Here is a 113405-nt window from a genome sequence, read left to right on the forward strand (position 1 = left end):
CGCTTAGCTCGCTTACGAAGACGCAAAGACCTTTGCAGCTACTGCAAACGTAGCTTACCAGCTGGTTCCAGGCTTCACCATCACTCCAGAAGTTTCGTACACCAAGTGGGACGACAGCCGTTCCGAACTTAAGGGTGACGATGCTTGGCAGGGTATGGTTCGCTTCCAGCGTTCGTTCTAATCCTTACGGATTGGTTACAGGAAACCCGGCAGCATCGCTGCCGGGTTTTTTGTTGTCTGCAATTCTTAGAATGGTTCCGGTTGAAACCGAATCTTTAAAACCGCTCTAATTATTTGTTTTTACTTATTATCCTACGCAAAGCCGGTTTCCACTTTTGCGGGAAATGCTCAAAATTCAGCATAAGTCTTGCATTTTGAGGCGTGGCGGTTTCTCTGGTGACGTCGATAAAGACGGACCTGTGTAGTTGGAGAAGCGTGCATATGTTGAAGTGGTTCTGGCCGGGCGTGACATGGACTGCGGCGCTAACGTCCTTGGCACTGTGGTTTGGTGCTGACCGGATTGAAACCGACCTAGCTGAACGAATGGGGCAAGCGCTCACGCCTTATGCCTGGACCGGCTTTGATATCGATGGCCGTGATGTGACCTTAAAAGGTATGGCTCCGGACCCTGAATCGCAAAAGGCCGCAGTTAAGGCTGTGCAGCAGGTCCGCGGCGTTGGCGATCTTTCCGATCTGACAACTGTTCTTCAGGAAGCAAGCCCATATGTTTTCAAACTGACCAAAAGCGGGGAGGGGATCGTTCTTTCGGGGTTCATTCCCGACAATGCGATGCGCGATTCGATCATGAGTGCAGCTGAATCCGCCGGGCAAGGCGGATTGGTCGATGACGAAATGGCGCTTGCACGTGGCGCGCAGCCGGAATTCGAGGAACGCGTTTATTTTACGATTGATCTCGCCAGGAAATTTTCTGAGGCGAAGATCGAAATCTCGGACGCGACAGTTTCAGTTAAAGGCGCAGCACTCGACGGTACGACTTATAGTGAGTTGTCATCTGTTCTGAATGCGCCTCTACCCTATGGGCTGCAATTATTAAGCTCTGATATTACAAAGCCCTGATATCATTTGGCCGCTAAGTGATCTCATCCCCTGTTTCTTCTCTTTACCCGATTGACACCGGGCGCTTCGCTGCCTTTCCTGTATATATATTGACAGGTGCTTCGGATCGAACGGCAGGCGGATTCCATATGCTTTATCTTGCGGAGATGTTTTGGCCAGTTCTTCTGCTTTCGGCGGTGATTGGTGTCGCTGTGGGTTGGCTGACCGCTGCGAAATGAACGTGCCTGGATGGTTTTCTGGCAGTCCTCGGGCAGGCTTGCCAATATATGCGGGGTTTTTGATTTGCCGCGGTGGCCATCGTGGCCGCGCGCAAGTGCGTAGAGTATGAGGGAACCTACATGCCGATGTTGATCATTCAACTGGCGATTCTTATTGCCGTTGCTTTTGTAATTGGCTGCGTTTTGGGACGCCTCATCAGAGGCAAAAAAGCCGCAGGCAGGGATGAGGAAAACACGATTATCGCGGCGGCGCTCTCAAAGCCTGCGGTCGACGAAAAACCTGAACTGATCACGCCGACCAAAGCAATCGTGGTGGAAGAGCCTTTGAAAGATAAGGTCAATGAGGTGGCGGAAAAGGTCGAAGAGCCTTTGCCGCAGGCAGCAACAGATGAACTCGAATCCGGTCCAGAATCTGTAGAAGAGCCTTCAGTCGAGGAGCCGGTCTCGGATGTCCAGGATACTGATCGCCCAGAGCTACTTGATGCACCTTTGCGCGGGAAGCCGGACGATCTGACTGCAATCAGCGGTATTGGCAAGGCAGTAGAAGGAATGCTGCAAAAGCTCGGCGTATTCCATTACGCGCAGATTGCGCAATGGAATACGGACGAATCTGCATGGATTGAACGCCATATCGGATTTACTGGACGTGTTACCCGCGAAAACTGGACTGCTCAGGCCAGTAAACTGGCAGAGGCCACACAGCGCTCGGCGTCCAAGAAGAGCCCAAAACCAAAGAAGGCTGCTCCGAAGTCCAAGGCTTCAACTCGAACCAAGAAAACGTAGGCTCAAAGCGTGCCAAGTGAATAGCGTAAAACGCGGCACGCTTTAACGTCGGCCATAGATCAGGTCGGTGCGTATATCCGCACTGCCGGTGAGGCGCGCTTTATAAACCTCGTAGTTTTCCATCACACGCTGTACGTAGTTCCGGGTTTCGGAAAAAGGAATGCGCTCAATCCAGTCGACAACCTCTTCGATTGGCTTGCCACGCGGATCACCGTATTTTTCCACCCACTCGGATGCACGGCGCGGACCGGCATTATATCCGGCAAAGGTCAGCACGTAAGATCCGTTGAATCGGTCGAGCTGTTCGCCAAGAAAATGCGCGCCAAGCGTCGCATTATAGGCTGCATCGGTTGTGAGTTTCGGAGCAGAAAACGCCATTCCATTGCGCGTTGCGACACTCTTTGCGGTGGCTGGCATTAACTGTAACAGCCCGCGCGCGCCAGCTTTTGACACCGCACCAACGTTGAACTCACTTTCCTGACGAGCGATCGCGTAGGCAAGCGCTTTGCCGGAGCCACTGATATTCGCATGGGCCGGAATGGCGCCAATCGGGTGGGACAATGCTCCGACGTCCAGTCCACGGAACGCAGCGGTCTTGCCGACGCGGAGGGCGAGATAATGGCTTTCGTTCTTCTCCGCCATTACAGCGAGAAGCGCCAGTTCTCCAACGCTGCTGAGTTCCTGCGATAGCTGCGTGTAGAGAGCGGTTGCGCGGTTGCCATAGCCGATCTGTTCAAGGCGCTTGATGGCTTGTACTGCGGGACGGCCAGAAAAACGCACGCGTTCTGCATCGGATGGTCTTGGATAGGTGAGCTCGGGCGCTTTTTCGCTGAGCTTGGCTGCGGCCAGCTGCCCATAAAATGTTGTGCCGAAATGCGCGGAGCGGCGATAATAGCCGTTAGCATCGCCGCCAGCACCGGCTTCTGCGGCACGGCCCAGCCAATAATAAGCGCGGGACGCGGAAATCGGACGAGATGAAATCTCGGCGATCTTCGCAAAATGCGGTGCTGCAAGCTTTGGTTGCTTCAAAGCGCGCAAAGCATACCAACCAGCATGGAATTCCGCTTCTGCGGCCATTGTTGGTGATTCTGCGGCATGTGCTGCGACTAGCCTATAGGCGAGTTGTGGTTTGTTGGTATCTAGAAGCTCGCGCGACAGGATACGGCGTTCCACCCACCATGCGTCCGGATCAACTAGCGACGCGGCGTCTTTCGGCGCTTTCAGCATCAAATCTGTTGCTTCGCTCATACGGTCGGCACGGCGCAGAAAGCGTATCTGCAGGAACATATAAGCAGGGTTCGCGTGCCATGAGCGATCCACATCGGCGATGGATTTGGCCGTGTTTGGCGACTTCTGTGCCAATGCTGCATAAGCATTATAAAGTGACTGGGCCTGCGCCGGGCCCGCCAGAAGTTTAGCCGATTGCATGCGGTCATTGTAAAGTGAGCGCAGAAGGCGACGTTGATGATCGTCGCGTGTAAGAACGCTTGCGAATTCTTTCAGAACTTTCGCTTCATCGTCTGCCGAAAGGCGTTCCGTCGCCCACCAGGGCGCGAGAAGCTGATGCGCTTTTGTGTTGTTTCCGGTGGCCACATATGCGCGGGCAAGGGCGATCATGCCCTCAGTTGTCTGCGGGCGTGTTGTTCCGAATGTGGCAATAACGGTTGTTGCCGGTGCATTTTCCTTGAAAAGTGCACGTTCCGAATTGCGGCGCAGCGCCGCCATGCCGGGCCAGCCCGGCAGTTCAGAGGCAGCCATTGCAATTTCAGCGCTCGGCACGCCATCCATTCCGGATGTCGCTATCGACCAGGTCAATATTTGGCGGTCAAGCGAGCCTTTCGTCATTCCGTTACGATAGGCAATTGCGCCGACGATATCGCGGGAATAGAGCGCATCTAGTCCGCTCTTTAATGTGCCGCTGATTGCGGCAGGGTTCTCGACACGACTGAAGGAAGACGTGATAACCGGGTCGGGGGTGACAGGACGTGCTTTGGGCGTAACCAGATTGATTGGCGATTCATGTGTGGTAGCAGGCGCGAATGGGCGCGCCAGCGGTGTAGGAACATCCGATGGCAAAGATGACTGGGCATAAGCAGCACCCATCTGTCCCGCAAGAAGCGAAGCAGCAATAATCAGTCCACTCGAAAAGCGCGCTCTTTGCTTTAATGGCATATCTATATTTTTCTTACACATGATCTAACGAGAATAGAGTGCCTGATTGTGGGCAGAATATTGTTCAAATCGGGCTTTTCTAAGCCTGATAGATAGGGCGATTGTCCCGTATTAAGACTATGATGCCAATGCATGAAGCATTGGTTAATAAATGGTTATGTTTTTCTATTCGAACATTCGTCAAAAAACTCCACGCTCGTCGGGCAGCTGTTGCGCGATCAGGTTGCGTGGGTCGGACTAAAAAAGCGAAGGAATTTTTGCAAAACTGTCATCTGGAAGCTGATTTGGGCTAGCTCCCCGCTTGCCGGATTTGCACTGCGAGACTATGGTGCATCGCCTCGCAGCTATTCTGGCACAATCAAAAGCCAGCATGGTATTGCTAGGTACCGTCTCTATTTCTCAGGAGTTCACTGATGCTGAAAGGCTCGATTACTGCACTTGTCACGCCATTCGATAGTGAAGGAGCGTTCGACGAGAAAGCCTTTCGTGCTTTTGTGAACTGGCAGATCGAAGAGGGCACCAAAGGGCTCGTACCCGTTGGCACAACAGGCGAAACACCGACCTTGTCCCATGATGAGCACAAGCGTGTTATCGAGGTCTGCATCGAAGTAGCTGCAGGTCGCGTGCCGGTGATTGCGGGTGCTGGTTCCAACAATACGGTTGAGGCGATCGATTTCGCACAGCACGCCGAAAAGGCCGGTGCTGATGCCGTTCTTGTCGTCACGCCTTACTATAACAAGCCGAACCAGCGCGGTCTTTACGAGCATTTCTCGCGCGTTGCACGTTCGATCTCGATCCCGCTGATTATCTATAACATTCCGGGCCGCTCGGTCATCGATATGACTCCCGAAACCATGGGTATGCTTGTGCGTGATCATAAGAACATTGTTGGTGTGAAAGACGCGACCGGCAAGATCGAACGTGTTTCCGAACAGCGCGCTACGTGCGGCAAGGATTTCATCCAGCTTTCCGGCGAAGATGCAACGGCTCTCGGCTTCAATGCACATGGCGGCCTTGGTTGCATTTCGGTGACGTCCAATATTGCTCCGCGTCTCTGCGCGGAATTCCAGGATGCCTGTCAGGCCGGTGATTATGCCAGAGCGCTGGAACTTCAGGATCGCCTGATGCCGTTGCATAAGGCACTCTTCATCGAGCCAAACCCTTCGGGTCCGAAATATGCTCTGTCACGCCTTGGTCGCGTTGAAAATGTTCTTCGTTCGCCAATGGTTGCGGTTGAAGGGGCGACGGCCGAGAAGATTGATCAGGCCATGAAGCACGCCGGCCTTGTTAACTAAGGCTGCTAATCTTGTCTGGTTGAATGATTTTTACGCTCTCGCGCATGCGAGAGCGTTTTCATTTCCGGCAATGAGCATTATATGGTGCCATTATGAATAAGCCGAAAAACGCTCCTGCCCGCAAAATGGTCGCTGAAAACCGTAAAGCGCGCTACAATTTCGAGATCACCGATACGCTCGAAGCTGGTCTGGTTCTGACCGGCACAGAGGTTAAATCCTTGCGCGCCAATCAGGCCAATATTGCTGAAAGCTATGCGAGCTTTGAGAATGGCGAGTTCTGGCTGATCAATTCCTATATTCCGGAATATACGCAGGGCAATCGTTTTAATCATGAGCCGCGCCGTCTCCGTAAGCTGTTGATCAGCCGTCGCGAAATGTCACGAATTTTCAACTCGGTTTCACGCGAAGGCATGACCGTCGTTCCGTTGAAGCTATATTTCAATGATCGTGGTCGGGCGAAGCTGGAAATCGGTGTGGCGCGCGGTAAAAAAAATCACGATAAACGTGAAACTGAGAAGCAGCGCGACTGGAATCGCGAGAAATCGCGCCTGTTGCGCGATCGCGGCTAGAGCATAATCCGACCGAAGTGAAACGAGGATCGATAAGATTATGCTTAAAATAGAAGAAGTTAGAGCGTCGATCTGATCCAATCAGATCGACGTTTTAAGGCCGATACATTGCCGCAACAAAAATGAGCGCCGGAAGGCGCTCTTTTTAATAGATGATGCTGGCCGATTCTTGAGGTTCGAAATCATAACCCCACGCGAACCGGACAATTGGTGATATCAATAATCGTCGTCGAGTTCGTCGTCTTGACGACGCTGTTGCTGTGGACGTTCGGAAGGGTCGCGGCCAATTTCGGCCTTCAGCGATACCAGATCGATGAAATGATCGGCCTGACGGCGCAATTCATCGGAAATCATTGCAGGCTGTGTCGTCAGAGTGGAAACGACAGAAACCTTGCGGCCTTTGCGCTGCAACGCTTCAGCAAGCGAACGGAAATCGCCGTCGCCCGAGAAAATCACAAAATGGTCGACAGTGTCGGTGAGTTGCATGGCATCGACGGTAAGTTCGATATCCATATTGCCCTTCACCTTGCGGCGACCGGTCGAGTCGGTAAATTCCTTGGCTGCCTTGGTGACAACCTTGTAGCCGTTGTAATCGAGCCAATCGATAAGCGGACGGATCGACGAGTATTCCTGATCCTCAACCAGAGCCGTGTAATAATAGGCGCGCAGCAAATAACCGCGTTTCTGGAAGGCCTTCAAAAGTTTCCGGTAATCAATATCGAAACCGAGTGTCTTTGAAGCTGCATATAAATTCGCGCCGTCAATAAATAGCGCAATTTTTTCACGAGAATCGAACATCGTGCAATATATCCACTCTGCGGCCGGTGGTGAGTGGGCCTGCGACCGCGTATTCAGATTTGTTTTTTAAACGGCGGGGGTATTCATTTTTACCAATGACGTTTATTGCGTTCTACGGAGATATTATAGAAAAACAAGCAACTCTTGGTTGTTATTTGATCACTCTTAATTACTTTTACGGGATATTTCGATATAGCAACCGATAATCGCTTGAAATCTATTGTTTCAATTTGATCCAGTCCGTGTATTTGTCAGACAGATTCATGAACAGTTATATGTTAGCCCAGTTTTTTGAGCCTTGTCGCTGGTGTTTTGCGCTTTTGCTTGTAATTTTGGCTCACAAGCGTTATGTGCAAGAAAAATTCCGTTAAAGTTTAAGAAATGAAAGGGACCGCCTATGGCCCGCGTCACCGTTGAGGACTGCGTAGATAAGGTCGAGAACCGTTTTGAACTGGTTCTGCTGGCCGGTCACCGTGCCCGCCAGATCTCTCAGGGCGCCCAGATCACGATCGACCGCGACAACGACAAAAACCCAGTTGTTGCCCTGCGCGAAATCGCTGACGAAACACTTTCGCCGGACGATCTGAAGGAAGACCTGATTCATTCACTGCAGAAGCACGTTGAAGTTGACGAACCGGAAGCCGCTGCTCCAGCCCAGATCACCGATGCTTCGGATGCGTTGGCTGAAGGCATTGCTGAAGCTGGCGAAGACGATGTCGTTTCTTTCGACCGTATGTCGGAAGAAGAACTGCTTGCCGGTATTGAAGGCCTCGTTGCGCCAGAAAAGAACGACGACTTCTAATCGTTGCTCTGTTGTTCAGGTATTTCAGGCAAAAATCGGAACGAGTTTTGCACCGATAACGACTTGAAGATAAACAGGCCCTTGTTTTTGCGTGCGCTTCAGCTCCCAGGCTGTGGCGCACGTTTTTATGTACATGGTGGCCAGAGATATCGTGATTGGCTGTCGGGTATTTGGCTTGCCGCTGAGGCGTTTGTGACTGAAATTAAGCCTGTTGGCAGAAAACAGGTTCGGAAACTCGCAAATTATTATATTTTTTAGCGATTTCCGGTCAAAATGGCCGCTGTGTATGTGACTGGTAGGGAGTTTCTGTAGATGATGCGCCAATATGAGCTTGTGGAGCGTGTTCAGCGATACAAGCCTGACGTCAATGAGGCGCTTCTCAACAAGGCGTATGTTTATGCCATGCAGAAGCATGGCAGCCAGAAGCGCGCATCTGGGGATCCATATTTTTCACACCCACTCGAAGTCGCAGCAATTCTCACGGATATGCATCTGGATGAGGCAACCATTGCGATTGCTCTCCTGCATGATACGATTGAAGATACCACGGCGACGCGACAGGAAATCGACCAGCTGTTCGGCCCGGAGATCGGTAAGCTCGTCGAAGGTCTGACCAAGCTCAAGAAGCTTGATCTGGTTTCCAAAAAGGCCGTGCAGGCGGAAAACCTTCGCAAGCTGTTGCTGGCTATCTCCGAAGATGTGCGCGTGCTTCTGGTGAAGCTTGCAGATCGACTGCACAATATGCGTACCCTTGGCGTGATGCGCGAAGACAAGCGCCTGCGCATTGCCGAAGAAACCATGGATATCTATGCGCCGCTTGCTGGCCGTATGGGCATGCAGGACACACGCGAAGAACTCGAAGAACTGGCCTTCCGCTATATCAACCCGGACGCGTGGCGTGCGGTAACGGACCGGCTCGCTGAACTCCTAGAAAAGAACCGTGGCCTTCTGCAGAAGATTGAAGAAGACCTGTCTGAGATTTTTCAGAAGAACGGCATCAAGGCGAGCGTCAAAAGCCGTCAGAAGAAGCCGTGGTCGGTTTTCCGTAAAATGGAAACCAAGGGCCTGTCGTTCGAACAGCTTTCCGATATTTTCGGCTTCCGCGTTATGGTTGAATCCACACAGGACTGCTACCGCGCGCTTGGTCTGATCCACACGACGTGGTCGATGGTTCCGGGCCGGTTCAAAGACTATATTTCGACGCCCAAGCAAAACGACTACCGTTCGATCCACACGACGATTATCGGTCCATCGCGCCAGCGTATCGAGTTGCAGATCCGCACGCGCGTCATGGATGAAATTGCAGAATTCGGTGTTGCCGCTCATTCGATTTACAAGGATCGCGGCAGCGCCAGCAATCCACATCAGATTTCGACCGAAACCAATGCTTATGCTTGGTTGCGTCAGACCATTGAGCAGCTTTCCGAAGGCGATAATCCGGAAGAGTTCCTCGAACACACAAAGCTGGAATTGTTTCAGGATCAGGTCTTCTGCTTTACGCCGAAGGGTCGTCTTATTGCGCTGCCGCGTGGTGCCACGCCAATCGATTTCGCCTATGCGGTTCACACCGATATTGGCGATAGCTGTGTTGGTGCGAAGGTCAATGGTCGCATTATGCCGTTGATGACCGAGCTTAAAAACGGCGATGAAGTCGACATTATTCGTTCCAAGGCGCAGGTTCCGCCTGCCGCATGGGAGTCGCTTGTTGCGACAGGCAAGGCGCGTGCTGCGATCCGCCGTGCAACGCGTTCTGCCGTTCGCAAGCAGTATTCCGGTCTTGGTATGCGTATTCTTGAGCGGGCTTTTGAGCGCGCTGGGAAGCCTTTCAGTAAGGATATTCTCAAGCCTGGTTTGCCGCGCCTCGCGCGCAAAGAGGTCGAGGATGTTCTGGCTGCTGTCGGTCGTGGTGAATTGCCGTCGACTGATGTGGTGAAGGCGGTTTATCCGGATTATCAGGATACCCGCGTCACCTCGCAGAACAGCCCGGCGAAAACTGGGGAAAAGGGCTGGTTCAATATTCAGAACGCAGCCGGCATGATCTTCAAGGTGCCGGAAGGTTCCGAAGGCGCAGAAAAGCCAGAAACGACGGGCGAAAAGCCAAAACGCAAGGCCGTGCCGATCCGAGGCACCAATTCCGACTTGCCGGTGCGTTTTGCCCCGGAAGGGGCTGTGCCGGGCGACCGTATCGTCGGTATCATGCAGCCGGGTGCAGGTATCACGATCTATCCGATCCAGTCACCGGCACTGACCGCTTATGACGATCAGCCTGAGCGCTGGATTGACGTGCGCTGGGACATTGATGAGGGGATGCATGAACGCTTCCCGGCCCGGGTCAGTGTGTCGGCAATTAATTCACCGGGATCTCTGGCTGAAATTGCGCAGATCGTTGCGTCGAATGACGCCAATATTCATAATCTCTCAATGGTGCGAACCGCGCCCGATTTTACTGAAATGATCATTGACGTTGAAGTGTGGGACCTTAAACACCTCAATCGTATCATTTCTCAATTGAAAGAAAGCGCAAGCGTCAGTGGCGCAAGGCGCGTGAACGGATAAGGCACAATGAAAACCGAAGACGTCCTTGCTGTCTTCCGCGAAGCGGGAGCGATCCTTGAAGGCCATTTCATTCTAACCTCAGGCCTGCGTAGCCCGATCTTCTTGCAGAAGGCACGCGTTTTCATGCATGCCGACAAGACCGAAAAGCTCTGCAAGGCATTGGCCGAGAAAATCAAGGCAGCGGATATCGGAAAGATCGACTATGTCGTCGGGCCAGCAATCGGTGGACTTATTCCGTCCTACGAAACCTCGCGCCATCTGGGTGTGCCATCGGTATGGGTAGAACGCGAGAATGGTGTGTTCCGTTTACGCCGCTTCGATGTGCCAAAGGGATCGCGCGTCGTGATCGTGGAAGATATCGTCACAACGGGCCTCTCGATTCGTGAAACCATTGATTGCATGAAGGATATCGGCATCGAAGTCGTAGCCGCCGCTTGTATTGTGGATCGTTCAGCGGGCAAGGCGGATGTCGGCACAAAGCTCATCTCGCTTGCCGAATATGAAGTGCCAGCCTATTCGCCAGACAATTTGCCGCCGGAATTGGCTGCAATCCCTGCGATTAAGCCAGGTAGCCGCAATATCTAAGCGGCTCTCACTATAATATTGATTTAATGGATGTGGTTTCTGCCCTGCGGCGAAATTGCGCTTTGCGGTATTTGTTTCGTACCCTTAATTTAGAGGGAAGGGCAAGCCCATGCCCGTCCCCCTGTTTAGGAATATGTCGTGGCTGTTGTGCCTCTAGTTTTCGATCCAAAATCTCCTTATCGGGCTCCATGCGGTGTATGCGTCGATTGCGATGTACGTCGCATGGCGGTTTGCTCCGCACTCGATGATGGCGATCTTGGCGCGCTTGAGGCCATCATGACCTCCAAGAAGCTTGATGCGAACGAGATGCTGGTGGAAGAGGGCGAGCCGAAGCGCCGGGTTTTCAGCCTGACTTCGGGTATGCTGCGCATCTATACATCACTGCCTGATGGGCGTCGCCAGATTGCAGGGTTTCTGGTTCCCGGCGACTATCTGGGTCTAGCCGATGATGATGTTTATTCGCAATCGGCTGAGGCTGTTGTTCCTTCGGTCCTCTGTGCTTTTTCGTCTAAAGAGATGGAAGCATTGATGAACAGCTTTCCGAAGCTCAAGGAGCGTCTTCACCAGATGACGCGTGAAGCGCTGCGTACCGCGCGTGATAATCAGCTTGTGCTGGGGCGCCTTGCACCAGTGGAAAAGCTTGCAAGTTTCCTTCTGGTCTTGGCTGCGCGCGCTGAAAAGCGAGGTGAAAAGGCCAATCTCGTTCACTTGGCAATGAACCGCACAGATATTGCCGATTATCTCGGTCTGACGATTGAAACAGTCAGCCGCAGCTTCACCAAGCTAAAGACGCAAGGCCTTATCCAGTTACTTGATGCGAACACCGTCGAGATATTGTCGCGTCGTTCGCTTGCGGCTGTTGCCGGCATGGATATCGAAGCGATGTGATCCTGCTTCGATCAGAACAAGATGCATGTAAAAACAAATGATTAGAGCGCCAATCTGATTCAATAAGATCGCTTTATACTCTGACAGAAATGCGAAGCAGTTTTGCGTTGGTATATGTTTCAGAAGAATAGATAGAGCGGTTCCAACACTTAAATCCTACATCGAACTCTACCGGTCCCTATTTATTTGTTTTCATTTCGTTGATTCAAATCAATGAAGATTTCTTAAACGACGACTACACCTGATCGTGGAAATTGACGCAGCACAGTCAAGTGCTGCTCGGTCTTAACGAGGTGAACAGGTGTCATTGTGGTTGGCAATTACAATATCGGCTGTCATGCATGCGGGCTTCCTTGCCGCATCATGCCGACTTGCCCCGCAGAATGTTCGTCCTCGTCCAGTGCGCGTGGTTGCGACAGGCTATCACCGGAACGCAAGGCTGGCGGAGTGGAATCATCATGCATGAAGCCACGATAAGACGTTATGCGGCACTTGCCGTGCCTCGCTACACTTCGTTCCCAACGGCCGTGGATTTCACACCGATCACGCCTGACAGCACAAAGCGTTGGTTGCGTCAGATAGGCCCGGAAGAAAGCGTTTCGCTTTATATCCACGTGCCGTATTGCAAAGAAATCTGTCACTATTGCGGCTGCCATTCCAAGATGGCGGTTCGCGAAGATGTCATCGAGAATTTCGTTGTCGCGCTCTTAAGCGAGATTGAAACTGTAAGTGCAAGTCTGACGGCGCGTCCGCAGGTCGTGCACCTACATTGGGGTGGGGGCACTCCTTCTATTCTTCATGCCACGCAGTTCAAGCGGATCATGGCGGCTCTTCGTCTGGCATTCGATTTCCATCCGGATATGGAGCACGCCATTGAGCTTGACCCGCGCACGGTCAATCCCATTCTGGTAAAGACCTTGTCCTTGATGGGTGTGAACCGCGCCAGCCTTGGCGTGCAGGATGTCGACACCGATGTGCAGAAAGCTATTGGCCGCGTTCAGCCAATTGAGACGGTTATCCGTGCTGCAACTTTACTGCGGGAAGTCGGCATCGATAAACTCAACTTCGATCTGATCTACGGTCTGCCGCTGCAAACGATTGAGACATTGCGTGAGACGTGCAAGCGGGTTGCTGAACTCAAGCCTGATCGTGTTGCCTGTTTTGGCTACGCGCATCTGCCGCAACGTCGCGCCAATCAGCGACTGATTGATGAGAACAGTCTGCCAGATGCTGATGAGCGTTTCGCACAGGCAAGTGCTGTAGCAGAAAGCTTTCTTGGTTTCGGTTATCTACCCGTGGGCATTGACCACTTTGCATTGCCCGATGATACACTGGCCATTGCGGCAGAAAATGGCACGTTGCATCGCAATTTCCAGGGATACACAACGGATCGTTGCCAAACATTGATTGGGCTAGGCCCATCGTCGATTTCGCAATATCCAGCGGGTTACACGCAGAATATTTCCGATGTGGGACAATACAGCAAACGCGTTGTGGCGGGAGATCTTGCAACCGTGCGCGGCTACACGATGCGCGACAGTGACAGGCTCCGTGCAGGCATTATTACGGCGCTTATGTGTAATTTCCGCGTTGATCTGAATGCAACCGCACCGGGCGTTGAGTTCTCCGATGAACTGGCCTTGCTGCGCCCGTTGGTGGCTGATGGTCTTGTGGAAGTGCACAACGGTGTCATCAGTGCAACGGAAGACGGCAAGCCGCTCATCCGTCTGGTTGCGGCGACATTTGATGAGTTTCGCAGAGAGAGTATGCACGGCTTCAGTTCCGCCGTGTGAGAGATTGCAGGCACATTGCAGCAAAAGACATCGCAATGTGCGCCAGAACAAAGAAGTAGAGTGCATTTCACTCTATTCAGAGCTGCCGCTGAACCGGGCCGTCAAAAGGTCAGTGGCATTAGGAGCACCGTTCGTTGGGGGATGAGCGGTGCTCCACTTTTTTTGAACTGTCTGTGCTGTCCTATCGAGCTTTCTCAATCTTCGGCAGAAAGATGGTCAGCAATCCGAGAAGCGGAAGATAAGAGCAGATCTGATAGACAAACTCGATGCTCGTCCGGTCTGCCACTACACCCAGCGCTGCCGCCGCAATGCCGGCGATGCCAAATGCAAGGCCGAAGAACAGTCCTGACACCATCCCCACGCGTCCCGGCAGCAATTCCTGTGCGAAAACAATGATTGCAGGGAAAGCGGAAGCCAGCACGAAACCAATTATAATGGTCAGAACCGCTGTGACTTCGAGGTTTGCGTAAGGCAATGCCAGTGTGAAGGGCACGATACCGAGGATCGAAACCCAGATCACTGTGCGCGTACCGATCTTGTCGCCGATGGGGCCTCCGACAATTGTACCTGCTGCAACGGCACCAAGGAACAGGAACAGCAGCAACTGCGATGCCTGAACGGTTACGCCAAAATGGCTGATCGTATAGAAGGTGTAGTAGCTCGTGAGGCTCGCCATATAGACATACTTGGTGAAGATCAGCATGGCGAGCACGGAGATTGAGGCAATAACCTTGTTGCGCGGCAGCGGCAGTGTCTTGTCAGGCTTCGGCTTGCTCTTGTTGGCGAGATTATGCTGGTTGTACCAGTTTCCGACATACCAGAGCAGTACCATGCCAATCAGTGCAGCGATCGAGAACCAGGATACGCTGGCCTGCCCGAAAGGCAGAACAATAAAAGCTGCAAGCAACGGGCCGATGGACGAGCCGAAATTGCCACCCACCTGGAACAGTGACTGTGCGAAACCATGACGACCGCCAGATGCGAGACGTGCAACGCGTGCCGCTTCCGGATGGAATACCGATGAACCGAAGCCGATGAAGGCTGCACCGAGAAGCAGAATGGAATAGTGATGCGCGGTCGCAAGCAGGAGCAAACCGATCAGCGTACAACCCATGCCGAATGGCAGCGAATAGGGCATTGGACGACGGTCGGTATAAATGCCCACAATTGGCTGCAAGATCGACGCCGTGACCTGAAAGGTGAAGGTGAGCAAGCCGATCTGCCAGAAAGACAGGCTGTAATTGTCCTTGAGCATCGGATAGATGGCCGGAAGAAGCGACTGCATCATGTCGTTCAGGAAATGGCCCATACTCGTAGCCAGAATAATGGCGAGAACCGTATTGTTTGCGCCAGTGTTTGAAGGCTGCTCGGCAGCACTCATGCTCATAGTCCTACTCCGAAGATAATCCGTGAGGGAAATTTCCCCATAATTTGCGTTGGTTGGGCAGGAAGCTCAATTCGAATGTTTTCGAATATTTCTAACCTGCCCCTTTCATAATTAGATTGTTTCGCGCCTGCTTTCGTGATTTGGTCCATTACTTTCGAGAGTGGGCCAAACCAGATGAAGCCAAAATCGCCTCCGGGGCTCCTGTTGCCGGGCAGTGAGGACCTGCAAAAGTTCCATGAACAGCGTATCGAGATGCTGGAACGCCTGAGCGGGCCAGTGATCGCGCTGCCGACAAAATATCCGGATGGCTATTTTGTACCGCGTCACAGCCACAGTCGAGCACAGCTCTTGTGTGCTTCGCAAGGCGTGGTTCTGGTGACGACCGATGCCGGTCGCTGGTTGATCCCGGGGGATCACGCGATGTGGATTCCTGCAGGTGTAAAACATTCCGTCGAAATTGTCGGCGATGTTTTCATGCGCTCAATTTATATCGCGCTTGATGCCATTTCGGGCGTGCCTGACTATTTACACGTGGTTGGCATGACCGATCTGATGCGTTGCCTCATCATTGATGCGACGTCGGTCGACAGCATTCCTGAACCGGGCAGTCGCGACGCTCTGGTGATTGAGTTGATCCTCAGAGATCTGCACACCTTGCCACAACGGCCGCTCGGCTTGCCTTTCCCGTCAGATCCGCGTCTGCAAAATCTCTGCCGTCAATTTGTGAAGAAGCCTTCCGCGCGCGCGACAATCGATGATTGGGCGGATCGCATGGCGATGAGCCGTCGCTCATTCACCCGCCACTTTCAGCGCGAGACAGGCATAAGCTTGTCTGTGTGGCGCCAGCAGGCATGCCTGTTTGCTGCCGTTCCACGCCTTACGGAAGGCGAAGCAGTTACGAGCGTGGCGCTTGATCTGGGCTATGATAGTGTTTCCGCCTTTACGACAATGTTTCGCCGTATGCTGGGTGTATCACCGAAGTTCTATTTGCCGCGTCTTGATGGAGTACGCTTCGAGCGTAGCGATAGGATCTCTGCCGCATCGGTTGAACAATAATAACAATTGTCTCGGTGCTTAGAGAACAGTATGAGAAGCCTATGTTATTCCAACGTCGAAATCCGCCGACCCGCAAAGAGCGCCTAAGGCTGCTCGTCTGGCCGCGCCGCTCCTTCGCCCGCTCGTTTAAATATGGCGGCAAGCGTGTGCTACGCATTACTGCGTCTCCACATGCAGTGGCCGCAGGACTGGCCGTTGGCGTCTTTTCGGCTTTTACACCGTTCTTTGGTTTTCACCTGATTATTGCAATTGTTCTGGCATATTTTCTGGCCGGTAACATTGCTGCAGCAGCGCTGGGCACCACACTTGCCAATCCTCTGACGCTCCCGTTTATCTGGGGTAGCACTTATGAGCTTGGCCGCTTTGTCATCAGCGGGGATATCGAAAGCGCGCCGCCTTTGCATTTGGGACACGCACTTCAAACGATGAAGTTCGGAGAAGTCTGGACACCTCTGCTCAAGCCGATGTTGTTCGGTTCGACCATACTTGGAGCAGTTTTTGCGGTGATTGCCTATTTTGTGACGCGTTTTGCAGTCACGGCCTTCCGTCGTCGCAGGCTCGAACGACTTGCCGAAAAACACAATAAGCACCATGCCCGGGAGCCGCAGAAAATATGATCATCGGCATTGGCAGCGATCTGATTGATATCCGCCGCATTGAAAAGACGCTCGAAAAGCACGGTGACCGTTTCACCCAACGTGTTTTTACCGAGGTTGAACAAGCAAAATCAGATGGGCGCAGACAGCGCGCTGCATCTTATGCAAAGCGTTTCGCCGCAAAAGAAGCTTGTTCCAAAGCGCTTGGCACGGGGCTTTCGAATGGCGTTTTCTGGCGCGATATGGGGGTGGTGAATACACCTTCCGGCAAGCCGACCATGCAGCTGACTGGCGGCGCGGCTGAGCAACTGAAGCGCATGCTGCCAAAAGGCAAACGCGCTGCCATACATCTGACAATTACCGATGATTTTCCTCTAGCGCAGGCTTTTGTCATTATCGAAGCGCTGCCAGAAACCGAGTAATGCATGTTGCGGAAGAGCGAAAACGCTTTTCCGATAATGGCGTTAACAAAACAATTGCGATTGTGGCAGGTAAACTCCTGCTCATAATCATGCGAGATAGCGGTGTTTGGATTGCTTCGAGCAACCTTAGCCGTTATTAGATCGCACATCGGCAAGCGGAGATACAATGAGCGTGTCCAGCAAAAGTGAAACTAAAAAATCAGGCGGCCTTGGCGAAACCGTCAGCGTTATCGTGCAAGCTCTCCTGCTGGCACTGATTATTCGCAGCCTGCTTTTTCAACCTTTCAGCATTCCGTCCGGCTCCATGCGCCCAACTCTGCTGGAAGGTGATTATTTGTTTGTGTCGAAATACGCCTATGGCTATTCGCGCTATTCGCTGCCGTTCGGTCTGGACCTCTTCTCCGGTCGTATTTGGGGGGCTGAGCCCAAGCGCGGTGATGTCGTGGTCTTCAAGCTGCCAAGTGACACCAACGTCGATTACATCAAACGCGTGATCGGTCTTCCAGGTGATCGCGTGCAGATGCGTGCCGGCGTTCTCTATATCAATGATGTCGCTGTTAAGCGCGAGCGTGTTGGCACAATCGACAATCCTGACGTGACCGAAGTCAATCGTCCGGTTGAAGTCTATCGCGAAACGCTGCCCAATGGCGTCACTTACGATACGCTCGATCTTGCACCAAATTCCATTGGTGACGATACACGTGTGTTCGAAGTGCCTGCCGGTCATTATTTCATGATGGGTGATAATCGCGACAACTCGCTCGATAGCCGTTTTGGCGTTGGTTATGTGCCTTTCGAAAATCTGGTCGGTCGTGCGAACATTATTTTCTTCTCGATTGCCGATAAGACAAGCCCGCTTGAAATCTGGAAATGGCCATCTGATGTTCGCTTCAGCCGCCTCATCTCCTGGGTGAGTGGTGAGCCGCATACTGCCGTAACCGGAAACTGAAATGGTCTCCGAGAACAAAGCAGCAGCAATTCTGGAGGAGCGCACAGGACACCGTTTTCTCAATCTGAAGCGGTTGGAACGTGCGCTCACCCATTCGAGCGTTCAGGCACCTTCACGTGCCAACTATGAGCGACTGGAGTTTCTTGGCGACCGCGTGCTTGGTCTCGTGGTTGCTGAAATGCTTTTCGAAGCCTTTCCAGATGCGCCGGAAGGGGAATTGTCAGTTCGCCTCAACGCGCTGGTCAATGCCGAAACCTGTGCCGCAATTGCCGATGAGATTGGTCTTGCCGATCTGATCCATACCGGCTCCGACATCAAGTCTCTTAATGACACGCGTCTGCTCAATGTTCGTGCCGATGTCGTCGAAGCGTTGATTGCGACCATTTATATGGATAGCGGACTGGAAGCAGCACGTGGTTTCATCAAGCGCTATTGGCAGAAACGGTCGCTTGAAACAGGTGCCGCGCGTCGCGATGCAAAAACAGAGTTGCAGGAATGGGCACACCAGCAGGGCAATGTGCATCCTGTCTACGCAATTGTGAGCCGCAGTGGCCCGGACCATGATCCGCTTTTTACAGTTGAAGTGACTGTGAAAGGATTTGCTCCTGAAACCGGCGAGGGGCGTTCCAAGCGTATTGCTGAGCAAGCTGCTGCTGAAGCAATGTTGTACAGGGAAACTGTCTGGAAGAGAGACAGTTCTGCGTGAGGCGTGATCAACATTCTTTTAGAACTCCGTGTGTCCTGCCGGATGCATGGAAATCGCTCTAACAGTTTAAATTTGCTGCATAATTTAACCTTATATTGATTCAAGTTTAAGGAATTTTGCAGTAAGTGAAATTCGGCTATAATCAGATTAACAGCGACAGTGGTGGGCCGTCGCATCGGCAGAGTGGTTTGGGCGAGGACCGTTTCCTGCTGTCGAGATTACATAGAGCAATTCCAGCGAAAGTGGGGACCGGTTTACGTCGGGAATTGCGCAGAACAAAAGATAGGGCGGCTCCTGTTTCTTTGAGAACAAGAGCGCTCTCAAAAGGATAAGCAATGAATAATCCGACGACGCCGTCAGCCGGCGAAACTGAAACCGGGCAGACCCGTTCTGGCTTTGTGGCGCTGATTGGTGCGCCAAATGCCGGAAAATCCACGCTGGTCAACCAGCTCGTGGGTACGAAGGTTTCCATCGTCACGCATAAGGTGCAGACGACGCGTGCGCTGGTACGCGGCATTTTCATCGAAAACAACGCGCAGATCGTGCTCGTCGATACGCCCGGTATTTTCCGGCCCAAACGCAGGCTGGACCGCGCGATGGTCACAACAGCCTGGGGCGGTGCGAAGGATGCCGATATCATCCTCGTTATCCTCGATGCGCAGGGCGGTCTGAATGAGAACGCCGAAGCGCTTCTTGAAAGCATGGTCAATGTTCGCCAGAAAAAGGTGCTGGTTTTGAACAAGGTCGACCGGGTCGATCCGCCACAGCTGCTTGAACTCGCGCAGAAGGCAAATGAAAAGGTCGCTTTTGACCGGACCTTCATGATCTCAGCGCTCAATGGCTCAGGCTGTAAGGATCTCGCAAAGTTCCTGGCAGAGACCGTTCCAAACGGCCCGTGGTATTACCCGGAAGATCAGATTTCCGATATGCCGATGCGTCAGCTTGCGGCAGAAATCACCCGCGAAAAGCTCTATCTCCGTCTGCATGAAGAACTGCCTTATTCCTCGACGGTGGAAACCGAGCGCTGGGAAGAGCGCAAGGACGGCTCGGTGCGTATCGAGCAGGTCATCTATGTCGAGCGTGAAAGCCAGAAGAAGATCGTTCTTGGCCACAAAGGCGAAACGATCAAGGCGATCGGGCAGTCGGCACGTAAAGAGATCAGCGAGATTCTGGAGCAGAATGCGCACCTCTTCCTGTTTGTGAAAGTGCGTGAGAACTGGGGTAATGATCCTGAACGCTATCGCGAAATGGGTCTTGATTTCCCGAAGTAAGTTAAAGTCAGGTTTTCATGGAATGGCGCGATAGCTGCGCATAATTCAGAGAGTCGTTCGATTTTTGTATAGAATTATGCGCAAAAAGGAATGTGGTACACACCTCCATGGAATGGCGCGATGAAGGCATAGTTCTCGGCACACGACGACATGGCGAAACAAGCGCCATTGTCGAAGTGATGACGCGTGAGCATGGCCGTCATATGGGTATGGTGCGGGGCGGGCGGTCCCGCCGCATGCAACCGCTGCTCCAGCCCGGCAACCATGTCGATTTGGCATGGTGGGCGCGGTTGGATGAACATCTCGGCAGTTTTACCATTGAGCCGCTTGGCTTTGCGGCGGCTCGCCTTATCGAAACGCCTGTTGCACTTTATGGCATCCAGCTTGCAGCTGCACATTTGCGGCTGCTGCCGGAGCGCGACCCACAAGGCGGGCTTTATGAAACGCTCCGCCTCATCATCGAGCATTTTGATGATCCGCTGGCCTCTGGCGAATTGCTCCTGCGATTTGAAGTGATGATGCTTGAAGAGCTGGGGTTCGGTCTTGACCTCAAGGAATGTGCAGCCACCGGTGTTCGCGAAAATCTGATTTATGTGTCACCCAAATCAGGGCGCGCGGTCTGTGGTGATGCAGGTGCTCCCTGGGCTGACAAGATGTTGCCATTGCCCGCCTTCGTTAACAGCACATCGGTGCGCCCGTCCTGTTATGATGATCTCAACGATGCTTTCCGAATGACAGGTTTTTTCTTCCTGCGCCATGTGTGGGAACCTCGTGCACAAACTCCACCCGATGCGCGCGGCGGGTTTTTGAATGCGATAGCGCGCACAATTAGAGCATTTCCAGTTTAAGATGAATCGTTGGAAATGCTCTATCTATTTGTTTTCTGCGCATTTTGTCCCGAAAACCGGTTCCCACTTTTCGGAATGCGCTCTAGTTTGCAACAGGCAGGCTGAACACATTGCCCTCAAAGGCATCTTTGCCGCGCCCGATGGTGCGGATAGCCTCGACCATACGTCCCTTGCGAACGAGTATTTTATCGGCCAGTTCTATCAGGCGCATATTGGGAGTGGCGGATGGTGAAAGCTCGCGCAATGTTCTTGCGATCTCAGCCTCATCAAGCTGCGGCTCAAGAGAGAGCGCTGCGATATAGGCTGCTGCCGTTGAACGCGATATCCCCGCATAGCAATGGATCAGCAGCGGTTTTTTCTTATCCCAATCAGACGTAAATTCCAGCAATTGTTCGACATGGAAGCTTTGGGGCGTCACCAGTCCGTCACGCGGCTCAATGATGTCGTTAAAGATCAAGCTGAGGCGCTTCATGGTGCCGGAGAGTAAAGGCAGATCGCCACTGCTGAGCGTCACGATATGGCTCGGCTGATGCCGTTCGATTTGGGCTTCAAGCTTCGAGAGCGGACTAACCACGATATAAGTCATGGTCTACTTCTTTCGGGCCTGGTCTAAAGTAGCAAACCGAGCGAGGAAGTCGTTCTGAACGCTCTGCGTCGGACGCGGTGTGATATCGAGACCCGCGGGATCAAAGCCACGCGGACGTCCAAAATACTTGATGGCTTCGGTTTCCGTAAACCCTGCCAGCCGTGTCGCCTCAAAATAGGCGGCCACCTGATCGGCTCGCTTGATCAATTTCTTGAGGGATGCGGATATGGAAGCTGGCAGCGAAAACCGTAAATGAATGGCACTTTCAAGCCGATCTTCAATCAGCTTGTAATTGCCGCCCATCACGGCCTTGAATGGCGAAATCATGTCGCCAATCACATATTCGGGGGCATCGTGCAGCAGTGCGAGCATCTGCCATTCAATGCTCGCATCAGGAACCAGCCGATTGAAAATCTGCTCAACCAGCAGTGAATGCTGCGCCACCGAATAAGCGTGCTCGCCGATAGTCTGTCCGTTCCAGCGGGCAACGCGTGCAAGCCCGTGAGCGATGTCCTCTATCTCGATATCAAGTGGCGATGGGTCGAGCAGATCAAGCCTGCGCCCGGACAGCATACGCTGCCAGGCACGATCTTTACCCGAAGTACGGTCTGCTGCTGCCATTAAGCTTTATCCGCTTCAGCCGTTGGGAATGTGAAGGCGACACGCGGCGGCAAGAGGAGCGTGATCTCGACCTCACCAGCTAAAATAGCTGTGCCGGAATCGATTGCGTCTTTTACTTTGTCAATCCGCACAAGGGCGAGGCCGATCTTGCCGGAAGAGCTGCCAAGTGTTCCGATTTCACGTCCATTGACCGTCACCGGCGTACCCATCGCGGGGAGTGGCGTGTCGGATTTGGCGACAAGTACACGGCGGCGGGGCGTGCTGCGGTGATGCATGCGCGAGACGACTTCCTGCCCAATGAAACAACCTTTGGGGAAGGTCACACCGCCCGTCTGGTCGAAATTGATGTCATGTGGGAAGACGTCATTATAGGCGAAATCAGCTTCGCCCTCGGCAATGCCATACTCGGCACGAAGCGCGATCCATGCGCTTTCGTCGTTGATGTCTCCAGCTTTTCCATAAATGCGAAGAACATTCAGCTCTTCTGGAAAACGGGTATCGCGCTTGCCGTACTCTTTGATTGAATCATCTTCTGAAGAAGCGGAATCAGTCTGCCAGCAAACGCTGACAAGTGATTCTGGCGATTGGGTAATTTCTGCTTTGGCGCGCAGACGGTAGAGCGTCATTCGCTTGGCAAAATCGGCGGCGATGCCCGCTGGCATATCGAACAGCAAGCCATTCTCGATGCGCGATATAAGGAAGTCGAACATGATCTTGCCTTGCGGTGCCAGCAGTGCGCCGGGCTTCAGTTCATCGATGCCGAGCTTGTCGAGATTGGTGGTAATAACGGCCTGCACGAATTTTTCTGCGTCTTCGCCTGTGATCTGAACCAGTGCTCTGTTGGAAAGATTGATCGTTTCCGCTACCGTCGCCATCGCTTCTTCCTTGCCTTTATAGTCATCGTTACGTAAGCCGCATTGAAAAGGCTCGCAAGTCCCATTCAGCCAGCAGGAGACAACAATGGCCCAAACGTTTGATACGATCCTGAAAGGTGCAACCATCGTCAATCATGACGGTATAGGTCAGCGCGATATCGGTATTCGTAACGGACGCATTGAGGCGATCGGGTCGCTCTCCGCAAACTCCGCAGGCGAAGTGATTGATTGCACCGGCCTGCATATCCTTCCCGGTGTGGTCGATAGTCAGGTGCATTTCCGTGAGCCGGGACTGGAACATAAGGAAGATCTGGAAACGGGTTCTCTTGCTGCTGTTCTTGGTGGCGTGACGTCGGTTTTTGAAATGCCGAATACCAAGCCGCTGACAACATCCGCTGAAACGCTGGAAGACAAGATTCGTCGTGGCCGTCATCGTATGCATTGCGATTTTGCTTTCTGGGTGGGTGGAACGCGTGAAAACGCAAAAGATGTTGCAGAGCTTGAACGTCTGCCGGGTGCTGCTGGCATCAAGGTTTTTATGGGCTCATCGACGGGTAATCTGCTGGTTGAGGATGATGACGGTGTTCGCTCTATCCTGAAAAATACGCGCCGCCGTGCGGCTTTCCACTCGGAAGACGAATTCCGTTTGAAGGATCGTGAAAACCTGCGGGTTGAAGGCGATCCGTCGAGCCATCCTGTCTGGCGCGATGAAATTGCCGCTCTGCAATGCACGGAACGCCTCGTTCGTATCGCACGCGAAACCGGCGCGCGCATTCACGTACTGCATATTTCAACGGCGGAAGAAATCGACTTTCTGCAGGGCCACAAGGATGTGGCGACCTGTGAAGCCACACCACATCATCTCACATTGTCAGCGGATGATTATGCGACACTCGGTAATCTCATTCAGATGAACCCGCCGGTACGTGACAAGCGCCACCGCGATGGCGTCTGGAAGGGTATTGATCAGGGTATTGTCGATGTGCTTGGCTCCGACCACGCACCGCATACGCTGGAAGAAAAGCAGAAGCCGTATCCGGCATCGCCTTCCGGTATGACCGGTGTGCAGACGCTGGTGCCTATCATGCTTGACCATGTGAATGCCGGTAAGCTTTCGCTGGAGCGCTTTGTGGATCTTTCAAGCCATGGCCCGAACCGCATTTTTGGTATGGCACGCAAAGGTCGCATTGCCGTGGGTTACGATGCCGATCTTACCATCGTCGATATGAAGCGCCGCGAAACCATTACGCATGAACAGGCAGGCTCGAAGGCTGGCTGGACGCCTTATCACGGCAAGACCGTTACTGGCTGGCCGGTTGGTACTTTCGTGCGTGGGATCAAGGTCATGTGGGAAGCGGAAATCGTCAACCCGAACAAGGGTGAGCCGGTCGAGTTTCTGGAAGCATTGCCGCGTCGTTAACTGCTGATCGATTGGCGTGAATTGTCCCATCTTTGTCCGATGCCAATCTTTCGGACTGGATTGTAAGGATTATTGTCTTCTTGTATAAATTCACAAGGAGCACAAAATGTCCGCTAATGATACGGTCCTTCTGGTTATCGATGTTCAGGAATCTTTCCGCCATCGGCCTTATTATCGTGACGAAGAGGTTACTGCTTACATTGAGCGTCAGCAGGCTCTGATCGATGGCGCAAAGCGCAAGAGCATCCCGGTTGTGCAAATCTTTCACGTCGAGAACGAAGGACCATTCTCGGAAGCTTCAGGTTTCGTGAAAGCGCTCGCGCCGATCAGGATCGAGCCGGATGCCGTTTTCCGCAAGCGTCGCCATAGCGCACTCGTGGGATCAGGGCTCGATGTGTGGCTTGTTTCCAATGGCATCAGACGGGTTATCGTTTCAGGTATCCGTACCGAGCAATGTTGCGAGACGACGACGCGTCACGCTTCAGATCTTGGTTTCGATGTCGATTATGTCGGCGAGGCAACGCTCACGTTCCCGATGACCGATGTGAATGGTCGCACGTGGAGTGCTGTTGAAATTCGCGCTCGTACGGAGCTGGTACTTGCAGATCGCTTCGCACGGATTGCGACGGTGGAAGAAGCTCTTGCTGGCAGGACAGAACGGAAAGCTGCATGAACCAAACCGCTGGCAGCCACAAAACTGTCCGGGTCTTTGTCGTTGTCCCGCCACGCACGCTTTTGCTTGATGTGGCGGGACCGATAGAGGTTTTGCGTAAGGCCAATCTTGAGCAGAGCGATGTGCAGTTTGAGGTGACGTTTATCGGGCCTTCCGAGACTGCACACAGCTCAATTGGCCTCATGATCGCCAATATCGAGCCTTTGCCAGAAAGCCTGCCGGATGATGCGATGGTCATTATCTCTGGTTCTGCTGATATTCCCTTGGGCGGTGTCGGCAATAGCGGCGAAGAGGATGATGCTCTCGAAGCGCAGATTGTGAGCTGGATGCGGCGCGTTATCCGTCCCGGCATCAGGTTGGTTTCAATCTGTTCGGGAGCACTTCTGGCGGCACGCGCAGGCCTGCTTGATGGTTATGATTGTACAACCCATCATATGGCCATTGAAGAGTTGAATCGATTGGCGCCGACATCACGTGTGCTGCAAAATCGATTGTTTGTGGAAGATCGGGATCGATTGACAAGTGCGGGTATCACCGCGGGCATCGATCTCATGCTGCATATCGTTGCCGAAATTGCCGGGCACGCTTTGGCGCTATCGATTGCGCGGTATCTGGTCGTCTACTTGCGTCGCAGCGGGGGAGACCCGCAGCTTTCGCCGTGGCTGGAAGGGCGCAATCATATGCATCCGGTGGTGCATCGTGCACAGGATGCCATTGCGGAAAATCCGGCAGCCAGCTGGTCGGTGGAACAGCTGGCGGACATCAGTGGTGCAAGCCCGCGCAATCTCTCAAGACTGTTTAATGAGCACGCACATATGAGCGTGACGGACTATGCCAATCGGCTAAAGGTTAGTCTGGCGCGCGAGATGCTTCTGAATTCGACACTGGATATAGAAAATATCGCCGAGCGGGCTGGTTTTGCTTCTGCGCGGCAGTTTCGCAGGGTCTGGGAGCGGATTTATGATGCCCCACCAAGTCGAATACGAATGGTTGGAGCTGGTATCGATACTTATTGAAGAATGCGTTCGGGCAGGAAAGTTCCTGCGATGATCTGCTCGCGCATTTTCTCGATGAGGTCGAGAGCGCTGTCTTCGCCTGCAGAACGCATAAGTTCAGTCAAAGCTGTGGTGAAAGCTGCTTCCGCAAGAATTTCGGGCTCAATCCCTTCGGAAATGCCATCCGCCCAGGCCTCGTTCTGGTACTCAATCGCCACAAGCTTCTTTTCGCGGGCGATCATCTCGTCCAGATCGGCTGGCATATGTTCCATCAATTTCATCCCGGCTTGCGCCCTTCTTGCTGCATCAGCTGATTTCTCACCACTGGGAGCACAATCACCTGCAGCCTGACTGTCACGTTTAAGACAGTGTTAACAGATTAAAGCGGATTTGAATGAGGCAATTTCTGCCCATCCGCACAAGACTGAATAATTGGTTAATTCCCATAGCGCGAGATGAGCTCGTTCGACAAGCTTTCTCCCTCTTTCATGTAGCGATCAATCGCCGCAAGGGCCGAGGGCGTGCAGCGGACATAATTGTCGCTGAAAGCACGATATCCATGATTGAAACTGGAAACGAGCAGCAACCGCTCGGCTTCATCGGGCTTTTCAGCCGCAATGATAGCATCCATTCGCTCGCGCCATTCGTTGCTGGTCTCTCCGCAAAGGTTACGCAGATAGTGAAGTGAACCGAGCACTTCCGCAATTCTCAGCATTTTGCCTTCATAGGGGGCATCCTGCGCAGAAAGGGCCGGGGGCAGAATGCCCAGCCAGAATACTATCACCAATATGGAAAGCCGCTTTCCCTGCAATATTCGCCCCTCTGAATGAAACAAATTCCTGAATGAGAAACAGGGCCACTTCAAGGCGATACGGAATGCGCGCCCGAAGCATCCTCGATTTCAACCACAGCGCGCGCCACATCCAGTGTGCTGTCCGTGACATTGGCGCTCGCCATTTCCTCAATGGTCAACCAATGGATTGCCGCAGCGTCGTCGCCCGCCTGTTCAATGCCTGAAACATCAAGGGCACGATAAACGGAAAGAAAGTAGCTCTTCGCATAGGCTTTGCCTTCGAGTGCCAGATCAACCGTGATGACGTGGCTGAGCGAGCCCGCATCGAGTGCAGTTTCTTCTTTCAGCTCACGAATCGCTGCTTCCTCAGGTGTTTCACCGGCTTCAATGCTGCCTCCGGGGAAGGCGAGCCAACCCTTCCATGGCTCCTTGCCGCGCTCGACCAGCAAAAAGCGGCCATCACGACGGCAGATGAGAGAGACGCCGTGGATTTGAAGAGGGGCGGGGATGACGGGAACTGTAACCATATGCAAGCTATGATCCGGTCGACCTGCTTTGGCAACAGCAAACCCCACTTGACCATTCCAACAAAAGCCTGAACATGACTGCCATGTGTGGACGTTTTTCTCTGACTGCCAGCCGCGAAGAAGTTGAAGCATTGCTTGGTGCAATGATCGAGGAGGATTTTCCTCCCCGTTACAATATCGCGCCGACCCAGCCGATACTCTCCATTCTGGCTGGTGAAACCCCGCCGCCAGGGAGCAATCGGCCTGACCGGATCGGCATGCTGGTTCGTTGGGGATTTGTGCCGTCATGGGTCAAAGATCCGAATGACTGGAATCTGGTTTTCAACATTCGCTCTGAAACTGCGGCAGAAAAGAACTCGTTCCGGGCGGCGTTAAATCATCGGCGTGCTTTGATTCCTGCTTCTGGTTTTTATGAATGGCGGCGCGAGGGAAAGAACAAGGCACAGGCCTATTGGATCAGACCGCGCAACGGCGGGATTGTCGCTTTTGGTGCGCTGGTCGAAACCTGGAGCAGCTCAGACGGCTCGCAAATCGATACAGCGGGCATTTTGACGACAAGCGCCAACGGGCTACTGCGTCCTATTCACGAACGTATGCCGGTCGTGGTGAAGCCAGAAGATTTCAGGCGTTGGCTTAACTGCAAGACCTTGCTTCCGAAAGACGTGGCGGACATCATGCGCCCGGTTCAGAATGACTTCTTTGAAGCCATTCCAGTGTCGGATAAAGTCAACAAAGTCGCCAACACTTCACCCGATTTGCAGACAAGAGTGGAAGAAAGCTTGACGGCGGAACAATCTCTGCCAAAAAGAAAGAAGAAGCCTGATCCGGAAGAGGACTCAGGCGACCAGCTTTCAATGTTCTGATCACTTACAGCGGCTCCAGTTACGACTGAATAGTTGAAGCCGCTGTAGCTATTTGTTCTTACGCATTATCTCACGCAAAATCACTTCGCACTTTTGCTGGAAATGCTATAATCTCAGGAAAATTCCCGTGTTTTCAGCAGCTTTTTCAGGCTTTTTTCTTGGTGCGTCGCTCATCATCGCTATTGGCGCGCAAAACGCGTTCATCCTGCGACAGGGATTGTTGCGGCAGCACGTCTTTATTCTGTGTCTGATTTGCGCACTTTCTGACGCTGTTCTGATCGCGGCTGGTGTTGCAGGTCTCGGCACGCTGATTGCACAATCACCAAAGCTGATTTCGTTCGTTACGCTTGCAGGCGCGGCATTCCTGTTCTGGTATGCGTCCGTCGCGTTTCGGCGCGCGTTTCATCCGGAAGCAATGCAGGTAAGATCGAACGGCAGTGTCAGTCTGAAAGCAGCAATTGCAACCTGTCTGGCGCTGACTTTCCTCAATCCGCATGTCTATCTCGACACGGTGGTCTTATTGGGCAGCCTTTCTGCCCGCTATGAAGGTTCTGCCCGCGCCGCTTATGGTGCAGGCGCGGTGATCGCATCATTTGTCTGGTTTTTCTCGCTGGGCTATGGCGCGCGTCTGTTGCAGCCCATCTTTGCGAAGCCAGCCGCCTGGCGTGTGCTCGATTGCATCATCGGGGTTGTGATGGCGCTGATCGGCATCAGCCTTCTAGTCAGATTCTTTAATAGCTAGTGGTCCGATTCCGACATTTGGATTCCGCAGTTACAAGCACCGAACAAATGTCGGAATCGCGAAGACCACTAGCAACTTTATGAATCTAGTGGATTTTTCGAATTTGACGTTTGAAACGGCATTCATATCGGTCGGGATTCAAACGTCAAATTCAATCCACTAGAATCGAGCGGCGCTTATTGTCGTTACGGGCTTCGCCTTTGCGGTTCTTCTTGCTCATCAGTGCTGCAAGAAGCACGGCGGGGCCGATTTCGCGATATTGGTCAATCAGCTTGTCTTGTCGTGGTTGCGGTTCACTTTTAGGCATTGGTTCATTCCTCTTCCAATTACACTCACTATTTTGTGATTGATTTAGACGGAATGAAGGCTGTTTGGAGCCGGTTTTGGGGAATTCCGGTTAACCGTTGTGAAGGTTTGATACGGTTGCTGAAATGCCACAGTGTTTTAACCATCCGTAAACCAAACTCTCTATTTGCATGTATTCGTTACAGTAAACCGGGCGTCAAACTTTTACCGGAAATGCTTTATTTCACTCGAACTTTTCCAAAAGCTCTTGACGGGGATTAGGTCGAGAGAGATAAGTAATGTCATGAAAACGCCGACCACGATCATTTGTACTGGTTCGATTATTATTGGCTAGCAGCTTGCTGGCCCGGCCGTTTTCGTCTCCCCTACCATAAAACAGGATGATAACGCCCCGGCCAGTCGGCTGCGGTCCTTCGTGCCCGTATTTTCAGGTCCTTTTGGGGAAATAAAATGGCTGATGCGCCGCAACTACGTCTGTACAATACCGCCACCCGCACGAAAGAGGACTTTGTCCCCATCGATGCGAACAATGTGCGCATGTATGTCTGCGGACCAACCGTTTATGATTTCGCCCATATCGGCAATGCACGCCCAGTCATCGTCTTCGATGTGCTGTTCCGTTTGCTGCGTCATGTCTATGGCGCACAGAAGGTCACCTATGCGCGCAACATCACCGACGTTGACGATAAGATCAACGCACGTGCCGCCAGCGAATATCCTGATCTTCCACTCAATGAAGCAATCCGCCGGGTGACAGAGGGTACAAACAACCAGTTTCAGGCAGATATCAAGGCACTGGCAAATCTCGAACCGTCCAGTCAGCCGCGTGCGACTGAGCATCTCGATGACATGCGCGATATCATTGAAAAGTTGGTTGAGCGCGGTGTCGCCTATGTTGCCGATGAGCATGTATTGTTCTCGCCATCCTCGATGAATACGCTGGGCGGCGCACGTTATGGTGCGCTCTCGCACCGTCCTTTTGATGAAATGTTGGCTGGCGCTCGCGTTGATGTCGCATCTTACAAGCGCGACGAGATGGATTTCGTACTCTGGAAGCCATCGCGCAATGGTGAACCCGGCTGGCCATCGCCTGCGGGCATTCAAACGCTTGGCCGTCCCGGCTGGCACATTGAATGCTCGGCCATGTCTATGGCCAAGCTGCTGTCACCTTTTGGTGGCGGTCTGAAGTGCGACGATCCTTATAAGAACCAGTTCGACATTCATGGCGGCGGCATCGATCTTGTATTTCCGCATCATGAAAATGAGCTTGCACAATCATGCTGCGCGTTTGGCACCGAGCGGATGGCCAGCATCTGGATGCATAATGGCTTCCTGCAGGTCGAAGGGCAGAAGATGTCGAAATCGCTCGGCAATTTCATCACCATTCGAGACGTGCTGAATGATGGTCTGCCGCAGCTTGGCGCATGGGATGACAAGGGTGCGCGCGATCGCTGGGTTGGTCTGGCTGCTCGTCTTTCAATGCTGCAAACGCATTATCGTGAACCGATTAACTGGACGGCACAGCGCTTGGCAGAATCTGCCGAAGAACTGCATCGCTGGTATGGTTTGCTGCGTGATGCCGGTTTTACTGCTCCGCCTGTGCTCTCAGTGGTTGGTGAGGTGGCGGAAGCTCTGTCAGACGATCTGAACACTTGGACAGCAATCACGGCGCTGCGCAAAGCATTCAAAGCCAAGGACGTTGCAGCTTTAGGTGAAGGCATGGCGCTGTTGGGCCTACTCGAACCTTATTTTGTGACGGCGCAGGACGTTCCGGTCTTTGCAAAGGCCGATGTTGATACGGCCGCAATTGAAGCATTGATTGCTGAGCGTCTGCGTGTGATCGCCGACAAGAACTGGGCCGAAGCTGATCGCATCCGTGATGACCTGCTGGCACAGGGCGTGCAGTTGAAGGATGGCAAGGACCCTGCCACCGGCGAGCGCATCACGACCTGGGATGTGGTAAGCTAGAGGCCTTTTAGTTGGAGGGAGGATGCCATGACGCTTGATAACAAGCCGCTTTATAGCGGGGGATGCCAGTGTGGCGCGGTGCGCTTTCGTGTGGAAGGTGCGCTCGGTTCCGCTTCGATCTGTCATTGCCGCATGTGCCAGAAGGCATTTGGCAATTTCTATGCACCGCTGGTCTCGGTGGGGGAAGCGAACCTCACATGGACCCGCGATGAGCCAAAGCGTTTCCAGTCATCCAATCACGTCAAGCGTGGGTTCTGTCCCCAGTGCGGAACCCCGCTCACCTACGAGGCGCCGGATGGTATTGCCCTTTCTATCGGTGCTTTCGATGCACCGGAGGAGATCGAGCCGATCGTTCAATGGGGCGTTGAGGTCAAGCTGCCTTATGTCGACAGCCTCGCAGAATTACCCGGTTACGAAACGGAACGCGATCCGGAAAGTATCGAGTTTGTGAGAACCATGGTGTCTTACCAGCACCCCGACCACGACACTGAAAACTAAAAAGCCATAAATTATCACGGCTTATACCCACCGACAGGCAGGCAAAATGGCACGCGAACGCATCTATATCTACGACACAACTTTGCGGGATGGGCAGCAAACGCATACCGCCCGCCCGCAGCCGCGTAGCGTGCGAGGACGGGCAAAGCTGAAAACGGGAATTGGTTGTCCGGTCTCTATGGCGGGGGATGAGTGATGACACGCGAACGCATCTATATCTACGACACAACTTTGCGGGACGGACAACAAACTCCCGGCGTTGATTTCTCTGTCGAAGACAAAAAAGCGATTGTCATTCTGCTCGAAGAACTGGGCGTTGACTATGTCGAGGGTGGGTATCCAGGGGCGAACCCGACCGATACCGCTTTCTTCAAGAAGCGACAGACTTCCCGCGCCAAGTTTGCGGCTTTCGGTATGACCAAGCGTGCTGGCGTTTCTGCCTCCAACGATCCGGGTCTGACGGCCCTCCTGCAAGCTTCAAGCGATGCGGTCTGTTTCGTTGCCAAAAGCTGGGACTATCATGTGCGAATCGCGCTCGGCTGTACCAACGAGGAAAATCTGGAATCGATTACAGCCTCGGTCACGGCTGTTCGCATGGCAGGGCGTGAAGCTCTCGTCGATTGCGAGCATTTCTTCGACGGCTACAAGGCCAATCCTGAATATGCGTTGGCCTGTGCAAAGGCCGCCTATGAAGCAGGTGCGCGTTGGGTCGTTCTTTGCGATACCAATGGTGGCACGCAGCCATCGGAAGTTGCTGATATCATTGCTGTGGTTAAAACTGTCGTTCCAGGCGAAAGCCTTGGCATTCATGCCCACAATGACACCGAACAGGCAGTTGCTGTCTCTCTCGCCGCAATCGATGCCGGTGTACGACATGTACAGGGAACACTCAACGGTATCGGCGAGCGTTGCGGTAATGCCAATCTTGTCTCGCTGATTCCGACGCTGGCACTGAAGCCCTATTGGTCGGAACGGTTTGAGCTGGGCGTCAAGCCGGATGCCTTGAAGGCCATTACGCGCATTTCGCGTGCCTTTGATGATATCTTGAACCGCGCGCCGACAGAGCAGGCTCCGTACACCGGTACGTCTGCCTTTGCCACCAAAGCGGGTATTCACGCTTCTGCGTTGCTCAAAGACCCGCAGACCTATGAACATGTTCCGCCTGAAACCGTCGGGAACCGCCGCCGCGTTATGGTGTCTGATCAGGGTGGCAAGTCGAATTTCATTGCAGAACTGGAGCGTCGTGGCATCCGCGTCGCCAAGGATGATGTGCGGCTTGATACGTTGATCGCGCTGGTCAAGGAGCGTGAAGCGGAAGGCTATGCCTATGAAGGCGCTGATGCGAGCTTTGAACTCCTGGCACGCAGCATGCTCAACCCGCAGCCACAATTCTTCAAGGTCGATTCTTTCCGCTGTCTCGTGGAACGACGGTTCGACGCCAATGGCATGTTGAAAACCGTATCGGAAGCCGTAGTGAAGGTCGAAGTCGACGGTGAAATGCATATGTCGGTTGCCGAAGGCCATGGTCCCGTCAATGCACTCGACATTGCACTGCGCAAAGACTTAGGTCGCTATCAGGATGAGATCGAAGATCTTGAACTGGTCGATTTCAAGGTGCGTATCCTCAATGGCGGTACGGCGGCTATCACCCGCGTTCTGATCGAATCCGGTGACGCAACAGGGGCTCGCTGGCGCACTGTTGGCGTTTCCGACAACATCATCGATGCTTCATTTCAGGCATTGATGGATTCGGTCAATTACAAGCTGATGAAGAACCGTTCTCTCGCCGGTCTGGTGGCAGCTGAATAAGCCGCTTCTTTCACGAAGATTGATGCGTTGATCAGTTTAATTGAATAGATTTTATGGGTTGATCGGCGCATAGCAGTCTGACCAGCTTGAAATAGCCCGTTGCTTTTTCGAGACTGTATTCAATGCGGAGATGGAAATGACCGAGCAAACCTTATCCGGAGGTCAGATTTCGGATGGAAGCCGTGGCTTCTTGATGGCAATGGGGGCTTATGGTCTTTGGGCTCTTTTACCTTTCTATCTCAAGGCATTGTCGCATCTTCCTGCTCTGGAAATCGTAGCACATCGCGTGATTTGGTCTGTGCCGGTTGCTGTAATCTTACTTATCTTCATCGGGCAGTTCAGGACCATTCTTGATGCTCTGCGTAATCCGCGTATGCTGGCAATGGCAGCGCTAACTGCGGCACTTATCACCATCAACTGGTCGGTTTACGTCTGGGCGGTTGCCCATGATCAGATTATCGGTGCAGCACTCGGATATTACATCAACCCGCTGTTTAACGTGGTGCTTGGTGGTCTGTTTCTCGGCGAACGCCTGACGAAGGTGCAGTATGTTGCCGTTGGCTTTGCATTCACTGCAGTTTTGGTTCTCACCTTCAATGCTGGCGGCCTTCCGTGGGTTTCGCTGGTCCTGCCGGTAACATTTGGCCTCTACGGCTTTTTCCGCAAGTCGCTGCCAATGCCACCTTTGCAGGGCTTTACGCTGGAAGTGGTCATTCTGTCAGTACCGGCGCTGGGCTATGTTTTATGGCTCCTGGCGCATGGTCAGGACCATTTCTTCTCGGGCACGGTATCGAACGTTTCGCTACTTCTTTTGGCAGGACCGTTCACTGCAATTCCGCTGATCCTCTATGCGGGCGGTGCCAAGCTCCTGCGTTACACGACGCTTGGCCTGATGCAGTATCTTACGCCGACACTACTGTTTATCTTCGCGATTTTCATTTTCCATGAGCCTTTCTCCAATGCTCAGCTGGTGGCTTTTGTGCTGATTTGGACCGGCCTGATCATCTACACTTGGTCGTCTTTGTCGGCGCATCGCAAGGCACGCGCCAGCGCTTGATAAATTTAACTTGAGCGTTTGTGCTTTATCTCCGGTGGATTAAGGCCACCGGAGCCTTAATTTGGCCGCGCTCTGGCCCTCTGGTCCGTTTGTTATTTCAGATGGAATTTGGAGCCGCTCGCTGCATGCTGTTTCGCACTGCCCGCAGAGATAAGCAGATTCATGTGGTTGTCTCCCCAGATCTTGCGATCCGGTCCGATGCTTCACATGCTGCTCTGTCGGCTATGCATGCGCGGCTCGCGCCACTTTCGCAACGTGCTCTTAAACCCTTAGAACGCATTCGCTTTTCATTTCACACGCATAAGCGCGCTTGTATAGCGCTTGCCTCAGCGACACTGTTGGCAGGCGGCGCGATGGTGCTTGTGACTGGTGGTTTGGTGCGTCATGGACATGCTGCACAGCCTGTGCTGGTTGATCCTATCAAGCTCGTTCATAGTCACGCGGCAATGAAGGAAGCCCGCTTGCTTCCGCAGAATGATGTCGATGAGAACCGCCGGATCGCTAAACGCATTGATATTGCAGAAGGCACCGACGACGGCGAAGCGACGCTCTTTACCTATCAGCACGTGATTCTTGACTTGGCGAACGAAAGAAATTCACAAGCCTTGATCAGTCATGATCCCTCGCCAGATCGACATCAAGGGGGCAACGGCTTTAATCATGATACGGAAATATCAGAACTCGCCAATCAGAAAGGTGTGCCGCTGAATGTGAGCTTCGCAAGGCCTGCCAGCACAACCCACCAGACAGTGCATGAAATTGTCCTCGCTCCGCAGTCGCGTGAAAAGGTCGGTGTCCTCATGCAGGCAGCGGACGTTGCAGCAGAAGACTCCGCAAATCTAGAGCAGGCGCTCGGACGCAAGAACCTGGTTCCTGGTGACAATCTTATTCTGCTTCTGGATCAGTCACCCAACAAACCCGCGCATATAACCATGGCGCGCTTCCGGCATGGTAGTGCATCCGATTCCGTTTATGGACGAACAGACAATGGCGTTTTCCGCGCCAATGATAATCAGCGGCTTTTCGCACGCCTTTCTCACGATGCCATGCTCTCGGCATCGCGTCAGCCTTCCAAAATTCGGACGGACGGCTCTGTTCAGTCCCGGCTGATTGCAGCAGGCGCTCCACGCGCTGTTGCAGACGATGTGAAAAAGCTTGCTTCTGAAAACAACGTATCACTCCAGCAGGGCGCTAACGGAGTTGATAAAATCGATCTTTTGTTCCGTGAAAGCGTGGATACTGATCCGGAACTGGTTTTCGTCGAATTCACGTCGAACGGCGAGAGTAAGCGTCTATACAGACATGAGGTCGAAGGAAACGCGGACTACTTCAACGAGGATGGCTCCTCGATGACCAAATATCTGATGCACAAGCCATTGCCGAATGGTCGCCTGAATGATGGCTTCGGTTGGCGCGTTCATCCCGTTCTGCATGTGCGCAAGCATCATAATGGTGTCGATTATGATGCCCCGAGCGGCTCTCCAATCGTTGCGGCGGGTGACGGAACTGTGGAGCTGATTTCGTCGCAAAAGGGCTATGGCAAATATGTTCGCATCCGCCACCAGGGCGGCTATAGCACCACCTATGCTCACCTGTCCGCCGAAGCTAAAGGCCTGAAGGTCGGACAGCATGTGAAGCAGGGGGAGGTGATCGCCTATGTCGGATCAACCGGTTATTCGACCGGCCCACACCTCTACTACGAGCTGAAAGTCGGCGATCATTATGTCGATCCGCTCAAAGCGCAACTCAATGCGGGTGAAAAGCTGACAGGTTCATCCATGTCCAGTTTCCGGTCAGAAATGGATCATGTGGACAAAGTCTTCAAACAGATGAATTCAGCGCCGATGGCAACCGATGCCAGAGGTGGAATGAGTCACGTTGGAGAACATCACGGTCGGTAAGCGTTTGCCAGTGCAACGAATTCTTCCACACTTAGGGTCTCGGCACGACGCGTACCATCGATGCCTGTCTTTTCCAGCAACGTGGCACCGCCAACGGGCTTCAGGCTCTGACGCAGCATTTTGCGGCGCTGACCGAAAGCCGCCTGTGTGATCTGTCCCAATGCATCGGCACGACACGGAAGCGGCTCTTCGCGCGGTGTAATATGCACGACCGACGACATCACCTTGGGCGGTGGTGTAAACGCCTGTGGAGGCACGTCAAAAGCAATTTTCGAATGCGTCCGCCAGCCCGCCAGAACGCCAAGTCTTCCGTAGTGGTCACTATCGGGAGCGGCTACGATACGCTCGGCGACTTCCCGTTGGAACATTAGCGTCATCGATGAATAAAAGGGTGGCCATGGCTCGGTCAGGAGCCAGTTTAGCAGCAATTGCGTGCCGACATTGTAAGGCAAGTTGGCAACGATGCGGGGCTTCGGGCCATCGGGAAACAGCGCTTTGAAATCTTGTTCCAACGCGTCGCCGGAAATGATGCGCAATCGACCCGGATAATGGGCTTCGATTTCTGCCAGCGCATCAAGGCAGCGTTCATCGCGCTCAATCGCGGTCACATAAGCGCCTTGGGCGAGAAGGGCGCGCGTGAGCCCGCCAGGACCGGGCCCGACTTCGATGACGGGTTGATCCTGTAAATTGCCTGCCTGCCGTGCAATCTTTGATGTCAGATTGAGGTCGAAGAGGAAGTTTTGCCCAAGCGATTTTTTCGGCATCAGATCGTGCCGTTCAATCACCTCACGCAGCGGCGGAAGATTGTCGATGCTCATGATTTCCGCCTTGCTTCGTTTTCTGCGAGTTCCTGCGCCAGTCGTATGGAGGCGATAAGGCTATCTGGCCGGGCAATACCTTTTCCGGCGATGTCGAAGGCCGTGCCATGATCGGGCGATGTTCGGATGAAGGGAAGGCCCAGTGTGACGTTGACTGTCTCGTCAAAGGCAAGAGCCTTCGCCGGGATAAGTGCCTGATCATGGTACATGCAGATAGCGACGTCATAAGTTGCACGCGCTGGTGCATGAAACATCGTATCCGCAGGCAGCGGGCCCCAGGCATTGATACCTTCGCGCTGCAATTCTTCGACTGCTGGCCGAATAATCGCGTCATCTTCCTTGCCAAGCGCGCCGCTTTCACCCGCATGAGGGTTGAGGCCGGAAATTGCGAGGCGTGGTGCGGCGATACCGAAACGGTCTGTGAGTTCCTGCGCGGTGATATGCGCTACTTCCAGAACATCATCCTTGGTCAATACACGCGGTACCTCGGCCAGAGGAATGTGAATAGTAACGGGGACAGCGCGCAATTCCGGACCAGCAAGCATCATGACCGGAATGACTGTGCGCCCGAGATGCTGGCTTGCAAGTTCTGCGAGAAATTCCGTGTGTCCGGGATGCTTGAAGCCAGCATCATAGAGCGGCTTCTTTGCAATAGGGCAGGTGACGACAGCTGATGTCTCACCACGTAAAGTCAGTGCAACGGCCCGTTCAATGGCTTCAATAACCCCGGCCGCATTTTCTGGGAGAGGCTTGCCGGGGCTTTCCTCATGCGCATTGACGAGTGGCAACACAGGCAGTTTAGTGTTGAAGATATCAACAGCCTCTGCCGGTGCCTCTATTGTGGCAATCGACACGTTCAAGCCAAGATGCTGGGCGCGAGCAGCAAGCTGCTTTGGATCGGCGATCAACAGAAAAGGCGGCAGAGAAAGTTCTGCGCGTCTGAGCCAGGCACTAAGAGCAACATCAGCTCCAACGCCTGAGGGGTCGCCAATACTGACGGCGAGCGGAGGAACCGGTTGATTCGGCATAGCTATTTTCTCGGCTGATGAAATAAGGGGGCAAAAGCCCCCTCAAATTATACGGTCAGATAGTCACTGCCAAGGCATTAGAGCATTTTCAGCAAAACCGTTTCACATTTTTCGGGATGTGCTCCAGACGTAAACTCAGCGGTTTACGATCGTCGCCTTTTCACGCAGCTCCTGGAGATACTTCTTGCTCAATTCATCCGCCTTCTTTTCCTGTCCGGCTTCAGAATCTGTGCCTTCCATGGAGAAAACGAGCTGAGCTACACGATCGTCCGACACCTGACGGGTCGAGCAGACCGCCAGAATTTCAACGCCCTTTTCTGTGTCATGCGGCGGCGTTGCCCGGTTAGCACTGGTCGCCTTGACGTCCTTTGCCCAGTCGCCTGGAAGCTGCTGTTCGATAACACGGCCAAGGTCGCGAACTGTAACGTCGATCATGCCTTTGGTCAGCTGACGGGTCGTGTCACAGCTCTGAAAGCGTGAGCGCAATGCGTTCGCTTCCTGACGACGCTTTGCAAGCAGGGCAGGCGAACGCTTCGAACTAGGGACAACGAAAATCACCTGCTGAAGCTGATATTCGGTTGCAACTGGCTTCTTGCCGCCGTCTTTCAGCATGCGCTGCACAGCATCCTGCTCGCTAACCATGCCGGTTGCTCGGAAACGTGCGCTAACAAGACGACCCCAGCCCATCTGGACCATGATGTACTTCTTAAAGTGATCAGGGGTGATGCCTGCCTGATTCATGACCTGATTAAGCTGCGCGACGCTCATCTTGTTGCGCGTTGCAAAACCTGCATAGGCCTCGTCGACTTCTTTGTCGGATATGTTGATGCCGCGTGACTTCATCTCTACGCGCTTCAGCATTTCTTCTGTCAGTTCTTCGCGCGCAACTTGATTGAGGTTGCCGCCTTTACGCTGCAGCTTCAAAAAAGCTGCGCGGCGCTGAATGTCACCATTGGTGATTGCATTGCCGGAGACAATGACCTTGACCTCCGTTCCACCGGCAGCAAAAGCCGGGGTCAGGGTCGCAGCCGTTCCAAGCGCCGTCACACATACGGCAGCGCCCAGCAGGGAGGCGAATAGAGGTCTAGCAAACATCATCTTTCTTTCCCGATTTCTTTCAGGTTGACATCCTAATAGCATCTTCAAAGTGAACTGACGCGTCAGGAGCCAATCATATTATGATGCCTGTATAGAGGAGCCAAAGCGGCGAAACAATGACTCTTTAGCATTTTGCGAGGTGATGGAAGGCACTTAACTGAATAAAATCGATAAAAATCGCAGCGTTATTTGAATATCACCAACAATGCTGATGCCTAAAAGGAAAGAGCGGAAACAAGATCAATTGATCTTGTTTCCGCTCTTTCTATGTTTAGAAGGTTTGGGCGCCGCTTCCGATATCGCCAAGCGTTCGGAACGAGATATTGAAACCTACACTATGCGATGCTTTGTCGTCTCCCGGATTGCGGGTTTGAACGTAAGCCATCGAGTAAGTGAAGCATTCATCGTCATAGGCGAGGCCGGAAGATGCACGAACAAGCGTATCCGATACAAGATCATAAGTTCCGGAGCCGAAAACGCGCCAGTTTGCATCAAGACGTGCGGTTGCCGAACCGGTGACTTCCTGTCTGAGATCGGCATAACCGTAGGCTGGCTGTGGTGCAATATAAGCATATTGCGCCGAAACAGACAGTTTCTGCCAGTTCTGCTGTACCTCAAGTTCACCGCGGCGGACATTGAGATTGTCTTTATCGAACCGTCCACGTGCAGCAAGCGCAAGACCGGTCGAGTTGGATGTGCCAATCATGGCAACATAGTCGGAACGAGCCCCCTGCAGACCGGAATCCGCGCCGACATTCACGAAATCGCTCGTGCCGAAGGAGTTTACGCCACCCAACTGGAACGACTGTCCGGCAAGGGCGTATAGCCCCCAGTCGCTATTGCTGAAATTGCCAGAATAACGCAGGCCGAGATTGGCGCGAGTGCCGCCCTCGACGCGGTCATATCCCGAGAACTTATCGCGCGAAAACAAGTTGGTCGCATCGAACACGAAGCTCTGCGCATCCTCATTTGGAAGCTGTCCAGCATAGCGTTCGTTATTGCGCATATAGATCTGTGCAATTGGCTCAAGAATATGTGTCGAGCTTGTGGTCGAGAAGAGGATAGGCCAACGCAGCTCAAGGCCTGCCGTTGCCATTGCCCGCAATGCTTCAGATCGAACCACAGCATCCGTGTAGCCAGCTACCGCTGGATCAAAGCTGGTATTCGCACTGATCGCATCTCCACGCAGAGCCAGAAGCGGCGTGATTACCAAGCCTGCTGGAGTGATGAATGTACGCTTCCATTCAGCTTCAGTCGTGAAACGAGCATTCGTGCCGCTAAAGCCAGGGATACGTGGATAGTAAATCGACCCGTTATTAGAATTGACAGTGTAATTCGCATTCCGACGATACAGAACCTGCGCATTGGTGGTGATATTCAACTCACCGCCATAGACCGGATCAGGTAACGTGTAAGAATAATCAAGACTTGGGAAAACCCAGGGTTGCTTGGAATGCATCTCATTTGTGTTGCCCGGCAGATAAGATTCCTGCACGTTGAAGCGATAGAAATTGAGATCAAAATAGTTCCGGTTATTGATGCCGGTCAGATAAATTTTCGAGGTCTGCGTCTGTGCGTTATAGCCTTCGAGGTTATAAGTGCGGCTGAAATTACGGTCAGTCTGGGCCAGAACATCCCAGCCGAACTTCCAGCGTGAATTGATATCGAAATCGCCCTTCGACGCCACCATTCCACGATTATCTTCGTGGCGATCAGTCGTGTCACTGTCAAATTCGCCCGGCTTCATCTGATGAATGCCAGCAATCTGAAAATTGTAGCTGCCGTTTTCGAGGCGATGACGCCATTCAGCCTGCGTCAGGAAGCCTTGCTTCGTGTAGGCAGTCGTCGAAAGCGTCAGGTCGTAATTTGGCGCAAGAGCCCAGAAATATGAATTCTTGATGCCGAAACCAAGGTCATCCTTATAAGCAAAACCTGGGAACAAGAAGCCGCTCTTACGCTTGACGGTCGGGTCGGCCATTTCGAAAGCCGGGAAATATGCCAACGGCATACCGAACAGCTCGAACCTGCCGCGCTCAAAGCGTACGGTTTTTGTTGCGCTGTTCCAGATGATCTTGCGTGCTTTGATCTGCCAGAGAACCGGTTTGTCCGGATCTTTTTCGCAAGCCTGACAGGCAGTGTAGACACCATTGTTAAAGGTGGTGATTTCACCATTGCTACGTTCGGCGCTTTCCGCAGCAAAGCGCGTGTTGTCCGTCGTCTCAACGCGCAGGCCATTCACAAAGCCGTCGCGGAAACTATCCGTCACATCAAGATGATCAGAGTAAATCTTGTTACCGTCACGTTCGACAATCTCAACATTCCCGGTCGCAGTCATGCGGCGGGTCTGCTGATTGTACGTAACCTTGTCTGCAACGAGGCGATTGCCGTCATACTCAATGCGAACTTTACCCTGAGCGGTAACAACGTTCACATCGCGATCATAGACGAGCTCATCCGCCTGCAGAAGCATACGCGCATTTGGATCGCTCTGGTAATTGGCCCCGAGAGCATCCTGCGCCTGAACCTGCGAAGGGACAATTGCAACTGAAATGAAAGGTATAGCAAGAGCACATGCCAAGGCAGACCCGCGTGCAAGACGCGAGAACAAATGGGGCAGCACCATGCGGGCGTTACTCAAACCCACTAACCATCCTCCTTATGCAACAAAAAGGAGATACCGAAAAATGTTGCAATAACAACCGGAACCCAAGCCGCGACGAAAGGCGGAACGAATCCCGCATTCCCGAATGCCTTCACCAGCACCGAAACGACATAAAGCATGAAGCCAGCAACAACGCCACCCAGAATCATCGCGCCGGACTGACCAAATCGCACAAATTTCAGGGACACTGTTGCAGCAATGAGAGTCATGGCCATCAGCAACGCAGGCAAAGCCAGAAGTGACTGGTATTGCATATCAAAAGCGTTTGCCGAATAGCCAAAGGAACGCGCAACTTTGATCTTGTGACGGAGTTGCGTAAACGGAATTGTATCAGGGGAGGCGAGCTTTTCTTCCACATATTCCGGACGCAACTGCGTTGGAATGTCGATGCTCTCCAGTTTGCGCGGTTCCTCACCACGCGAGAATCGTGTGACGTCGGTCAGTTCCCAATGACCATCCATGAGCTTCGCGGTGCGAGCATCATAACGGTCCTTGATTTTCTTCTTGTCATCGAACTGGATGAACGTTGCATCTACAAGCGTTGCGCCACGGTCAAGAATGCTTTTTGCGCCGATGATGGTCTCACCGTCATCGGTTTTCTGGCGTAACCACGGATCGCGCAGTGCCGAAACATCTGTCACCTTGCCATTCTTCCAGTTGGAAGCGATTTCGTCAGCCTTGGAAAAGCCATAGGCGGCAAAAGGATTAAGAATAAAGATCGTTGCCAAGCCAAACAGCAATGCACCAAAACACGCAGGCAACAGGAATTGCCAGGCAGAAACGCCCACAGAGCGCGCAACGACCAGCTCATACTTGCGATTGAGCGAAATGAGCGTCGCCATCGCTGAAAACAACGCAACGAAGGGAATCATCTGCTGCATGATAAAGGGAACACGCATCGCAGAAAGGCCAAGTGCGGCCCACACGCTATAGCCGGGCAGATTAGCGAGCTTGCTTGCGTTCTCTGTAAAATCAAGAAGAAGCGCCAGCGCAAAGATACCAAGCAGAAAATAGAATGTGATCTGCACATATCGTGCAAAGAAATAGCGCCCAAGCGTCCAGCCAATCATGCGCGACCTCCCGCATCTCCGCGGAATCTGCCCAGCAAGCGGTTATAAATGCCAGATATATGCCGTCTCAGACGGTCGAAACCGTCACGCATTCTGTCGTTCCATTTGTCCGGAATTCCGATGCGTCGACCCGTGACGAGGGCATAACCAGCCAACAGGATCACACTCAGCGGGACGAGATACATGATGACGATATAGGTTTCGTCCTTATCGGCGCGGTCGGCAGAAAAATATCCGGCCCAATAGACAAGCAGCGCTGTGCTGATTGCTGAAAATGACGCGGATACGCGTGCTTCACGATGAGATCGGGAGTCCCCGGCAAAGGCAAGCGCGATCATCGCAAACACAACTGGATAAAGCCAATCGGTCAAACGACGATGCAATTCAGCCTTATAACGCAATGGTCGCGTTTGCAGAATCGGATCATTCGGGTCTGGATTGAGCAGATATGTGAGTGGGCGATCCTTGGCGTAGATAACGAAATCGTCCCCGGCAGATGTAAACTGGCTGAGATCGAACGCATAGGAATTGAACTTTATGATCGAAACTGTGCCGTCCGAAACATCGCGGCGCTGAACTTCACCATCTTTCATCAGCAACATATCGCCAGCTGGCGTACTCGCGATGTTGCCATCGGCTGCATAATAAATCAGATCAAGCGAAGGGTCGCGGGAATCGGCAATGAACAGGCCGCCGATGCTGCCATCAGCGTGACGATCGGCAATCTGGATATAAAGATTATCCGCGAGTTTGCGAAAGCTGCCTTCCTGCACAACGACATTGAGCAAATCCGCACTCGCATTGGCGATCATCGCGCGCATATTCATGCGGGCATACGGGTCGACATAGTTTGCTACGAGAAAGGAAACGACGGAGATAATGGCTGCGAGCATGAGTATCGGACGCATGACTGCGCTGCGTGGCGCACCGGATGCGTTGATAACCACGAGCTCGGAATCCTGATTCATCGTTGAGAGCGTCTGCGTAATTGCAATGATCAGCGCGAATGGCATGACCAGTGGAATTGCGGAAGGGATCAGGAGAGAACTGAACTGAATAATGGTCTGAATGGATTGACCGCTTGTGGTGAGGAAGTCGACGCGCTGCAGCACCTGCACAGTCCACGTGATGCCCACTGCAGCGCCCAGCACCGCAAAGAACATGATCGCCACGCGGCGCAGGATGTACAACTCGATCAATTTCATAGGCGGAGTCTACATCCCGGTTCCGTTGAAGGAGCCTGTCCCTGGAGAAACAATGCTCGTGAATGAAAATTCAGTCTAGTTGCACTTGGCTAAAATTAGCCAAAGAAATTAGGTTAACAGATTACTAAAGATTTTCAGCCGAAGCTAGCGCAAGCTTCTCTAAATGGAGAGAGCGGGCTGTTGCAACCTGTTTTTGTCGAACATAGGTGGGAACCGAAACGGAGCTTGGCAAGTTGTCACCGAAGTTAACGTAAAACTGATTTTCATGATGCGGCGGACTTGCCGTTTCGCCATATTCGTCTCACATGAGTAAGAAAAAGTCGCGACACAATCGTGTCATCTCATGGTCCGACCTCTGTTTGGAGTTGTTATGTCGAAACGTCCTTCCATTTCTTTCAGTGAATTTTCAGCACCGCAAAAAGGCGTAAGCATTGTTCTCGTTGCCAAGGGTGGAGGCTTCGCAGAAGAAGCGGGGCAGGCGGTTGGCGGAGCCGAAAAGATTGCTCGTATCGCCGAAATCTCAGGTTTTACGGGTGCTTTGGGCAAAACTGCGGAAGCAATTGAAACTTCTCAAGGCGGTATAGACAAGATCGTGTTGGTGGGCGTGGGTGAGCCCGGCGAACTTGGTAATGACGACTGGATCAAGATCGGTGGCGCAGCTTTCTCGCGAATCGGCAAATCCGAACGCGCAACGCTGACGCTGGCTCTGCCTGAAACCACGATTGCTGGCGACGAAGCGGGCGATGTGGCTCTGGGCATGATTCTTCGTTCATATGAGTTCAATCGCTACAAGACCAGCAAGAGCGAAGAAAACGGCGAGCCGAAACACGCGGCCAAGATCAATATTCATACCGCAGACGTACACAGCGCCAAAAGAGCTCTCGAAGCCGCTGAAGCCGTGGCCGATGGTGTGTTAAAGGCACGCGATCTCGTCAATGAGCCAGCCAATATTCTCGGTCCTGTTGAGTTTGCCGAAGAAGCTCAAAAGCTTGAGAAGCTTGGCGTGAAGGTTGAAGTTCTCGGCGAAAAGGAAATGAAGAAGCTCGGCATGGGCTCGCTTTTGGGCGTTTCGCAAGGTTCCGTTCGTCCACCACGTCTCGTCATCATGGAATGGCAGGGGACAAAGGCCAAGGAAAAGCCGGTCGCTTTTGTCGGTAAAGGTGTGGTGTTCGATACCGGTGGTATCTCGATCAAGCCTGCTGCTGGCATGGAGGAAATGAAGGGTGACATGGGCGGCGCTGCAGCCGTTACAGGTCTGATGCGCGCTCTTGCAGGCCGTAAAGCCAAGGTCAACGCAATCGGCGTGATTGGTCTTGTTGAAAACATGCCTGACGGCAATGCACAGCGTCCGGGTGATATCGTGACATCGATGTCTGGCCAGACCATCGAAGTCATCAACACCGATGCCGAAGGCCGCCTCGTGCTGGCCGATGCGCTCTACTACACCAATGATCGCTTCAAGCCAAAATTCATGATCAATCTCGCAACCTTGACCGGCGCAATCTTGGTCGCACTTGGCACGCATCACGCAGGTCTGTTCTCGAACGATGATGAACTTGCAGATCAGCTTTATGAAGCAGGTCAGGTAACGGGTGAAAAGCTGTGGCGTATGCCGCTGGGCAAGGAATACGACAAGATGATCGATTCCAAATTTGCCGACATGAAAAACAGCTCTGGCCGCTATGCAGGTTCGATCACGGCTGCACAGTTCCTCAAGCGCTTTGTTGGCGATACACCTTGGGCGCATCTCGATGTCGCCGGAACAGCCATGGGTTCGCCAACGAACGAATATAGCCAGTCATGGGCTTCGGGCTATGGTGTACGACTTCTCGACCGTCTCGTTCGCGATAATTTCGAAAGCTGAATCTGATTCAGGAACAACAAGTTAGGCCAAGAAAGTGAATCACTTTCTTGGCCTCATCCCAAAGTTCATTGAGTGGAACTCATTGGACTTTGGTTAAGCCCGAGTGGCGCTTGAACTTTATCAAGGCGTGATGCGTTAGCATCTTGAGCCGCCTTGGTATAACGAATGCTCTACCCATTTGTTTTGAGACATTTGCCTCACGCAAAACTGCTTCGCACTTCTGGTTCAAATGCTTTAAAGAGGGCGCATGGCTGAAATTCTCTTTTACCACCTGACAGAATCGACACTGGATGAAGCTCTGCCGGGGCTCGTCGAGCGTTCGCTTGGACGCGGCTGGCGCGTGACTATACAGGCGGTGAGCGATGAACGGCGTGATGCGCTCGACAGCCTGTTATGGACTTTCTCCGAAACATCTTTCGTTGCACATGGCACCGATAAGGAGCCGTACCCCGAGCAGCAACCTGTGTTGCTGACTACGTCGGAAGCCAATCCTAATGGAGCGACGGTTCGCTTTCTGGTGGAAGGTGCGGCACTTGAGCAGGCGGGGGAATATGAGCGACTTGTCGTCATGTTTGACGGGCATGATCAAGATCAGCTCGACCATGCACGGGCACAGTGGAAGGCCTTCAAGACGGAGAACCACGATTTGACTTACTGGCAACAGACAACGGATCGTCGCTGGGAGCGCAAAGCCTGATGCGTGCCATTTTCGTCGCAATGATTGTTGCGGGCTTCGGTCTCGCGTTCGGTTATCCTTGGTATGTGCGCCATTTCACTGGCGATGAAATCGGTCGCTGGCCGATCCTTGAAAGCCGCCAGAGTGGCTTTATCACGCAGGAGATCCCGCTTTCGGCAAGCGATGCGCCTGTGCGTATCTTTCTCGATGCGGTGCCCTTGCCGGGCTATGTGCCAGCTGAGCGTCGTTCCGCTGTAACGCTTGCCGTTAGCCGCAATGGCATGCCTGTCTTGTCGCAAGGTCTCGATTTTGCATCGACAAGCAGTTCAATCAATACGGATCGCCCGCAGGATGGCAGCGTGCTGCGTCAGAGTGCGGGCGATATCGATCCAGTTTTATCCGGAACCTACGCATTCCGAGCCGTCCAGGGCAATACGGACGGCCTGCAACTGTCGAAAATCGATCTTGTTTTGAGACGAGGTGCCGAAGAAGCAGATGAGACCTATACAACGATTGGCCTCATTCTGGGTGTGCTTGGCGTCTATGCGCTGATGCGGACGCGCATTCGCCGCCCGCAAGTTTAGACCGTATCCCGAAAAGTGTGAAACGGTTTTCGGACAAAGATGCGCGTTAAAACAAATATTTAGAGCGCCGATCTGATCCAGTCAGATCGAAAAGCGCTTTAGGGTCTGTGGGGAATTAGTTTTAAAGCGTGGTATGGATGAAAATAGCACAGGTTTAGGAGCAAAGCCGAAGGTGGAGTGGTTCTCCATCGAGGGTTTGCGACGCGAAGCTGGACCATTTTCACCATATCCCTTTAGGACATTGCGGATTTTCTCTCTGAATGTGTCGAACAGTCCTCGTGGAGATACACTCCACCGCGCCCTGTTCTCTTGTTCAGAAACAAAATCCGTCTCACGCCACGCTCAAAACCTAATTCCCCACAGACCCTAATCAGCCATTGCGTCTTCATATTCAGAAGACATTTCCAGCCATTTGTCTTCTGCCTCTGCGAGGGCCGATTTTGCATCGCTCATTTCTTTGTTGATCCGGATCGCTTTCTGCGGTTCCTTTTCATAAAGAACGGGATCTTCCAGTTGCGAAGTGAAACCCTGAATCTGTTTCTGCAGTTTCTGCATCAAACTCTCGGTTTCCTTGATCTTTTTGAGCAATGGCGCCAATGTTTCGCGCTTCTGAGCAGCAAGCTTACGCTGCTCCGCCTTGTTGACCTTTGGACCTTCGTCACGCTCAGAAAGCTGTTCGCCCTTGGCGTCGGCCAGAACGATCTGGCGATATTCGTCAAGATCGCCGTCGAATGTTTTCACGCCACCTTCGCGCACCAGCCACAGACGGTCCATGGTCGCTTCGATCAGGTGACGATCGTGGGCGATAAGGATCACCGCACCGTTAAACGCGTTCAGTGCGTGTACGAGCTCTTCACGGCTGTCGATATCAAGATGGTTGGTCGGTTCGTCGAGGATCAGCAGGTTTGGACCATGGAAGGTCGCAAGGCCCATCAGAAGACGTGCCTTCTCGCCACCGGAGAGATCTCTGGCAGGTGTGAGCATCTTCTCCGTTGAAAGTCCCATCTGAGCCACGCGCGCGCGCACCTTGGCTTCCAGCTCTCCCGGCATGAGCTTGCGCACGTGTTCAATCGCATTGTCCTCGGGGACCAGATCATCCATCTGATGCTGTGCGAAGAAGGCGACCTTCAGATTGGGTGAAAGGGTTAAATTGCCTTTTTCGGGCTGCAACCGCCCGGCAATGAGTTTGGCGAGGGTCGACTTGCCGTTACCGTTTGAACCGAGCAGTGCAATGCGATCATCATTGTCGATGCGCAGCGTGACATTGCGCAACACTGGCTTGCCCGGCACATAACCAACATCGGCGTTATCGAGCGCAATAATCGGCGAGGCGGCCTTTTTTTCCGCATCCGGGAAACGGAATGGCTGCACATTGCTCTCAACGTAAAGCTCAATGGGTTTAAGCTTTTCCAAAGCCTTCATACGCGACTGCGCCTGACGAGCTTTGGTAGCCTTGGCGCGGAATCGTTCGACGAAGGATTCCATATGCTTGCGATGCGCTTCTTGCTTGGCATGTGCCTTTTGCTGAAGCTCCAACATTTCATGCCGCTGTCGCTCGAACTGATCATAGTTACCACGCCAGAAGCTGATCTTCTTCTGATCCAAATGCATGATCGAAGATGTGGCCGAGTTCAGCAGATCGCGATCATGGCTGATGATGATGACTGTGTGCGGATAACGCTTCACATAATCGACAAGCCACAGCACGCCTTCGAGATCGAGATAGTTGGTCGGCTCATCGAGCAACAGCAGATCAGGTTCCGCAAACAACACGGCAGCCAAAGCCACGCGCATACGCCAGCCGCCCGAAAAGGCCGAGGCAGGTCTGCGCTGCGCCTCAGCATTGAAACCGAGACCTGAGAGGATCGCGCCCGCACGCGCTTCTGCGGAATGCGCGTTAATATCGGCAAGACGTGTATGAATTTCGGCAATGCGATGCGGGTCAGTCGCGGTCTCAGCCTGTTCGAGAAGGGTTGCGCGCTCCTTGTCGGCCTTCATGACGATTTCGATCAGCGCGTCTTCTGTGCCGGGTGCTTCCTGAGCCACCTGACCGATACGCGTATTTCTCGGCAGTGAAATACTACCGGTTTCAGATGCAAGGTCGCCGGTGATGACACGGAACAGGGTGGATTTTCCAGTGCCGTTACGCCCGACAAAACCTGTCTTGGAGCCCGCCGGTAGTGTTACACTGGCGTGATCAATCAAAAGGCGTCCGGCGATACGTACGGAGATGTCGTCAAGAATAAGCATGGTGGAAACGCTTTTGCACGGCTTCGGAAATTTCCGCAAGTATCAACTATCAGGCGAAGCGGCGGCCCGCTTCGGAGTGTTGAAACAGTGCCAGATCAATTGATGGCGCATCTGCACCAAGTCTGGTCAATGCAGCATGTATCTGTCCGCGATGATGGGTCTGATGGTTGAACATATGCGCAAGAGAGGGCACGAGCCTTTGGCTTCTGGTTCGCATGTCGGTTAATGATGTGTAGTTGAAACGACCGGCAAGTTTTTGCGCATCAAGCCCATCTGCAAAACTGCAAATGCGTGTGTCTTCTGCCTGACGCATTTCACGCAGTATGATGAAATTGTCGGAAATGATTGCGTCCAGTTTTTTGGGATGGTCGCCTTCGCCAGTAAAGCGCTTCATCCAGATGCGGTCAACAACAAGCAAATGATTGAAGGTGCGGTGCACTGATCCGAAAAATAATCCCAGGTCCAGCCTGTAATCTACATCGCTCAAATCGGCAGCTGCGGAATAGAGCAATTCGTTGGCCCAACGATTATAATAGGCGAACATTTGAAAGTGCTGTTCCATGACTGCCCCCGAAGGCATTTCCAGCAAAAGTGCGAAGTGGTTTTGCATGAGGGAAATGCGAAAAATAAAAAGACAGAGCGGCTTCAATCATTCCTTTTGAATCCAAACCACTCTCGTGAATCGATTTCATCATCTATGCAGTCAATTTTCTGCCGTCTCAAGCTGATAAGAGACTTGGTGAAGGGCTCCCCCTTGGCAATTGGGGCTATCAACGCTATAGAGCCTCACTTTTCTAATTTTCCATCATACAAGGTGTCATAATGGCAATCGAACGTACCTTCTCCATGATCAAGCCTGATGCGACCCGCCGCAACCTGACCGGTGCCATCACCGCTAAGCTCGAAGAAGCTGGTCTGCGCGTTGTCGCTTCCAAGCGCGTCTGGATGAGCCTGCGTGAAGCTGAAGGCTTCTACGCTGTTCACAAAGAACGTCCTTTCTTCGGCGAACTGACTGAATTCATGTCTTCCGGCCCAACCATCGTACAGGTTCTCGAAGGCGAAAACGCCATTGCCAAGAACCGTGAAGTCATGGGCGCGACCAACCCAGCAAACGCAGACGCAGGCACCATCCGCAAGGAATTTGCTCTGTCGATCGGCGAAAACTCGGTTCACGGTTCGGACGCTCCTGAAACTGCAGCTGAAGAAATCGCTTACTGGTTCTCCGGCACCGAAATCGTTGGCTAATACCATATCGGTATCAAGAAAAAGCCCGGTCGCGAGACCGGGCTTTTTTTATCTGTATTCTTAAGTGTGGAAGAGTTAGAGGCTCTGAGCAAGTGTTGCCAGCTCGTCACCACCCTCATCAATCAGAACGAGTTTTCCCGCATCCATCTTGTATGAGCGTGTTTTGCCAAGAACATCGAGAAACTTGCGCTCCTGGTTCATCAATGCAGGTGGGCACTGCATATAGGTCGAGCCGATTTCGGCAAACGAGATGCTGCTCCCCGAGATCACAGCTTTGCTCATAAAGCGATTGCAGCCGCCCGATCCGCTGACACTACCGTCAGAACTGACCAACAGCGTCGACTGTGCGGTATCAATGACACCACCACCCTGAATATCTTCTGCGAGCCAGTCCTTGCCTTCGATGCCAATCGTTACAGCCTCGTCGGCACTTTTGCGAACCATCACCATCTTGAGCTCAATAGGCTCTTCAGGGTTTTTGGGGTCGATGGTGTAACGTTCGTCACTCACAAACCAGAGCGTGTCGCCCGCAACAATGCGGGCTTGCAAAGCGTAGGTGTGCTGGGGTTCAATCCCGTCTGTATCGAAATTGATGGCAAATGGAATCGGTGAGCCGTGCGGAGCCTCGATTCGAGTCTCTCCAATGGTCTTGGAAGGTGCATCAGCGAGGGAAACATCATTGAGTTGTACGATGAGGTGCGCTTCTGGTGGCAAAGCGATGCGCTCACGATAAACGACCTTGCCGCTGATTGTCTTGTCAGCTGCAATGCTGACAGTCGGCATGGACGTCGTGAAAAACATGGCCGCTCCACCGAGCACACCTATGCCTGCAGTGAGCGCTGCCACGATTGAAAGAGTTTTCGTAAGTCCTTTTAGCATCGCCAAATCCGAAACTTCCGTTCCCCGCATTTTTGTCTTGTGTCGTCGGTGGTGCTCACAATCGGCCGATTGTGCCAGAGGTCCCATACCCGCAAACAGCATGATTCATGATACAGACAATAAACGCTGCTTCATGTGAAAATTGTGGCAGTGCAGTAACGCGCTATCCAAAATACCCTATATTTTAGGGGTTTAAATAGTTAATTCGTGATTAAACAGAACGTGTGAAATTCTTGCCATGTAAAAAATAGTTTTATCCGGGACAACTTACCCGCAAAAATGCGGGTTTCAGCTCTTCTGCCACCGCTCTCGGCTTTGTTCGTCTTCGGCTTTCGATTCTACCCAGTCGCCAGTTCTGCCTTCAATCAGATGCTCGCGTTTCCAGAATGGGGCCCCCGTTTTCATGAAATCCATCAGGAACGATGCAGCCTCGAAAGCAGCCTGACGATGGGCTGATGCTGTGACAACGAGAACAATATTTTCACCGGGTTTAATCAATCCAAAACGGTGAATGATGGAAACGCCAGACAGAGGCCAGCGCTCAATGGCATCATGAGCGATACGGCGAATTTCAGCTTCTGCCATTCCGGGATAATGTTCCAGCTCAAGTGCTGAAAGCTTGCCGCCTTCATCACGACAAAGGCCGGTGAAGCTGACTATAGCGCCAATATCATTGCGACCTTCGCCAAGTTTGCGGATCTCTTCGGCGATATCGAAGTCTGTATCGCGAATGCTGATGAAAAGGGGGCAGATCGAGTGGCTGGTCATGTTCGGACTATATCAGCCACCCGTCATGGGTGGAAAAAGCGCTACTTCATTACCGTCTCTGACCAACTCGTCATGTTCAGCATGTTCCTGATTGATCGCGGCACGAATGACATTTTCGTGCTCGAACGCCGCTTCATATTCATCGCCAAGGCCTTTGAGGTGAGCAATAAGCGCACCAACGCTGATCGTTTTAGAAGGGAGTTCTATGACTTCCTCTCCCTTGCCGATTTTTTCACGCACCCAGGCGAAGTAGATCAGATTTACACGCAAGACGATCAATCCATCACATGTTTGAGGCCTGCGCGGAAATAATCCCAGCCCGTGTAAAGCGTCAGGATCGCCGAAATCCAAAGCAGACCAATGCCGATCTCGGTTGTATACGGTAAGACTTTTTCTCCGGCTGGACCAGCCAATAGAAACGCCAGCGCAATCATCTGTGCGGTGGTCTTCCATTTCGCGAGTTGAGATACGGGCACACTAACCTTCAATTCGGCGAGATATTCGCGCAAACCTGATACGAGAATTTCACGGCAGAGAATAATAATAGCGGCCCACAGGCTCCATCCGGCGATTGTTTTTGCGGGGTCGGCTGCGAGCAATAGAAGGCATGTGGAAACCAAAAGCTTATCAGCAATTGGATCGAGCATACGCCCAATCGTAGATGTTTGCTGCCATGCGCGCGCAAGATAACCGTCGAAAAAGTCTGTAATACTTGCGAAAATAAAAATGCCCAAGGCGCTCCAGCGTGCAAAATCACTGGAATGAAGGCGGCCTTCGATAAAGAAGCACAAGGCGACCAAAGGCACCGCAAGAATTCTCACGTAAGTCAGAATGTTGGGCAAGGAGAGAGTGTGATTTTTCCGCATTGTACCGCCGCATTCGTTGTTGGTGCACAACATCAGGGATGATCAAGAAAATCAACACCTGCTCATGTGTTCAATCGGGACGTAATGACGCCCTTACAGGATTAGTTGTCCAAACCCGGACAAAATTACGTCATCGATCATGAAAATGGTCGTGAATGGTCTTTGCCATGGCCTCCGATATGCCATCGATCTGCATCAGGTCTTCAATTGCCGCTCTGGATACCGCCTTTGCCGTACCGAAATGATGGAGAAGCGCACGCTTGCGCGTTGGACCGATTCCCGAGATTTCATCGAGCGGATTCGCAACCATTTCCTTCTTGCGCCTTGCCCGATGTGTGCCAATGGCGAAACGGTGTGCTTCATCGCGCATGCGCTGGATGAAGTAGAGAACCGGATCGCGCGGCGGCAACGTAAAGGCTTGCTTACCTTCGACAAAAAAGCGTTCGCGTCCTGCTTCACGGTCCACACCCTTGGCGATACCGATGGCGGTCACCAAATGATTTATGCCCAATTCGCCGAGTATCTGGCGAACCGCTCCGACCTGACCCTGACCGCCGTCAATCAGAATAACATCAGGCCATGCCGGGAAGGCATCGTTGACTGCTTCCAGGCTTTCCGTTTTCGCCAAAGGCTCCGGTTCGCCGTGTTCTTTGACGAGGCGTGAAAACCGCCGCTCAATCACTTCGCGCATCATACCAAAATCATCGCCCGGTGTGATGTCGGTCGACTTGATATTGAACTTGCGATACTGATTCTTGACGAAGCCTTCCGGCCCGGCAACGATCATACCGCCAACCGCATTCGTGCCCATGATATGCGAGTTGTCATAGACTTCGATGCGGCGCGGCGTATGTGGAAGGCCAAAGGTCTCAGCCAGACCTTTCAGAAGGCGAGCCTGCGAGGAGGTCTCCGCAAGTCGGCGTCCGAGTGCTTCTCGCGCATTGGTCAGAGCATGATCGACCAATTCTTTCTTTTCTCCGCGTTGCGGAACATTGACCTGAACGCGATGGTTGGCACGCGAAGATAGCGCTTCAGCAATAAGCGATTGTTCTTCGACGCTTTCGGAGAGCAGAACCAGCTTCGGGCAGGGTTTGTCATCGTAAAACTGCGACAGGAACGCGCCGAGCACTTCCGCAGGTCCGAATGAACTGTCAGCTTTTGGGAAATAGGCGCGGTTACCCCAGTTTTGCCCGGTACGGAAGAAGAAGACCTGAATACAGGTCATGCCGCCTTCCTGATGGATGGCAAAAACATCGGCTTCTTCAACGGTCTGCGGATTGATGCCCTGATGCGATTGCACATGGGAAAGAGCCGAGAGGCGATCACGGTACACGGCAGCATGTTCGAAATCGAGCTCTGCCGACGCAGCCTGCATCGCTGCCGCAAGATGATCCTTCACGGTCTGGCTTTTGCCGGACAAGAAGGCTTTGGCTTCGGCAACCAGCTCGGCATAATCCGCGTCACTGACTTCATGGGTGCATGGACCGGAACAGCGTTTGATTTGATAAAGCAGGCAAGGGCGGGTGCGCGTTTCAAACACTGAATCCGTGCATGTACGCAGTAGAAAAGCACGCTGAAGCGCGTTGATCGTGCGGCCGACGGCGCCTGCGGAAGCAAACGGGCCAAAATATTCGCCTTTGCGCGTGCGTGCGCCGCGATGCTTGAAAATGCCGGGTGCACGATGATTGCCGCTCAAAAGAATGTATGGAAATGACTTATCGTCACGCAACAGTACGTTAAAACGTGGACGCAAGCGTTTGATAAGATTCGCTTCAAGCAGCAAAGCTTCGGTTTCAGTGCGTGTGACGACGAATTCCATTGTCGCCGTCTCACCAATCATGCGGGTGATGCGGTTCGAATGGCCGACTCCGCGCGCATAATTGGAGACACGCTTTTTCAGGCTGCGTGCCTTGCCGACATAGAGCACGTCGCCATCGCTGTTGAACATGCGATAGACGCCCGGATTATTCGGTAAGCGTTTGACGAAGGCATTGATAATGTCTGCGCCGCTCAGACCTTTCGTATCCGGCAATCCATCCGACGAATCCCACTGTATCGAATCGGTCGCAGAGGCAACGGCTGGTGCCTCTTCGATTGCGTCATCGTCGTCATCAGATTCTGCATCGCCCATGATTATACCAGCCACATCCTGCTCATCATCCGATGGCAGGTGTGAAATGGCATCATCAATGGTCTTGCGTGGTCCGGTCATTCCGTAATTCCTGCAATATCCGGGGTCTCCCATGCCAGATGCTGCCCACCATCAAGCGCAATCATCTGACCGGTCACAGAGCGGCTTTCCCAGAAATAGCGAACAGTGCGTCCAAACTCTGACAGGTCGGGCGCGCGTTGCAAAGGCAAACGACTAACCTGCAATTCAAAGTCATCTGCATTCTGGCGCTCGCTCGGCAAAGTGGGGCCGGGGGCGATAGCATTAACGCGAATGCGCGGTGCCAGTGCCTGTGCCAGCGTTTGTGTGGCATTCCAGAGGGCAGTCTTGGAAAGCGTGTAGGAAAAGAACTGCGGGTTCAGCTTCCAGACCCGCTGGTCAATGACGTTGATAATAAGACCATCTGTATCGTCAGGCAGAGCTTTCGCCATTTCTTCGGCAAGAATTACCGGCGTTTTCAAATGGATCGCAAAATGACGATCCCACAGCTTCATATCCAGATTGCCAACGCGATCATCTTCAAACAGCGATGCATTGTTAATGAGCATACGAATCGGACCGAGCTGCTCTGCCGCCTGTTGCAGTAATCCGCGCACATCGCTCTCATCTGAGAGATCAGCCCGTACAACGCAGGCCTTGCCGCCATTTTCAGCGATTTGCGCTGCAAGCGCCTCGCCGTCATTAACGGAGCGGTTGCAGTGAATAGCTACCGGAAAGCCGTGTGTCGCCAGATCTTCGATGATGGCCTTTCCTATGCGCCGCGCGCCGCCCGTCACCAGAACAGGGCAATTTGCAAGCGGGTTGGTTTCCGGATTTTCCAACAGGGTAAACACTTTCTTATCGTGAATCATCGCTTCATTTCATGCCATTTTGCCGGAAAAAATACAGCTAAAATTAAAGGGCTTGCGGTTCACTGCTGACAAAAACATAACAAATTCAGTGGTTTCAATTGAATGAGGTTGTTTCAATCCGAAAGCCAGAGATGTTGCTTGTATCTATATAGGTGCGTGGTGGGAGCGTTGCGAGAATGCAACATCGCAATTTTGCCACGTTCTCGTCAGGTTCTCTCCACAGAAGGGGGCAGATCGTGCCGCATTTACCCTCGATATGTCTGTCCTGTCAGCGCGGCATGGGCGGTTTACTCCCCAAGATGTTGCCCACCCGATAAGGGACCGCGCTAAAGGTAATTTTTAGTCAAGGAGAATGCTATGCGCACTCTTAAGTCTCTTGTAATCGCCTCGGCTGCGCTGCTGCCGTTCTCTGCAACTGCTTTCGCAGCTGATGCCATCATGGAACAGCCTCCTGTTCCAGCTCCTGTTGAAATGGCTCCACAGTACAGCTGGGCTGGTGGTTACACCGGTCTGTACCTCGGCTACGGCTGGAACAAGGTAAAGACCAACACCGACGGCGCGATCAAGCCTGACGACATGAAGGCTGGCGCATATGCTGGCTGGAACTTCCAGCAGGACCAGTTCGTATACGGTGTTGAAGGTGACGCAGGTTACTCTTGGGCCAAGAAGTCCAAGAATGGTTTGGAAGCCAAGCAGGGCTTTGAAGGCTCGCTCCGTGGCCGTCTCGGCTACGATCTGAACCCAGTTATGCCTTACATCACTGCTGGTATTGCAGGTACGCAGCTTAAGCTGGACAACGGCGTTGACGACGAAAGCAAGTTCCGCGTTGGTTGGACTGCTGGTGCCGGTCTGGAAGCCAAGCTGACCGACAACATCCTTGGTCGCGTTGAATACCGCTACACCCAGTTCGGTAACAAGACCTACGACCTCGGCACCGAATCGGTCCGTAACAAGCTTGACACCCACGACATTCGCGTCGGCGTTGGCTACAAGTTCTAATTACTACGTAATTGGACAGAAAAAACCGGGCAGGAAACTGCCCGGTTTTTTTATTACTCAAATTTTAAGCGTGGGGCAGAAGCTTTGAAAGCTCGGGATGCAGTTCTTCAAAGCGCTTCATCCAGCGCTTGAGTTTTGGGCGACCACGCTCCCATTTACCTTCAAAGCGCAAGCCCAGATAACCAAGTGTGGCAGCGACCGCCAGATGGCCGCCATGAAGTTTGCCTGCAAGCCGAGGCGGAGCTTCGTTCAGAAGGTCGAGCGCGCGTTCCGCCTTGCGCCATTGCAGATCAAGCCACGGCTGGTGCACCTTTTCTTCGGGACGCATACGGCGCTCGTAAACATGCGCGAGCAGAACATCGGACAAACCGTCAGCAATTGCTTCGTAACGTTCTGCATCGGTGCGCTTTTCAACATTGCGCGGGAAAAGCTTGTTACCCGATGTGCGGTTCAAATACTGCACGATTGCACGGCTGTCGAAAACCGACTTGCCATCATCTGTGATCAAGGTCGGAATCTTGCCAAGCGGATTGGCATTGATGAGATTTTCCGGCTCTGCAGAGGTCGTAACCACGACACTTTCAAATGGAATACCCGCATGATGAGCGGCCATACGCACCTTCGCGCTGTAAGGCGAGGCGGGTGAATAGAGGATCTGAGTCATCTTCATTCCTGATTGTGAAAATTACGAAGAGCATTTCCAGCAAAAGTTCAAAGCGATTTTGCGTAAGAGAATGCACAAAACAAGCGGTTAGAACGGTTTCAACGAACCGCTGGCATCATAACGGAACGGCTGCGACAAGCATTGGTATTGATCTGTTCACAGGCACGGAACTTGAGGTCCTTGGTCATACAGATGCGAACTTCCTGAAGATAGTTGCTCTTGCATGATACAGATACGCCGTCCGGCTTCATGTCGGGATTTGCCGCAGTAAATGCCTTTTCGACCAGCAACGGGTCAATGCGCCGACCCGAGGTAAGGTTGCGAAGGCTCGGCGGAATATTCACATGCTGATAGGCTTGGCGAACTGTAGCGAAATAATCGTTCTGCGAAAGACCCGAGCAGCTTCCGTGTTTGCGCCATTGATGCGCAACAAGCCCTGTTGAAGGCATGATATCGGAAACGCTTGAAACAATTTGGCGAGGTACGAAGCTGCTGCGGCTGCGAGCATTGTCAAACTGACAATTGGCGGGATAGCCCCGCTCGTTCTGCGGCCAGAGACCGTGAACCACAAAGCCGAACGGCCGGCTGGTGCCGCATTGCTGTTTGTTTGCTCTTGGGCCCTCTAGAGTACAATAGCTAGGCGACCAGGAGAGAGACAGCACATAGAAATCAAAATCACCGGGGCGACTATTGCCCCGGTCCTGCGCCATTACGGGTAGCGCTGCAAAAGAAGTGGCAAGAAGGGCGGTTGAAAGCACCGCCAGTTTGCGCCGCATCATGGTCATAATCAGCGCAGAACGCGGCAGCTTGCGTCGTAGACGAACCAGCGGTCAAAGCCATCTACGCAGAACTCAACATTCTGACCAACGCCAGCAAAGCCCTGGCCTTCTTCTACCATGTACCAAACCGAACGATGCTGACCGTCGCTGAGAACAGCAGTGGCCTTACAATAAGTCCGTTCGATTTGAGCCGGATTGTTTTTTGGCTCATAGCGGGTGAGGCGAACATCGCTCATTGCGGAAATGCCGACTTGTGGCAGGTTCGGAACATTGCGTACCTGATAGCCGAAATCAGCAACGACACTGCGTAAAACACCCTGCTGGCTGCAAAGACCGGCATCGCCGACAGATGTCGGTGCCGAAGTCAGGTAATCGGCGGCGCTTGCGGGCAGGGAAGCGAACGTCAGGGGAAGAACCGAAGCAGCCAGAAGGGCTGTCCGAGAAAACTGTCCGATGCGATCCAACTTGCGTTGCATGTCTTTTTCCTGTCTCACAATTCGAGCATGAAGCTCGCTTTTCCAAACTTGTCTGGGCGCAGTTTCATTCAGCAATTGGAAACGGTCAAGTACGATCCGTCTCGCCGCGTATCCATTGAATGCTGAAATTGCCTCCCTTTTCTTCGCTAAGCAACCTGGTAAGGCAGGGAAGCAGGATTTGCATCTCACTTTCCAGTGTAAAGGGCGGGTTCACGACAATCATTCCGGTGCCATCAAGACGCGGTTCCAGTGATGGTGCCCGAATCGCAAGTTCGATCCGCATGATCTTGGGAATCTCGGTTTCGCGCAGACGCTTCGAAAACCGCTCCGTCTCTTTGCGGTCCTTCACCGGATACCAGAACGCATAGGTTCCACCGGGAAAACGCTTGTAAGCCTTGACGAGCCCATCCACGAGACGATCGAATTCGCCTTCTATTTCAAAAGGCGGATCAACAAGCACCAGCCCGCGCTTTTCTTTGGGTGGCATATGTGCACCAAGCGACAGCCAGCCATCAAGTTCGATGACACGCGCCTGATAGTCGCCGTCAAACAGCTTTGCCAGCTTTTTGGCATCTTGCGGGTGCAGTTCAATCGCTGAAAGACGATCCTGCTTACGCAGCAGATGTCGCGTCAGGAGCGGAGAACCGGGATAATGCTTGAGTCTGCCCTTGGTATTGACTGCACGAACGGCTTCAAGATAAGGCGCCAGTAAATCCAGAACTGGCTGCTCGATCTCACCTTTTTCGACCGCGTCCATCACACGGCTGATACCGCCGATCCATTCGCCGGTTTTCTCGGCTTCAGTGCCGCGCAGATCGTAAAGACCGATGCCCGCATGGGTATCGATCACACGGAAGGCCTGATCCTTGCGTTTGAGATATTCAACAATGCGGGAAAGGATGACGTGCTTGACGACATCTGCAAAGTTCCCGGCGTGATAGGCGTGACGGTAATTCATGTTCGCGCTTGTTTCATGCCTCGTCGTTTTCGGCAATATCCGAGCTCAGCTAAATGTGACATAAAACTGTCATCATCCGCTCTCATCTGAGTCGAGTTTTGCATGTCTGGTAGCGTTCTGCTGATAGTCCTTTGTGGCGCGTTTCTCCACGCAAGCTGGAATGCTATCGTAAAGGGGAGTGGTGACAAGTTTTTCGCTGCTGCCAGTGTAACTGGCGCGGCCGGATTGGTCGCTATATTTTTCCTGCCATTTTTGCCGCTGCCGCATCCGTCGAGCTGGATATTCATTGGGCTCTCGACAATCACTCAGGTTTTTTACATGTCGCTGGTGGCCGCCGCTTATAAATCGGGCGACATGAGCGAGGCCTATCCGATCATGCGCGGCACCCCACCACTGTTGGTGGCGCTGGTCAGTGCACCGCTGATTGGCGAAGTGATGGGCTGGCGTAGCTGGGTTGGCGTGATCCTTATCTGCTCAGGTGTTCTGGCGATGGCGCTTGAAGCGCGGCGTCGCAATGGTGGCACGTCTAGCAAAACAGCTCTTCTTGCCTTGGCCAATGCGGGTTTTATCGCGACCTATACGATCATTGACGGCGTGGGCGTCCGCGCATCGGGCCACACCTTGTCCTATACGTTGTGGCTATTTTTGATAAATGCCTTTCCGCTTGCCGGTTGGGCGCTCTATCGTGAGCCGAACCGCTTTCTGAATTATGTTCGTAACCATTGGCGTCCGTCGCTGGTGGGCGGTTTGGGAACATTGGGTTCTTACGGCCTTGCTCTGTGGGCGATGACGATGGCGCCGATTGCGGTGGTTGCAGCTCTGCGAGAGACAGCAATCCTGTTTGGCGTGCTAATATCTGTGTTCATCCTCAAAGAGAAAGTGGGACTGCCGCGTTTTCTGGCTGCAGGCTTCATTGTACTGGGCGCGATTACGCTGCGACTGGCTTAAAAATATATTTCGTCGCAGGCCTCTTAATTCGCGAAAAATTCGTTTCTGCGGAAGATGGGTTGCGCTAAAAAGCACCATGAACCAGCTATCCCCAAAAGCGAACATCAAAATTGGACATTCTGCCTGTCCACATGATTGCCCATCCACTTGCGCGCTTGACGTCGAGCTGCTGGATGAGCGCACCATTGGCCGCGTGCGCGGCGCGAAGGATAATAGCTACACCGCAGGCGTGATTTGCGCCAAGGTTGCGCGCTACGCCGAACGTGTTCATCACCCTGATCGCTTGAAGCATCCGCTCATTCGCGCGGGTCGCAAAGGTGATGGCGAGTGGAAACAGGCATCATGGGAGGCAGCTCTTGATCTGATTGCGGAACGCTTTGTCAAAGCCGAAGGGACACATGGCAGTGAAAGCGTCTGGCCTTATTATTATGCGGGCACGATGGGGTTGGTGCAGCGCGATTCCATCAATCGACTGCGTTTTGCCAAGCGTTATTCGAACCAGTTCGACAGTTTCTGCACAAACATGGCTTGGACCGGCTATTTTGCCGGAACGGGAAGTCTGACAGGTCCAGACCCGCGCGAGATGGCAAAAGCCGATGTGGTTGTCATATGGGGCACCAATGCCGCCGCCACACAGGTCAATGTGATGACCCATGCGGTGCGAGCCCGAAAAGATCGCGGTGCCAAGATCGTCGTCATCGATATCTACGCCAATGCCACCGTCCGACAGGCGGATATGGGGATCGTGTTGAAACCCGGCACCGATGGCGCTTTCGCTTGCGCTGTCATGCATGTTTTGTTCCGTGACGGCCTTGCTGACTGGGAATATCTCGATCGCTATACTGACGATCCAAAGGGGTTGGAAGCGCACCTTGCTACGCGCACGCCTGAATGGGCTGCTGAAATTACCGGTCTCAGCGTCGAAGAGATTGAGGCGTTCGCGCATCTGGTGGGCAAGACCAAGCGCACTTATTTCCGCCTTGGCTATGGTTTCACGCGCCAGCGAAATGGTGCGGTGAACATGCATGCAGCAGCATCGGTTGCCTGTGTGACCGGCGCATTTTTGTATGAGGGCGGCGGCGCATTTCATTCCAATTCCGGCATCTTCAAGATGGACAAGCGCGAGATCGAAGGTCGCGCGATGCAGGATATGAATATCCGCTTCCTCGATCAGTCCAAGATCGGGCGTGTCCTGACGGGCGATAGCGAAGCGCTTTATGGTGGTCCGCCTGTGACCGCGATGCTGATCCAGAATACCAATCCGATGAATGTGACGCCGGAACAGCGTCTGGTGCGCGAAGGTTTTGCGCGCGAAGACCTCTTTGTCGCTGTGCACGAGCAGTTCATGACGGATACGGCAAAGATGGCTGATGTGGTTCTGCCCGCCACGACTTTCCTCGAACATGACGATATTTATCGTGGCGGCGGTCAGCAGCATGTGGTGCTTGGGCCAAAACTGATTGAACCGCTTGCAGAAGCGCAGCCGAATATCTTCGTCATCAATGAACTTGCAAAGCGATTGGGCATTGCGCATTTGCCCGGCTTCGATCTCGACGAGCGCACTCTGATCGACAATATGAATGCCAATAGCGATCTCCCGCATTTCAACGAACTGAAGGAAAAACGCTTTGTCGATTTGCAGCCGCCATTTGAGGAAGCGCATTACATTAACGGCTTTAATTGGCCGGATGGCAAATTCCGCTTCCGTCCTGACTGGACCGGAAGCCCGTCGCCGAACAAACCGCCGGAAGTCATGGGTCTGCAAGGACCGCATCAATCTATGCCGGAATTTCCTGACTACTGGAATGTGATTGAGGCTGTGGATGCAGACCATCCATTCCGTCTTGCTACGTCGCCAGCGCATAATTTCCTGAATTCGACATTCGCCGAAACGCCGACATCGCTTGCCAAGGAAATCAGGCCAGAGCTTCTCATCCACCCGGATGACGCGGCTGATCTTGATATTGCTGATGGTGAGCGGATTGAAATCGGCAATCATCGTGGTGAAGTCGTACTTCATGCGGTGCTGCGCGCTGGCCAGAAACGCGGGGTCGTTGTGTCGGAAGGTATTTTCCCGAATTCCACATTCGAGCGGGGCGAGGGGATCAATACACTGATCGGGGCCGAACCTGCTGCCCCTTATGGCGGCTTGGCGGTTCACGACACCAAGATCTGGATCAAGAAAGTCACTGGTTAATAAAAAAAACCGCGCCCAACATGAGTTGGGCGCGGTTTTTGAATCAATAAGGCCGGATTAGCCTGCGTAGTTCAGCTTGAGCTTGGAAAGGCCAACGGCTGCGTTGAGACCTTTCTGACCCTGAAGCGAGATAGGCTGCAGGGAAATCGTCTTCCACGAACCGCCGGTCAGAATGTTGGTGCCTGCGCCGATACCAATCGCGGCATTTGCCGATGCACCGACATAGCGGCCCTTCAATGCACCCTCAGGACGAACGGTTGGTGCCCAGACGGCCCATGCAATCGTGCCGCCATTGATGAAGCCCACATCAACGCCAATCTTGGTGATGTTACCGGTATAATGCTCGACCGGGCCACGACCGTGAACAGGGCTAAATACACAATCTACGTCCTGCTGGCTGCCGATGATGACACCGATTGCAGGCGAAATCTCGCAGGATAGGGTGCCAACTTCCGAACGCGGCTGGGTGCGGCCTGAGCCGGGAGGCGCCACGAAGTCAGCAGCAAGGGCGGGTGCGGTAATTGCTATGCCCGAAACGACGGCCATAGCCGACAGGAAGGAAGTCGAAAAACGGAGAGACATGATGTTGTCCTCTAATAAAACACAATACAGAAAGAGACGCTCATGCGACTCTCAAGGGTTGCCGAAGCAAGTCCCCTTACGCACTGGAATTAGGGCATTTTCACGAGAATTAAAGTTTTGTTAACGAAAAAATTCACGTGTGATGAATTTGTCGCGCCTAATCTCCTGTTTGGGGTCAGGCGCTGATCACCATTGTATCTTGCGACACTCCCGCTTCCGTATTGCCGGTGGCAAATTTGCTAAGTGCCAGAGCGTAGATCTTGTGTTCAGCTTTCAACACGCGTGCGGCGAGGCTATCGTCGGTATCGCCGTCAATGATCGGAACGGCGGCCTGTGCCAGAATCGGTCCTTCATCCATACCTTCCGTCACCAGATGCACGGTGCAGCCTGCCAGCTTCATGCCAGAATCCAGTGCACGCTGATGCGTATGTAGGCCGGGAAAAAGCGGTAGCAGGGAAGGGTGGATATTGAGGATACGCCCCTCATAAGGTGCAATGAACCTCCCCGACAGAAGTCGCATATAGCCCGCAAGGCAAATGATATCGGGATTCAGCGCTGCAAGTGCTTCAAGGATCGCATCTTCATGTGCATCCTTCGAGGCATAATCCTTGCGGGCGAACGCTTGCGTTGCGATACCAGCGGCTTGTGCTTTCGCAAGGCCGCCAGCATCTGGCTTGTCGGAAAAGACTGAAACAATCTCAGCCGGAAAATCGGGTGTTTGAGCAGCGCGGATCAGCGCCTCCATATTGGAGCCGCCGCCCGAGATGAAAATAACGACCCGCTTGCGGCTCATAGTGCCAGAGTACCCTGATAGACGACGCCTTCGCCTTCGCGCTTGATCATGCGACCGAGCGTAACGACATTTTCGCCTTCGGCGGCGAGGGCTGCAACCACTTCATCAACCTTGTCAGGCGTGACAACAGCGATCATGCCGATGCCGCAGTTGAAAGTGCGCAGCATTTCGAGTGGCTCGACGCCGCCGGTCTTGGCAAGCCAGGAAAATACGGCAGGAACATCGATTGCATCGAGATTGATGTTAGCGGCAAGGCCTTCCGGCAGGACGCGCGGAATATTGTCCGGGAAGCCGCCACCAGTGATGTGTGCCAGTGCCTTGATGCCATCCGAAGCCCGGATTGCAGCAAGCAGAGGCTTCACATAGATGCGGGTAGGCGTCAGCAGAGCTTCGCCCAATGTTGCTCCGGACTGGAATGGCGCATCGGATTTCCAGCCAAGGCCCGACATTTCAACGATGCGACGCACCAGCGAGAAGCCGTTGGAATGAACGCCTGAAGACGAAAGACCGAGAATGATGTCTCCTTCGGAGATATCGCCACGCGGCAGCAGACGATTGCGTTCAGCCGCACCCACGGCAAAACCGGCCAGATCGTAATCGCCATCGCGATACATGCCCGGCATTTCGGCGGTTTCACCACCGATCAATGCACAGCCAGCCTGAAGGCAACCTTCGGCAATACCGGAGACGATAGCTACACCCTGATCAGGCGAGAGCTTGCCGGTTGCGAAATAGTCGAGGAAGAAAAGTGGCTCTGCACCCTGCACGACCAGATCGTTCACGCACATCGCCACGAGGTCGATGCCGACCGTGTCGTGCTTGTCTGCATCGATTGCAATTTTGAGCTTGGTGCCAACGCCGTCATTGGCTGCGACGAGAACAGGGTCGGTAAAGCCCGCAGCCTTGAGATCGAACAGGCCGCCGAAGCCGCCAATCTCACCATCTGCACCCGGGCGACGCGTGGAGCGGACAAGCGGCTTGATCTTGTCGACCATCAGGTTGCCTGCATCGATGTCGACGCCAGCTTCCGCGTAAGTCAGTCCATTTTTCCTGGCGGGGTTATTTTCCGTGGTCATCACCTGCTCCTGAAACTGGTCTGAAACGGGGCTGTGCCCCTTTTGGGGAATATTTACCGGCGCAATGACATGAGATCGCTTGTCCTGCAAGGCCGGGAGGCTGGAAAAGCGCAAAACACTGCACGAATCTGCTGAAATTTCCGATACTGTGGATTTGCAGTAACCTGTCGATGCTCGGAGAACCACTCGCTTATAAACATTGCAATCTTTTTGCTACGGTCTAACTATCCTTCTCTGTCGGCGCTTACGAGAAAAGTAACATCGTTTTATTATAGCTGGGGCTCAGGACCCAGCTTTGCAGAGAATGGATCAAGATGGTCAAGAAACCAGCGCCGGTGCGTGACACGACAAGCAAGACGATACAGCAGTCAGAGGCCGTGGCACGCGATGGCGATATTCACGTTAATGTAGAAGTCGGCGGCTTTACGGGCTCTGTCATCCGCCGTCAGGCCATGTTCTGGACATGCGCCGTTGCCGTGTTCATCCTGTTTCTGGTGACTTTCAGTCCGGTCCTTCTGCCTTTCGTGGCTGGCATGGCGCTGGCATATTTTCTTGATCCTGTTGCAGACCGTCTGGAGCGGCTGGGGCTGTCGAGGCTGGCCTCAACAATCGTCATTTTGCTCGTTTTCCTCATGGTCCTGGTCATAGGGCTGATGATTATCATCCCGATTCTGGCAACACAGCTTGCAGATTTCATTTCCAAGCTGCCGGATTATATCTCGCAGCTACAGGCACTGATGACCAACGAGAACTCGCAATGGTTAAAGCGTTATATCGGCATCGATAGCTCCGTCATTCAGGAAAATCTCAGCACATTGCTGCAACAAGGTGCTGGTTTCCTCTCGACATTGCTCCAATCCCTGTGGAATTCGGGGAAATCTCTCATTGATATTGCGGGTCTTTTCATCGTTACGCCGGTGGTTGCATTCTACATGCTGCTCGACTGGGATCGCATGGTTGATCGCATCGATTCATGGGTGCCGCGCAGGCAGCTTTACACCGTCCGCGGCATTGCGCGTGACATGGATGCGGCAGTGGCGGGTTTCGTCCGTGGGCAGGGTACTTTGTGCCTCATTCTTGGCACCTATTATGCCATCGGACTGACCCTGACGGGGCTCAATTTTGGCCTGCTTATCGGCTTTTTCGCAGGCCTTATTAGCTTCATTCCCTATATCGGCTCTTTCGTGGGGCTGACGCTCGCGATCGGTGTCGCGCTGGTCCAGTTCTGGCCGGATTGGATCATGATCGTTGCTGTCGCAGCAGTGTTTTTCCTGGGCCAGTTTGTTGAAGGAAACATCCTCCAGCCAAAGCTCGTCGGATCGTCTGTGGGCCTGCATCCGGTTTGGCTGATGTTTGCTCTGTTCGCCTTCGGTTCTCTGTTTGGCTTCACGGGCATGCTAGTGGCAGTGCCAGCTGCGGCAGCGGTCGGGGTGCTTGTGCGTTTTGCCCTGAATCGCTATCTCCATTCTCCGATGTACGACCCGGTCTATAAGCGCCCTCATTCCGATACCGGGCCGCTGATCGAGGCTGGCGAGAATACAGGCAAAGAGAAATGAAACTGACACGTAACCGGGCGAGATTTTCAGGAGCCAGACATTCTGGAGGCAGCGATGAGTGACGCACCGCGTCAGATTCCGCTCGCTCTCGAGCATCAGCCCGGCTATTACCGCGAAGACATCATGGTCACGGGGTCGAACCGTGCGGCGGTTGATCTTATCGATCGCTGGCCGAACTGGGTTGCTCCGGTGGTGATCCTTGCCGGGCCGACGGGTGCTGGCAAGACGCATTTGGCGGAAGTCTGGCGCGCGGCAACAGGTGCGCTGTTGGCCAATCCCAAAGCCATCAGCGATGAAGTGGTGACGGGTGCTGCGGAATACCCGGTTCTGATCGACAATATTGGCGGCGCACCTTTCGATGAGACGGGCCTGTTTCATCTCATCAATAGCGTTCGGCAGAATGCAGCGCTTGGTCCGGGACCTTCACTTCTGATGACCTCGCGTCTCCTGCCTGCAAACTGGAAGGTAAAGCTTCCTGATCTTGCATCGCGCCTTAAGGCGGCAACAGTTGTCGAGATTGCGGAGCCCGACGACATGCTGCTCGGCGGCGTCATTCACAAACTTTTTGCCGACCGGCAGATCAGCGTTGAGCCACATGTGGTGAGCTATCTGGTGAGTCGTATAGAACGCTCGCTTTTGTCTGCAATCCAGATTGTGGATCGCCTTGATCGCGTAGCTCTTGAACAGAAAACCCGCATAACCCGCACGCTTGCCGCACAGGTGTTGTCAGAAGCTGGCCACGGTGACGGATGAGGATAGCCGTCACGGGAAGCCTGCGGATTTATCGGAAGCGCGGTTCTTCGCCAACTGGCAAATGACGGACATGAGATCGTTGCCCTTTCGCGCAACGATTTGTCAGCGCCCGATTTTTCAGATGTGGACTGGTTATGCGCGCTCGTCACGGCTGGTGCCTATTCCTGCCTTCTGCATGAAAATGCTGCTCACACTCATGGGCAGAAAACCTCTGTATGAACAGCTGTTCGGCGACATGGTCGCCGATACGTCCTCACTGCTTGCTATCGGCTTTCAATATCTGCCGGCGACCCGCAAATCGCGGCCATGGCGACGTTTGTTAAGAAGAACTAGTTCTTCTGCCCAACCGCCATTGGCGGCTGAATACGGGCTTTCTGTACAAGGGGCGTCACTGGAGCAGGGGTTGGCGGCTTCTTGGCAATCGATCCGGTAGTAATCATCTGTGCACTGTCGGGCTTGTTACGACCGCCCCGCAACTGGTCTTCATGCACCCAGCCAATCATGTTGGTTGAAGGCACCACAACACGATGCCATTTGCCTGTCTTACCATAAGAGCGCATTTCGCGGCCCTTTTCGACAGTGCCAATAGCGGGTGATTTATCCCATGCATTCTTGTGAATGGTGAGCTTTGCCTTCGCATAAATCACGGAAGGAGAATGAGCGGGCGTATTCGTGCCGCGCGGCGGCATCGGCAATGCGCGTGCAGATGCAGGGGGTGGTGGCGGCGGAGCTACTTTCTGCGTTGGCATTGGCGACTTTGTCGCCTGAATGGCAGCTTGTTGCACAGGCTTATTCTGTGCAGGTGCGACCAACGCAGCCGGGCGAGGGACAGGACCCACCGCGCCTGCATAATCTTTTGAAGGCGTTTTCTTTTCAACGGCAGCTTTTTCGACGCGTTGCTTGTCTTCCACCTTTGCAGGGGCCGAAGAAGTAACCTGTGGCGCGGCGCGCTGGAACAATGCAGTCAATGCTGCCTGCGGGCTCTTATGTTGGGCTGTGGCCCACAGACTGAACGCACCCAGACCCAAAATTGCGCCGAGCGCCAATATTGGTGCGGATGAACCTGAACCACTCTTACGCCCGGTGGAGCGCCCGCTGGAGCGTCCGGTCGTGCGTTTTGTCGAGCGGGAACTCTGTTTCCTTGCGGCCATTGTCACTTGTCCCCTGTTCGAATCGCGACAGGAAGACACTAGCGGGTCTTCCTTCGCATTTCGTTACCGGGAGCATTTATTAGACGGAGCGGGTGAGACCGCCATCTACGCGCAGGTTCTGGCCTGTAATGTAGGCCGCACCTTCTGATGCCAGAAAGGCAACTGTTGCGGCAATTTCTTCGCTTTTGCCATAACGTTGCATAGGCACGCTGTCACGGCGTTCTTCAGTGGCTGGCAGGCTGTCGATCCAGCCCGGCAAGACATTGTTCATGCGAATATTGTCGGGTGCATAAGTGTCGGCAAATACCTTCGTGAAAGAGGCAAGGCCTGCGCGGAACACTGCCGAAGTCGGGAACATTGCGCTTGGTTCGAAAGCCCATGCCGTCGAGATGTTGATGATTGTGCCGGATTTTTGCTTTTGCATTATAGGGACGACAAGGCGGCTTGGACGAACGACATTCAGGAAATAAGTGTCGAGCCCCTTGTGCCAATCCTCATCCGTAATATCGAGAATCGGAGCACGAGGACCATGACCGGCACTGTTAACCAGTGTATCGATGCGCCCCCATTTTTCTATCGTGAGATCGACAAGCTTATTGAGATCGTCAATCGACTGGTTTGAACCGGTCACGCCGATACCGCCCAGTTCCTTGGCCAGCGCTTCGCCTTTGCCCGATGAAGACAGAATAGCGACAGCGAAGCCATCCTGTGCTAGTTTGCGAGCAGATGCAGCCCCCATTCCGCTGCCGCCCGCCGTAATGATTGCAACTTTCTGTGCCGACATTTCCTGATCCTGATGTAATGAAACTGTTCCTATGCGCTGAAAGTAGCGAACAGGTTTGAAATCCCAAGTGAATTTTCTTGATTCTTAGATTTTGTGGCGTTGTTCGAGCAATAAAAAACGCCGCTTACGCGGCGTTTAATCAAAATAGGTGGAATGGACTATTCCCGGCCGGATGACTTGTTGCCCGAAAAGGTCTCACCGGAAACAGGCTCATTGCTTTTCTGGCTCGACTCTTTTTGCTGAACTGCATCACGGAATGCCGCCCATTCATTTTCGTGGCGACGGTACAGTGCATCTGAAGTCTGGATATCCATTTCTATCCTCCGTTGTCGTGGCAACGCAAATAACATGGACCGAGCAAAATCGTTGCATCACAAACGGTAAGCGCTTGAAATCTTAATCGGTTTATATGTTTATAACTGCTCGGGATCGCCTACCTATTGGTGCGTTTGGGTGTTTCGATCCCTCTAAAGGATTAGTTTTCTTTAATGGAAATGCCGTCTTCGCCGATTTTCAATTCAATGCCGGAGGATTTGGATTCTTCCTGATAGGTATAAATTGCAAAGCCTGCGACCACGACAATAAGAGCACCGATGATCAGATAAAGTCCGTTGCGATTCACTCTGAAACTCCAGAAATTTGAAGATGCAAAAGGAACGCGCGACCCTGTCGTTGGTTCCTGACCTTTCCGAAAAGCCCGAAAAACGCAAATAAGCGTAAGGGTGTGAATAAAATTCGAAAAAGCAATTTTTATCGCTTGCTTTATATCTGGCGATTATCTAGGGAAGGGCCGCTTACAAAGCACGGAGCGTAGCGCAGCCTGGTAGCGCACCTGATTTGGGATCAGGGGGTCGGAGGTTCGAATCCTCTCGCTCCGACCATTTTCTTCCTGACAATTTGCTAAGATGAGTTCGTCGCGATTAGTTGCTGTGGCGTGCGCCTTTATCGCGTTGACATGGTGTGGCGTGTAAACTATTGCCTTGTTGAAATTATCGCCCTCCGGGCACAAGAGCATAGATCAAGGTTCTTCAAATGGTTGCACGTATTTACCGTCCAGCTAAGACCGCAATGCAGTCTGGTAAAGCCAAAACAGAAAACTGGCTTCTGGAATACGAGCCGGAAAGCGCTCGCAAGGTTGAGCCTTTGATGGGCTACACTTCTTCTGGCGACATGAAGAGCCAGATTCGCCTGTCATTTGACAGCCGCGAAGATGCGATCGAATACGCGACCCGTAATGGTATTGCCTATCGCGTAATCGAGCCGCACGAAGCAAAGCGCCGCAAGGTTTCCTATTCGGACAATTTCCGCTTCGACCGTGTTCAGCCCTGGACGCATTAACAGTTTAAATTCGCTGCATGCTTCGTCTCAAGTCCAGTGCGATTTGGAGGATAGTGAAGTAACAGCTTTTCCTGGCCCAACACATTGTGTTAAGGCCGGGTTCTGATGGTGAGGTCCCGTAGCTCAGCTGGATAGAGCACCGGCCTTCTAAGCCGTAGGTCGCAGGTTCGAATCCTGCCGGGATCGCCATCATAAGACTTATCACCCGCAATACTTTGAAAATCCATATGACCTTCTAATCCTGTGCACAGAGGCAGGTCTTTAGCAAGGAACGCTGTCGATTCAAGACGGTGCACCTCATGGAATCTAGCGAGATTGTCGTAATTTCAGAGCATATGTCTCCAACCGTTTCGCACTTGACGCGTGAGAGTTGGCAGCTGCAGCTATCGCAGCATAAATGGTCAGTAAAAGGCTGAAATAGACTTTTATTTACATGGGGCGGAAGACAGCAATGAGAAAATTGAGATTGGTTCGCTATATATCTTCAAGGTTTAGAGTAAATATCGCGCCAGAATTTTTCAGTAGCCACGGTGTAAAGTTCGGTACGATATTGCTTCCTCAGCCTTGATACCGATCCCATAAACGTGATCGCCACGACGATACATTTGAATAGGGCCGAAAAGAACTGTACCTTATCGTGTTTCACTACATAACCAGTTTGATCCGGAGCGACGAAGGCGACTTGCTTATACCGAAATATCCGTTGAAATGATGCTAGAAAGTTTTTTGGTTCAACTGCTGTTCTATTTTTAAGGACAAATGATGGAAGCAGGAAGCCATTAAGCGTCAATATGCGAAAGACTTTATGGGCTTTTGTGCGGTCTAATGAGCCTATCTCGGCATCAGCCGGAACAGAAAAAGGCTTCATTTGCTCGTCCGGGGCAAGATTGGCGATTTGCTTTCGGAGCGATGACGTGTCGATGTTGTCAACCCAGAACTGTGGGCCTTTCATCACATCGCAGACGGCTTGCGTGTAAGCTCTCGCCCCACCGTAGTTGTATGAGAGCGCCGATCCCAAGACGCATTTAAAATAGGTTTTAACCATTGATACTGCTGCAGTATCAGAGGCGATCATTGTGCAAACGAGAGCGGCCCTCAGGCTCAGATATCGAGTGAACGGGCCTTCTTTTAAGCCGAAGTCGTCTGCCCACCCGCCAACACCATTCATAGTGAGAATGTTGAATGGATTGGTCATGCCGAAAAGCATGTCATCGCCACGCACAAAAAACGGGAAAGAGAACTGCTTCACATCTGATATTTTGAATGCGAAGTGCCACCAACCGCCATAAGCAACATGCTCAGGCAATTCCGCCTTCAGCAAATCAACGACCTTACGCATGTCGAGGCCATTTTTGAGATTGATAACGCGAGTGCCACGGTAGTCAGCACCCTTTTCATGCAGAAGGAAAGGCTTATCTTCTCGCAGCATAGATCCCGCGACGGCTAGATTTGGAACTGCACCGAACTGCAAAATCTGAAATGTTCGACGGATAGCTTCCATTTCACAGCTGGCATCGTCATCCATAAAGAGACAGTGAGAAAAACCATTGTCCTTCAGATGTAGCAAACCACGCGTAAAGCCACCTGATCCTCCAAGGTTTTTGTTAGGAATCACAGTCGCTTTGGCGGCCTCAGATGGTTCGATGTTCTGTGAATTATCTACAACAATCAGGTCGATGTTTGCGGACAGATCAGGATCAGCCAGAAGCGTATCAGATATGCGCTTCATTGCAGGCAATACGTAATGCTTTCGGTTGAAATGTGTAATAACGATGCCAAGTTTTACATCAGTCGTCGGAGCATCTTTTGTAAAGTAGTACCCGTCTGAGATCTCAGAATCCGTATTGGCTGTGACCGAGTAGAACAGTATGCCGTCACTCATCATCGACCAAAATGGCAAATCGATTTCAACAGGGACTGCGGAAAGATCGACAGTTGTTTCACCGAGCCAAGGCATCCCGTTTTCGATACTGTGGAGGCCAATTCTGACCGTCACATTTCCTTTTCCGACGAGAGCAATACCAAGGTTATCAATGCGGCAGTTCTCTTTCCAAGGCGCGACCGAGAACCCGTTGAAAAATGTATCGAGCGAAACTGTTTGCCCTAAAGGAATCCCAATGACACCTTCAACGTCTGTCGACACGGTTTCAGATGATCGGAAGTACATTTCGATTGGTGCAGTGATTTCAGATTTAGGGAAAACGAGTTTCTGAAGCTTGTGCATGAGCGCCTGTCAAAAGAGGTCTACTTTAATCGGACTATCACAGTAGGGATTTGAAGCAACACCGCTCCTTCTTCGTTCAATTCACAACGCTCCCTTGAGGTGGCTTTTCCATGCAGAAAGGAAACGCCATGGGCAAAACTATGCCAGCAAGCGCGGTCGGTGGTCCTGCTTGACTTCATTGAATGCATCAAGGCGCTACACGGCTATGATGCGATCTATGGAAACAATCAGAACAAGTTACCAAAGTGATCGCCAAGCAGCACAAGAAAAATTGCACTGAACGATGATAAGCAAAACGCCGCAAAATTTGCGACGCTTTTATTGTTCCGCGAGTAGGCGATTTATTGTCCATGTGGGCCGTCGCCGCTACGGGAACGTGTGATGAATCTCGGACCGCGATCACGCGGACCATCCCAATGTCTGCCGCCGCGATCCCATCCGCGACCACGGTCCCAATGGCGATCACGATGCCAATGACCGCGATAATAGTCACGATCCCAACTGTCGTTACGATCATTGAGTGCGGCTCCTATGGCTACACCTGCGATCAGCGGAATACCGATCAGTGCGGCGTTACGGCCAAAGTCGTCGGAATAACCGCCTCTCGATCCCTCACGCATTGCGAGATATCGAGAGGAGGCCCAGCCGGATAAACCGCCGTAGCTGATTTGGCACCAACCATAACCTGACGTGCAGCCCCGCACATTGACGGGGGCACGGCTTGGGATGCTGCCAAGGACAGCATAGCCCGTACCCGGACCTGTGCGAACATTGAGGTTGGTTGTCACGATTGCATTCGCCGCTTGCGCTGCACCCGCAGAAAAGACGCCTAGTGCAACTATTGCTGCTTTGAAAGAAAGTCTCATCGGGGTTCTCCCTGAACAACTCCATTGGTTAACAAACGATGAAGGTCGGTAAGAAGTTCCCGTTGGTTTATGCGTTGCGTGTTTCAGCGACGGTGACGCAGAATGACGGCAATAGCTAAGCCAGCCAGGCCTATGGCGATAACACCCTGCAACACGAAAACCCAGTTCATCATGGCATTTCCCTTTAGAACATATCCCGAAAAGTGCGAAACGGCTTTCGGGAAATATGTGCGTGAAAACAACGGTCGAGGCGCGCCGATCTGATTTAATCGGATCGAGACGCAGTCCGGTGCTTCCAGCAGCTGAAGTTAGAATAACCTAATCTGCCCGGTTCCCTATCGTATTTCAGAGAGCAGTGAAATGGATAAGTGTTGCAGTGTATCTAGGCCTTTGAAAATATAGAGTTTTAAAATCTCGCGGTGATGTCACAAAAGCGGCCAGTCGGCCGCCTTGGCTTTCCCCACGGCTTGCTATTCGTCTCTTCCGAAATACTTTGCTTTGATCGCTGCAAGTTCTTCACTTTCTTGAAGACTGATAATCGCAATAGAGGCGGGCTTTACAAGGTCACTATGACGCGGGAAGGCAAATCCATATTTGTCTGGACTAAAGATGTTTCCAACCATCTCAACAGGTTCGTCTGCATTTTTGTGCGCAAAATATTCCAATACCGGGCTGTCGCCGACAATTGCTGAAATTTCCTCGTTTGTCAGTGCGGATACCGCTTCGGGTAGATGATCAAAAGTAACTGTCGAGATTGAGCGCGCCGCCATCATCTGTTCTGCAATGCTGCCCGTACGTACACCCACAGTCTTGTTTTGCAATTCGGCCAAGCCATTGATGTTGTTTGAAATATGCGCAACCGTCATAACGCTGGTAACTGACGAAGTTACATAGGCCACTACGGCTATGCCGAAGACCAGCCAAAACGCCTGCCAGATGCGTCCCACCCATCCGAAGAGATTCTTGCGCGAGCTTTTGCCCGAAGTGGCAAGGGAAACGACGTGATAGAAGCTTTCGGCCAAACCTTCCAGCCAGCGGCGTGGGAAGTTTTGATCGAACCGGCGATCAAAGAGTGTCAGCAGAATGGTGGCAATCAGAATGACTATGCCGATCCACGCATAAGTGGCAAGGTGGCCAGCGTCTTCCAGGTCGCCGATCAGATCATTCCATCCATTGCCGGCTTGCGTGTGCACCATGATCCGTAGGCCTGCATCGAACCATGGATGGGTGAAATCTACGATTTCGGCACGTTTTTCGGTGATGGTGAGGTTGGTGACGGCCGCATCAACTTCGTTCGCGGAAACAGCTTTCACCAATGCATTGTAGTTCGGATATTCGATGAACTGAGATGCTAATCCCAGACGCGTGCTCACACTGTTCCAGAGGTCGACCGCCATTCCAGTGTAGGTGTCACCCTGTTTGCTGACAAAAGGCTCGCTGACGTAAATGCCGACCTTCACCTGACGTAAAGGTGCTTCCTGGGCCGCGGTGGGAAACACTGAGAGTGTTAGAAAAAAGAGTGCAAGAAGACTCTGGGCGAAGAGGATAGCCGGGTTTTTAGTCAAATTCTGGAGTAGCACTGTCATAAGCCGAAATTTTATTGCCGATAGTGAGGCAGTATAGATATTTTAGTAAGAGATGGAAGCAAAAGGATAATGTTGTTAGCTTTATTATTTTGTATTTATATATAACTTATATTGCATATATAGTATTTCTTAACGGGGTCTCATTTCAAAAAAAGCAGGACTAGGCTTTGTGATAAGGCGGTTGTCAGCTCAGAATGTAAAACGTCGATCTGATGCATTCAGATCGACGTTTTTTGCAGCGTTTGTAAGTGCTCTAAATGCGACGCACCTTTATAATTCAGATCGCGGCAAAGCCTTTTTCAATATCTGCGATCAGGTCAGGCACATCTTCAAGGCCGATTTGCAGGCGAATGACCGGGCCCGGGTAATCACCCTTGGCAACGGTTCGATCTTTCAGCCCGACTTCGTTTGCAAGACTTTCATATCCGCCCCATGAATAACCAAGGCCAAAAATCGTCAGCGCATTGAGAAAAGCGTGTGCTTCTTGTCGGCCGCCACTCTTAAGCACAAAGGCAAATACGCCGGACGAGCCCTTGAAATCGCGTTTCCACAATGCGTGGCCCGGATGGCTTTCCAGCGCTGGGTGCAGTACGCGATCAACGGCTGGATGGCTTTCCAGCCAACGGGCAATTTCAAGCGCGCTTTTGCGGTGATGTTCCAGACGAACCCCCATTGTGCGCAGGCCACGCAGGATCTGATAGGCGTCATCAGGTGCAGCACACAGACCAAGCACGCCATGGGTTTCCAGCAACTGTGGCCAGCATTTCTCATTGGCCGAAATGGTTCCAAACAGAATGTCAGCGTGGCCGGAGGGATATTTTGTGGATGCGTGGATGCTGATATCGACGCCAAAATCCAGCGGCTTGAAATAAAGCGGTGTCGCCCACGTGTTGTCCATCATGACGATGGCGCCAGCCTTGTGAGCTGCGTCGACGATTGCGGGAATGTCCTGCACTTCGAACGTGTTGGAGGCAGGTGATTCCGTAAATACCACTTTGGTGTTGGGACGCAGAAGCTTTGCAATGCCTGCGCCGATTTCAGGATCGTAATATTCAACCTCAATGCTCATACGCTTCAAGATCGTATCAGCAAAGTGGCGAGTCGGATTGTAGATCGAGTCGACAAACAGAACATGGTCACTAGGCGATAGAAACGCCAGCAGAGGGATTGTGACAGCGGCCAGACCTGACGGAACACAGACAGTTCCAGCAGAACCTTCAAGGGCATCGATTGCCTTGCATAATGCTTCGCTGGTTGGTGTTCCGCGCGTGCCGTAAGTGTATTTCTGATTGCCCGTCGCCATTGTTTGCGCGTCAGGAAACAGGACCGTGGAAGCGCGCACAACCGGTGGATTAACGAAGCCGTGATAGTCGCGCGGCTCATACCCATCATGGGTCAAGCGTGTGTTTATGCCCAGCTTTTCTGTCTTGTCCTGCTTGTTAGTCACGAAATTGCCTCCAGGCCGTGTTGCATGCTGATCCGACGGCTCTCCGTTGGAGAGTTTTGCAAACTTGTGTTCGGTCGAAACAGGTTTGCAACGGAAAGGGTTGGTGTCCGCTGACAGTGGGACACTCCGATTATTGGATAAAGCGCGCATGGGGCGGATGCAACATGGAGCTTTGTAACAGTGATAATGTAAATCAGAGAAAGAGAAATCCCGATATGCCAGATCTGAATGAGCGCAAGGCCGCAAGCACTATTCTTTATCCGCTTCGCGCAGCATCGGAGCTGGTAAGAGCGCTTGCGAAGCCTGCTTATCCAGGTGCGCCGTCGAGTTGGACGATGGAGATGACGGCGCTCATCGTGCTTCTCCCTTTCGTGCTGCTGGTCCTGCATATATGGGATGCGCAGATTGTCCGGGCTGCGATGAACAGTAATTTCATCGTCATGGAAGTGCTTCGAACGATTACCGATCTGATTCGTACGGTTGTCTGGCTGGGCATAGGCATAATTGTCTGGCTCGTCACGGCTTTAATGCTTTCTCCCTTCATCCGTCTCACCGCACAGCAAATGCTTGTTCGTTTTCATGGCTGGGCAACGCTTGTTCTTGCTTCGATCGTGGTCGGCAGTTTCCCGACCGAGATTGGCAAATTTGTTATAGGGCGTGCACGTCCAGTTTTGCTTGATGAGTTGGGATCAGCCTATTTTGCACCGTTTCGTGGTGAGTACTCCTATGAAAGCTTCCCGTCGGGTCACTCCATGATGGCTGGTATCATGCTGGTATCATTATGGATTTTCTTGCCACGCTGGCGGTTTTTGACTGTGCCGGTTTGTATACTTTTCGTAATCAGCAGGCTTGCAGCCGGCGCTCATTACCCCACCGATGTCGTGGCTGGGCTGACAATTGGCTGTATCGCGACATGGTGGACTGCTCGCTTTATGGCGACGCGAAATATTATTTTTTCTGTTGATGAAGATCAGATGATGCCACGCATATAAATCAGACAAAATCGAGGTATTTGTCAACTGGCGCATTCCTGCGAAATCAGTGTAATATATTGTTTTTATTGTGTTATTATGGAGGCTCCCTTTTTAAGGGGAGCCTATTTCTTTGGCGGGATCGTTTTACCCGAAAATTGGGAAATCATGTAAATTTCTGTATGCGTCGCGACATTTTTTTGGATGAACAGGCCTTTCTCCAGACGTTAATAGCTTGACCAAAACCAAAATATCGCCTTCGATAGAGTTGTGAAGGCGATAGGCATCTCACGCTCATAAAAACCAATAAGGGTCGACAGCGGCTCGGGGCGGAAGATAGCTTACGCAAAGCAGGGGTTGGGGGAGGTCATACGACTGTTTCTTCAGCTTAGTGCTAAAAATAAAGCAACAGAGACGATCGGGCTGTTTGGCTCGACGATCTCCAGGGAACATAAAAGGTTGCAGGCCAGATGAAAAAAACTGTTTTGACAGGGGTATTGGGTGCAGCTGCGTTGTTTGGCGCGGCTTCGGGAGCATCAGCAGATACGCTTTCTGATGTGAAGGCCAAGGGGTTCCTGCAGTGTGGCGTCAATACAGGTTTGCTCGGTTTCGCATCGCCGGATGACAAGGGCGAATGGTCGGGCTTTGACGTGGATTATTGCCGTGCGGTGGCCGCTGCCATTTTCGGGGATCCAACCAAGGTTAAGTTTACACCGCTGAACGCGAAAGAACGCTTTACTGCGCTGCAATCGGGCGAAGTGGACGTACTGATCCGCAACACCACTTGGACCATCAGTCGCGATACGTCGCTTGGTCTCGATTTCCCGGGCGTCAATTATTATGACGGTCAGGGCTTCATGATCAATTCCAAGAAGCTTTCGGGCATCAATTCTGCGCTTCAGCTGTCCGGCGCCTCCATCTGTGTTCAGGCTGGCACGACCACCGAGTTGAACATGGCCGACTATTTCCGTGCCAACAAGATGGACTACAATCCGGTCGTCTTTGAAAAGCTCGAAGAAGCCAATGCGGCTTATGATTCCGGTCGTTGCGATGCTTACACGACCGACCAGTCCGGTTTGTACTCGACCCGCCTGACGCTGGCCAATCCAGACGATCACGTCGTTCTGCCGGAAATCATTTCCAAGGAACCGCTTGGACCAGCTGTTCGCCAGGGTGATTCCAAGTGGGCCGATGTTATCCGTTGGACCCACTATGCGTTGTTGAATGCTGAAGAGTTCGGCATCACCAAGGCAAATGTCGAAGAGATGAAAAACTCCGACAACCCGGAAATCAAGCGCTTGCTTGGCTCTGAAGCTGACACCAAGATTGGTACAGATCTCGGTCTCACCAATGATTGGGTCGTGAATATCATCAAGGGTGTTGGTAATTACGGCGAACTGTTCGAGCGCAATCTCGGCGCCGGTAGCCCGCTCAAGATCGCTCGCGGTCTGAATGCCCAGTGGACCAAGGGTGGTGTTCAGTACGGTATGCCGATCCGCTAAGGATTGTGCTCTTGTTGGATGATGTCAGGCGGGGGCAGTTATGCGCCCGCCGGATTTGTCGGCTCTACAATACTGCGCAGGTCAGCAAATTCAGACATTCTTTGAACAACCAGATCGCAGTTCGAATCTGGCGCATCGTACCAGGCAATTTAATCCGCGCCTCGCGCACAATGTGCAGGCTGCACGGCTCGGCATTTAAACGTAACTGCTTTGAACGGATTGTCCCCGTTGAGGGGCGGGGACGACAGCTATTTTTTCAAAGCTGATATGAAGGCCGAAAGAAAACAGGAAACATATGGCTTCCTATTCCGCAACCGAACAACGCCGCAGCGGCGGTGGAACGTCTCTCCTGTATGATCCGCGCATTCGCGGCATCTTTTATCAGGTTCTGGTGTTCGCCGCCGTTGTGGCATCAATCTATTGGATCGTGGGAAACACGATCACCAATCTTCAACGCGCTAACATTGCCTCGGGCTTTGGCTTTCTGAATGGGCGCGCTGGCTTCGATATTAGTCAGACGCTTATCTCCTATTCGAGCGATTCCACCTATGGTCGGGCAGTTCTCGTTGGTTTGTTGAACACGCTTTACGTCGCAGCTCTTGGTGTTGTTCTAGCCTCAGTCATTGGATTCTTGGTCGGCATCGGACGACTTTCGCGCAACTGGCTGATCAGCAAGATCTGCATGGTCTATGTGGAAGTGTTCCGCAACATTCCACCGCTTCTGGTTATTTTCTTCTGGTACTTCGGCGTTCTCTCCGTTCTCCCGCAAGCGCGTGAAAGCCTTTCATTGCCGCTCGGAACGTATCTGAACAATCGCGGCTTTTTCATGCCTGCGCCTGTATGGGGTGAGGGGGCGTGGCTATTGCCGGTAGCGCTGCTGCTCGGCATTGTGGCTTCATTTTTTGTCGCTCGCTGGGCAAAGCGCCGTCAGATGACAACCGGTCAGCCTTTTCATACTGCCCGTGTGTGTGCAGCGCTGATTATCGGTTTGCCGATCCTCGCGCTGATCGTCACCGGTTTCCCCGTTACTTTTGATTTGCCGAAGCTCGGAACATTCAATCTGACGGGCGGCACGCAGATTAAGCCAGAGTTTCTCGCTCTTCTGCTGGCCTTGTCGTTCTATACGGCCTCGTTCATTGCTGAAACTGTACGTGCAGGCGTGCTCGGAGTGAACAAGGGGCAGACTGAAGCAGCCTTTGCTGTGGGCCTCAGGCCTGGGCAGACCATGCGTTTGATCATCGTGCCACAGGCACTGCGCATTATCATCCCGCCACTGTCGAGCCAGTATCTTAATCTGATCAAGAACTCATCGCTCGCCATTGCCATCGGCTATCCGGACCTTGTGGCCGTCGGCGGAACGATTCTCAACCAGACCGGTCAGGCTGTGGAAGTCGTGGCAATCTGGATGGTTATCTATCTCAGCATCAGCCTTGTTACATCCGGTCTCATGAACTGGTTCAATGCCAAGATGGCACTGGTGGAGAGATGACAATGGAAAACACTGATCTCCAATATGTGCGCACGCAAATGGTCGAGGGCGAGTCTCCGCCGCGGTCGGTTCAGGGCTTCTCGCACTGGCTGCGTGTCAATCTTTTTGCAACGCCGGTCGATGCTGCGCTGACACTCTTCGGTCTCGCGATTGTGGCGTGGTTTCTCCCGTCAATGATCCAATGGCTATTCGTCAATGCAGCATGGACTGGTAGTGATCGCACGGCATGTCTGACTGTCGCGCAGGGTGGTGTGCAGCCGGAAGGCTGGTCGGGTGCATGCTGGGCATTTGTGAACGCAAAATACCAGCAATTCATCTATGGTCGTTATCCGTTTGAAGAACGGTGGCGCGTTAATCTGACGGCAGCACTGTTTGTCATTCTGCTCGTGCCGCTGATGATTCCGAAGGTCCCGCGCAAGACGATCAATGCCATCTTGTTTTTCCTTGTGTTTCCGGTGGTCGCATTCTTCCTTCTCGTCGGCGGCTGGTTTGGCTTGCGTTATGTCGAAACCTCACTTTGGGGCGGTCTTCTGGTAACGCTTGTTCTGTCCTTCGTCGGTATTGCGGTTTCGTTACCACTCGGTGTGGTGCTTGCTCTCGGGCGACGTTCAAAACTGCCGGTCATCAAAACATTCTGCATCATCTTTATTGAAATGGTGCGCGGCGTGCCGCTGGTCACTGTGCTCTTCATGGCCAGTGTAATGCTTCCGCTGTTTCTGCCACCGGGCGTGACCTTCGACAAGTTGATGCGTGCACTTATTGGCGTGGCACTCTTCGCGTCGGCCTATATGGCTGAAGTGGTGCGTGGTGGCCTTCAGGCGATCCCACGTGGGCAATATGAGGGGGCTGATGCGCTGGGTCTCAGCTACTGGCAGAAGACCAACCTCATTGTGTTGCCACAGGCCTTGAAACTGGTGATTCCCGGTATTGTGAATACCTTCATCGGTCTCTTTAAAGACACGAGTCTTGTTTACATTATCGGTATGTTCGATCTGCTCGGCATTGTCCGTCAGAACTTCTCCGATGCGAACTGGGCTTCTCCACAGACACCTGCAACAGGTTTGATCTTTGCGGGCTTTGTTTTCTGGATTTTCTGTTTCGCTATGTCGCGATACTCTATATTCATGGAACGAAGGCTCGACACGGGTCACAAACGATAAGAATCAAGGGAATAATACGAATGAGTGCACAAAGCGCCCTCCCACAATCCGAGCTCGGTGTCGAAATCGACCGTTCAAAACTGGAAGTCTCGAAGACCGAAGTGGCCATCGAACTCAAGAACATGCACAAATGGTATGGTGAGTTCCACGTTCTGCGTGACATCAACCTGAAGGTCATGCGCGGCGAACGTATCGTTGTTGCGGGTCCATCGGGCTCGGGCAAGTCGACAATGATCCGTTGCATCAACCGTCTGGAAGAACACCAGAAGGGCCAGATCATTGTTGATGGTATTGAACTCACCAATGATCTCAAGAAGATCGATGAAGTGCGCCGCGAAGTCGGCATGGTGTTCCAGCATTTCAATCTCTTCCCGCATCTGACCATTCTCGAAAACTGCACCTTGGCACCGATCTGGGTTCGCAAGATGCCTAAGAAGAAGGCGGAAGAAATCGCCATGCATTATCTGGCGCGCGTGAAGATCCCTGAACAGGCCAACAAATATCCGGGCCAGCTTTCAGGCGGTCAGCAGCAGCGTGTGGCGATTGCCCGTGCGCTTTGTATGAACCCGAAGGTCATGCTGTTCGATGAGCCGACTTCGGCTCTTGATCCGGAAATGGTCAAGGAAGTGCTGGACACAATGGTAAGCCTTGCTGATGAAGGCATGACCATGATCTGTGTGACGCACGAAATGGGCTTTGCGCGCCAGGTTGCGAACCGCGTGATCTTCATGGATCAGGGCCAGATTGTTGAACAGAATTCGCCAGCCGAGTTCTTCGACAATCCGCAGCATGAGCGCACAAAGCTGTTCCTGAGCCAGATCCTGCACTAGGGTCTGTGGGGCATTAGTTTTGAAGCGTGGTATGGATGAAAATAGCACAGGTTTAGGAGCAAAGCCGAAGGTGGAGTGGTTCTCCATCGAGGCTTTGCGACGCAAAACTGGGCCATTTTCGCCATATCCCTTTGGGACGTGGCGGATTTTCTCTCTGAATGCGTCGAACAGTCCTCTTGGAGATACACGCCACGGCGTCCTGTTCTCCTGTTCAGAAACAAAATCCGTCTCACGCCACGCTCAAAACCTAATTTCCCACAAACCCTAGAGCGCGTTTCGATCTGATTGGATCAGATCGGCGCTCTAAATATTTGTTTTAAAGCGCATCTTTGCCCGAAAACCGTTTCACACTTTTCGGGATGCGCACTAATCGTTTGATTGGTTGAGATTAAAAACACCCGCCAGAGATGATCTGGCGGGTGTTTTCTTTTGGATTGGGTGTGATGGCTTATTCGTCGTGCTGACCCTGGCAAAATTGAATGCGATTGCCGAATGGATCCAGTACAGCCATTACGTGGCCCCACGGTGCATTCTCAATGCCGGGCCGCATATAGCGATACCCACGCGAATTGACTTCCTTTTGGAATTCCTCGACGCCCTGCATACGGACGAAAATATTCGCGCCCGGACTGCCATCGCCGTGATGCTCGCTTAGATGCAGCACCAGATCACCACGCGAAACCTGCATATAAAGCGGCATTCCCTCTGCAAAACGATGTTCCCAATCGAGCGTGAAGCCCAGAAAGCCAACATAAAAATCCTTGGCTTTCTCGATATCGAAAATGCGGAAGATAGGGCAGGTCTGTTCAAAATGGATTGTCATTCTGTCTGGCCTTTGCGACTCATACTGATATGTCTATCCCGATAGTAGAGGTGATTGTGACAGAGTATGGTTGGACGGAACATCTGGAGCCAGAGCAATATCGTGAGTTCCACGCTTTTTACAGCAAAGAATGGTGGACCGCCGCACGCAGCTTTGAGGATGTTTCGCGTATGCTTATGCATTGCGATCTTATGCTGTTCTGTCGGGATGCAAATGGAACGATTGTCGGCTTCGCGCGTGTGCTGAGCGACTTCACCTTCAAGGCCATGATCTTTGATGTGATCGTGGCTGAACAGTGCCGCGGCCAAAGGCTTGGACAGGCTCTCGTCCAGCGCATTATCAACCACGAAAAACTGCAACGGGTGAAAAGTTTCGAGCTCTACTGTCCTGACCGCCTCGTGCCGTTCTACGAGCGGCTTGGTTTCGTGAAAGGCACGTCTTCAATGCTTTTCAATCAGCGTTAAAGCGCATCCCGAAAAGTGTGAAACGGTTTGCGGATAAGATGCGCGTTGAAATGAATGCCAGAGCGCATCCCGAAAAGTGTGAAACGGTTTTGGGACTAAGATGCGCGTTGAAACGAATACCAGAGCGCTGATCCGAATTATTCTAATCGAGATGCATTCTGGATTAATCTTCAACAAAGCGGCGCAGACGCTGCAGCGCATCGTCCCATTGTGCGGAAACCGTCGCGAGATAAGCGCGGGCATCGACAAGTGGGGTAGGGCAAAGCCGGAAACGGCTCTCACGCCCCACTTTGTCGCGCTCAACGAGTCCTGCTTGTTCCAGCACCGAAAGATGCTTTGTCATTCCCTGTCTGCTGATACTGCCGTTTTGCGAGAGTGTAACGATTGAACGGCTTTCGCCGTCACTCAATGTCTCGATCAGCGCCAGCCGGGTAGGATCGGCCAGCGCTGCGAAAATGGCAGATATGTTTCCTGATTGCGTGAACGTGGCTTCGGTCATTTGCTCTCGAGGTATTCCTTTATATTTCGCATTTGCTCTTCCCACCCGCCAGTGTTCATTCGAAGAGCTATTGGGCGACGGTCAGCCGGTAGCGCGTCGAAGCCTGTTTCGATGACGGTAAGCCTTGTACCGGATTCAATTTCCTTAAGCTTGAACTCCACCAGTGTCTGAGGCTCTTTAGAATAATCAGCATCGGTTTCAACTGCATAGGGATGCCATGTGAAGGCAAAATAATGCGGTGCTTTCATATCTTTGATGAAGGACATCCATTTGGTATCGCCGCATCCGTCAAACGTAAAGTGACCGGTCGAAGGAGTGTCGACGATAAATGGCCCATCAATTTTGACTTTGAACCATTCACCGAATTCTTCATGGTTAGTAAGTGCACGCCACACGCGATCAATGCCTGCGCGAAGATCTACAGTCTTCTCTATCCGGTCTGTTGCTAGTGCCGTTGTCATAGTCCAAATCCTCTCTAATTGGCAACTGTATGGTTGCCAATTTACACGACCTGAATATAAAAGCAACCAAAAGGTTGCATATAGCTATTCGTGCGGAGATGCCTTGGCTGGAAGTGGAAAAAGCATCACGAATTTTTCTGCCAAAGCACGGTCGCCTTTGAGCGTGAGCACATTTGCAGTTTCGAGAGCGGAGAGAGATTGTCCGCCATAAATGGCTGCGGCCATCATGCGAGGCGAGCTTTCGAAGGCGATGTCATATTGCTCGGCTTTGCCGCGCGTAATCTCCAGTTTGCTATCTTGCAAATGCGCGATGAAATCTTCTCCATCCAGTCTAAGTCCAATAGTGGCTTTCAGGCCTTGTGAAAGCCCCGGATCGATCATGGTTCTGAGCGAAAGCAGGAACGATGTGGTCGAGATTGGTAAGTTCGGATCATGGCTGGGTGAACGCGCTGCCCACCGGCCAAGCGTCTGGAGGATGGGTTCGGCTTCGTAGCCCCATGGGGTCAGTTCGTAGACTTGCACTGAAGCAGGCGGCGGGAGCTTCGATTTGCGTAAAATGCCAGATTCTTCCAGTCCCTCAAGTCGCTGGGTGAGAACATTGGCGCTTATACCGGGTAGATCGGCGCGCAAATCGCTGAAGCGCTTAGGGCCAAACATCAACTCACGAATGACGAGCAATGCCCAACGTTCACCAATCAAATCAAGGGCATGGGCCGCAGCGCATGCATCATCATAGCTGCGTCTTGCGGTTGGCGATTCACGTTTAGTTACTTTTTCTAACTTCATGGTTGCTAATTATAACTTATCTGTCATTATGTGCAAGCGAACTTGCGCTGGTTAGGTCCAAGCAAAGCTTCCAACCGGCTTTATCGCCGCAGGGATTGGGTAGGCGATAGAAAACCAAAATGTAAATGGGTGTTTCAAGCCCAACAATGGAGGAATACATGCCAAAATTGATTTTCGTGAATCTGCCCGTCAAAGACGTTGCACGCTCGACCAGCTTTTATGAAGCAATTGGCGCGACCAAAAATCCGATGTTTTCGGATGAAACAGCATCCTGCATGGTGTTCTCTGACACCATCCACGCGATGGTCCTCAGCCATGACAAATTCAGCCAGTTCACGCCAAAGAAGATTTCTGATGCGAATGCTACAAGCGAAGTGTTGATCTGCTTATCAGCGGATAGCAAGACGGAAGTGGATGAAACAATTGAGAAAGCCGTGAAGGCTGGCGGCCGGGCCGACCCGGCTGCGAAACAGGATTATGGTTTCATGTACGGTCGCAGCTTTGAAGATCTTGATGGCCATATCTGGGAACTGATGTGGATGGATATGGAAGCAGCTGCCAAAGCTATGGGCTAAATCTGGAGCATTTTCAGCAAAAGTGCGAAGCGGTTTTGCGTGGGATAATGCGAAAAATAAAAAGAGCATTTTCAGCAAAAGTGCGTGAGCTTTTTGCGCGGGATAATGCGGAAACGAAATAGAGCGGTTCCACGATTAATATCAGCGGGAACCGCTCTAAAAGACAGGGGGCTGAGACATATGGGAGGAGAAATCCATGTCTGGTTTAACTGTCTGCCTCTGGTTTGATAACAAGGCCGAAGAGGCAGCCAATTATTACGTGTCGCTCTTCCGTGATCTGGGAAGGCCCGCATCAATTGATGGTTTCATCCGCTTTGAACACGGTCATCAAACTGGCGGTACGGATGTCGTGACCGCAAACTTTACGCTTGACGGACAGGCCATGACCGCTCTGAATGGCGGACCAGAGTTTAAGTTCAATCTGGCCACATCGCTTATTTTGAAATGCAAGGATCAGGCAGAGCTTGATGCATTTTGGAATAGGTTACTGGAAGGTGGCTCGCCTTTGGAGTGCAGTTGGCTTACTGATAAATACGGCTTCGCCTGGCAAATTGTGCCGGAATTCCTGCTGGATATTTTGCAGGACGGTGCGCCGGACGTCAGACAGCGTGTCGCAAATGCCATGATGACAATGGTCAAGATTGATATTGCGACATTGGAAGCCGCCCGGGACGCTCGTTAATTTCGCACGGCCGCAACAGCGTCATAGCTATAAAGCCAGTCCAGATCTTTCAGGAAATTATCAGAACTACGCACGGCAAAGAGCATGTTGCGGCCAAGCGCAAAGACGCCAGTCGCGTGATAGGCAAATCTATTCAGCTGTCCTCGTTTGGCGACAGCAGCAATCCGTTCCTTGCGCACTTTGTCGAAATGCTGAAGTGCTGCCGGTTGATCGGTCGCATCCAATGCCTCCGCAAGCGCTGCGGCGTCTTCAATGGCCATGGCTGCACCTTGCGCCCCAAAAGGCGTAACAGCATGAGAAGCATCACCCAGCAGGATTGTGCGTCCTTCGCAGACAAATTGCGCGTCCGGCATTTCGAACAATGGCCAGTAAGTCCATTCTGGCGCTGTAGCGATCACATCACGGACTGCCGGATGCCAGTTCTGGTAAATTGATTTGAGCCGCTCGCGATCTCCGACCTTTGACCAGCCTTCGCCCGGATTCTCACCGCCAGTTATTGCGACGAAGTTGAAATACGTCCCACCTTTGACCGGGTAGGCGATAAAATGAACCTGTTTACCCAACCATGCCGATACAGCCTTTTTCAGCGGCAGTGCATTGGAGAATGTTGCGGGTAAGTCACTGGCGGCGATAGTGCTGCGCCACGCGATGTGTCCGCTGTAGCGGGCCTTGCTATGCACAGCATTGGCCCGCTCTGCCGACCACACACCATCGCATCCAAGGAGATAGTGCGCCTTGATAGTCTCGGTTACATTTCCGCGGCGAACCTCAGCCTCTATCTCTTGGCCAATAACTTCGTGTCGAATGATTTCCGAGCCAAGATTAATGTTTATTGCAGGGTTTTCCAGGCAGGCAGCAAGGAGAGCTGATTGCAGATCGGCGCGGTGGCAGACGAGGTAAGGATGGTGCCAGCGCTTGAGCGCTTTATCGCCAAGCTCCATCGTGAGAAGGGGGCGTGCGCTGCGACTATCAACGAGGAAAAGCGCTTCGGGCGTGACAGCTTGTGTGGTGAGCCTGTCGGCAATACCCAAGCGTTGCAAATGGCGCATGGCGTTTGGGGCCAGTTGCAGGCCCGCACCAACTTCAGAGAGTGTCGTGGCTTTCTCGAAAAGCTCTACTGACCAGCCTCTGGCTGCAAGTTCAAGCGCTGCACTTAATCCTGCAACGCCCGCTCCTGCAATCAATATGCGCCCTTTGCCCAAGCTACTTTCAGGCAGCTTTGTCGGCAGGGGCTTCATAGACGCAGCCCGCTGGAACAGTTTCGTCAGCATGAAGCTGCGCATTGTGACGGTAGAGCGTCGAGCAATAAGGGCAGACGACTTCGCTCTCATCACCCATGTCAAGGAAGACGTGTGGATGATCGAAAGGAGGGTTCGCGCCGACGCACATGAATTCCTTTACGCCGATTTCAATGGCATTATGGCCAGCGTCATTCTGGAAGTGTGGGATGATGTGATCGGACATGATACGCTCCGGTGCTTGTGGATCGCGACATCTAAGTAGGATGGCTATTTTGGGTGGGTTTACCGCGAACGGCTTGTTTCTGGAAGCGTTTTCATCAATTCTGGAGACATTTCAAGCGGTTTGCTATCAAACTGTCATATGACAGCCATAGGCTTATGGTCGCGCCGGGATTTTCCGGTAAAAGCCGGGACAGGAAAAATGAACGAAAACAGCGTTATGGCACCCCCAACCACCGATTTGGCCTCCAATGCGACCAACAAGGCCGCAAATGATGTTTCTGCTGGTAAGAACGGCAGCAAAGTTCAAAACGCTCACGAAGCTTTGAATGATGAAAAGACATCCGCGCTGATGCAAAGCCCCGAGCGCTTCGTCAATCGCGAGTTTTCCTGGCTTCAGTTCAATCGTCGTGTTCTGGAAGAAGCTGCGAATATCAGCCAGCCACTGCTGGAGCGCCTGCGATTTCTGTCCATTTCGGCCGCCAATCTCGATGAGTTTTTCATGGTCCGCATTGCGGGCCTTGCCGCACAGGTGCGTGCTGGCGTTGCCATGCGCAGTGCAGATGGCCGCACACCCCAAGAACAGCTTGATTTCGTTCTGGAAGAAGTAGGGCGCCTTCAGGAAGGCCAGCAGGAGCGTTTGCGCACACTGCGCGAGGAGCTTGAAAAAGAGAGCATCGAGATCGTGCGTCCATCGGCCTTGTCGAATCTGGAGAAGGACTGGCTTGAGAACCATTTCCTTGAGACAATTTTCCCGGTGCTGACCCCGCTTTCCATCGACCCGGCGCATCCGTTTCCGTTTATTCCAAATCTCGGCTTTTCCATTGCGTTGCAATTGGCGCGTCGTCTCGACGGTCATCCGATGACCGCACTTCTGCGCATTCCTGTTGCGCTGAAGCGTTTCATCCAGCTTCCGACCGAGCAGCAGAATGCATATCGCTTCATCACGATTGAAGACGCAGTCAGCCTGTTTATCGGCCGCCTTTTCCCGGGCTATGAAGTGCGTGGTGCAGGAACTTTCCGCATCATTCGTGACAGCGATATCGAAGTGGAAGAAGAAGCGGAAGATCTCGTCCGTCTTTTTGAAACCGCATTGAAGCGTCGTCGGCGCGGTCAGGTTATCCGTATCGAGTTTGACTCCGAAATTCCTGAAGCGCTGCGCGTTTTCGTTGCCACTGAGCTTGGCGTATCGGAAAATCGCATCAGCGTTCTGGAAGGTCTTCTCGCGCTCAATATGATTTCGGAAGTCGTTTCGATTCCCCGTGATGATCTGAAATTCGTGTCCTATAATCCGCGTTTCCCCGAGCGTATTCGCGAACACGGCGGCGATTGCTTTGCAGCGATTCGCGAAAAGGACATCGTTGTTCATCATCCCTATGAATCATTCGACGTTGTGGTGCAGTTTCTGCGTCAGGCGGCGGCGGACCCGGATGTGCTGGCTATCAAGCAGACGCTTTATCGTACCTCGAATGACAGCCCAATCGTGCGTGCGCTGGTTGATGCTGCAGAAGCAGGCAAGTCAGTCACAGCGCTTGTCGAGTTGAAGGCGCGCTTCGATGAAGAAGCCAATATTCGCTGGGCACGCGATCTTGAACGGGCTGGCGTGCAGGTTGTGTTCGGCTTCATTGAGCTGAAAACACATGCCAAAATGTCACTCGTGGTGCGCCGTGAAGACCAGAGACTGCGCACATATGTGCATCTTGGCACCGGCAATTATCACCCGATTACCGCACGCATTTATACCGATCTGTCGTTCTTTACATCCGATCCGGATATTGCGCGCGATGTGGCACATATCTTCAACTTTATCACCGGCTATGCGCAGCCGGCTGAAGAGATGAAAATCGCTATTTCACCGCTGACGCTGCGGACGCGAATCCTCAAGCATATCGAGGACGAAATCACCAATGCGAAGGCTGGACAGCCTGCTGCGATCTGGATGAAGATGAATTCGCTCGTCGATCCACAGATTATTGATGCGCTCTATAAGGCAAGTCAGGCAGGTGTTCACATTGATCTGGTGGTGCGTGGCATATGCTGCCTGCGACCGGGCGTTCCCGGCCTGTCGGATAACATCCGCGCGAAGTCCATCGTTGGTCGTTTTCTTGAGCATAGTCGCATTTTCTGCTTTGGAAACGGGCATGATCTGCCATCTGGCAAGGCAATCGTCTATTTCGGTTCAGCCGATATGATGCCACGCAATCTCGACCGCCGCGTAGAGACACTGGTGCCTATCACCAATGCTACCGTGCATCAGCAAATCCTGTCGCAGATTATGTTTGCCAACATAATTGATAACCAGCAGAGCTATCAGCTACTTGCGGATGGCACCTCTCGCCGGATAGAAAAAGAAGATGGAGAAGAAGCTTTCAACGCGCAGGAATATTTCATGACAAATCCAAGCTTGTCGGGTCGCGGAAAGTCGCTGAAGTCATCTGCCCCCCGCCTGATTGCGCATCGTAAACGTGCACAGGCGGAAAGAAACACAACTTCATGAGTCCAGCAATCGCACAAGGCCGTTTGAAAGGCCTCAAGCCCGTCGCAGTCATCGACATCGGGTCCAACTCGATTCGTGTCGTGGTTTATGAAGGCATCGTTCGTTCGCCGACGGTGCTTTTTAACGAAAAGCTTCTCTGCGGTCTTGGCAAAGGATTGGCCAAGACCGGTAAGCTCAATGAAAAATCTGTCGACATAGCATTGCGTGCGTTGAAACGGTTTCGTGTTCTGGCCGAACAGGCTGGCGCGATTTCCATTCATGCGCTGGCAACAGCCGCAGCACGCGAGGCGAAGAACGGTCCTGATTTCATCGCACAGGCCGAAGCCATTCTCGGGCGGCATATTGAAGTTTTGTCCGGCAAGGAAGAAGCCTATTATTCTGCGCTCGGCATTATTTCGGGGTTCTATAAGCCACAGGGCGTAACGGGCGATCTTGGCGGCGGTAGTCTTGAACTGGTCAGCGTCAACGATCACGAAGTCGGAGAGGGGATTACGCTTCCGCTCGGTGGTCTGCGATTGCAGGATATGTCCAACGAACAGCTTCCTGAGGCGGCTAAAATCACCCGCACGGAACTCGCGCGTGCAACGCTGCTTGAACAGCATCAGGGACAGGTGTTCTATGCAGTTGGCGGTACGTGGCGAAATCTCGCCAAGCTTCATATGACGGCAAAGCACTATCCGCTTCATGTCATGCACGGCTATGAGATGGACCCGGTGGAAGCGCAAAATTTTCTCAAGCGTGTTGCTAAAGGCAATCTCGACACGATGCGCGGTATCGAAGCAGTGTCGAAAAACCGCCGTCAGCTTCTCGCTTATGGCGCAACCGTTCTGCTTGAAACCATTCGCCGCATGAAACCATCCAAGGTCGTTTTTTCGGCTCTGGGTGTGCGTGAAGGCTATCTCTATTCGCTACTGCCTAAGAATGAACAGAGACTCGATCCTCTGCTGGCATCGGCGGAAGAGCTGGCGATCCTGCGTTCGCGGTCACCGCGTCATGCACGAGAACTTGCAACATGGACGACGCTTTCTTTGCCGGTTCTCGGGTTTGACGAGACAGAAGATGAAAGCCGTTACCGGCAGGCTGCGTGTCTAGTTGCTGACATAAGCTGGCGCGCGCATCCTGATTATCGTGGCTCACAAGCCCTGAACATCATTGCGCATGGTTCTTTCGGTGGCATTGATCATCCTGGCCGCTCTTTCATGGCATTGGCAAATTATTATCGCCATGAAGGGTTGGTCGAAGACGATATCGCTCCGGAAATACTGCAGCTTGCGACGCCGCGTTTGCGTGAGCGGGCAAAGCTTCTCGGCGCGTTGCTACGCGTTATCTATCTACTTTCAGCGTCCATGCCGGGCGTGATTCCGCGCCTTTACTGGCGTGAAGAGGAGAACGGCATTGCGCTGGTTGTGCCGGGAGATCTGGCCGATCTTATTTCGGATCGTCCTGAAGGACGTTTGCAGCAACTTGCGAAGCTCACAGGGAAAAACCTGTATTTTGCCGTCGGTGACAGTGCGATTGAAGCAAACGAGCATCATTGAGAAAGATGATCTGGAAATTAAAAGGCCGACTGGAGCTTCCTCCGTCGGCCTTTTTGCTTAGGTCGCGTTTCGATCTGATTGGATCAGATCGGCGCTCTAAATATTTGTTTTAACACGCATCTTTGTCCGAAAACCGTTTCACACTTTTCGGGATGCGCTCTACTGTAGTTCGACCGCCTGAATGCGCCGGTTTTCAAACTTGATGCCGATCTTGCCAGCGATGAGGTCGAGCGCCTTCTGGCCAAAGACTTCACGACGCCAGCCATGCAGTGCTGGCACATTGGCGTTTTCGCCTTCTGCTGCGATCTTGTCGATATCATCAGAATTGGCGACGATCTTTGCCGCGACGCCGTGTTCTTCGGTCACAAGTTTCAGCAACACTTTAAGAATATCTCCCGCTGCTGCACTGCCTTCAGGCGAATGCGACTGCTTTGGCAGGCGTGGCAGATCTTCTTTCGGAATAGCAAGCGCGGCCTGAACGGCAGCCACAAGGCCTGCTGCCTGAGCCGAGCGTTCCCAGCCCTTGGGAATTGATCGAAGGCGGCCTAGCGCTTCCGCATCTTTTGGTTGCTGCTGAGCGATTTCTGCAATCGTATCGTCCTTGATAACGCGACCGCGTGGCACATTGCGTTCGCGTGCTTCGCGTTCACGCCATGCTGCTACGGACTGCACGATTGCAAGTTCAATCGGTTTGCGCATCCGAGTCTTAACGCGCTTCCACGCATCGTCCGGATGCAGATCATAGGTTTCCCTTGCGCTGAGTACGGCCATTTCCTCATTGACCCACTCGCTGCGACCTTCTTTCTCCAGTTCTGCTTTCAGATAGAGATAGATGTCGCGCAGATAGGTAACGTCAGCCAGCGCATAATCGAGCTGCTTGTCAGAAAGCGGGCGGCGACGCCAATCGGTAAAGCGGGACGACTTGTCGAGCTGCTTGCCTGTTACTTTCTGAACCAGCGCATCATAGGAAATCGCGTCGCCAAAGCCGCAAACCATCGCAGCAACCTGGCTGTCGAAAATCGGGGCAGGGATCAGATTTCCAAGATGAAAGACAATCTCGATATCCTGGCGCGCGGCATGGAAAACCTTGACCACTTTTTCATCGGCCATCAGCCGGAAGAATGGTGCAAGATCGAGGCCGGGAGCCAGTGCATCCACCAATGCAGTGTGGTCGGGAGAAGCCATCTGAATGAGGCAGAGCTCCGGCCAGAAGGTCGTTTCCCGAATAAATTCGGTATCGACAGTCACAAAGTCGGATTTGGCGAGGGCGGATACGGCCTCTTCAAGGGCCTCTGTTGTCGTAATGAGCTGCATGTTCTTCTTTTTAGACAAAGGCGGGCCGCTTGTCGCGCCGCAAGAATGATATTGCGAGGGAATAACACGGAAATAGTGATTTTTGTCGACATATTCTGTCAAGCTGGTTTAACACAGACAGTGTCGGCTTGACAAAGCGTGAGCAAAATGCGCTTTTCCGCCCGAATTTGCAGCGCTTTGCCTGCACAAGATTATTGAGTTCCAAAAGGCAGAAATCATGCACCGTTATCGCAGCCACACCTGCGCAGCCCTTCGCAAATCGGATGTTGGTTCCAAAGTCCGTCTGTCTGGCTGGGTTCATCGCGTCCGTGACCATGGCGGCATTCTCTTCATCGATATTCGCGATCATTATGGCCTGACGCAGGTCGTTGCTGATCCTGATTCGCCCGCGTTCAAGATTGCTGAAACTGTTCGTGGCGAGTGGGTTATTCGCGTCGACGGTGAAGTGAAGGCGCGTGCAGACGAAGCGGTAAACGCGAACCTTCCGACCGGTGAAGTCGAAATCTTTGCAACCGAGATTGAAGTTCTCGCTGCTGCCAAGGAATTGCCATTGCCGGTCTTTGGTGAGCCGGATTATCCCGAAGATATCCGCCTCAAGTACCGTTTCCTCGACCTTCGCCGTGAAACGCTGCACAAGAACATCATGAGCCGCACCAAAATCATTGCCGCGATGCGTCGCCGCATGACCGAAATCGGCTTCAACGAGTTTTCGACGCCGATCCTGACGGCTTCGTCACCGGAAGGCGCACGCGACTTCCTCGTTCCAAGCCGTATTCACGAAGGCAAGTTCTACGCGCTGCCGCAGGCTCCGCAGCAGTACAAGCAGCTTCTGATGGTTGCCGGTTTTGACCGTTACTTCCAGATTGCACCTTGCTTCCGCGATGAAGATCCACGTGCAGACCGTCTGCCAGGCGAATTCTACCAGCTCGATCTTGAAATGAGCTTCGTGACCCAGGAAGAAATCTGGGAAACGATGGAACCGGTCATGCGCGGCATTTTTGAAGAGTTTGCCGAAGGCAAGCCTGTCACGCAGAACTTCCGCCGTATCGCCTATGACGATGCGATCCGCACCTATGGTTCGGACAAGCCAGATCTGCGCAACCCGATTGAAATGCAGGCTGTGACCGAGCATTTTGCAGGTTCCGGCTTCAAGGTCTTCGCGAACATGATCGCCAACGACCCTAAGGTCGAAGTATGGGCTATCCCTGCCAAGACTGGCGGCAGCCGTGCCTTCTGTGACCGCATGAACTCATGGGCACAGGGCGAAGGCCAGCCAGGTCTCGGCTACATCTTCTGGCGCAAGGAAGGCGACAAGCTTGAAGGCGCTGGCCCGATTGCCAAGAACATTGGTGAAGAACGCACCGAAGCGCTCCGCAACCAGCTGGGTCTCGGCGACGGCGATGCCTGCTTCTTCGTAGCCGGTCAGCCATCGAAGTTCTACAAGTTTGCAGGTGACGCACGCACCCGTGCTGGTGAAGAACTGAACCTCGTTGATCGTGATCGCTTCGAACTGGCCTGGATCATCGATTTCCCGTTCTACGAATGGGACGAAGACAACAAGAAGCTCGACTTCGCACACAACCCGTTCTCGATGCCGCAGGGTGGCATGGAAGCGCTGGAAACGCAGGACCCGCTGTCGCTCAAGGCTTACCAGTATGATCTGGTTTGTAACGGCTTTGAAATTGCTTCCGGTTCGATCCGTAACCAGCTGCCGGATGTGATGGTTAAGGCCTTTGAAAAGGTTGGCCTCAGCCAGCAGGACGTGGAAGAGCGCTTCGGCGGTCTCTACCGTGCCTTCCAGTATGGCGCGCCTCCACATGGCGGCATGGCTGCCGGTGTTGATCGCGTTATCATGCTGCTGGTCGGTGCAAAGAACCTGCGCGAAATCTCGCTGTTCCCGATGAACCAGCAGGCGCTTGATCTTCTGATGAATGCGCCTTCGGATGTAACTCCAGCACAGCTGCGCGATCTGCACATTCGTCTGGCACCGACCCAGAAAAGCTGATCCATCTAAGGTTTAAAACAAAAAGCCCGGTCGCAAGACCGGGTTTTTTGTTTGGCTTAGAGTGCATCCCGAAAAGTGTGAAACGGTTTTCGGACAAAGATGCGCGTTAAAACAAATATTTAGAGCGCCGATCTGATCCAATCAGATCGAAACGCGCTCTAATGAAAAGGCAAAAAGAAAACCCGGTGAGCGGAACTCACCGGGTTTCGTTTGATGAACCTAAGTTCGATCAATTGTTGGCTTCAACGCCAACTTTCAAAAGCTGTATGATTTTCGTTGGATCGAGCGAAGCGGTCGCAACGATGGATGCGAAGCTAACCGACTGCTCAGGCGATGCGGAAATGGTCAGCGACTTTGGATCGTCGAAGTACTTTTCAGCTGCGGTCTTGAGCTGCTGAGCAAATTCAGGGTTCTTGAGCTGTGTTGCCATCAGCGGAACCATCATCTTCAGCTGTTGACCCAGCTGTTTGCCATCCGCACCCTGCTGCTTGCCGTAATATTCGAGCAGTTTCTGCGTCAGTGTTTCGTTATCGAAACGGATTGTCAGGTTCTTGAGGCTCAGCTGTTCAGCCAGACCGAGAAGTGCCAAGCCAGCGGCATCTTTCTCCGCATCAGCCTTGGTCATGCTTTCCTGTGTCTTCTGCAGAGCTTCGACGAAGGACAGATCATAGCCGTCGATGGCGCCTGTCAGATCGATCTTGCCGAGTTCTTCGGCATTGATTTCAAACTGATCCAACGTCGCATTGCCGGAAGTTGGCTGCCATGTGCCCTTCGAATTGATCGAACCTTTGAGTGCGTTCATATCGAGAGGCGCGAGCGGGTTCTTGCCGTTCTTCTCGAAAACTGCATCGATATCGGCGATTGTCAGCGCGTAGTCGATCTTTTCGGTCTTGTTGGCCGAGTTCAGCGTCACTTCCATGCCCTTGATCAGAGCGCCATCTTTGCCTGGAGTGCCAACCGAAAACTCGTCGATCTTCATCTTGTCGTAGAAGACCATCTTGGCGAGCGCGCCTTCGGCTTTCTCGGATGGAAGAATAACGTTCTCCATCGAAATGCCTTTGATCGTGACCTTATCGTTCTTGTCCGCGCCTTCAGGAGCGAAGTCCATATCTGCAACCGAAACTTTTTCGATGCTATAGCCGCCTTCTGGCGTGTCCTGCACGTTTTCGAGCGTTATATCGCCGACAGGTGTCGCGCTGTCAGAAACGGTAGGCAGCTTGATTGTTGTGCCTTTGAGCAAAATGTTGTCGCCGTCAGCCTGAACTTCGGCGAAGTTCAGCTCTCCGCCCTGCTTTGTATAGAGGGCCTTGACGCGCTCAGCGACTGCATTTGCATCTGCAGCCATTGCCGCACTGCCAAGAACAAGCGAGAGGGCGGTACTTGCTGCGAAGACGCGCGCGGCCTGCTTGCTAACAACGAAAACCTTCATTTATTGGCTCCTGATCATTTGGTAAATTTTAGATAGCCTTCATAAGCCTTTACGCAAGGAAAAACAGCCTGTTTCATTCGTTACGTATAAGTTGTGGAGAAAACATCCACAATTCCTCTATAGATGCTGAATGACGGCAATATTGCGACGAATGTACTGGATTGGTTCTCATCGCTACTTGCTGACGAATCGCGCAATTGGTACTGAGAACTATGGGTAAAAGTCTGATTCCGCCGGGCGACGGCGAAGAACATATCGAACGGGTCGATCTTAAGTCGGCCCTCGAGGAGCGTTACCTCGCTTATGCGCTGTCCACGATCATGCATCGTGCGCTGCCGGACGTGCGCGACGGTTTGAAGCCAGTGCATCGCCGCATCATGCACGCCATGCGCCTGTTACGACTCAATCCCGATCAGGCTTACGCAAAATGCGCGCGTATCGTCGGTGACGTTATGGGTAAATTCCACCCACACGGCGACGCCTCGATTTACGATGCGCTTGTGCGTCTGGCGCAGGATTTTGCCGTGCGTTATCCGCTCGTGGACGGGCAAGGCAATTTCGGCAATATCGATGGCGATAATGCGGCTGCGATGCGTTATACCGAAGCGCGTATGACCGAGGTCGCGACGCTGCTTCTTGAAGGCATCACCGAAAACGCTATCGACTTTCGTCCGACTTATAACGAAGAAGACGAAGAGCCCATCGTCCTTCCGGGTGCATTCCCGAACCTGCTTGCCAACGGATCGGCCGGTATCGCGGTGGGTATGGCCACCAATATTCCGCCGCATAACGTGGCGGAACTTTGCTCGTCGGCGCTCTATCTCATCAATCATCCCGAAGCGACTGTTGAAGAACTCGTCACTTCGCCGGAACAATGGGAAGAGCTGAGGAAGGAAGCGGAAAGCGATCCGGCAGCACTTTTGAAGTGCAAGGTGCGCGGTCCGGATTTCCCGACTGGCGGCATTCTGGTTGAAGACCATGCCAACATCGTTGAAGCCTATCGCACCGGGCGAGGTTCTTTCCGCGCACGCGCGCGCTGGCATAAGGAAGAGGGCAATCGCGGAACCTGGGTTATCGTCGTCACCGAGATCCCATATCAGGTTCAGAAATCGCGCCTGATCGAGAAGATTGCGGAGCTGCTTCTCGCAAAGAAGCTGCCGCTGCTCGATGATATTCGTGATGAGTCGGCTGAAGATATTCGCATCGTTCTGGAACCGAAGAACCGCACGGTCGATCCTGAACTGCTGATGGAATCGCTTTTCAAGCTGACCGAGCTTGAGAATCGCGTTTCGCTCAACATGAACGTGCTCTCGCACGGCAAAGTGCCGAATGTTCTCTCACTGGGCTGCGTGCTCAAGGAATGGCTTGAACACCGCAAGGAAGTGCTGGTTCGCCGTTCCGAATACCGTCTGGCAGAAATCGAAAAGCGGCTGGAAATCCTTGGCGGTTTCCTGAAGGCCTATCTCAATCTTGATGAAGTCATCCGCATCATTCGTGAAGAGGATGAACCGAAACAGGAGCTGATGCGGTTCTTTGATCTGACGGATAATCAGGCCGAAGCGATCCTCAACATGCGCCTGCGTTCCTTGCGCAAACTTGAAGAATTTGAAATTCGCAAAGAATTTGACGGTCTGACTGCCGAGAAGGCGGATCTTGAAGGTCTGCTTGCGTCAGGCACGCGCCAGTGGAAGAAGATCAGCACGGAAATCAAAGCCGTCCGCGAAAAATTTGGTCCTGAAACCAAACTCGGCAAGCGTCGCAGTACCTTTGCCGATGCGCCAAGCCATGATCTCGAAGACATTCATCAGGCGATGATCGAGCGTGAGCCGGTCACGATTGTTGTGTCTGAAAAGGGCTGGCTGCGCGCGATGAAGGGCCATCTGGCCGATTTCTCCACGCTGGCTTTCAAGGAAGGCGATAAGCTCAAGCTCGCTTTCCATGCTGAGACGACTGACAAGCTGCTGTTTTTCACGACAGGTGGCAAGTTCTTCACCATTGGTGCGAACACGCTTCCGGGCGGACGCGGTCATGGCGAACCGATCCGTATCCTCGTTGATATGGAAAATGATCAGGATATCCTGACGGCCTTCGTTCACGATCCACAGGCCAAGCTTCTGCTTGTATCGCATGAAGGCAATGGCTTCATTGTGTCTGAGAATGAAGCTGTCGCCAATACCCGCAAGGGTAAGCAGGTGATGAATGTGAAGGCGCCAGATGAAGCCAAGCTTTGCCAGCGCATTTCGGGCGATCACATTGCGGTCGTGGGCGAGAACCGGAAGATGGTCGTCTTCCCGCTTTCGGACATTCCTGAAATGACACGCGGCAAGGGCGTTCGCTTGCAGAAGTATAAGGACGGCGGCGTGTCAGATGTCCGTACCTTCGCGATCGGCGACGGTCTGTCGTGGCAGGATTCAGCAGATCGCACCTTCAATCGCAGCAAGGAAGAGCTTGTCGAGTGGATTGCGGCCCGTGCTTCTGCTGGGCGTCTGGTGCCCAAGGGGTTCCCGCGTTCGGGCAAATTCTAAGGTTCTGCTCAAATAAAAAAGGCGGCATATGCCGCCTTTTTGTTTCTAGCCCTCAAATTTCTGCCAGCCGCGCGGGCCGAGATGCTCCTGCGGCCTGAAGCGCGTCTTATATTGCATCTTGCGCGATCCCTCGACCCAATAGCCGAGATAGACATGGGGAAGGCCAGCAGCGCGTGCGCGCTGGATATGATCGAGGATCATGAAAGTTCCGAGCGAACGCTCGTGCATATGCGGCGTGAAGAATGAATAGACCATAGACAGGCCGTCTGCCATCACGTCGGTAAGGGCTACCGCAATCAGCTCTCCATCACCCTTGGCGCTGATAAAACTATCCGGCCCGCGTCTACGATATTCGATGATCTGCGTATTGACGTGGGTGTCTTCGACCATCATCGCATAATCAAGCACCGTCATATCGGACATGCCGCCGGAGTGGTGACGGGCATCCAGATAATCCCGGAACAGGGCATATTGTTCGGTGCTTGGCTGTGCCTTGTGCGGGCGGCCGATCAGATCGCGATTATGGTTCCAGACCCGGCGCATACTCCGGTTCATCTCAAATTCGCCCGTCAGGATACGCACAGAAACGCAGGCGCGACATAGTTCACAGGCTGGGCGATAGGCAATGTTCTGAGAACGACGAAAGCCGCCTTGTGTCAACAGATCATTGATCTCGCTGGCTTTGTCGCCGACGAGGTGCGTAAACACTTTCCGCTCCAGCTGACCTTCAAGATAAGGGCAGGGCGATGGAGCCGTCAGAAAGAACTGCGGAGACTGTTGCGGTTGATGGGTCATTCAATATCCACGAAACGGCAATACCGAACCATCACGATGAGTTATTTTATACATGTCTTCGTCCCAAAACCGGTTCCCACTTTGGGGAGACATGCTCTAAAGATTGAGCCGGCTGCACAAAACGTCAATAGACATTTTGTGCAGCCGGCCCTGAATTTTTTTGATGCTTGATTTAGCGGTCCGAACGGATGACTGCTGTTCCAAGCAAGAGGTCGTGCACCGTGCGCTTACGGTCAATCACCAGTGTAGCCAACAGAATGAACGGCGTAAGCACGACATTCAGGCCCCAGAACAGGACCGTGTGAACCACCGCCAGCATAGGGTCAACTGTACCGCCTTCAAGGCGAACCAGCTTGATATTCATCATCTGCATACCCTTGGTGGCCTGCTGAGGCCCGCCGAGTGTGCGCGATATATAAAACAAAGCGACAACCGGGAACATGATGGCATAGAGCGCCCATCCCAACGAGAGGGTGACAATGCCCAGAATGAAGATCACGATTGCCACTGGAATGCAGAGCAAAAAGACGATCAGATAGTCGATGAGGAAAGCCATGATACGGCGTGTACGTACGCCTTCAAAAAATGCGCGGCTTTCGTAACGCGGCCCCATTATTTCGCCGTGCAGAATATGGTCGGACATTGTCCCTTCCAGTCGTTAAAACGAGAAGCGTCCGGAAAATAAACCCGTCCGCTGTCCCGCACTACGCGGAACAGTCTCAAGGTGGTGTATGAAACCGGCTATTTCAAGGAAGCGGTGTTTCGGAATTTAGTTCTGGCTTTTCAGCTTTTCAGCCACTTCCATCGCAAAATAAGTCAGAATGCCATCACAGCCAGCGCGCTTGAAAGCCAAGAGGCTTTCCATCATGACCTTCTCTTCGTCGATCCAGCCATTCATGCCCGCAGCCTTGATCATCGAATATTCGCCCGATACCTGATAGGCATAAGTCGGTAGACGGAACGTGTTTTTCAGGCGATGGATGATGTCGAGGTAAGGCATGCCGGGCTTGACCATCAGCATGTCAGCGCCTTCAGCCACGTCCTGTTCGGCCTCGCGCACCGCTTCGTCTGGATTTGCTGGGTCGATGTAATAGGTCTTCTTGTCGCCCTTCAGCAGACCAGCTGTTCCGATTGCATCGCGATATGGGCCATAGAAGGCGGATGCGAATTTGGTCGCATAGGACATGATCGGCACATGGTTGAAGCCATGGGCATCCAACGCCTGACGAATAGCGCCGATACGGCCATCCATCATGTCGGACGGTGCGATAACGTCTGCACCGGCTTCCGCCTGTGCGAGCGCACCGCGCACAACCATCGCAACCGATTCATCATTGATGATTTCGCCATTGCGCAAAATGCCATCATGACCGTGCGTCGTGAATGGATCGAGTGCTGCATCGGTAATGATACCGATTTCCGGCACTTCCTTCTTGATCGCACGCACGGCGCGGTTGATCAGATTGTCCGGACTTGCAACGAAAGCGCCGTCCTCTGTCTTTACTTCTGCCTTTTCGCGCGGGAAGGGCGCAATCGCCGGAATGCCAAGCTTGGCAGCCTTCTCGGCCATGCGCACAGCCATATCAACCGAATAGCGCTCAACGCCTGGCATGGCATCTACGGGTTCGCTGACGTTAGTTCCGTAAGTCAGGAAGAATGGCAGGATCAGATCGTTCACGGTCAGATGAGTTTCCTGCACCAATCTTCGCGACCAATCGGCTTTGCGCATGCGGCGCAGGCGACGGCCTCCCGTCACATCATCAACGTGACCAGAAATGTTGGCAGAAGAAATGTTGGACAAACGATCAGTCATGGAAACGTTCCCGAGAGAATAAAGCTTGGGAATCTAACGGTTCGGAAGCTTGTTATCAGATGGGCACGGTTTATCACGGGAAAAGTGGCTAATCCAAGCACAATGGCCTGTGCAGGATTGACGCGGGGCTTTTCAGTTTCTACCCATTTAATCAAACGGGAGAAACGACATGCAGATTGACTTCGGCGGCGGCAGCGAAATCGCCTTTGAACGCAAGGGCAAGGCAGGGCTTGTCAAGCTAACGCGCACATCTGCGCTCAACGCGCTCACGCATAATATGATTCTTGCGCTCGACCGCGCGCTTCAGGCCTGGGAAACTGATCCAGACGTTGCCTGTGTCATTCTGGAAGGTGAGGGGCGTGCCTTCTGTGCCGGTGGCGACGTGGTTGCAGCCTATAAGGCGGGACAGAGCGGCACGCCTGCATTCGATTTTTTCCGTGACGAATATCGTCTCAATGCGCGTATTGGACGTTTTCCCAAGCCGTATATTTCGTTGTTGAACGGTATTGTGATGGGCGGAGGTGCAGGTATTTCTGTGCATGGTTCCCACCGTATCGTGACCGAAAATACACTTTTCGCGATGCCTGAAACCGGAATTGGATTTTTCCCGGACGTCGGTGGAAGTGCTTTCCTTCCGCATCTGCATGACAATTTCGGATATTATCTGGCGCTGACTGGAAATCGCGTTCGCTGGGGCGATTGCCTGCAAAGCGGTATTGCTACCCATGCCGTCGCTGTAAATGACCTTGATGATCTGCGTGACGATCTCATCGCAACTGGAGATGTCAATACGGCATTGGCACGCTGTCAGTATCCAGATTTTGAAACTCCTGTGGAAATGCGGCAGTTAATTGAAGCGTGTTTTGCTCACGCTACACTTGCTGAATGTGTTGCAGCTCTGGAAAAGTCGGCCGCAGCTGGCAGCAAGCATGCCAACGATATTCTTACTGTTCTTGCAACACGTTCGCCGACAAGTGTCGCGGTCACGTTTCGCCAGGTTGCCGATGGGCGGACTCTTGATCTGGATGATTGTATGCGAATGGAATATCGCATTGTGTCGCGTATGCTTGCGGGACATGATTTTTACGAAGGCGTGCGGGCTGTCCTGATCGACAAGGATGGTGCGCCTGCCTGGAAGCCAGCTTCAATCGAAGATGTGAAGCCGGAAATGGTGAACGCGTATTTTGCAAATCTTGGCGAGAGGGAACTGAGCTTTTGATGCGTCAGGATGAGTTGCACCAGCATCTACAGCCCAGTGGTGCCGAATGGTCTTTTGTCTGGTTCATGCGGCTTATCGCATTGGCTGCTCTGGGCAGCGGTGTTTTTTACTGGATAAGATTGATCGGTATTCAGCCGGGATTGCTGTGGCGTTTCGATCTCATGCCATGGCAGTGGCAGACTGCATCCGTAGCACTTGCTCTTCTCATGCCCGTTGCAGCGACAGGCCTCTGGATGCGCGCCCCATGGGGTGCTGTATTGTGGTTTGTTGCAGCAATTGGCGAAATCGCTATCTATTCCGTCTTTGCGCGCCACTTTGAATATAAGCCGGTTACCGTCGGGTTTAATGCAGTTTGCATCGTTGTCTATATCATTTTCCGTGTGGTGCTTTTCCTGGAGAAAAGGCGGCAATCACGTATGGGGCCACATATGGGAATTGCCAGCTGAAATTATTGCCTAGTAACAGAACATTAAGCCTGAAACTGCATTTCCCTTGGTAAGCTACTGTTAAGGCTGACTTTTAATTCGAATTTTATGCATCTCTCCTAAAGTCCTCTCATGAACGGTGAGAAAATACACCGCATAAAACAGGACAAAGAGAGCGACCTCATGAAAGGTTGCTCCGACAGAGAGGCAAAAGAAATGATCAATGCACAGCACAGAATGGATGCATCTGCTCCGCTTTTGAATCCCGAAGCAGCTCTCCGCACACTTTATCTCGAAGCTCTTCAGCTGGTTGAGCGCCTGCATCGTCGTCTGCTCGACGTCATTAAGGACGAGTTCGACCGCAATGGCCGTAGCGATATCAATGCAACGCAAGCGTTGCTCCTGTTCAACATCGGTAATTCAGAACTGACGGCCGGGGAGCTGCGTTCGCGTGGCTATTATCTGGGCTCGAACGTCTCTTATAATCTCAAAAAGCTGGTCGAGATGGGTTTTATCCATCACGAGCGTTCCAGCACCGACCGTCGCTCGGTTCGCGTCAGCCTGACAGACAAGGGCAACGAGATTGCTGATCAGGTACAGGCACTTTATCAGCGCCATATTGCTTCTATTGAACAGGTTGGTGGTATTCAGGTGGAAGAGTTCACAGCAATGAACCGTTCGCTCCAGCGTCTTGATCGCTTCTGGAATGACAGCATTGCTTATCGACTCTGACAGGTTGTTGCAGAACGGTCACAATTGGTATGATTTGCGCATGGAACTTCATGATTGCGGGCTATTTCAGCATAGCCTGACTTGAAATCCGTCCGCCACGACATGAATAAGCCATAAAAAACGACATAAGCGAATATATACAGCGCATAATTTAGAGCTATCTGCAGATGTATCGCATCTGGGCGCAACCTGTTAGCCTTTGGGACCAAATCTATGACCAAAACCGACAAGAAGACGCAAGCTTTCAATGTAGGTCGTCGCAGCTTTCTGCGTGGCGCAGCAACAGCCGGTCTTTCCGTCGCTGCCTCTGCAATGGTTCCTGCAGCTTTTGCCCAGCAGCAGGGGTTAAACGATATTCTTGCAGCACCCCGCCGTGGCAATTGGGATGACCAGTTTGATGCCCGTGCAACAGGTGGTCAGAAAGTTGCAACCAATCAGCCGGTTCTCAGCCAGCAGACGGTTGGTAATCTTCAGTCAGCGATTGCTCAATACACCGATATTGCAGGCCGTGGTGGCTGGCCACAGGTTCCCGGCGATGCCAAGTTGCAGCTTGGTGCAAATGCACCGTCGATGCAGGCTCTGCGTCAGCGTCTTATCGTTTCCGGCGATCTTCCGCGCGAAGCAGGTGTTTCCGGCGCATTCGACACTTATGTCGATGCAGCCGTCAAGCGCTTCCAGTCACGTCACGGCCTTCCGGCTGACGGTGTCATGGGCCAGTTTACCTATGCGGCCATGAATGTCGACGCCAATACGCGTCTTGGACAGCTGCAGACCAACCTCCAGCGCCTGTCCGGCATGACACCCGCAACCCAAGCCGAACAGCGCTTTGTGATGGTCAACATCCCCGCGGCTCGTATCGAAGCAGTGGAAGGCGGCAGCGTTTCGCAGCGCCACACGGCAGTTGTTGGCAAAATCGATCGTCAGACGCCGATCCTCAATTCCAAGATCCACGAAGTTATTCTCAATCCTTACTGGACAGCGCCAAAGTCGATCATCCAGAAGGATATTATTCCACTGATGCGGAAAAACCCGCAATATCTGGCGAATAACAAGATCCGTCTCTACAACGCGCAGGGACAGGAAGTTCCGCCGGAAAGCGTTGACTGGAACACGGATGATGCTGTGAAGCTGATGTTCCGTCAGGATCCGGGCAAGATCAACGCCATGTCCTCGACGAAGATCAATTTCCATAATCAGCATGCTGTTTACATGCACGACACCCCGCAGAAGAGCTACTTCAACAAACTCATGCGGTTCGATTCGTCCGGCTGTGTCCGCGTGCAGAATGTTCGTGATCTTGATGTCTGGCTGTTGAAGAACACTGCAGGCTGGGATCGTCAGAACATCGAGAACACCATTAAATCAGGCGTTAACACGCCTATTCAGGTGTCTGATCCTGTGCCGCTGCATTTCGTTTATATTACAGCATGGTCGACCGGCGATGGTGTGGTGCAGTTCCGCGACGATATCTACAAGATGGATGGCGCAACCGAACTGGCTCTCGGCACTGATACCTGATCTGAATTCACTTACAAAAAAAGCCGTCCGGACCCGTTTCGGACGGCTTTTTTATTGGGGGGAATACTCCAAGCTACGTCATGCCGCATTTTGGAAGATGCTTTTCGCTTAAGCGCCATTGGCCTTGCCAATCGAAGTGTGATACTGCGCCTCATATCATATAGCTATCACCGGCTAACCCGGAGGGTGTGAAACATGTCGCAAGCCAATACCGCTTTTTTCAACGCAACTCTTGAAGAAGTCGATGCCGATATTTTCGGTGCGATCCGTAACGAACTCGGTCGTCAGCGTCATGAAATCGAGCTGATCGCCTCGGAAAATATTGTTTCGCGTGCGGTTCTTGAAGCTCAGGGTTCCATCCTCACCAACAAATATGCTGAAGGTTATCCGGGTAAGCGCTATTACGGCGGTTGCCAGTATGTCGACGTTGTTGAAGAACTGGCAATCGAACGCGCGAAGAAGCTGTTTGGTGCAGAATTCGCCAACGTGCAGCCAAACTCCGGTAGCCAGATGAATCAGGCCGTGTTCCTGGCGCTTCTGCAGCCTGGCGACACCTTCATGGGCCTCGACCTCAATTCGGGTGGTCACCTGACGCACGGTTCACCAGTCAACATGTCGGGCAAGTGGTTCAATGTCGTTTCCTACGGCGTTCGTGAAGACGATCACCTGCTAGATATGGACGAAATCGCTCGCCTCGCGCGCGAACACAAGCCAAAGCTGATTCTTGCTGGCGGTACTGCCTATTCGCGTATCTGGGACTGGAAGCGCTTCCGTGAGATCGCTGACGAAGTCGGTGCATATCTGATGGTCGACATGGCGCACATCGCCGGTCTGGTTGCCGGTGGTGTACATCCTTCGCCAATTCCACATGCTCATGTTTGCACCACGACGACCCATAAGTCGCTTCGCGGTCCACGCGGCGGTATGATCCTCACCAACGATCCTGATCTGGCGAAGAAGTTCAATTCGGCTGTCTTCCCTGGTCTGCAGGGTGGCCCGCTGATGCATGTGATTGCTGGTAAGGCAGTTGCTTTCGCGGAAGCTCTGAAACCAGAATTCAAGATCTATGCTCAGAACGTCGTCGACAATGCGCGTGCGCTTTCGGACGAACTGAAGTCGCAAGGCCTCGACATCGTTTCCGGTGGCACCGATAACCACCTGATGCTGGTTGACCTGCGTCCGAAGAATGCGACGGGCAAGCGCGCGGAAGCAGCTCTCGGCCGCGCAAATGTCACCTGTAACAAGAATGGCATTCCATTCGACCCGGAAAAGCCATTCGTAACGTCGGGTGTTCGTCTTGGTACGCCTGCTGGCACGACCCGCGGCTTCGGCAAGGCTGAATTCAAGGAAATCGGTTCGCTGATCGCGGAAGTGCTTGATGGTCTCAAGGTTGCAAATTCCGATGAAGGCAATGCAGCCGTTGAAGCAGCAGTCAAGGCAAAGGTCATTGCACTGACCGACCGCTTCCCGATGTACGGCTATCAGGGCTGATAGTGCTCACATTTTGATGAAGCCCCGCTCAACTCTGTTGAGTGGGGCTTTTTCAATTATGCCCTAATTATGCATCAACTTAACGATGGGGTATGATTGTCAGGAATCAGTCAATCTGAGGTGCGTCTTTTAAATCGGCGTGCTTGGAAACAAAGGGTAAAGCGCGTCGCATAAGCTATATGCAGACGCGCTTTCGTAAGTGAAAGAGTGCCATGCGTTGTCCCTATTGCCAATCTGAAGATACGCAGGTGAAGGATTCCCGCCCGGCGGAAGACGGTGCGGTCATCCGCAGGCGCCGTGTCTGTTCGGTTTGTGGTGGGCGTTTCACCACTTTTGAGCGCGTGCAGCTGCGTGAACTTATGGTCGTGAAGAAGAGCGGTCGCCGTGTGCCTTTTGATCGCGACAAGCTTACCCGCTCCATCGATGTGGCCTTGCGCAAGCGCGATGTAGACATCGACAGGATCGAACGTGCCATCTCAGGCATTGTACGACAGTTAGAGAGTTCTGGCGAGGCGGAAGTAACCTCTGATGAAATTGGTCGTTTGGCGATGGACGCGCTCAAGGGCGTCGATGACATTGCCTATATCCGTTTCGCATCGGTTTATCGCAATTTCAGCAAGGCTGTTGATTTTCACAATGTAATTGACGAGCTGACAACGACCGAGACTGAACGCGATCCGGACGCATAATATGAGCTACGTGGAATTCCCGCATGCCAATGTGACCGCGGATGATATTCGTTTCATGGAAGCGACCATCCGTTATGCACGCCGTAATAAAGGTCTGACAGGCACCAACCCCTCCGTTGGCACGATAATCGTCAAGGATGGAGTTATCGTCGGTCGTGGCGTAACGGCGATAGGCGGACGGCCACATGCCGAGCCGCAAGCGCTGGCGGATGCCGGCGAAGCGGCACAAGGAGCAACCGCTTATGTTTCTCTCGAACCGTGCGCTCATCACGGTCGCACACCCCCTTGCGCGGAGGCATTGGTACGTGCTGGCGTTGCGCGGGTATTCGTTGCGGCTACTGATCCCGATGAAAGAGTAAGTGGAAAAGGTTTTGCCATTCTGCGTGAAGCGGGCATCGAGGTCTTGCCTGGCATCCTGTCCGATAAGGCTGCGGATGATCTTGCGGGTTATCTGAATCGATCTTCTAAAAAACGCCCGGAAGTGATTCTGAAACTTGCACTTTCTGCCGATGGCTTCATCGGAAAAAAGGGTGAAGGACAGGTCGCAATTACCGGCCCGATTTCACGTGCGCAATCACATATTCTGCGGTCGCAGACCGATGTGATCCTTGTTGGCGTCGATACGGCAATCGCCGATGATCCCATCCTCAACTGCCGCCTTCCGGGCCTGGAGCAACGTTCCCCGATCCGCCTTGTGCTCGATAGTAGCTTGAAGCTGCCACTCGATTCAAAGCTTGTACGCAGTTCTGAGGCCATTCCACTATGGTTGGCGTGCTGCGAACATGTAGCGTCCGAACGGCGTTATGAAATGCAGGCAGCAGGATGCCGGATCGTTGCAGCGGAAAGTGATGGTGAGCATATCGCCTTGCCGGAACTGATGGATGATCTTGCAGCACAGGGCATTTCTTCCGTTCTGGTTGAAGGTGGCGCCAGCGTTGCCAAGAGTTTCCTGAAGGAAAAGCTGGTTGACCGGCTCATCCTTTTCCATTCGCCTGTGGAAATCGGCGCGACAATTGGGGTTGCTGTTACAGGTCTGCAATCCCATATTGATAATGAATTCACTATTTTGCGCAGGGCGCAGTACGGCGACGATGCCTGTATCGAGTATGTAAGGAACGCGTAATGTTTACTGGGATTGTCACCGACATCGGTAAGGTGGATCGTATCAAACCGCTGAATGAAGGCGTATTGTTGCGGATTGAAACGGCTTACGATCCGGAAACGGTTGAGCTTGGCGCTTCGATTTCCTGTTCGGGTGTTTGTCTGACCGTGGTGGCTTTGCCGGAAAAAGGCACCAATGCGCGTTGGTTTGAAGTTGAGGCATGGGAAGAAGCGCTTCGCCTGACCACCATCTCAAAATGGGAGAATGGCACGAGGATTAATCTTGAGCGCTCACTTAAGCTCGGCGATGAAATGGGCGGTCATCTGGTGTCCGGACATGTCGATGGACAGGCAGAAATTGTTGAGCGCAAGGACGAGGGCGATGCAGTCCGTTTCACTCTGCGCGCACCGGAAGAGCTTGCACCTTTCATTGCCCAAAAAGGTTCTGTTGCACTTGATGGCACATCGCTGACGGTTAACGGCGTGAATGGGAATGAGTTTGATGTTCTGCTCATTCGCCACTCACTCGAAGTGACAACATGGGGTGATCGACAGGCGGGTGACAAGATCAATATCGAGATCGATCAGCTTGCACGTTATGCAGCAAGGCTTGCGCAATATCAGAAATAAGCTTAGAGCCTAAAGTACCCTAAGCTATTTTTCGAATTTGGCGCTGACCGCAGGTTTTGTGGTCCGCGATTTCTGTCATGGAGTTTCTCATGTCCAAGCACGAGGCGCATGCGCCGCACCTGCTCATTGTCGAAGCGCGTTTCTATGAGGATTTGTCCGATGCGCTTCTCGATGGCGCAAAGGCTGCTCTCGATGCGGCTGGCGCAACTTATGATGTTGTGACAGTTCCCGGCGCACTTGAAGTGCCTGCGACTATTTCTTTTGCCCTTGATGGCGCCGAAAACGGCGGCACCGAGTATGATGGCTTTGTCGCACTTGGCACAGTCATCCGTGGCGAAACCTATCATTTCGATATCGTTGCCAACGAATCCTGCCGCGCTCTGACCGATCTTTCGGTCGAGGAAGGACTCGCAATTGGTAATGGTATCCTGACGGTTGAAAACGACGAGCAGGCATGGGTGCGTGCGCGTCGTGAAGACAAGGACAAGGGCGGCTTTGCTGCCCGCGCAGCACTGACCATGATTGATCTGCGTAAGAAATTCGGAGCCTGAAACGATGACTTCTTCTTCTGAAGGCCGCTCCGCACCGAACGCCCCACGATCTGCAAACAAGCGCGGTGTTGCCCGTCTGGCCGCCGTGCAGGCGCTTTACCAGATGGATGTCGCCGGTACCGGCGTCATGGAAGTTGTGGCTGAATACGAGGCACATCGTCTTGGCAAAGAAGTGGACGGTATGCAGTATCTCGATGCTGATCCACAATGGTTCCGCGGTATTGTTGCCGGTGTTGTCGAAAACCAGCTTGCGTTGGATCCGCTGATTCATCATGCGTTGACCGAAGACTGGCCGCTTTCACGCCTTGATTCCACATTGCGCGCCATTCTGCGTGCAGGTGCGTGGGAATTGAAGACCCGCAAAGACGTGCCAACAGCTGTGATCGTTTCCGAATATGTGGATATTGCCAAGGCGTTCTACACGGAAGATGAGCCGAAGCTGGTTAATGCCGTACTTGATCGTCTTGCCTTTGAGCTGCGCGGCGAAAGCCGCGGTACAAAGCCGCGCGGCAAGTAATAGTCAGCGGATCATGAGAACTGAAAAAGGCTGCGAGAAATCGCAGCCTTTTTGGTTTGTTCACCGACAAACTACGGCTTGACCTTTTAAGGCAGCTTCCGCATGTTGAGCCAGCGGCATTGAGAATGCTGAAATGCAGAAACATCTGCCAAATATTTGATTTCAGGCAGATGTTTCGAGAACTAAAACAATTATGAATTAGCCGATGAAGCCCGGTGAATAGTCGGTTTCAGGCACTTCCATGCCGCCAGTCCTGGCCCGGGGAGGGGTTTTCGGGTCTTTTATGCGCCGATGTGTGCAGGTAATCGCAACTCATTTGTGAGCGATCTGCTTGTGGCTGGCGCGAGCTCAATGGGAGTTGGCCTAAATGGGAATTGGAGTTCTTCTTCTCGTCATTGCCTGCGGTATCGTTTCCGTTCTTTTTGCCGCATGGGCGATCCGCTCGGTGCTTGCGGCCGATCAGGGCACGCCGCGCATGCAGGAAATCGCCGGCGCTATCCGTGAAGGTGCGTCCGCCTACCTCACACGACAATATTCCACGATCGCCCTTGTTGGCGTCGTTGTCTTTCTGGCAGTCTGGTATCTGCTGTCGATTACTGCTGCTATCGGCTTTCTCATAGGGGCTGTTCTCTCCGGGCTGACTGGATTTATCGGCATGCATGTTTCTGTCCGCGCAAACGTACGGACCGCACAAGCCGCTTCCCTCAGCCTTGCCGGTGGACTGGAACTCGCGTTTAAATCTGGCGCTATTACCGGCATGCTGGTCGCTGGTCTCGCGCTGCTCGGTGTATCCGTCTATTATTTGATTCTAACGGTCTGGATGGGCTACTCGCCGTCTGACCGTACCGTGATCGACGCACTTGTGGCGCTGGGTTTTGGCGCTTCACTGATTTCTATCTTCGCCCGCCTGGGTGGCGGCATCTTTACAAAAGGCGCTGATGTCGGTGGCGATCTGGTCGGTAAAGTCGAGGCGGGTATTCCGGAAGACGATCCGCGTAATCCTGCAACCATTGCCGATAATGTGGGAGATAATGTCGGCGATTGTGCAGGCATGGCAGCGGACTTGTTCGAGACCTATGCAGTCACTGTTGTTGCGACAATGGTTCTGGGTGCGATCTTCTTCAACGGCTCCGATGTACTTTCAAGCGTCATGCTCTATCCGCTGGCAATTTGCGGTGCATGCGTGCTGACCTCGATTGCAGGCACCTTCTTTGTCAGGCTTGGCGTTAATGGCTCAATTATGGGCGCGCTTTACAAAGGTTTGATTGCAACCGGGCTTCTGTCCATCGTGGGCTTGG

The 113405-nt window shown here is 52.8% G+C and carries 110 protein-coding genes, 2 tRNA genes and 1 pseudogene (1 of these 113 running past the window's edge); 63 read left to right on the plus strand and 50 right to left on the minus strand.

Translation table 11 applies throughout. The features are described 5' to 3' along the window. Positions 1–7: 7 nt before the first annotated feature. From CEV33_RS17860 to CEV33_RS17870, 3 genes and pseudogenes are all read left to right on the plus strand, one after another. Positions 8–181: pseudogene (locus CEV33_RS17860) on the plus strand (porin); the annotation flags it as partial. 260 nt (positions 182–441) lie between these two features. Beyond that, positions 442–1077: a BON domain-containing protein gene (locus CEV33_RS17865; RefSeq protein ID WP_094541775.1), complete on the plus strand. Its 636-nt coding sequence runs from the start codon at positions 442–444 to the stop codon at positions 1075–1077. A 338-nt stretch (positions 1078–1415) separates the two neighbouring features. Next, positions 1416–2078, plus strand: a complete 663-nt coding sequence (locus tag CEV33_RS17870; protein WP_094541776.1) for a hypothetical protein — start codon at positions 1416–1418, stop codon at positions 2076–2078. A gap of 42 nt (positions 2079–2120) precedes the next feature. Here the strand turns inward: CEV33_RS17870 and CEV33_RS17875 are convergent, their stop codons facing one another. Next, positions 2121–4181, minus strand: coding sequence for a lytic transglycosylase domain-containing protein (locus CEV33_RS17875; protein WP_235818455.1), 2061 nt, complete (start codon positions 4179–4181; stop codon positions 2121–2123). A 482-nt stretch (positions 4182–4663) separates the two neighbouring features. Here CEV33_RS17875 and dapA point away from each other — a divergent pair, with 482 nt between their 5' ends. After that, the gene (gene dapA / locus CEV33_RS17880) at positions 4664–5545 is read left to right on the plus strand and encodes a 4-hydroxy-tetrahydrodipicolinate synthase (protein WP_094541778.1); all 882 of its coding nucleotides are present in this window, start codon (positions 4664–4666) and stop codon (positions 5543–5545) included. Positions 5546–5637: 92 nt separating this feature from the next. Beyond that, the gene (smpB, locus tag CEV33_RS17885) at positions 5638–6114 is read left to right on the plus strand and encodes an SsrA-binding protein SmpB (protein WP_094541779.1); all 477 of its coding nucleotides are present in this window, start codon (positions 5638–5640) and stop codon (positions 6112–6114) included. A gap of 216 nt (positions 6115–6330) precedes the next feature. Here smpB and CEV33_RS17890 read toward each other — a convergent pair whose 3' ends face one another. Then, positions 6331–6912, minus strand: coding sequence for a LabA-like NYN domain-containing protein (locus CEV33_RS17890; protein WP_094541780.1), 582 nt, complete (start codon positions 6910–6912; stop codon positions 6331–6333). 397 nt (positions 6913–7309) lie between these two features. Here CEV33_RS17890 and rpoZ point away from each other — a divergent pair, with 397 nt between their 5' ends. The 5 genes from rpoZ (at position 7310) to hemN (ending at position 13536) form a co-directional block, all read left to right on the plus strand. Further along, on the plus strand, positions 7310–7714 hold the full coding sequence (gene rpoZ / locus CEV33_RS17895) for a DNA-directed RNA polymerase subunit omega (protein ID WP_024897324.1): 405 nt from the start codon (positions 7310–7312) through the stop codon (positions 7712–7714). Positions 7715–8026: 312 nt separating this feature from the next. Continuing rightward, complete coding sequence (locus CEV33_RS17900) at positions 8027–10270, plus strand: RelA/SpoT family protein (protein WP_094541781.1); 2244 nt, start codon at positions 8027–8029, stop codon at positions 10268–10270. Positions 10271–10276: 6 nt separating this feature from the next. Then, entirely contained in the window at positions 10277–10855 is a 579-nt protein-coding gene (pyrE, locus tag CEV33_RS17905) for an orotate phosphoribosyltransferase (protein WP_094541782.1), read from the plus strand. A gap of 138 nt (positions 10856–10993) precedes the next feature. After that, on the plus strand, positions 10994–11743 hold the full coding sequence (locus tag CEV33_RS17910) for a helix-turn-helix domain-containing protein (protein ID WP_094541783.1): 750 nt from the start codon (positions 10994–10996) through the stop codon (positions 11741–11743). Between the two features lie 458 nt (positions 11744–12201). Then, positions 12202–13536 carry an oxygen-independent coproporphyrinogen III oxidase gene (hemN, locus tag CEV33_RS17915; protein WP_094541784.1) on the plus strand — a complete coding sequence of 445 codons (1335 nt, stop codon included), beginning with the start codon at positions 12202–12204 and terminating at the stop codon, positions 13534–13536. A 181-nt stretch (positions 13537–13717) separates the two neighbouring features. On the opposite strand, the gene CEV33_RS17920 is transcribed toward hemN, so the two are convergent. After that, positions 13718–14923, minus strand: coding sequence for an MFS transporter (locus tag CEV33_RS17920; protein ID WP_094541785.1), 1206 nt, complete (start codon positions 14921–14923; stop codon positions 13718–13720). Positions 14924–15127: 204 nt separating this feature from the next. Between CEV33_RS17920 and CEV33_RS17925 the strand changes: the two genes are divergently transcribed. The 7 genes from CEV33_RS17925 to recO all read left to right on the plus strand — a co-directional run bounded on the left by CEV33_RS17925 (position 15128) and on the right by recO (position 20771). Further along, complete coding sequence (locus CEV33_RS17925; RefSeq protein ID WP_208620224.1) at positions 15128–15979, plus strand: AraC family transcriptional regulator; 852 nt, start codon at positions 15128–15130, stop codon at positions 15977–15979. A 41-nt stretch (positions 15980–16020) separates the two neighbouring features. Further along, positions 16021–16596: a type IV secretion system effector BspA gene (gene bspA / locus CEV33_RS17930; RefSeq protein WP_094541787.1), complete on the plus strand. Its 576-nt coding sequence runs from the start codon at positions 16021–16023 to the stop codon at positions 16594–16596. Beyond that, complete coding sequence (gene acpS / locus CEV33_RS17935; RefSeq protein ID WP_094541788.1) at positions 16593–16997, plus strand: holo-ACP synthase; 405 nt, start codon at positions 16593–16595, stop codon at positions 16995–16997. Before bspA ends, acpS begins: the two co-directional genes overlap by 4 nt. A 166-nt stretch (positions 16998–17163) precedes the next feature. Next, positions 17164–17946: a signal peptidase I gene (gene lepB, locus CEV33_RS17940; protein WP_094541789.1), complete on the plus strand. Its 783-nt coding sequence runs from the start codon at positions 17164–17166 to the stop codon at positions 17944–17946. A gap of 1 nt (position 17947) precedes the next feature. Further along, positions 17948–18652, plus strand: a complete 705-nt coding sequence (gene rnc / locus CEV33_RS17945; protein WP_094541790.1) for a ribonuclease III — start codon at positions 17948–17950, stop codon at positions 18650–18652. A gap of 335 nt (positions 18653–18987) precedes the next feature. Continuing rightward, on the plus strand, positions 18988–19923 hold the full coding sequence (era, locus tag CEV33_RS17950; protein ID WP_094541791.1) for a GTPase Era: 936 nt from the start codon (positions 18988–18990) through the stop codon (positions 19921–19923). A gap of 107 nt (positions 19924–20030) precedes the next feature. Beyond that, complete coding sequence (gene recO, locus CEV33_RS17955; protein ID WP_094541792.1) at positions 20031–20771, plus strand: DNA repair protein RecO; 741 nt, start codon at positions 20031–20033, stop codon at positions 20769–20771. Positions 20772–20853: 82 nt separating this feature from the next. Here recO and CEV33_RS17960 read toward each other — a convergent pair whose 3' ends face one another. From CEV33_RS17960 to ygfZ, 3 genes are read right to left on the minus strand one after another with little or no spacing between them, the layout of a single operon-like run. After that, positions 20854–21357, minus strand: coding sequence for a tyrosine phosphatase family protein (locus tag CEV33_RS17960; protein WP_094541793.1), 504 nt, complete (start codon positions 21355–21357; stop codon positions 20854–20856). 3 nt (positions 21358–21360) lie between these two features. After that, positions 21361–21978, minus strand: a complete 618-nt coding sequence (locus tag CEV33_RS17965; protein ID WP_094541794.1) for a YfbR-like 5'-deoxynucleotidase — start codon at positions 21976–21978, stop codon at positions 21361–21363. Beyond that, positions 21978–22853, minus strand: a complete 876-nt coding sequence (gene ygfZ / locus CEV33_RS17970) for a CAF17-like 4Fe-4S cluster assembly/insertion protein YgfZ (RefSeq protein ID WP_094541795.1) — start codon at positions 22851–22853, stop codon at positions 21978–21980. Before ygfZ ends, CEV33_RS17965 begins: the two co-directional genes overlap by 1 nt. 85 nt (positions 22854–22938) lie before the next feature. On the opposite strand from ygfZ, the gene CEV33_RS17975 reads away from it, so the two are divergent. From CEV33_RS17975 to CEV33_RS17985, 3 genes are all read left to right on the plus strand, one after another. Continuing rightward, a complete protein-coding gene (locus CEV33_RS17975) occupies positions 22939–24273 on the plus strand; it encodes a dihydroorotase (protein WP_094541796.1) in 1335 nt (444 codons plus the stop codon). 106 nt (positions 24274–24379) lie between these two features. Continuing rightward, positions 24380–24946, plus strand: a complete 567-nt coding sequence (locus tag CEV33_RS17980) for an isochorismatase family protein (protein WP_094541797.1) — start codon at positions 24380–24382, stop codon at positions 24944–24946. Then, positions 24943–25962, plus strand: a complete 1020-nt coding sequence (locus tag CEV33_RS17985; RefSeq protein WP_094541798.1) for a GlxA family transcriptional regulator — start codon at positions 24943–24945, stop codon at positions 25960–25962. The genes CEV33_RS17980 and CEV33_RS17985 overlap by 4 nt, the downstream gene beginning before the upstream one ends. On the opposite strand, the gene CEV33_RS17990 is transcribed toward CEV33_RS17985, so the two are convergent. The 3 genes from CEV33_RS17990 to CEV33_RS18000 form a co-directional block, all read right to left on the minus strand. Further along, positions 25956–26213: a hypothetical protein gene (locus CEV33_RS17990; protein WP_191793042.1), complete on the minus strand. Its 258-nt coding sequence runs from the start codon at positions 26211–26213 to the stop codon at positions 25956–25958. The two genes, CEV33_RS17985 and CEV33_RS17990, sit on opposite strands and share 7 nt — an antisense overlap. 164 nt (positions 26214–26377) lie before the next feature. Further along, positions 26378–26656 (minus strand): TIGR02301 family protein, encoded by a 279-nt coding sequence (locus CEV33_RS17995; RefSeq protein WP_094542062.1) that lies wholly within the window; start codon positions 26654–26656, stop codon positions 26378–26380. Positions 26657–26802: 146 nt separating this feature from the next. Further along, a complete protein-coding gene (locus tag CEV33_RS18000; protein WP_094542063.1) occupies positions 26803–27261 on the minus strand; it encodes an NUDIX hydrolase in 459 nt (152 codons plus the stop codon). A gap of 83 nt (positions 27262–27344) precedes the next feature. Between CEV33_RS18000 and CEV33_RS18005 the strand changes: the two genes are divergently transcribed. Next, the gene (locus tag CEV33_RS18005) at positions 27345–28124 is read left to right on the plus strand and encodes an SOS response-associated peptidase (protein WP_094541800.1); all 780 of its coding nucleotides are present in this window, start codon (positions 27345–27347) and stop codon (positions 28122–28124) included. A gap of 127 nt (positions 28125–28251) precedes the next feature. Further along, a complete protein-coding gene (locus CEV33_RS18010; protein ID WP_094541801.1) occupies positions 28252–28866 on the plus strand; it encodes a LysE/ArgO family amino acid transporter in 615 nt (204 codons plus the stop codon). A gap of 151 nt (positions 28867–29017) precedes the next feature. Here the strand turns inward: CEV33_RS18010 and CEV33_RS24705 are convergent, their stop codons facing one another. Continuing rightward, on the minus strand, positions 29018–29173 hold the full coding sequence (locus CEV33_RS24705; protein WP_094541802.1) for a hydrolase: 156 nt from the start codon (positions 29171–29173) through the stop codon (positions 29018–29020). A 449-nt stretch (positions 29174–29622) separates the two neighbouring features. On the opposite strand from CEV33_RS24705, the gene cysS reads away from it, so the two are divergent. The 6 genes from cysS to CEV33_RS18045 all read left to right on the plus strand — a co-directional run bounded on the left by cysS (position 29623) and on the right by CEV33_RS18045 (position 36405). Then, positions 29623–31140, plus strand: a complete 1518-nt coding sequence (gene cysS / locus CEV33_RS18020) for a cysteine--tRNA ligase (protein WP_094541803.1) — start codon at positions 29623–29625, stop codon at positions 31138–31140. A 27-nt stretch (positions 31141–31167) separates the two neighbouring features. After that, positions 31168–31638 (plus strand): GFA family protein, encoded by a 471-nt coding sequence (locus CEV33_RS18025; RefSeq protein WP_094541804.1) that lies wholly within the window; start codon positions 31168–31170, stop codon positions 31636–31638. A 46-nt stretch (positions 31639–31684) separates the two neighbouring features. Then, the gene (locus tag CEV33_RS24710) at positions 31685–31834 is read left to right on the plus strand and encodes a 2-isopropylmalate synthase (protein ID WP_094541805.1); all 150 of its coding nucleotides are present in this window, start codon (positions 31685–31687) and stop codon (positions 31832–31834) included. After that, entirely contained in the window at positions 31834–33447 is a 1614-nt protein-coding gene (gene cimA, locus CEV33_RS18035) for a citramalate synthase (protein ID WP_094541806.1), read from the plus strand. Before CEV33_RS24710 ends, cimA begins: the two co-directional genes overlap by 1 nt. Before the next feature lie 136 nt (positions 33448–33583). Continuing rightward, on the plus strand, positions 33584–34504 hold the full coding sequence (gene rarD, locus CEV33_RS18040) for an EamA family transporter RarD (RefSeq protein WP_094541807.1): 921 nt from the start codon (positions 33584–33586) through the stop codon (positions 34502–34504). 125 nt (positions 34505–34629) lie between these two features. Continuing rightward, a complete protein-coding gene (locus CEV33_RS18045) occupies positions 34630–36405 on the plus strand; it encodes a M23 family metallopeptidase (RefSeq protein ID WP_094541808.1) in 1776 nt (591 codons plus the stop codon). Here CEV33_RS18045 and rsmA read toward each other — a convergent pair. The 6 genes from rsmA to lptF form a co-directional block, all read right to left on the minus strand. Then, positions 36393–37223 carry a 16S rRNA (adenine(1518)-N(6)/adenine(1519)-N(6))-dimethyltransferase RsmA gene (gene rsmA / locus CEV33_RS18050; RefSeq protein ID WP_094541809.1) on the minus strand — a complete coding sequence of 277 codons (831 nt, stop codon included), beginning with the start codon at positions 37221–37223 and terminating at the stop codon, positions 36393–36395. The genes CEV33_RS18045 and rsmA overlap by 13 nt on opposite strands. Continuing rightward, positions 37220–38251, minus strand: coding sequence for a 4-hydroxythreonine-4-phosphate dehydrogenase PdxA (gene pdxA, locus CEV33_RS18055; RefSeq protein WP_094541810.1), 1032 nt, complete (start codon positions 38249–38251; stop codon positions 37220–37222). Before pdxA ends, rsmA begins: the two co-directional genes overlap by 4 nt. A 135-nt stretch (positions 38252–38386) precedes the next feature. After that, entirely contained in the window at positions 38387–39349 is a 963-nt protein-coding gene (locus CEV33_RS18060) for a SurA N-terminal domain-containing protein (RefSeq protein ID WP_094541811.1), read from the minus strand. A 271-nt stretch (positions 39350–39620) separates the two neighbouring features. Then, positions 39621–41972 carry an LPS-assembly protein LptD gene (locus CEV33_RS18065; RefSeq protein WP_094541812.1) on the minus strand — a complete coding sequence of 784 codons (2352 nt, stop codon included), beginning with the start codon at positions 41970–41972 and terminating at the stop codon, positions 39621–39623. A 20-nt stretch (positions 41973–41992) separates the two neighbouring features. Further along, positions 41993–43081: an LPS export ABC transporter permease LptG gene (gene lptG / locus CEV33_RS18070; RefSeq protein ID WP_094541813.1), complete on the minus strand. Its 1089-nt coding sequence runs from the start codon at positions 43079–43081 to the stop codon at positions 41993–41995. Then, entirely contained in the window at positions 43078–44286 is a 1209-nt protein-coding gene (gene lptF, locus CEV33_RS18075; protein WP_094541814.1) for an LPS export ABC transporter permease LptF, read from the minus strand. Before lptF ends, lptG begins: the two co-directional genes overlap by 4 nt. Before the next feature lie 370 nt (positions 44287–44656). On the opposite strand from lptF, the gene CEV33_RS18080 reads away from it, so the two are divergent. From CEV33_RS18080 to bspB, 3 genes are all read left to right on the plus strand, one after another. After that, complete coding sequence (locus CEV33_RS18080; protein ID WP_094541815.1) at positions 44657–46150, plus strand: leucyl aminopeptidase; 1494 nt, start codon at positions 44657–44659, stop codon at positions 46148–46150. 247 nt (positions 46151–46397) lie between these two features. Next, positions 46398–46847 carry a DNA polymerase III subunit chi gene (locus CEV33_RS18085; protein WP_094541816.1) on the plus strand — a complete coding sequence of 150 codons (450 nt, stop codon included), beginning with the start codon at positions 46398–46400 and terminating at the stop codon, positions 46845–46847. Then, positions 46847–47410, plus strand: coding sequence for a type IV secretion system effector BspB (bspB, locus tag CEV33_RS18090; RefSeq protein ID WP_094541817.1), 564 nt, complete (start codon positions 46847–46849; stop codon positions 47408–47410). Before CEV33_RS18085 ends, bspB begins: the two co-directional genes overlap by 1 nt. Positions 47411–47776: 366 nt before the next feature. On the opposite strand, the gene CEV33_RS18095 is transcribed toward bspB, so the two are convergent. Both CEV33_RS18095 and CEV33_RS18100 read right to left on the minus strand, forming a co-directional pair. Then, entirely contained in the window at positions 47777–49660 is a 1884-nt protein-coding gene (locus tag CEV33_RS18095; RefSeq protein WP_094541818.1) for an ABC-F family ATP-binding cassette domain-containing protein, read from the minus strand. 49 nt (positions 49661–49709) lie between these two features. Next, positions 49710–50222, minus strand: a complete 513-nt coding sequence (locus CEV33_RS18100; protein ID WP_094542064.1) for a DinB family protein — start codon at positions 50220–50222, stop codon at positions 49710–49712. 260 nt (positions 50223–50482) lie between these two features. Here CEV33_RS18100 and ndk point away from each other — a divergent pair, with 260 nt between their 5' ends. Next, positions 50483–50905 (plus strand): nucleoside-diphosphate kinase, encoded by a 423-nt coding sequence (ndk, locus tag CEV33_RS18105; RefSeq protein WP_007874342.1) that lies wholly within the window; start codon positions 50483–50485, stop codon positions 50903–50905. A gap of 75 nt (positions 50906–50980) precedes the next feature. On the opposite strand, the gene CEV33_RS18110 is transcribed toward ndk, so the two are convergent. From CEV33_RS18110 to CEV33_RS18135, 6 genes are all read right to left on the minus strand, one after another. Continuing rightward, positions 50981–51784 carry an META domain-containing protein gene (locus CEV33_RS18110; protein ID WP_094542065.1) on the minus strand — a complete coding sequence of 268 codons (804 nt, stop codon included), beginning with the start codon at positions 51782–51784 and terminating at the stop codon, positions 50981–50983. Between the two features lie 288 nt (positions 51785–52072). Next, positions 52073–52552, minus strand: coding sequence for a molybdenum cofactor biosynthesis protein MoaE (locus tag CEV33_RS18115; protein ID WP_094541819.1), 480 nt, complete (start codon positions 52550–52552; stop codon positions 52073–52075). A gap of 12 nt (positions 52553–52564) precedes the next feature. Next, entirely contained in the window at positions 52565–52822 is a 258-nt protein-coding gene (moaD, locus tag CEV33_RS18120; RefSeq protein ID WP_094542066.1) for a molybdopterin converting factor subunit 1, read from the minus strand. A 5-nt stretch (positions 52823–52827) separates the two neighbouring features. Further along, on the minus strand, positions 52828–53418 hold the full coding sequence (pgsA, locus tag CEV33_RS18125) for a CDP-diacylglycerol--glycerol-3-phosphate 3-phosphatidyltransferase (protein ID WP_094542067.1): 591 nt from the start codon (positions 53416–53418) through the stop codon (positions 52828–52830). Positions 53419–53548: 130 nt separating this feature from the next. Further along, positions 53549–55630: an excinuclease ABC subunit UvrC gene (gene uvrC, locus CEV33_RS18130; RefSeq protein WP_094541820.1), complete on the minus strand. Its 2082-nt coding sequence runs from the start codon at positions 55628–55630 to the stop codon at positions 53549–53551. Next, positions 55627–56439 (minus strand): SDR family oxidoreductase, encoded by an 813-nt coding sequence (locus CEV33_RS18135; RefSeq protein WP_094541821.1) that lies wholly within the window; start codon positions 56437–56439, stop codon positions 55627–55629. Before CEV33_RS18135 ends, uvrC begins: the two co-directional genes overlap by 4 nt. Positions 56440–56796: 357 nt before the next feature. Here CEV33_RS18135 and omp25 point away from each other — a divergent pair, with 357 nt between their 5' ends. Then, the gene (omp25, locus tag CEV33_RS18140) at positions 56797–57438 is read left to right on the plus strand and encodes an outer membrane protein Omp25 (RefSeq protein WP_094541822.1); all 642 of its coding nucleotides are present in this window, start codon (positions 56797–56799) and stop codon (positions 57436–57438) included. A gap of 64 nt (positions 57439–57502) precedes the next feature. Here the strand turns inward: omp25 and CEV33_RS18145 are convergent, their stop codons facing one another. The 4 genes from CEV33_RS18145 to CEV33_RS18160 form a co-directional block, all read right to left on the minus strand. Further along, entirely contained in the window at positions 57503–58102 is a 600-nt protein-coding gene (locus tag CEV33_RS18145) for a glutathione S-transferase (protein ID WP_094542068.1), read from the minus strand. Positions 58103–58200: 98 nt separating this feature from the next. Beyond that, a complete protein-coding gene (locus CEV33_RS18150) occupies positions 58201–58878 on the minus strand; it encodes a ribonuclease T2 family protein (protein WP_094542069.1) in 678 nt (225 codons plus the stop codon). An 11-nt stretch (positions 58879–58889) separates the two neighbouring features. Then, entirely contained in the window at positions 58890–59357 is a 468-nt protein-coding gene (locus CEV33_RS18155; RefSeq protein WP_094541823.1) for a hypothetical protein, read from the minus strand. 85 nt (positions 59358–59442) lie between these two features. Continuing rightward, a complete protein-coding gene (locus tag CEV33_RS18160) occupies positions 59443–60315 on the minus strand; it encodes a 23S rRNA (adenine(2030)-N(6))-methyltransferase RlmJ (RefSeq protein ID WP_094541824.1) in 873 nt (290 codons plus the stop codon). A 102-nt stretch (positions 60316–60417) separates the two neighbouring features. On the opposite strand from CEV33_RS18160, the gene CEV33_RS18165 reads away from it, so the two are divergent. Then, on the plus strand, positions 60418–61263 hold the full coding sequence (locus CEV33_RS18165; RefSeq protein WP_094541825.1) for a DMT family transporter: 846 nt from the start codon (positions 60418–60420) through the stop codon (positions 61261–61263). Between the two features lie 76 nt (positions 61264–61339). Then, positions 61340–63460, plus strand: a complete 2121-nt coding sequence (locus tag CEV33_RS18170; protein WP_094541826.1) for a molybdopterin oxidoreductase family protein — start codon at positions 61340–61342, stop codon at positions 63458–63460. Between the two features lie 57 nt (positions 63461–63517). Here the strand turns inward: CEV33_RS18170 and CEV33_RS18175 are convergent, their stop codons facing one another. From CEV33_RS18175 to purM, 3 genes are all read right to left on the minus strand, one after another. Next, positions 63518–64042, minus strand: a complete 525-nt coding sequence (locus CEV33_RS18175) for a DUF992 domain-containing protein (protein ID WP_094541827.1) — start codon at positions 64040–64042, stop codon at positions 63518–63520. Positions 64043–64217: 175 nt separating this feature from the next. Next, a complete protein-coding gene (purN, locus tag CEV33_RS18180) occupies positions 64218–64835 on the minus strand; it encodes a phosphoribosylglycinamide formyltransferase (RefSeq protein WP_094541828.1) in 618 nt (205 codons plus the stop codon). Beyond that, positions 64832–65911 (minus strand): phosphoribosylformylglycinamidine cyclo-ligase, encoded by a 1080-nt coding sequence (purM, locus tag CEV33_RS18185; protein ID WP_094541829.1) that lies wholly within the window; start codon positions 65909–65911, stop codon positions 64832–64834. Before purM ends, purN begins: the two co-directional genes overlap by 4 nt. A 314-nt stretch (positions 65912–66225) precedes the next feature. Between purM and CEV33_RS18190 the strand changes: the two genes are divergently transcribed. Continuing rightward, positions 66226–67467, plus strand: coding sequence for an AI-2E family transporter (locus CEV33_RS18190; protein WP_094541830.1), 1242 nt, complete (start codon positions 66226–66228; stop codon positions 67465–67467). 42 nt (positions 67468–67509) lie between these two features. Further along, entirely contained in the window at positions 67510–68220 is a 711-nt protein-coding gene (gene hdaA, locus CEV33_RS18195) for a DnaA regulatory inactivator HdaA (RefSeq protein ID WP_208620225.1), read from the plus strand. A gap of 329 nt (positions 68221–68549) precedes the next feature. Here the strand turns inward: hdaA and CEV33_RS18200 are convergent, their stop codons facing one another. The 4 genes from CEV33_RS18200 to CEV33_RS24045 all read right to left on the minus strand — a co-directional run bounded on the left by CEV33_RS18200 (position 68550) and on the right by CEV33_RS24045 (position 70777). Continuing rightward, complete coding sequence (locus tag CEV33_RS18200; RefSeq protein WP_094541832.1) at positions 68550–69371, minus strand: hypothetical protein; 822 nt, start codon at positions 69369–69371, stop codon at positions 68550–68552. Between the two features lie 79 nt (positions 69372–69450). Beyond that, positions 69451–70155 (minus strand): SDR family oxidoreductase, encoded by a 705-nt coding sequence (locus CEV33_RS18205; protein WP_094541833.1) that lies wholly within the window; start codon positions 70153–70155, stop codon positions 69451–69453. A gap of 158 nt (positions 70156–70313) precedes the next feature. After that, on the minus strand, positions 70314–70469 hold the full coding sequence (locus tag CEV33_RS24040) for a hypothetical protein (RefSeq protein ID WP_167388180.1): 156 nt from the start codon (positions 70467–70469) through the stop codon (positions 70314–70316). A gap of 161 nt (positions 70470–70630) precedes the next feature. Continuing rightward, positions 70631–70777, minus strand: coding sequence for a hypothetical protein (locus CEV33_RS24045; protein ID WP_094541834.1), 147 nt, complete (start codon positions 70775–70777; stop codon positions 70631–70633). A 182-nt stretch (positions 70778–70959) separates the two neighbouring features. Between CEV33_RS24045 and CEV33_RS18215 the strand changes: the two genes are divergently transcribed. From CEV33_RS18215 to CEV33_RS18225, 3 genes are all read left to right on the plus strand, one after another. Beyond that, positions 70960–71036 (plus strand) — tRNA-Pro (locus tag CEV33_RS18215). A gap of 151 nt (positions 71037–71187) precedes the next feature. Further along, positions 71188–71493, plus strand: a complete 306-nt coding sequence (locus tag CEV33_RS18220; RefSeq protein ID WP_094541835.1) for an ETC complex I subunit — start codon at positions 71188–71190, stop codon at positions 71491–71493. Between the two features lie 112 nt (positions 71494–71605). Further along, positions 71606–71682: transfer RNA gene (locus tag CEV33_RS18225), tRNA-Arg, on the plus strand. Positions 71683–71977: 295 nt separating this feature from the next. Here the strand turns inward: CEV33_RS18225 and CEV33_RS18230 are convergent. The 4 genes from CEV33_RS18230 to CEV33_RS18245 form a co-directional block, all read right to left on the minus strand. After that, positions 71978–73717 (minus strand): glycosyltransferase, encoded by a 1740-nt coding sequence (locus CEV33_RS18230; RefSeq protein WP_094541836.1) that lies wholly within the window; start codon positions 73715–73717, stop codon positions 71978–71980. A gap of 341 nt (positions 73718–74058) precedes the next feature. After that, positions 74059–74583, minus strand: a complete 525-nt coding sequence (locus CEV33_RS18235; RefSeq protein ID WP_094541837.1) for an SH3 domain-containing protein — start codon at positions 74581–74583, stop codon at positions 74059–74061. A 470-nt stretch (positions 74584–75053) separates the two neighbouring features. After that, positions 75054–76082, minus strand: coding sequence for a transporter substrate-binding domain-containing protein (locus CEV33_RS18240; protein ID WP_235818449.1), 1029 nt, complete (start codon positions 76080–76082; stop codon positions 75054–75056). Between the two features lie 364 nt (positions 76083–76446). Further along, the gene (locus tag CEV33_RS18245; protein ID WP_094542070.1) at positions 76447–77616 is read right to left on the minus strand and encodes a cystathionine beta-lyase; all 1170 of its coding nucleotides are present in this window, start codon (positions 77614–77616) and stop codon (positions 76447–76449) included. A 215-nt stretch (positions 77617–77831) separates the two neighbouring features. Here CEV33_RS18245 and lpxE point away from each other — a divergent pair, with 215 nt between their 5' ends. From lpxE to CEV33_RS18270, 5 genes are all read left to right on the plus strand, one after another. Next, positions 77832–78608 carry a lipid A 1-phosphatase LpxE gene (gene lpxE / locus CEV33_RS18250; protein ID WP_094541839.1) on the plus strand — a complete coding sequence of 259 codons (777 nt, stop codon included), beginning with the start codon at positions 77832–77834 and terminating at the stop codon, positions 78606–78608. Positions 78609–79057: 449 nt separating this feature from the next. Beyond that, on the plus strand, positions 79058–80089 hold the full coding sequence (locus tag CEV33_RS18255) for an amino acid ABC transporter substrate-binding protein (RefSeq protein WP_024897392.1): 1032 nt from the start codon (positions 79058–79060) through the stop codon (positions 80087–80089). Between the two features lie 295 nt (positions 80090–80384). Further along, on the plus strand, positions 80385–81578 hold the full coding sequence (locus tag CEV33_RS18260) for an amino acid ABC transporter permease (protein WP_094541840.1): 1194 nt from the start codon (positions 80385–80387) through the stop codon (positions 81576–81578). A 2-nt stretch (positions 81579–81580) separates the two neighbouring features. After that, the gene (locus CEV33_RS18265) at positions 81581–82738 is read left to right on the plus strand and encodes an amino acid ABC transporter permease (RefSeq protein ID WP_094541841.1); all 1158 of its coding nucleotides are present in this window, start codon (positions 81581–81583) and stop codon (positions 82736–82738) included. Positions 82739–82758: 20 nt separating this feature from the next. Then, positions 82759–83568 carry an amino acid ABC transporter ATP-binding protein gene (locus tag CEV33_RS18270; protein WP_094541842.1) on the plus strand — a complete coding sequence of 270 codons (810 nt, stop codon included), beginning with the start codon at positions 82759–82761 and terminating at the stop codon, positions 83566–83568. 448 nt (positions 83569–84016) lie between these two features. Here CEV33_RS18270 and CEV33_RS18275 read toward each other — a convergent pair whose 3' ends face one another. After that, positions 84017–84391 carry a glyoxalase superfamily protein gene (locus tag CEV33_RS18275; RefSeq protein WP_094541843.1) on the minus strand — a complete coding sequence of 125 codons (375 nt, stop codon included), beginning with the start codon at positions 84389–84391 and terminating at the stop codon, positions 84017–84019. Positions 84392–84447: 56 nt separating this feature from the next. On the opposite strand from CEV33_RS18275, the gene CEV33_RS18280 reads away from it, so the two are divergent. After that, complete coding sequence (locus CEV33_RS18280) at positions 84448–84855, plus strand: GNAT family N-acetyltransferase (RefSeq protein WP_094542071.1); 408 nt, start codon at positions 84448–84450, stop codon at positions 84853–84855. A 163-nt stretch (positions 84856–85018) separates the two neighbouring features. Here the strand turns inward: CEV33_RS18280 and CEV33_RS18285 are convergent, their stop codons facing one another. The 3 genes from CEV33_RS18285 to CEV33_RS18295 all read right to left on the minus strand — a co-directional run bounded on the left by CEV33_RS18285 (position 85019) and on the right by CEV33_RS18295 (position 86601). Continuing rightward, positions 85019–85354, minus strand: coding sequence for an ArsR/SmtB family transcription factor (locus CEV33_RS18285; RefSeq protein ID WP_094541844.1), 336 nt, complete (start codon positions 85352–85354; stop codon positions 85019–85021). Continuing rightward, positions 85351–85815: an SRPBCC family protein gene (locus tag CEV33_RS18290; protein ID WP_094541845.1), complete on the minus strand. Its 465-nt coding sequence runs from the start codon at positions 85813–85815 to the stop codon at positions 85351–85353. Before CEV33_RS18290 ends, CEV33_RS18285 begins: the two co-directional genes overlap by 4 nt. An 84-nt stretch (positions 85816–85899) precedes the next feature. After that, positions 85900–86601, minus strand: a complete 702-nt coding sequence (locus CEV33_RS18295; protein ID WP_094541846.1) for a winged helix-turn-helix transcriptional regulator — start codon at positions 86599–86601, stop codon at positions 85900–85902. A 158-nt stretch (positions 86602–86759) separates the two neighbouring features. Here CEV33_RS18295 and CEV33_RS18300 point away from each other — a divergent pair, with 158 nt between their 5' ends. Both CEV33_RS18300 and CEV33_RS18305 read left to right on the plus strand, forming a co-directional pair. After that, complete coding sequence (locus CEV33_RS18300; RefSeq protein WP_094541847.1) at positions 86760–87176, plus strand: VOC family protein; 417 nt, start codon at positions 86760–86762, stop codon at positions 87174–87176. Between the two features lie 196 nt (positions 87177–87372). Beyond that, a complete protein-coding gene (locus CEV33_RS18305) occupies positions 87373–87858 on the plus strand; it encodes a VOC family protein (RefSeq protein WP_094541848.1) in 486 nt (161 codons plus the stop codon). Here CEV33_RS18305 and CEV33_RS18310 read toward each other — a convergent pair. Next, entirely contained in the window at positions 87855–89060 is a 1206-nt protein-coding gene (locus CEV33_RS18310) for an FAD-binding protein (protein ID WP_235818458.1), read from the minus strand. The genes CEV33_RS18305 and CEV33_RS18310 overlap by 4 nt on opposite strands. Before the next feature lie 7 nt (positions 89061–89067). Beyond that, complete coding sequence (locus CEV33_RS18315; protein ID WP_094541849.1) at positions 89068–89322, minus strand: zinc-finger domain-containing protein; 255 nt, start codon at positions 89320–89322, stop codon at positions 89068–89070. 216 nt (positions 89323–89538) lie between these two features. Between CEV33_RS18315 and CEV33_RS18320 the strand changes: the two genes are divergently transcribed. Continuing rightward, entirely contained in the window at positions 89539–91815 is a 2277-nt protein-coding gene (locus CEV33_RS18320) for an RNA degradosome polyphosphate kinase (protein WP_374816621.1), read from the plus strand. Further along, positions 91812–93353: an exopolyphosphatase gene (gene ppx / locus CEV33_RS18325; protein WP_094541851.1), complete on the plus strand. Its 1542-nt coding sequence runs from the start codon at positions 91812–91814 to the stop codon at positions 93351–93353. Before CEV33_RS18320 ends, ppx begins: the two co-directional genes overlap by 4 nt. 159 nt (positions 93354–93512) lie before the next feature. On the opposite strand, the gene rnd is transcribed toward ppx, so the two are convergent. Then, positions 93513–94667 (minus strand): ribonuclease D, encoded by a 1155-nt coding sequence (gene rnd / locus CEV33_RS18330; protein ID WP_094541852.1) that lies wholly within the window; start codon positions 94665–94667, stop codon positions 93513–93515. A gap of 217 nt (positions 94668–94884) precedes the next feature. Between rnd and aspS the strand changes: the two genes are divergently transcribed. After that, entirely contained in the window at positions 94885–96672 is a 1788-nt protein-coding gene (gene aspS / locus CEV33_RS18335; protein ID WP_094541853.1) for an aspartate--tRNA ligase, read from the plus strand. Between the two features lie 229 nt (positions 96673–96901). Here aspS and CEV33_RS18340 read toward each other — a convergent pair whose 3' ends face one another. Beyond that, on the minus strand, positions 96902–98101 hold the full coding sequence (locus CEV33_RS18340; protein ID WP_094541855.1) for a hypothetical protein: 1200 nt from the start codon (positions 98099–98101) through the stop codon (positions 96902–96904). 212 nt (positions 98102–98313) lie between these two features. Here CEV33_RS18340 and CEV33_RS18345 point away from each other — a divergent pair, with 212 nt between their 5' ends. Next, the gene (locus CEV33_RS18345; protein ID WP_094541856.1) at positions 98314–100626 is read left to right on the plus strand and encodes a DNA topoisomerase IV subunit A; all 2313 of its coding nucleotides are present in this window, start codon (positions 98314–98316) and stop codon (positions 100624–100626) included. A 45-nt stretch (positions 100627–100671) separates the two neighbouring features. On the opposite strand, the gene CEV33_RS18350 is transcribed toward CEV33_RS18345, so the two are convergent. The 3 genes from CEV33_RS18350 to hemB form a co-directional block, all read right to left on the minus strand. After that, positions 100672–101421, minus strand: coding sequence for an arginyltransferase (locus CEV33_RS18350; RefSeq protein WP_094541857.1), 750 nt, complete (start codon positions 101419–101421; stop codon positions 100672–100674). Positions 101422–101593: 172 nt separating this feature from the next. Next, complete coding sequence (locus tag CEV33_RS18355) at positions 101594–102064, minus strand: RDD family protein (RefSeq protein ID WP_024897412.1); 471 nt, start codon at positions 102062–102064, stop codon at positions 101594–101596. Positions 102065–102190: 126 nt separating this feature from the next. Continuing rightward, positions 102191–103234, minus strand: a complete 1044-nt coding sequence (gene hemB, locus CEV33_RS18360) for a porphobilinogen synthase (protein WP_094541858.1) — start codon at positions 103232–103234, stop codon at positions 102191–102193. A 169-nt stretch (positions 103235–103403) separates the two neighbouring features. Here hemB and CEV33_RS18365 point away from each other — a divergent pair, with 169 nt between their 5' ends. The 11 genes from CEV33_RS18365 to CEV33_RS18415 form a co-directional block, all read left to right on the plus strand. Continuing rightward, positions 103404–104453: an enoyl-CoA hydratase/isomerase family protein gene (locus CEV33_RS18365; protein WP_094541860.1), complete on the plus strand. Its 1050-nt coding sequence runs from the start codon at positions 103404–103406 to the stop codon at positions 104451–104453. Beyond that, complete coding sequence (locus tag CEV33_RS18370) at positions 104453–104899, plus strand: DUF6163 family protein (RefSeq protein WP_094541861.1); 447 nt, start codon at positions 104453–104455, stop codon at positions 104897–104899. Before CEV33_RS18365 ends, CEV33_RS18370 begins: the two co-directional genes overlap by 1 nt. A gap of 195 nt (positions 104900–105094) precedes the next feature. Further along, positions 105095–105610: a transcriptional regulator LdtR gene (gene ldtR / locus CEV33_RS18375; protein WP_024897416.1), complete on the plus strand. Its 516-nt coding sequence runs from the start codon at positions 105095–105097 to the stop codon at positions 105608–105610. A gap of 213 nt (positions 105611–105823) precedes the next feature. After that, positions 105824–107128, plus strand: coding sequence for a L,D-transpeptidase family protein (locus tag CEV33_RS18380; RefSeq protein ID WP_094541862.1), 1305 nt, complete (start codon positions 105824–105826; stop codon positions 107126–107128). Positions 107129–107323: 195 nt separating this feature from the next. Continuing rightward, positions 107324–108619 carry a serine hydroxymethyltransferase gene (gene glyA, locus CEV33_RS18385; RefSeq protein WP_094541863.1) on the plus strand — a complete coding sequence of 432 codons (1296 nt, stop codon included), beginning with the start codon at positions 107324–107326 and terminating at the stop codon, positions 108617–108619. 212 nt (positions 108620–108831) lie between these two features. Next, positions 108832–109308, plus strand: a complete 477-nt coding sequence (nrdR, locus tag CEV33_RS18390; RefSeq protein WP_094541864.1) for a transcriptional regulator NrdR — start codon at positions 108832–108834, stop codon at positions 109306–109308. A 1-nt stretch (position 109309) separates the two neighbouring features. Next, positions 109310–110431, plus strand: coding sequence for a bifunctional diaminohydroxyphosphoribosylaminopyrimidine deaminase/5-amino-6-(5-phosphoribosylamino)uracil reductase RibD (gene ribD / locus CEV33_RS18395; protein ID WP_094541865.1), 1122 nt, complete (start codon positions 109310–109312; stop codon positions 110429–110431). Continuing rightward, entirely contained in the window at positions 110431–111039 is a 609-nt protein-coding gene (locus CEV33_RS18400; RefSeq protein WP_094541866.1) for a riboflavin synthase, read from the plus strand. Before ribD ends, CEV33_RS18400 begins: the two co-directional genes overlap by 1 nt. A gap of 89 nt (positions 111040–111128) precedes the next feature. Further along, complete coding sequence (locus CEV33_RS18405) at positions 111129–111590, plus strand: 6,7-dimethyl-8-ribityllumazine synthase (RefSeq protein WP_024897422.1); 462 nt, start codon at positions 111129–111131, stop codon at positions 111588–111590. A gap of 4 nt (positions 111591–111594) precedes the next feature. Beyond that, entirely contained in the window at positions 111595–112107 is a 513-nt protein-coding gene (gene nusB / locus CEV33_RS18410) for a transcription antitermination factor NusB (RefSeq protein WP_094541867.1), read from the plus strand. Between the two features lie 367 nt (positions 112108–112474). Further along, positions 112475–113405 carry the start of a sodium-translocating pyrophosphatase gene (locus tag CEV33_RS18415; protein WP_094541868.1) on the plus strand. 1220 nt of this gene lie beyond the right edge of the window, so only the first 931 of its 2151 coding nucleotides appear in the window; its start codon is at positions 112475–112477; the stop codon falls past the right edge of the window.

The sequence above is a fragment of the Brucella grignonensis genome (genome assembly GCF_002252505.1).
GTDB lineage: Bacteria > Pseudomonadota > Alphaproteobacteria > Rhizobiales > Rhizobiaceae > Brucella > Brucella grignonensis.

What these genes read in the sequence shown, in the direction of transcription:
- CEV33_RS17865 (WP_094541775.1), top strand. Translation starts at nt 442, where the DNA reads ATGTTGAAGTGGTTCTGGCCGGGCGTGACATGGACTGCGGCGCTAACG.
- CEV33_RS17870 (WP_094541776.1), top strand. Translation starts at nt 1,416, where the DNA reads ATGCCGATGTTGATCATTCAACTGGCGATTCTTATTGCCGTTGCTTTT.
- CEV33_RS17875 (WP_235818455.1), bottom strand. Translation starts at nt 4,181, where the DNA reads ATGGGTGCTGCTTATGCCCAGTCATCTTTGCCATCGGATGTTCCTACA.
- dapA (WP_094541778.1), top strand. Translation starts at nt 4,664, where the DNA reads ATGCTGAAAGGCTCGATTACTGCACTTGTCACGCCATTCGATAGTGAA.
- smpB (WP_094541779.1), top strand. Translation starts at nt 5,638, where the DNA reads ATGAATAAGCCGAAAAACGCTCCTGCCCGCAAAATGGTCGCTGAAAAC.
- CEV33_RS17890 (WP_094541780.1), bottom strand. Translation starts at nt 6,912, where the DNA reads ATGTTCGATTCTCGTGAAAAAATTGCGCTATTTATTGACGGCGCGAAT.
- rpoZ (WP_024897324.1), top strand. Translation starts at nt 7,310, where the DNA reads ATGGCCCGCGTCACCGTTGAGGACTGCGTAGATAAGGTCGAGAACCGT.
- CEV33_RS17900 (WP_094541781.1), top strand. Translation starts at nt 8,027, where the DNA reads ATGATGCGCCAATATGAGCTTGTGGAGCGTGTTCAGCGATACAAGCCT.
- pyrE (WP_094541782.1), top strand. Translation starts at nt 10,277, where the DNA reads ATGAAAACCGAAGACGTCCTTGCTGTCTTCCGCGAAGCGGGAGCGATC.
- hemN (WP_094541784.1), top strand. Translation starts at nt 12,202, where the DNA reads ATGCATGAAGCCACGATAAGACGTTATGCGGCACTTGCCGTGCCTCGC.
- CEV33_RS17920 (WP_094541785.1), bottom strand. Translation starts at nt 14,923, where the DNA reads ATGAGCATGAGTGCTGCCGAGCAGCCTTCAAACACTGGCGCAAACAAT.
- bspA (WP_094541787.1), top strand. Translation starts at nt 16,021, where the DNA reads ATGTTATTCCAACGTCGAAATCCGCCGACCCGCAAAGAGCGCCTAAGG.
- acpS (WP_094541788.1), top strand. Translation starts at nt 16,593, where the DNA reads ATGATCATCGGCATTGGCAGCGATCTGATTGATATCCGCCGCATTGAA.
- lepB (WP_094541789.1), top strand. Translation starts at nt 17,164, where the DNA reads ATGAGCGTGTCCAGCAAAAGTGAAACTAAAAAATCAGGCGGCCTTGGC.
- rnc (WP_094541790.1), top strand. Translation starts at nt 17,948, where the DNA reads ATGGTCTCCGAGAACAAAGCAGCAGCAATTCTGGAGGAGCGCACAGGA.
- era (WP_094541791.1), top strand. Translation starts at nt 18,988, where the DNA reads ATGAATAATCCGACGACGCCGTCAGCCGGCGAAACTGAAACCGGGCAG.
- recO (WP_094541792.1), top strand. Translation starts at nt 20,031, where the DNA reads ATGGAATGGCGCGATGAAGGCATAGTTCTCGGCACACGACGACATGGC.
- CEV33_RS17960 (WP_094541793.1), bottom strand. Translation starts at nt 21,357, where the DNA reads ATGACTTATATCGTGGTTAGTCCGCTCTCGAAGCTTGAAGCCCAAATC.
- CEV33_RS17965 (WP_094541794.1), bottom strand. Translation starts at nt 21,978, where the DNA reads ATGGCAGCAGCAGACCGTACTTCGGGTAAAGATCGTGCCTGGCAGCGT.
- ygfZ (WP_094541795.1), bottom strand. Translation starts at nt 22,853, where the DNA reads ATGGCGACGGTAGCGGAAACGATCAATCTTTCCAACAGAGCACTGGTT.
- CEV33_RS17975 (WP_094541796.1), top strand. Translation starts at nt 22,939, where the DNA reads ATGGCCCAAACGTTTGATACGATCCTGAAAGGTGCAACCATCGTCAAT.
- CEV33_RS17980 (WP_094541797.1), top strand. Translation starts at nt 24,380, where the DNA reads ATGTCCGCTAATGATACGGTCCTTCTGGTTATCGATGTTCAGGAATCT.
- CEV33_RS17985 (WP_094541798.1), top strand. Translation starts at nt 24,943, where the DNA reads ATGAACCAAACCGCTGGCAGCCACAAAACTGTCCGGGTCTTTGTCGTT.
- CEV33_RS17990 (WP_191793042.1), bottom strand. Translation starts at nt 26,213, where the DNA reads ATGGAACATATGCCAGCCGATCTGGACGAGATGATCGCCCGCGAAAAG.
- CEV33_RS17995 (WP_094542062.1), bottom strand. Translation starts at nt 26,656, where the DNA reads ATGCTGAGAATTGCGGAAGTGCTCGGTTCACTTCACTATCTGCGTAAC.
- CEV33_RS18000 (WP_094542063.1), bottom strand. Translation starts at nt 27,261, where the DNA reads ATGGTTACAGTTCCCGTCATCCCCGCCCCTCTTCAAATCCACGGCGTC.
- CEV33_RS18005 (WP_094541800.1), top strand. Translation starts at nt 27,345, where the DNA reads ATGTGTGGACGTTTTTCTCTGACTGCCAGCCGCGAAGAAGTTGAAGCA.
- CEV33_RS24705 (WP_094541802.1), bottom strand. Translation starts at nt 29,173, where the DNA reads ATGCCTAAAAGTGAACCGCAACCACGACAAGACAAGCTGATTGACCAA.
- cysS (WP_094541803.1), top strand. Translation starts at nt 29,623, where the DNA reads ATGGCTGATGCGCCGCAACTACGTCTGTACAATACCGCCACCCGCACG.
- CEV33_RS18025 (WP_094541804.1), top strand. Translation starts at nt 31,168, where the DNA reads ATGACGCTTGATAACAAGCCGCTTTATAGCGGGGGATGCCAGTGTGGC.
- CEV33_RS24710 (WP_094541805.1), top strand. Translation starts at nt 31,685, where the DNA reads ATGGCACGCGAACGCATCTATATCTACGACACAACTTTGCGGGATGGG.
- cimA (WP_094541806.1), top strand. Translation starts at nt 31,834, where the DNA reads ATGACACGCGAACGCATCTATATCTACGACACAACTTTGCGGGACGGA.
- rarD (WP_094541807.1), top strand. Translation starts at nt 33,584, where the DNA reads ATGACCGAGCAAACCTTATCCGGAGGTCAGATTTCGGATGGAAGCCGT.
- CEV33_RS18045 (WP_094541808.1), top strand. Translation starts at nt 34,630, where the DNA reads ATGCTGTTTCGCACTGCCCGCAGAGATAAGCAGATTCATGTGGTTGTC.
- rsmA (WP_094541809.1), bottom strand. Translation starts at nt 37,223, where the DNA reads ATGAGCATCGACAATCTTCCGCCGCTGCGTGAGGTGATTGAACGGCAC.
- pdxA (WP_094541810.1), bottom strand. Translation starts at nt 38,251, where the DNA reads ATGCCGAATCAACCGGTTCCTCCGCTCGCCGTCAGTATTGGCGACCCC.
- CEV33_RS18060 (WP_094541811.1), bottom strand. Translation starts at nt 39,349, where the DNA reads ATGATGTTTGCTAGACCTCTATTCGCCTCCCTGCTGGGCGCTGCCGTA.
- CEV33_RS18065 (WP_094541812.1), bottom strand. Translation starts at nt 41,972, where the DNA reads ATGGTGCTGCCCCATTTGTTCTCGCGTCTTGCACGCGGGTCTGCCTTG.
- lptG (WP_094541813.1), bottom strand. Translation starts at nt 43,081, where the DNA reads ATGATTGGCTGGACGCTTGGGCGCTATTTCTTTGCACGATATGTGCAG.
- lptF (WP_094541814.1), bottom strand. Translation starts at nt 44,286, where the DNA reads ATGAAATTGATCGAGTTGTACATCCTGCGCCGCGTGGCGATCATGTTC.
- CEV33_RS18080 (WP_094541815.1), top strand. Translation starts at nt 44,657, where the DNA reads ATGTCGAAACGTCCTTCCATTTCTTTCAGTGAATTTTCAGCACCGCAA.
- CEV33_RS18085 (WP_094541816.1), top strand. Translation starts at nt 46,398, where the DNA reads ATGGCTGAAATTCTCTTTTACCACCTGACAGAATCGACACTGGATGAA.
- bspB (WP_094541817.1), top strand. Translation starts at nt 46,847, where the DNA reads ATGCGTGCCATTTTCGTCGCAATGATTGTTGCGGGCTTCGGTCTCGCG.
- CEV33_RS18095 (WP_094541818.1), bottom strand. Translation starts at nt 49,660, where the DNA reads ATGCTTATTCTTGACGACATCTCCGTACGTATCGCCGGACGCCTTTTG.
- CEV33_RS18100 (WP_094542064.1), bottom strand. Translation starts at nt 50,222, where the DNA reads ATGGAACAGCACTTTCAAATGTTCGCCTATTATAATCGTTGGGCCAAC.
- ndk (WP_007874342.1), top strand. Translation starts at nt 50,483, where the DNA reads ATGGCAATCGAACGTACCTTCTCCATGATCAAGCCTGATGCGACCCGC.
- CEV33_RS18110 (WP_094542065.1), bottom strand. Translation starts at nt 51,784, where the DNA reads ATGCTAAAAGGACTTACGAAAACTCTTTCAATCGTGGCAGCGCTCACT.
- CEV33_RS18115 (WP_094541819.1), bottom strand. Translation starts at nt 52,552, where the DNA reads ATGACCAGCCACTCGATCTGCCCCCTTTTCATCAGCATTCGCGATACA.
- pgsA (WP_094542067.1), bottom strand. Translation starts at nt 53,418, where the DNA reads ATGCGGAAAAATCACACTCTCTCCTTGCCCAACATTCTGACTTACGTG.
- uvrC (WP_094541820.1), bottom strand. Translation starts at nt 55,630, where the DNA reads ATGACCGGACCACGCAAGACCATTGATGATGCCATTTCACACCTGCCA.
- CEV33_RS18135 (WP_094541821.1), bottom strand. Translation starts at nt 56,439, where the DNA reads ATGATTCACGATAAGAAAGTGTTTACCCTGTTGGAAAATCCGGAAACC.
- omp25 (WP_094541822.1), top strand. Translation starts at nt 56,797, where the DNA reads ATGCGCACTCTTAAGTCTCTTGTAATCGCCTCGGCTGCGCTGCTGCCG.
- CEV33_RS18145 (WP_094542068.1), bottom strand. Translation starts at nt 58,102, where the DNA reads ATGACTCAGATCCTCTATTCACCCGCCTCGCCTTACAGCGCGAAGGTG.
- CEV33_RS18150 (WP_094542069.1), bottom strand. Translation starts at nt 58,878, where the DNA reads ATGCGGCGCAAACTGGCGGTGCTTTCAACCGCCCTTCTTGCCACTTCT.
- CEV33_RS18155 (WP_094541823.1), bottom strand. Translation starts at nt 59,357, where the DNA reads ATGCAACGCAAGTTGGATCGCATCGGACAGTTTTCTCGGACAGCCCTT.
- CEV33_RS18160 (WP_094541824.1), bottom strand. Translation starts at nt 60,315, where the DNA reads ATGAATTACCGTCACGCCTATCACGCCGGGAACTTTGCAGATGTCGTC.
- CEV33_RS18165 (WP_094541825.1), top strand. Translation starts at nt 60,418, where the DNA reads ATGTCTGGTAGCGTTCTGCTGATAGTCCTTTGTGGCGCGTTTCTCCAC.
- CEV33_RS18170 (WP_094541826.1), top strand. Translation starts at nt 61,340, where the DNA reads ATGAACCAGCTATCCCCAAAAGCGAACATCAAAATTGGACATTCTGCC.
- CEV33_RS18175 (WP_094541827.1), bottom strand. Translation starts at nt 64,042, where the DNA reads ATGTCTCTCCGTTTTTCGACTTCCTTCCTGTCGGCTATGGCCGTCGTT.
- purN (WP_094541828.1), bottom strand. Translation starts at nt 64,835, where the DNA reads ATGAGCCGCAAGCGGGTCGTTATTTTCATCTCGGGCGGCGGCTCCAAT.
- purM (WP_094541829.1), bottom strand. Translation starts at nt 65,911, where the DNA reads ATGACCACGGAAAATAACCCCGCCAGGAAAAATGGACTGACTTACGCG.
- CEV33_RS18190 (WP_094541830.1), top strand. Translation starts at nt 66,226, where the DNA reads ATGGTCAAGAAACCAGCGCCGGTGCGTGACACGACAAGCAAGACGATA.
- CEV33_RS18200 (WP_094541832.1), bottom strand. Translation starts at nt 69,371, where the DNA reads ATGGCCGCAAGGAAACAGAGTTCCCGCTCGACAAAACGCACGACCGGA.
- CEV33_RS18205 (WP_094541833.1), bottom strand. Translation starts at nt 70,155, where the DNA reads ATGTCGGCACAGAAAGTTGCAATCATTACGGCGGGCGGCAGCGGAATG.
- CEV33_RS24040 (WP_167388180.1), bottom strand. Translation starts at nt 70,469, where the DNA reads ATGGATATCCAGACTTCAGATGCACTGTACCGTCGCCACGAAAATGAA.
- CEV33_RS18220 (WP_094541835.1), top strand. Translation starts at nt 71,188, where the DNA reads ATGGTTGCACGTATTTACCGTCCAGCTAAGACCGCAATGCAGTCTGGT.
- CEV33_RS18230 (WP_094541836.1), bottom strand. Translation starts at nt 73,717, where the DNA reads ATGCACAAGCTTCAGAAACTCGTTTTCCCTAAATCTGAAATCACTGCA.
- CEV33_RS18235 (WP_094541837.1), bottom strand. Translation starts at nt 74,583, where the DNA reads ATGAGACTTTCTTTCAAAGCAGCAATAGTTGCACTAGGCGTCTTTTCT.
- lpxE (WP_094541839.1), top strand. Translation starts at nt 77,832, where the DNA reads ATGCCAGATCTGAATGAGCGCAAGGCCGCAAGCACTATTCTTTATCCG.
- CEV33_RS18255 (WP_024897392.1), top strand. Translation starts at nt 79,058, where the DNA reads ATGAAAAAAACTGTTTTGACAGGGGTATTGGGTGCAGCTGCGTTGTTT.
- CEV33_RS18260 (WP_094541840.1), top strand. Translation starts at nt 80,385, where the DNA reads ATGGCTTCCTATTCCGCAACCGAACAACGCCGCAGCGGCGGTGGAACG.
- CEV33_RS18265 (WP_094541841.1), top strand. Translation starts at nt 81,581, where the DNA reads ATGGAAAACACTGATCTCCAATATGTGCGCACGCAAATGGTCGAGGGC.
- CEV33_RS18270 (WP_094541842.1), top strand. Translation starts at nt 82,759, where the DNA reads ATGAGTGCACAAAGCGCCCTCCCACAATCCGAGCTCGGTGTCGAAATC.
- CEV33_RS18275 (WP_094541843.1), bottom strand. Translation starts at nt 84,391, where the DNA reads ATGACAATCCATTTTGAACAGACCTGCCCTATCTTCCGCATTTTCGAT.
- CEV33_RS18285 (WP_094541844.1), bottom strand. Translation starts at nt 85,354, where the DNA reads ATGACCGAAGCCACGTTCACGCAATCAGGAAACATATCTGCCATTTTC.
- CEV33_RS18290 (WP_094541845.1), bottom strand. Translation starts at nt 85,815, where the DNA reads ATGACAACGGCACTAGCAACAGACCGGATAGAGAAGACTGTAGATCTT.
- CEV33_RS18295 (WP_094541846.1), bottom strand. Translation starts at nt 86,601, where the DNA reads ATGAAGTTAGAAAAAGTAACTAAACGTGAATCGCCAACCGCAAGACGC.
- CEV33_RS18300 (WP_094541847.1), top strand. Translation starts at nt 86,760, where the DNA reads ATGCCAAAATTGATTTTCGTGAATCTGCCCGTCAAAGACGTTGCACGC.
- CEV33_RS18305 (WP_094541848.1), top strand. Translation starts at nt 87,373, where the DNA reads ATGTCTGGTTTAACTGTCTGCCTCTGGTTTGATAACAAGGCCGAAGAG.
- CEV33_RS18315 (WP_094541849.1), bottom strand. Translation starts at nt 89,322, where the DNA reads ATGTCCGATCACATCATCCCACACTTCCAGAATGACGCTGGCCATAAT.
- CEV33_RS18320 (WP_374816621.1), top strand. Translation starts at nt 89,539, where the DNA reads ATGGCACCCCCAACCACCGATTTGGCCTCCAATGCGACCAACAAGGCC.
- ppx (WP_094541851.1), top strand. Translation starts at nt 91,812, where the DNA reads ATGAGTCCAGCAATCGCACAAGGCCGTTTGAAAGGCCTCAAGCCCGTC.
- rnd (WP_094541852.1), bottom strand. Translation starts at nt 94,667, where the DNA reads ATGCAGCTCATTACGACAACAGAGGCCCTTGAAGAGGCCGTATCCGCC.
- aspS (WP_094541853.1), top strand. Translation starts at nt 94,885, where the DNA reads ATGCACCGTTATCGCAGCCACACCTGCGCAGCCCTTCGCAAATCGGAT.
- CEV33_RS18340 (WP_094541855.1), bottom strand. Translation starts at nt 98,101, where the DNA reads ATGAAGGTTTTCGTTGTTAGCAAGCAGGCCGCGCGCGTCTTCGCAGCA.
- CEV33_RS18345 (WP_094541856.1), top strand. Translation starts at nt 98,314, where the DNA reads ATGGGTAAAAGTCTGATTCCGCCGGGCGACGGCGAAGAACATATCGAA.
- CEV33_RS18350 (WP_094541857.1), bottom strand. Translation starts at nt 101,421, where the DNA reads ATGACCCATCAACCGCAACAGTCTCCGCAGTTCTTTCTGACGGCTCCA.
- CEV33_RS18355 (WP_024897412.1), bottom strand. Translation starts at nt 102,064, where the DNA reads ATGTCCGACCATATTCTGCACGGCGAAATAATGGGGCCGCGTTACGAA.
- hemB (WP_094541858.1), bottom strand. Translation starts at nt 103,234, where the DNA reads ATGACTGATCGTTTGTCCAACATTTCTTCTGCCAACATTTCTGGTCAC.
- CEV33_RS18365 (WP_094541860.1), top strand. Translation starts at nt 103,404, where the DNA reads ATGCAGATTGACTTCGGCGGCGGCAGCGAAATCGCCTTTGAACGCAAG.
- CEV33_RS18370 (WP_094541861.1), top strand. Translation starts at nt 104,453, where the DNA reads ATGCGTCAGGATGAGTTGCACCAGCATCTACAGCCCAGTGGTGCCGAA.
- ldtR (WP_024897416.1), top strand. Translation starts at nt 105,095, where the DNA reads ATGATCAATGCACAGCACAGAATGGATGCATCTGCTCCGCTTTTGAAT.
- CEV33_RS18380 (WP_094541862.1), top strand. Translation starts at nt 105,824, where the DNA reads ATGACCAAAACCGACAAGAAGACGCAAGCTTTCAATGTAGGTCGTCGC.
- glyA (WP_094541863.1), top strand. Translation starts at nt 107,324, where the DNA reads ATGTCGCAAGCCAATACCGCTTTTTTCAACGCAACTCTTGAAGAAGTC.
- nrdR (WP_094541864.1), top strand. Translation starts at nt 108,832, where the DNA reads ATGCGTTGTCCCTATTGCCAATCTGAAGATACGCAGGTGAAGGATTCC.
- ribD (WP_094541865.1), top strand. Translation starts at nt 109,310, where the DNA reads ATGAGCTACGTGGAATTCCCGCATGCCAATGTGACCGCGGATGATATT.
- CEV33_RS18400 (WP_094541866.1), top strand. Translation starts at nt 110,431, where the DNA reads ATGTTTACTGGGATTGTCACCGACATCGGTAAGGTGGATCGTATCAAA.
- CEV33_RS18405 (WP_024897422.1), top strand. Translation starts at nt 111,129, where the DNA reads ATGTCCAAGCACGAGGCGCATGCGCCGCACCTGCTCATTGTCGAAGCG.
- nusB (WP_094541867.1), top strand. Translation starts at nt 111,595, where the DNA reads ATGACTTCTTCTTCTGAAGGCCGCTCCGCACCGAACGCCCCACGATCT.